This is a genomic window from Vibrio sp. Y176 (genome assembly GCF_033438945.1).
The window spans coordinates 1-115,343 of sequence record NZ_JAWOQS010000010.1; the positions used below are offsets into that span (position 1 = coordinate 1).

General features: G+C 45.0%; 107 protein-coding genes and 2 pseudogenes. 55 read left to right on the forward strand and 54 right to left on the reverse strand.

The genetic code is table 11. From position 1 onward, the window contains the following. Positions 1-158: 158 nt before the first annotated feature. The 4 genes from R7O13_RS19770 to R7O13_RS19785 form a co-directional block, all read right to left on the reverse strand. Positions 159-494: a hypothetical protein gene (locus tag R7O13_RS19770; RefSeq protein ID WP_318129136.1), complete on the reverse strand. Its 336-nt coding sequence runs from the start codon at positions 492-494 to the stop codon at positions 159-161. Positions 495-564: 70 nt separating this feature from the next. Further along, entirely contained in the window at positions 565-1,212 is a 648-nt protein-coding gene (locus R7O13_RS19775) for a hypothetical protein (RefSeq protein WP_318129135.1), read from the reverse strand. A 563-nt stretch (positions 1,213-1,775) separates the two neighbouring features. Beyond that, positions 1,776-2,291, reverse strand: a complete 516-nt coding sequence (locus R7O13_RS19780) for a metal-dependent hydrolase (protein WP_318304537.1) — start codon at positions 2,289-2,291, stop codon at positions 1,776-1,778. Beyond that, entirely contained in the window at positions 2,288-2,683 is a 396-nt protein-coding gene (locus R7O13_RS19785) for a hypothetical protein (RefSeq protein ID WP_213868149.1), read from the reverse strand. Before R7O13_RS19785 ends, R7O13_RS19780 begins: the two co-directional genes overlap by 4 nt. A 309-nt stretch (positions 2,684-2,992) precedes the next feature. Here R7O13_RS19785 and R7O13_RS19790 point away from each other — a divergent pair, with 309 nt between their 5' ends. Continuing rightward, on the forward strand, positions 2,993-4,387 hold the full coding sequence (locus R7O13_RS19790) for a hypothetical protein (RefSeq protein WP_017634086.1): 1,395 nt from the start codon (positions 2,993-2,995) through the stop codon (positions 4,385-4,387). Further along, the gene (locus tag R7O13_RS19795; protein WP_318129132.1) at positions 4,380-5,876 is read left to right on the forward strand and encodes a terminase; all 1,497 of its coding nucleotides are present in this window, start codon (positions 4,380-4,382) and stop codon (positions 5,874-5,876) included. Before R7O13_RS19790 ends, R7O13_RS19795 begins: the two co-directional genes overlap by 8 nt. Positions 5,877-5,984: 108 nt before the next feature. Here R7O13_RS19795 and R7O13_RS19800 read toward each other — a convergent pair whose 3' ends face one another. Then, positions 5,985-6,872, reverse strand: coding sequence for a hypothetical protein (locus R7O13_RS19800; RefSeq protein ID WP_158174336.1), 888 nt, complete (start codon positions 6,870-6,872; stop codon positions 5,985-5,987). Between the two features lie 1,044 nt (positions 6,873-7,916). On the opposite strand from R7O13_RS19800, the gene R7O13_RS19805 reads away from it, so the two are divergent. The 3 genes from R7O13_RS19805 (at position 7,917) to R7O13_RS19815 (ending at position 9,834) form a co-directional block, all read left to right on the forward strand. Then, a complete protein-coding gene (locus tag R7O13_RS19805) occupies positions 7,917-8,375 on the forward strand; it encodes a hypothetical protein (protein ID WP_064369724.1) in 459 nt (152 codons plus the stop codon). Further along, complete coding sequence (locus tag R7O13_RS19810; protein ID WP_054866453.1) at positions 8,375-9,004, forward strand: tyrosine-type recombinase/integrase; 630 nt, start codon at positions 8,375-8,377, stop codon at positions 9,002-9,004. The genes R7O13_RS19805 and R7O13_RS19810 overlap by 1 nt, the downstream gene beginning before the upstream one ends. 308 nt (positions 9,005-9,312) lie before the next feature. Beyond that, the gene (locus tag R7O13_RS19815) at positions 9,313-9,834 is read left to right on the forward strand and encodes a Fe3+-citrate ABC transporter substrate-binding protein (RefSeq protein ID WP_212668980.1); all 522 of its coding nucleotides are present in this window, start codon (positions 9,313-9,315) and stop codon (positions 9,832-9,834) included. A gap of 878 nt (positions 9,835-10,712) precedes the next feature. Here the strand turns inward: R7O13_RS19815 and R7O13_RS19820 are convergent. The 8 genes from R7O13_RS19820 to R7O13_RS19855 form a co-directional block, all read right to left on the reverse strand. Then, positions 10,713-11,549: a hypothetical protein gene (locus R7O13_RS19820; protein ID WP_213963496.1), complete on the reverse strand. Its 837-nt coding sequence runs from the start codon at positions 11,547-11,549 to the stop codon at positions 10,713-10,715. A 681-nt stretch (positions 11,550-12,230) separates the two neighbouring features. Then, entirely contained in the window at positions 12,231-13,169 is a 939-nt protein-coding gene (locus tag R7O13_RS19825) for a diguanylate cyclase (RefSeq protein WP_250156009.1), read from the reverse strand. Next, a complete protein-coding gene (locus R7O13_RS19830) occupies positions 13,150-17,949 on the reverse strand; it encodes a CHASE domain-containing protein (protein ID WP_250156008.1) in 4,800 nt (1,599 codons plus the stop codon). Before R7O13_RS19830 ends, R7O13_RS19825 begins: the two co-directional genes overlap by 20 nt. An 8-nt stretch (positions 17,950-17,957) precedes the next feature. After that, complete coding sequence (locus R7O13_RS19835; protein WP_213916099.1) at positions 17,958-20,039, reverse strand: EAL domain-containing protein; 2,082 nt, start codon at positions 20,037-20,039, stop codon at positions 17,958-17,960. A gap of 433 nt (positions 20,040-20,472) precedes the next feature. Continuing rightward, positions 20,473-20,643, reverse strand: coding sequence for a DUF2513 domain-containing protein (locus R7O13_RS19840; RefSeq protein WP_213916098.1), 171 nt, complete (start codon positions 20,641-20,643; stop codon positions 20,473-20,475). A gap of 152 nt (positions 20,644-20,795) precedes the next feature. Continuing rightward, positions 20,796-21,293, reverse strand: coding sequence for a hypothetical protein (locus R7O13_RS19845; RefSeq protein ID WP_213916096.1), 498 nt, complete (start codon positions 21,291-21,293; stop codon positions 20,796-20,798). Between the two features lie 708 nt (positions 21,294-22,001). Next, positions 22,002-22,316, reverse strand: coding sequence for a hypothetical protein (locus R7O13_RS19850; protein WP_237284032.1), 315 nt, complete (start codon positions 22,314-22,316; stop codon positions 22,002-22,004). A 485-nt stretch (positions 22,317-22,801) separates the two neighbouring features. Further along, entirely contained in the window at positions 22,802-23,599 is a 798-nt protein-coding gene (locus R7O13_RS19855; protein WP_064369710.1) for a hypothetical protein, read from the reverse strand. 236 nt (positions 23,600-23,835) lie between these two features. On the opposite strand from R7O13_RS19855, the gene R7O13_RS19860 reads away from it, so the two are divergent. Next, positions 23,836-24,069, forward strand: a complete 234-nt coding sequence (locus R7O13_RS19860) for a TA system antitoxin ParD family protein (RefSeq protein ID WP_213963499.1) — start codon at positions 23,836-23,838, stop codon at positions 24,067-24,069. 201 nt (positions 24,070-24,270) lie between these two features. Here the strand turns inward: R7O13_RS19860 and R7O13_RS19865 are convergent, their stop codons facing one another. From R7O13_RS19865 to R7O13_RS19925, 13 genes are all read right to left on the reverse strand, one after another. Continuing rightward, complete coding sequence (locus R7O13_RS19865) at positions 24,271-24,693, reverse strand: hypothetical protein (protein WP_213963500.1); 423 nt, start codon at positions 24,691-24,693, stop codon at positions 24,271-24,273. A 177-nt stretch (positions 24,694-24,870) separates the two neighbouring features. Beyond that, complete coding sequence (locus R7O13_RS19870; RefSeq protein WP_213963501.1) at positions 24,871-25,293, reverse strand: hypothetical protein; 423 nt, start codon at positions 25,291-25,293, stop codon at positions 24,871-24,873. Positions 25,294-25,361: 68 nt separating this feature from the next. After that, entirely contained in the window at positions 25,362-25,604 is a 243-nt protein-coding gene (locus R7O13_RS19875) for a hypothetical protein (RefSeq protein WP_213963502.1), read from the reverse strand. A 9-nt stretch (positions 25,605-25,613) separates the two neighbouring features. Then, on the reverse strand, positions 25,614-25,973 hold the full coding sequence (locus R7O13_RS19880; RefSeq protein WP_045608339.1) for an ASCH domain-containing protein: 360 nt from the start codon (positions 25,971-25,973) through the stop codon (positions 25,614-25,616). Between the two features lie 22 nt (positions 25,974-25,995). Continuing rightward, positions 25,996-26,682: a glycosyltransferase family 25 protein gene (locus tag R7O13_RS19885; protein ID WP_213963503.1), complete on the reverse strand. Its 687-nt coding sequence runs from the start codon at positions 26,680-26,682 to the stop codon at positions 25,996-25,998. Between the two features lie 12 nt (positions 26,683-26,694). After that, positions 26,695-27,441 (reverse strand): hypothetical protein, encoded by a 747-nt coding sequence (locus R7O13_RS19890; RefSeq protein ID WP_213963504.1) that lies wholly within the window; start codon positions 27,439-27,441, stop codon positions 26,695-26,697. 185 nt (positions 27,442-27,626) lie between these two features. After that, positions 27,627-27,875, reverse strand: a complete 249-nt coding sequence (locus R7O13_RS19895) for a hypothetical protein (protein WP_213963505.1) — start codon at positions 27,873-27,875, stop codon at positions 27,627-27,629. 219 nt (positions 27,876-28,094) lie between these two features. Beyond that, positions 28,095-28,343, reverse strand: coding sequence for a hypothetical protein (locus R7O13_RS19900; protein WP_081048945.1), 249 nt, complete (start codon positions 28,341-28,343; stop codon positions 28,095-28,097). Between the two features lie 13 nt (positions 28,344-28,356). Next, positions 28,357-28,605, reverse strand: a complete 249-nt coding sequence (locus R7O13_RS19905; RefSeq protein WP_237284034.1) for a hypothetical protein — start codon at positions 28,603-28,605, stop codon at positions 28,357-28,359. A 119-nt stretch (positions 28,606-28,724) separates the two neighbouring features. Next, complete coding sequence (locus tag R7O13_RS19910; RefSeq protein ID WP_024703888.1) at positions 28,725-29,264, reverse strand: helix-turn-helix transcriptional regulator; 540 nt, start codon at positions 29,262-29,264, stop codon at positions 28,725-28,727. An 87-nt stretch (positions 29,265-29,351) separates the two neighbouring features. Next, complete coding sequence (locus R7O13_RS19915) at positions 29,352-30,278, reverse strand: hypothetical protein (protein WP_237284035.1); 927 nt, start codon at positions 30,276-30,278, stop codon at positions 29,352-29,354. Between the two features lie 137 nt (positions 30,279-30,415). Beyond that, complete coding sequence (locus tag R7O13_RS19920) at positions 30,416-30,670, reverse strand: hypothetical protein (RefSeq protein WP_140203153.1); 255 nt, start codon at positions 30,668-30,670, stop codon at positions 30,416-30,418. Between the two features lie 2 nt (positions 30,671-30,672). Further along, on the reverse strand, positions 30,673-31,041 hold the full coding sequence (locus tag R7O13_RS19925; RefSeq protein ID WP_180790734.1) for a hypothetical protein: 369 nt from the start codon (positions 31,039-31,041) through the stop codon (positions 30,673-30,675). A 262-nt stretch (positions 31,042-31,303) separates the two neighbouring features. Here R7O13_RS19925 and R7O13_RS19930 point away from each other — a divergent pair, with 262 nt between their 5' ends. From R7O13_RS19930 to R7O13_RS19955, 6 genes are all read left to right on the forward strand, one after another. Beyond that, on the forward strand, positions 31,304-31,939 hold the full coding sequence (locus tag R7O13_RS19930) for a hypothetical protein (protein ID WP_237284036.1): 636 nt from the start codon (positions 31,304-31,306) through the stop codon (positions 31,937-31,939). 16 nt (positions 31,940-31,955) lie between these two features. Continuing rightward, a complete protein-coding gene (locus tag R7O13_RS19935) occupies positions 31,956-32,489 on the forward strand; it encodes a PadR family transcriptional regulator (RefSeq protein WP_237284037.1) in 534 nt (177 codons plus the stop codon). A 724-nt stretch (positions 32,490-33,213) separates the two neighbouring features. Next, positions 33,214-33,846: a hypothetical protein gene (locus R7O13_RS19940; RefSeq protein WP_140203156.1), complete on the forward strand. Its 633-nt coding sequence runs from the start codon at positions 33,214-33,216 to the stop codon at positions 33,844-33,846. Beyond that, positions 33,839-34,162 carry a hypothetical protein gene (locus tag R7O13_RS19945; protein ID WP_024703879.1) on the forward strand — a complete coding sequence of 108 codons (324 nt, stop codon included), beginning with the start codon at positions 33,839-33,841 and terminating at the stop codon, positions 34,160-34,162. The genes R7O13_RS19940 and R7O13_RS19945 overlap by 8 nt, the downstream gene beginning before the upstream one ends. 3 nt (positions 34,163-34,165) lie before the next feature. Further along, complete coding sequence (locus R7O13_RS19950) at positions 34,166-35,317, forward strand: phage tail protein (protein WP_237284038.1); 1,152 nt, start codon at positions 34,166-34,168, stop codon at positions 35,315-35,317. Continuing rightward, positions 35,314-35,823, forward strand: coding sequence for a hypothetical protein (locus R7O13_RS19955; RefSeq protein ID WP_237284039.1), 510 nt, complete (start codon positions 35,314-35,316; stop codon positions 35,821-35,823). The genes R7O13_RS19950 and R7O13_RS19955 overlap by 4 nt, the downstream gene beginning before the upstream one ends. A 232-nt stretch (positions 35,824-36,055) precedes the next feature. On the opposite strand, the gene R7O13_RS19960 is transcribed toward R7O13_RS19955, so the two are convergent. The 7 genes and pseudogenes from R7O13_RS19960 to R7O13_RS19990 all read right to left on the reverse strand — a co-directional run bounded on the left by R7O13_RS19960 (position 36,056) and on the right by R7O13_RS19990 (position 42,014). Then, a complete protein-coding gene (locus R7O13_RS19960) occupies positions 36,056-36,535 on the reverse strand; it encodes an Hsp20 family protein (protein WP_237284040.1) in 480 nt (159 codons plus the stop codon). A gap of 370 nt (positions 36,536-36,905) precedes the next feature. Then, positions 36,906-37,211: pseudogene (locus R7O13_RS19965) on the reverse strand (IS3 family transposase); the annotation flags it as partial. 160 nt (positions 37,212-37,371) lie between these two features. Beyond that, on the reverse strand, positions 37,372-38,235 hold the full coding sequence (locus tag R7O13_RS19970) for a hypothetical protein (RefSeq protein WP_237284041.1): 864 nt from the start codon (positions 38,233-38,235) through the stop codon (positions 37,372-37,374). 155 nt (positions 38,236-38,390) lie between these two features. Then, complete coding sequence (locus R7O13_RS19975) at positions 38,391-38,900, reverse strand: DUF4145 domain-containing protein (protein WP_203513269.1); 510 nt, start codon at positions 38,898-38,900, stop codon at positions 38,391-38,393. A gap of 269 nt (positions 38,901-39,169) precedes the next feature. After that, positions 39,170-40,351: a DUF6161 domain-containing protein gene (locus R7O13_RS19980; RefSeq protein ID WP_237284043.1), complete on the reverse strand. Its 1,182-nt coding sequence runs from the start codon at positions 40,349-40,351 to the stop codon at positions 39,170-39,172. Positions 40,352-40,493: 142 nt separating this feature from the next. Beyond that, positions 40,494-41,201, reverse strand: coding sequence for a hypothetical protein (locus tag R7O13_RS19985; RefSeq protein WP_237284044.1), 708 nt, complete (start codon positions 41,199-41,201; stop codon positions 40,494-40,496). A gap of 399 nt (positions 41,202-41,600) precedes the next feature. Next, on the reverse strand, positions 41,601-42,014 hold the full coding sequence (locus R7O13_RS19990; RefSeq protein WP_025589760.1) for a LysE/ArgO family amino acid transporter: 414 nt from the start codon (positions 42,012-42,014) through the stop codon (positions 41,601-41,603). Here R7O13_RS19990 and R7O13_RS19995 point away from each other — a divergent pair. Continuing rightward, on the forward strand, positions 41,991-42,464 hold the full coding sequence (locus R7O13_RS19995) for a DUF4832 domain-containing protein (RefSeq protein ID WP_025594143.1): 474 nt from the start codon (positions 41,991-41,993) through the stop codon (positions 42,462-42,464). The genes R7O13_RS19990 and R7O13_RS19995 overlap by 24 nt on opposite strands. A gap of 146 nt (positions 42,465-42,610) precedes the next feature. Here R7O13_RS19995 and glpC read toward each other — a convergent pair whose 3' ends face one another. The 4 genes from glpC to R7O13_RS20015 all read right to left on the reverse strand — a co-directional run bounded on the left by glpC (position 42,611) and on the right by R7O13_RS20015 (position 48,354). After that, on the reverse strand, positions 42,611-43,837 hold the full coding sequence (gene glpC, locus R7O13_RS20000) for an anaerobic glycerol-3-phosphate dehydrogenase subunit GlpC (RefSeq protein WP_004726856.1): 1,227 nt from the start codon (positions 43,835-43,837) through the stop codon (positions 42,611-42,613). Then, entirely contained in the window at positions 43,834-45,159 is a 1,326-nt protein-coding gene (glpB, locus tag R7O13_RS20005) for a glycerol-3-phosphate dehydrogenase subunit GlpB (protein WP_014257458.1), read from the reverse strand. The genes glpC and glpB overlap by 4 nt, the downstream gene beginning before the upstream one ends. Further along, complete coding sequence (gene glpA, locus R7O13_RS20010; protein ID WP_025594253.1) at positions 45,156-46,826, reverse strand: anaerobic glycerol-3-phosphate dehydrogenase subunit A; 1,671 nt, start codon at positions 46,824-46,826, stop codon at positions 45,156-45,158. Before glpA ends, glpB begins: the two co-directional genes overlap by 4 nt. Before the next feature lie 607 nt (positions 46,827-47,433). Then, the gene (locus tag R7O13_RS20015; protein ID WP_025594252.1) at positions 47,434-48,354 is read right to left on the reverse strand and encodes an IS5 family transposase; all 921 of its coding nucleotides are present in this window, start codon (positions 48,352-48,354) and stop codon (positions 47,434-47,436) included. Between the two features lie 112 nt (positions 48,355-48,466). Between R7O13_RS20015 and R7O13_RS20020 the strand changes: the two genes are divergently transcribed. Beyond that, on the forward strand, positions 48,467-49,501 hold the full coding sequence (locus R7O13_RS20020; protein WP_064377512.1) for an IS110 family transposase: 1,035 nt from the start codon (positions 48,467-48,469) through the stop codon (positions 49,499-49,501). A 558-nt stretch (positions 49,502-50,059) separates the two neighbouring features. On the opposite strand, the gene R7O13_RS20025 is transcribed toward R7O13_RS20020, so the two are convergent. The 3 genes from R7O13_RS20025 to fes form a co-directional block, all read right to left on the reverse strand. Continuing rightward, entirely contained in the window at positions 50,060-51,094 is a 1,035-nt protein-coding gene (locus tag R7O13_RS20025; RefSeq protein ID WP_140136440.1) for an IS110 family transposase, read from the reverse strand. A gap of 135 nt (positions 51,095-51,229) precedes the next feature. Further along, a complete protein-coding gene (locus R7O13_RS20030) occupies positions 51,230-51,424 on the reverse strand; it encodes an MbtH family protein (protein WP_017634326.1) in 195 nt (64 codons plus the stop codon). A gap of 23 nt (positions 51,425-51,447) precedes the next feature. Then, positions 51,448-52,767: an enterochelin esterase gene (gene fes / locus R7O13_RS20035; RefSeq protein WP_053306971.1), complete on the reverse strand. Its 1,320-nt coding sequence runs from the start codon at positions 52,765-52,767 to the stop codon at positions 51,448-51,450. A gap of 186 nt (positions 52,768-52,953) precedes the next feature. On the opposite strand from fes, the gene R7O13_RS20040 reads away from it, so the two are divergent. After that, complete coding sequence (locus R7O13_RS20040) at positions 52,954-55,047, forward strand: TonB-dependent receptor (RefSeq protein ID WP_017634328.1); 2,094 nt, start codon at positions 52,954-52,956, stop codon at positions 55,045-55,047. 259 nt (positions 55,048-55,306) lie between these two features. Next, positions 55,307-56,011: a nickel/cobalt transporter gene (locus R7O13_RS20045; RefSeq protein ID WP_262645287.1), complete on the forward strand. Its 705-nt coding sequence runs from the start codon at positions 55,307-55,309 to the stop codon at positions 56,009-56,011. An 80-nt stretch (positions 56,012-56,091) separates the two neighbouring features. Here the strand turns inward: R7O13_RS20045 and R7O13_RS20050 are convergent, their stop codons facing one another. From R7O13_RS20050 to R7O13_RS20070, 5 genes are all read right to left on the reverse strand, one after another. Next, positions 56,092-56,355, reverse strand: coding sequence for a cupin domain-containing protein (locus R7O13_RS20050; RefSeq protein ID WP_250155004.1), 264 nt, complete (start codon positions 56,353-56,355; stop codon positions 56,092-56,094). 427 nt (positions 56,356-56,782) lie between these two features. Further along, the gene (locus R7O13_RS20055) at positions 56,783-57,193 is read right to left on the reverse strand and encodes a hypothetical protein (protein ID WP_042522752.1); all 411 of its coding nucleotides are present in this window, start codon (positions 57,191-57,193) and stop codon (positions 56,783-56,785) included. A gap of 64 nt (positions 57,194-57,257) precedes the next feature. After that, a complete protein-coding gene (locus tag R7O13_RS20060; protein ID WP_237284047.1) occupies positions 57,258-57,602 on the reverse strand; it encodes a hypothetical protein in 345 nt (114 codons plus the stop codon). 504 nt (positions 57,603-58,106) lie between these two features. Continuing rightward, positions 58,107-58,256 carry a hypothetical protein gene (locus tag R7O13_RS20065; protein WP_155396206.1) on the reverse strand — a complete coding sequence of 50 codons (150 nt, stop codon included), beginning with the start codon at positions 58,254-58,256 and terminating at the stop codon, positions 58,107-58,109. Between the two features lie 586 nt (positions 58,257-58,842). Then, positions 58,843-59,439 carry a hypothetical protein gene (locus R7O13_RS20070; protein WP_246543565.1) on the reverse strand — a complete coding sequence of 199 codons (597 nt, stop codon included), beginning with the start codon at positions 59,437-59,439 and terminating at the stop codon, positions 58,843-58,845. Positions 59,440-59,658: 219 nt separating this feature from the next. Here R7O13_RS20070 and R7O13_RS20075 point away from each other — a divergent pair, with 219 nt between their 5' ends. The 15 genes from R7O13_RS20075 (at position 59,659) to R7O13_RS20145 (ending at position 71,080) form a co-directional block, all read left to right on the forward strand. Next, a complete protein-coding gene (locus R7O13_RS20075) occupies positions 59,659-60,198 on the forward strand; it encodes a hypothetical protein (protein ID WP_042522749.1) in 540 nt (179 codons plus the stop codon). A 2-nt stretch (positions 60,199-60,200) separates the two neighbouring features. Further along, positions 60,201-60,962, forward strand: a complete 762-nt coding sequence (locus R7O13_RS20080) for a hypothetical protein (protein ID WP_140203492.1) — start codon at positions 60,201-60,203, stop codon at positions 60,960-60,962. Further along, positions 60,955-61,932 carry a hypothetical protein gene (locus R7O13_RS20085; protein WP_140203491.1) on the forward strand — a complete coding sequence of 326 codons (978 nt, stop codon included), beginning with the start codon at positions 60,955-60,957 and terminating at the stop codon, positions 61,930-61,932. Before R7O13_RS20080 ends, R7O13_RS20085 begins: the two co-directional genes overlap by 8 nt. After that, positions 61,929-62,699 (forward strand): hypothetical protein, encoded by a 771-nt coding sequence (locus tag R7O13_RS20090; RefSeq protein WP_140203490.1) that lies wholly within the window; start codon positions 61,929-61,931, stop codon positions 62,697-62,699. Before R7O13_RS20085 ends, R7O13_RS20090 begins: the two co-directional genes overlap by 4 nt. 6 nt (positions 62,700-62,705) lie before the next feature. Next, entirely contained in the window at positions 62,706-62,990 is a 285-nt protein-coding gene (locus tag R7O13_RS20095; RefSeq protein WP_042522745.1) for a PAAR domain-containing protein, read from the forward strand. 9 nt (positions 62,991-62,999) lie between these two features. Next, a complete protein-coding gene (locus R7O13_RS20100; RefSeq protein WP_140203489.1) occupies positions 63,000-63,755 on the forward strand; it encodes a hypothetical protein in 756 nt (251 codons plus the stop codon). A 230-nt stretch (positions 63,756-63,985) separates the two neighbouring features. Further along, the gene (locus R7O13_RS20105) at positions 63,986-64,147 is read left to right on the forward strand and encodes a hypothetical protein (protein ID WP_155396901.1); all 162 of its coding nucleotides are present in this window, start codon (positions 63,986-63,988) and stop codon (positions 64,145-64,147) included. 233 nt (positions 64,148-64,380) lie between these two features. Next, positions 64,381-64,932 (forward strand): N-acetylmuramoyl-L-alanine amidase, encoded by a 552-nt coding sequence (locus R7O13_RS20110; RefSeq protein WP_140203488.1) that lies wholly within the window; start codon positions 64,381-64,383, stop codon positions 64,930-64,932. Then, a complete protein-coding gene (locus R7O13_RS20115; RefSeq protein ID WP_140203487.1) occupies positions 64,932-65,282 on the forward strand; it encodes a hypothetical protein in 351 nt (116 codons plus the stop codon). Before R7O13_RS20110 ends, R7O13_RS20115 begins: the two co-directional genes overlap by 1 nt. 282 nt (positions 65,283-65,564) lie before the next feature. Next, positions 65,565-67,214, forward strand: coding sequence for a hypothetical protein (locus R7O13_RS20120; RefSeq protein ID WP_140203486.1), 1,650 nt, complete (start codon positions 65,565-65,567; stop codon positions 67,212-67,214). Between the two features lie 47 nt (positions 67,215-67,261). Continuing rightward, on the forward strand, positions 67,262-67,693 hold the full coding sequence (locus tag R7O13_RS20125) for a DNA-directed RNA polymerase subunit alpha C-terminal domain-containing protein (RefSeq protein WP_054577210.1): 432 nt from the start codon (positions 67,262-67,264) through the stop codon (positions 67,691-67,693). Further along, a complete protein-coding gene (locus R7O13_RS20130) occupies positions 67,686-69,260 on the forward strand; it encodes a hypothetical protein (RefSeq protein ID WP_140203485.1) in 1,575 nt (524 codons plus the stop codon). Before R7O13_RS20125 ends, R7O13_RS20130 begins: the two co-directional genes overlap by 8 nt. Before the next feature lie 22 nt (positions 69,261-69,282). Continuing rightward, a complete protein-coding gene (locus R7O13_RS20135) occupies positions 69,283-69,951 on the forward strand; it encodes a hypothetical protein (RefSeq protein WP_140203484.1) in 669 nt (222 codons plus the stop codon). 9 nt (positions 69,952-69,960) lie between these two features. Further along, positions 69,961-70,569: a hypothetical protein gene (locus R7O13_RS20140; RefSeq protein WP_140203483.1), complete on the forward strand. Its 609-nt coding sequence runs from the start codon at positions 69,961-69,963 to the stop codon at positions 70,567-70,569. Positions 70,570-70,582: 13 nt separating this feature from the next. Beyond that, on the forward strand, positions 70,583-71,080 hold the full coding sequence (locus tag R7O13_RS20145; RefSeq protein ID WP_318304563.1) for a hypothetical protein: 498 nt from the start codon (positions 70,583-70,585) through the stop codon (positions 71,078-71,080). Between the two features lie 65 nt (positions 71,081-71,145). On the opposite strand, the gene R7O13_RS20150 is transcribed toward R7O13_RS20145, so the two are convergent. Beyond that, on the reverse strand, positions 71,146-72,477 hold the full coding sequence (locus R7O13_RS20150; protein WP_176311846.1) for a Fic family protein: 1,332 nt from the start codon (positions 72,475-72,477) through the stop codon (positions 71,146-71,148). A gap of 574 nt (positions 72,478-73,051) precedes the next feature. Here R7O13_RS20150 and R7O13_RS20155 point away from each other — a divergent pair. Beyond that, positions 73,052-73,339, forward strand: a pseudogene (locus R7O13_RS20155) (IS5/IS1182 family transposase); the annotation flags it as partial. A gap of 170 nt (positions 73,340-73,509) precedes the next feature. On the opposite strand, the gene R7O13_RS20160 reads toward R7O13_RS20155, so the two are convergent. Beyond that, the gene (locus R7O13_RS20160; RefSeq protein WP_017635632.1) at positions 73,510-73,659 is read right to left on the reverse strand and encodes a hypothetical protein; all 150 of its coding nucleotides are present in this window, start codon (positions 73,657-73,659) and stop codon (positions 73,510-73,512) included. A gap of 309 nt (positions 73,660-73,968) precedes the next feature. Here R7O13_RS20160 and R7O13_RS20165 point away from each other — a divergent pair, with 309 nt between their 5' ends. Then, positions 73,969-74,541 carry a hypothetical protein gene (locus R7O13_RS20165; protein WP_318130497.1) on the forward strand — a complete coding sequence of 191 codons (573 nt, stop codon included), beginning with the start codon at positions 73,969-73,971 and terminating at the stop codon, positions 74,539-74,541. Between the two features lie 533 nt (positions 74,542-75,074). Here R7O13_RS20165 and R7O13_RS20170 read toward each other — a convergent pair. Continuing rightward, a complete protein-coding gene (locus tag R7O13_RS20170) occupies positions 75,075-75,323 on the reverse strand; it encodes a hypothetical protein (RefSeq protein WP_017635630.1) in 249 nt (82 codons plus the stop codon). A gap of 775 nt (positions 75,324-76,098) precedes the next feature. Between R7O13_RS20170 and R7O13_RS20175 the strand changes: the two genes are divergently transcribed. The 18 genes from R7O13_RS20175 to R7O13_RS20260 all read left to right on the forward strand — a co-directional run bounded on the left by R7O13_RS20175 (position 76,099) and on the right by R7O13_RS20260 (position 98,672). Next, entirely contained in the window at positions 76,099-76,659 is a 561-nt protein-coding gene (locus tag R7O13_RS20175; RefSeq protein ID WP_206170720.1) for a hypothetical protein, read from the forward strand. Positions 76,660-76,670: 11 nt separating this feature from the next. Next, positions 76,671-77,186 carry a hypothetical protein gene (locus R7O13_RS20180; RefSeq protein ID WP_054866402.1) on the forward strand — a complete coding sequence of 172 codons (516 nt, stop codon included), beginning with the start codon at positions 76,671-76,673 and terminating at the stop codon, positions 77,184-77,186. Further along, positions 77,186-77,998: a hypothetical protein gene (locus R7O13_RS20185; protein WP_318130501.1), complete on the forward strand. Its 813-nt coding sequence runs from the start codon at positions 77,186-77,188 to the stop codon at positions 77,996-77,998. The genes R7O13_RS20180 and R7O13_RS20185 overlap by 1 nt, the downstream gene beginning before the upstream one ends. Positions 77,999-78,126: 128 nt before the next feature. Then, positions 78,127-80,841 (forward strand): hypothetical protein, encoded by a 2,715-nt coding sequence (locus tag R7O13_RS20190; RefSeq protein ID WP_318304568.1) that lies wholly within the window; start codon positions 78,127-78,129, stop codon positions 80,839-80,841. A gap of 3 nt (positions 80,842-80,844) precedes the next feature. Then, positions 80,845-81,192, forward strand: coding sequence for a hypothetical protein (locus R7O13_RS20195; protein WP_033905435.1), 348 nt, complete (start codon positions 80,845-80,847; stop codon positions 81,190-81,192). Further along, on the forward strand, positions 81,189-82,586 hold the full coding sequence (locus tag R7O13_RS20200) for a hypothetical protein (protein WP_318304571.1): 1,398 nt from the start codon (positions 81,189-81,191) through the stop codon (positions 82,584-82,586). Before R7O13_RS20195 ends, R7O13_RS20200 begins: the two co-directional genes overlap by 4 nt. A 115-nt stretch (positions 82,587-82,701) precedes the next feature. Continuing rightward, complete coding sequence (locus R7O13_RS20205; RefSeq protein WP_054579128.1) at positions 82,702-83,541, forward strand: hypothetical protein; 840 nt, start codon at positions 82,702-82,704, stop codon at positions 83,539-83,541. Between the two features lie 56 nt (positions 83,542-83,597). Then, positions 83,598-84,059 carry a hypothetical protein gene (locus tag R7O13_RS20210; protein ID WP_033905433.1) on the forward strand — a complete coding sequence of 154 codons (462 nt, stop codon included), beginning with the start codon at positions 83,598-83,600 and terminating at the stop codon, positions 84,057-84,059. Further along, a complete protein-coding gene (locus tag R7O13_RS20215; RefSeq protein ID WP_318304573.1) occupies positions 84,059-85,318 on the forward strand; it encodes a hypothetical protein in 1,260 nt (419 codons plus the stop codon). The genes R7O13_RS20210 and R7O13_RS20215 overlap by 1 nt, the downstream gene beginning before the upstream one ends. A 71-nt stretch (positions 85,319-85,389) precedes the next feature. Beyond that, complete coding sequence (locus R7O13_RS20220) at positions 85,390-86,508, forward strand: hypothetical protein (protein ID WP_318130506.1); 1,119 nt, start codon at positions 85,390-85,392, stop codon at positions 86,506-86,508. Between the two features lie 94 nt (positions 86,509-86,602). Next, on the forward strand, positions 86,603-89,230 hold the full coding sequence (locus R7O13_RS20225) for a hypothetical protein (RefSeq protein ID WP_318304574.1): 2,628 nt from the start codon (positions 86,603-86,605) through the stop codon (positions 89,228-89,230). Between the two features lie 400 nt (positions 89,231-89,630). After that, the gene (locus tag R7O13_RS20230; RefSeq protein WP_017634052.1) at positions 89,631-89,954 is read left to right on the forward strand and encodes a hypothetical protein; all 324 of its coding nucleotides are present in this window, start codon (positions 89,631-89,633) and stop codon (positions 89,952-89,954) included. After that, a complete protein-coding gene (locus R7O13_RS20235; RefSeq protein WP_136976912.1) occupies positions 89,951-90,364 on the forward strand; it encodes a hypothetical protein in 414 nt (137 codons plus the stop codon). The genes R7O13_RS20230 and R7O13_RS20235 overlap by 4 nt, the downstream gene beginning before the upstream one ends. After that, a complete protein-coding gene (locus R7O13_RS20240) occupies positions 90,357-90,983 on the forward strand; it encodes a hypothetical protein (RefSeq protein WP_033905426.1) in 627 nt (208 codons plus the stop codon). The genes R7O13_RS20235 and R7O13_RS20240 overlap by 8 nt, the downstream gene beginning before the upstream one ends. Beyond that, positions 90,980-95,773, forward strand: a complete 4,794-nt coding sequence (locus tag R7O13_RS20245) for a hypothetical protein (protein WP_213963480.1) — start codon at positions 90,980-90,982, stop codon at positions 95,771-95,773. The genes R7O13_RS20240 and R7O13_RS20245 overlap by 4 nt, the downstream gene beginning before the upstream one ends. A gap of 68 nt (positions 95,774-95,841) precedes the next feature. Beyond that, the gene (locus R7O13_RS20250) at positions 95,842-96,525 is read left to right on the forward strand and encodes a hypothetical protein (RefSeq protein WP_213963481.1); all 684 of its coding nucleotides are present in this window, start codon (positions 95,842-95,844) and stop codon (positions 96,523-96,525) included. Positions 96,526-96,801: 276 nt separating this feature from the next. Continuing rightward, a complete protein-coding gene (locus R7O13_RS20255; RefSeq protein ID WP_213963482.1) occupies positions 96,802-98,247 on the forward strand; it encodes a hypothetical protein in 1,446 nt (481 codons plus the stop codon). Positions 98,248-98,339: 92 nt separating this feature from the next. Then, positions 98,340-98,672: a hypothetical protein gene (locus R7O13_RS20260; RefSeq protein ID WP_079878982.1), complete on the forward strand. Its 333-nt coding sequence runs from the start codon at positions 98,340-98,342 to the stop codon at positions 98,670-98,672. A 21-nt stretch (positions 98,673-98,693) separates the two neighbouring features. Here R7O13_RS20260 and R7O13_RS20265 read toward each other — a convergent pair whose 3' ends face one another. From R7O13_RS20265 to R7O13_RS20285, 5 genes are all read right to left on the reverse strand, one after another. Continuing rightward, complete coding sequence (locus R7O13_RS20265) at positions 98,694-99,611, reverse strand: ParB/RepB/Spo0J family partition protein (RefSeq protein ID WP_158159315.1); 918 nt, start codon at positions 99,609-99,611, stop codon at positions 98,694-98,696. Then, positions 99,608-100,381, reverse strand: a complete 774-nt coding sequence (locus R7O13_RS20270) for a ParA family protein (protein ID WP_213868161.1) — start codon at positions 100,379-100,381, stop codon at positions 99,608-99,610. The genes R7O13_RS20265 and R7O13_RS20270 overlap by 4 nt, the downstream gene beginning before the upstream one ends. Before the next feature lie 3 nt (positions 100,382-100,384). Further along, a complete protein-coding gene (locus tag R7O13_RS20275; protein WP_017634062.1) occupies positions 100,385-100,624 on the reverse strand; it encodes a hypothetical protein in 240 nt (79 codons plus the stop codon). Between the two features lie 574 nt (positions 100,625-101,198). Beyond that, positions 101,199-101,624 (reverse strand): hypothetical protein, encoded by a 426-nt coding sequence (locus R7O13_RS20280; RefSeq protein ID WP_054579116.1) that lies wholly within the window; start codon positions 101,622-101,624, stop codon positions 101,199-101,201. Between the two features lie 55 nt (positions 101,625-101,679). Then, the gene (locus R7O13_RS20285; protein WP_262645288.1) at positions 101,680-108,399 is read right to left on the reverse strand and encodes an SNF2-related protein; all 6,720 of its coding nucleotides are present in this window, start codon (positions 108,397-108,399) and stop codon (positions 101,680-101,682) included. 381 nt (positions 108,400-108,780) lie between these two features. Here R7O13_RS20285 and R7O13_RS20290 point away from each other — a divergent pair, with 381 nt between their 5' ends. Together R7O13_RS20290 and R7O13_RS20295 are read left to right on the forward strand one after the other, a co-directional pair. After that, positions 108,781-110,454 carry a portal protein gene (locus tag R7O13_RS20290; RefSeq protein ID WP_050550056.1) on the forward strand — a complete coding sequence of 558 codons (1,674 nt, stop codon included), beginning with the start codon at positions 108,781-108,783 and terminating at the stop codon, positions 110,452-110,454. Positions 110,455-110,467: 13 nt separating this feature from the next. Next, complete coding sequence (locus R7O13_RS20295; protein WP_050550055.1) at positions 110,468-111,421, forward strand: hypothetical protein; 954 nt, start codon at positions 110,468-110,470, stop codon at positions 111,419-111,421. A gap of 91 nt (positions 111,422-111,512) precedes the next feature. On the opposite strand, the gene R7O13_RS20300 is transcribed toward R7O13_RS20295, so the two are convergent. Then, entirely contained in the window at positions 111,513-111,869 is a 357-nt protein-coding gene (locus R7O13_RS20300; RefSeq protein ID WP_237284024.1) for a hypothetical protein, read from the reverse strand. A gap of 545 nt (positions 111,870-112,414) precedes the next feature. On the opposite strand from R7O13_RS20300, the gene R7O13_RS20305 reads away from it, so the two are divergent. Both R7O13_RS20305 and R7O13_RS20310 read left to right on the forward strand, forming a co-directional pair. Beyond that, on the forward strand, positions 112,415-113,332 hold the full coding sequence (locus tag R7O13_RS20305) for a hypothetical protein (protein ID WP_213868159.1): 918 nt from the start codon (positions 112,415-112,417) through the stop codon (positions 113,330-113,332). 89 nt (positions 113,333-113,421) lie between these two features. Then, entirely contained in the window at positions 113,422-114,498 is a 1,077-nt protein-coding gene (locus R7O13_RS20310) for a replication initiation protein (RefSeq protein ID WP_054577229.1), read from the forward strand. Positions 114,499-115,343 lie beyond the last annotated feature (845 nt).

Genomic DNA, 115,343 nt, shown 5'->3' on the forward strand with positions numbered 1-115,343 from the left:
GTCATTATGTCACCTGTTAACTTATGAGGTGATGATATCACCTCTAACTAAGTGACCAAATTCAGTGTGCCACTACAAGGGTAAAACCTACAGGCTCCCAAAGAGGGCAAAGGGTTGATCTTCGAAAGAGGGTCAGCCCTTTGTTCTTAGTTGTGGGCTTAATCTTCGTCGTCGAGCTCTTCACATTTCTCGTCAAAGCCCTTATCAAACGCGCTACGCAATTCGTCAGTAAAACCGCCCTCATTCTCAAAAATCTCATCAAGAATGTGGTCATCTATTTCTTCGATATCGATATTGTATTGCCAAGAAAGTTCCCCTAACACATTAGCGGCAACTATAGCGCTCCCGCCTTGCATGCTCATGACATTCATTGCGTAACCAGCCATATAGCCAATGGTGTAGCTATGGGGTCTTTGGCTCATCAGAAAACCAGACATAGCTTTCTCGTCGCTAAAGCCGTTATTTACGCCTAGTTCATATTGATCATTATCCATGCCAACTCCTTAATCTTTCGAATGAAATGAAAGATGATACTATCAGTTATGGAGCATGGCGCCAATCGAGTTAAAGGGACGTTCTAATATCCTTAACTATCTTAAGGTAGCGCTGAACGTGCTGACGATAGTCCTTGTAGACCTTAAGATATTCGGCCATATCAGCAGTCAGTTGTTGCCCCTTTTCTTCGACGTTATGCTCACTTTCATCAATGTCTTTAGCGAGGATCGTTAATCGTTGGTAGTTTGATAGGCCAGTGAGAAAGCTATTGCTCATAGCTGCGCATACAGAGGAATATTCCAGTTCTTTAAAGGCTCTGGCTCCCTCACTGGACAAGCCATTAAGAATGTCTTCGTGTAGGCGTTGATAGCGCTCACGATATGGATGCAAGATTTTTAATGGGAGTTGCAAAGCTGCCGTGTTGCTTAGTGTCTTTAAGCTATCTTTAGAGAGGGAGTTCTCAGTAAAATCTTCAAGCATAGTCTTCAACATGCTCTCAAACTCAGAAAGCTGACTGTAGGTGTTCTTATAGTGAAACTCATCACGCCATTCCCCAACAGACTGACGCGCCAGATAGGCGGCGTATGCAGCTCCAAACCCACCAAGCAATGTGCCTATGGATGTAATGACATTTATAAATGAAGTTGAGACTTGGATGTGAAAGCCAAATATCAGTCCTACAAACACTAAGGCTGCTATCCCTATAAAAATAGGCATAAGGATTCCCTGTTTATTATGATTAGCGGTAAAGGATACCTCAGTTAATATGCCATTGATAACATACGTGCTTCAGAGTGGGTGATTGGTAATACTTGTTTTGTTTGTGATGGTAAAAAATACTTGAACTAAGAATTCCGAACGGATAAATTTATTTGTACTCGAGTTACATAGTTGCCATTGTGACGACCGTGTTTTCCTTTAAAAATCTTAGACAACTGTGCTCAAGCGCCTTTGGTTATTCCATTGGCGCTTTTTTCTTGATTTTTCGAGGTAAGTATCAATATAATTGCCTTGTTTTCGTGTGAAGCGTACAGCTTCGGCGAGTGATTCAAAGAAGGTTTGCAAAAGAGAGTTAAAGAGCTGGTAGAAATGCTGGCTCTTTTTTATGTGTCGCGTTTCAATCTATTGAAAAGGCGTTTTGAGTGTCCTATATTTACCTCGCTCGCAAGAAAATGGACGTGGATACTCCAAAATATAGATGGCCAATTGATTGGTTATTGAATTACCTGTTATTGACAACTCCTCAAAATCAAAAGGCCGCGGTAAAACGTGGCCTTTTTTTATGTAAAAAACGCCATTTTTAACAAATCTATTCGGAATGACAAAGGCCGTAAAAAGCCAACTAAAATACATGCTACCGAGAAAATGAATACGCATGTGATTCGCTGGTGGCTCCCCGAAGCGAATAGATTCAAACAGTACCTATCAAATGGGGTAAAAATCGGCACTGGCTGACGGTTTAACACATCCCCAAGCCAATGCGACACACAACCGCATCCAAATCCACACAGAATCGCACCTAGAATCGTGCTGGTGGCTTTTAACGCCTCAATGGGTATGAATGTATCCCCTATCGCTAAATGATAGCCATAAGCCGTTGCAGCGAGCCATATCGAAAGGATGTGGGTGTAAGTTCGGTGCGGGATTCTGTCAAATTCAAGCCAGTCCGGTGCGCTCGAACCGCTTAAGCAACCAAGAAATGCCAGGATTGAATGCAGTGGTGTTGTGTCTGCCATTAAGGCGAGAGGAACGGGCGCAAAGCACAGTGCGCCCCAAGCGTGTCCAGTTCGGTTCATTCAGCTTCGCATCGAGCGCAATACGCATAGACGATAGCACTCATCGCTATGGTTCGATTGCGGTAGTTGGTGGCCAATTTCTCAAACGTCTTTGCAACTTCGGGGTCAATCCAAGGACTGATTTGGCGTGTCCCTACTAGGTCGCCCTCGATTACTTCGGGGTGCTTTTCTGGTAGTTGGTTTGGATCGGTGTTGTTGATGGCCAACTGATACAGCTCGGTCAGGGTAATCCCGTTCTGTTCGCATTGTTCGCATGCTTTTGCGTGAGCAAGGCGTGAAATTCGCACTTGAAGTAGCGCTAATCCCTTTTCCCGTTGGCGGGTTCTAAACATGGCTTGTCGTGCTTTGGTTTTGGCTTTGTGTCTGAATTTGATGCGCTCGGGTGCTTTCAAGGGGGTATTCCTTTCGTCACGTAGCGCGTTGTCTTGGGTATGGGGGAAAGGTTGCTAGTGAGATAACGCAGCCAATTACTATATCGTGCCGCAGAATCAATTGTACATGAGTAGCGTTACTCACTAGCTGGCCATGATTATATGCAGAAAATCGTTACTGTAAATACTATTTAATGTCGCGTTATCAAATTTTGTCTTTAAAACCTTATTGATAATCAAATGATTGTTTTAACTGGCCTGGTTCGCATTGTTGTTACCTGTTTAAACTCTGTATTATTCCGAACGTAACAAAATGAATGGGGTTTAACCGTGTCCGGCAAGATTGACTATCAGGCTCACCAACAGCAGTTTTGGGAGCAGTTAGAGAAGCAGCCGACTTTGACGCTGGCCGAGTATTGCGAAGCCAACGGATTGAAGTACGGCACCGCTAAGCGATATATAAAACGGCCAGCCAAAACGGGCGGCAAGTTCCAACCGTCCGTTATGCCAAAAATCAAAGCGAAAAAGACCAGTCAGGGCAATGACTGGCATTCCCTTTTGAAAGAATTTCTCGTGCGTGGAGCTCAAAACCCAACGCTCACGATGGCCGCTTTTGCGAAAGATAAAGGGGTGAACGGTGCGACATTGCGCCGCCAGTTTAATTCCATGCGATCGCTGCCCGAGTTTGATCGATTATTTGATCTTTACGATGAGCAATTAGCGAAATTTCAAGAAGCGAAAAACGACAAGAAGAAAAAAAGGGCTGATAAATCAAAGTCCAAAGAAGCGGGGGCAACTGCGCAAGCGCAAAGTGCGCAAGGCGATCGCGCGAAAACAGGGGGTATTGGATCACTGCGCAAGCCGCGATCAGTTGAGGGACTTTCGCAGTATTCCAGTGCTCAAGTGGGTCGCCCTGTTGTGCATGGTGGTTATGCCCGTAGTGCGGGTATTACTGGCGAAATCATGGATATTCTCATGGATACCGATCCGCTTTCGGTTTGCAACGAACTGATTATTGCCCGTTCGCAGTATTACCGAATGAATGAGACGTTAGCTAAACGCCTTAAAGAGATCGATGAAATGGAAGAAAGCGGAGACATTCCGCTCGATGACGAAAACCAGCCAGTAGACATAAACGCCATGCGTGACCGTCTCATCTTTGGCTATGGCACCAGATTGCGTGAACTGGAATTAAGTATTTCCACGATGGCCAAACAAGAGGCCAAGCGCTATATCGATTTGCGTAAACAGGAATACGCTGAATTGATGATGCCACACTTACTGCCAGCGGAAGAAACCAGCCTAGTAATAGAAATGCTTTCTCTGCGCACTAAGAACAACTGGACAGCCTTAGAGACGTGTCAGCAAATCGAGAAGTTAGGCGCACGTCCACCAGCAACGCTATTGCATGAAGCTAAGGTAGAACTAGCGAACCTAGAGCCAGAAGTAGACGACACTGGTATCAGTGAGCAAGAGCTGGATGAACTGTTTGATGACTACACGTTAGAGCAGATTGAGCAGCAAGATAACTGGCTACCTGCGCGCAAAGAAGAAGTAAACCGACGAATCAAAGAAGCCGAAGACCTAGAGAACGGCGTAGAACCTACCCTATCCCCATCCCAAATACAAAACGAAGCCGCTAAAGAGCAAGCCTATGATGACCTCGATAACGAGGGAGTGTCGGGGTTTGACGATGTAGACAGCTTCGAGGTACTTGGTGGCTAGACGAATAAAGAGCGTAACACAAGATCCCCGTTACCCTGCCCTAGTTAAGCGGTATCGCTATGACTGGAAACGCCTCGCTGTTGAGCTAGTCGGTAAGAAGCCGAGCTGGCAGCAGCGCAAAATCATTGATAGTGCTCAGCGTATTGGTGCGCGAACGACTGTCAGCTCTGGCCACGGTACAGGCAAGTCAGACATGACCAGTATCATGATCATTGCTTTCATGCTCTGCTTCCCCAATGCGCGTGTTGTGCTGGTGGCGAACAACGCGAGACAGGTACAAATCGGTGTATGGAAGTACCTAAAATCCAACTGGAACACGCTCTTACAAAAGCATGGTTGGTTGCAGCAATACTTCACCATTACCGAGACAGCCTTTTTTGAAAACTCAGCAAAAGGTATCTGGCAAACCAGTGCTAAATCGTGCCGTATTGGTAACGAGGAAGCGCTAGCGGGTGAACACGCTAAACACTTGTTTGTTATTGTCGATGAGGCGTCAGGCGTCTCTGACAAGGCTTTTGGTGTGTTAGCGGGTGCATTGACCGAGAAAGATAACCGAATGCTGTTATTGAGCCAGCCAACGCGCCCTAGCGGTTATTTCTACGATACGCATCACCGATTAGCCGAGCCTAGTGGTCGATGGCGAGCCATCCGGCTTAACTCCGAGGAATCTCCGTTCGTAACCGTGGAATTTATCCTCGATAAGCGATTGGAGTATGGCGGTCGAGAGGCACCGGAATACCTGATTAAAGTACGTGGGGAGTTCCCAAGTTCCATTGCTGGCATGCTGCTTAGTCGGGATGCACTGGACAAAAGCGCAAGGCTCAACCTCGATATGCCCGATGGTTGGGGTTGGGCTGCGCTGGTGGACGTGGGTAATGGTCGTGACCGCTCGATACTCAATATCTGCAAGGTTTGGGGTCAACGCATGGAGCGCATCGTTAAGAGCGTGAAATTGCTTGAACAACCAAGCACGGTCGATCCGGTTCGGTTCGCTGACATTATCCATGCAGAGTGTAGTGAGGACTTGTACCCAAACATCACGATAGCAGTGGATAGTGACGGTGTAGGTTATGACACGGCGACTTGCTTAGAACGCTACGGACGGCGCGTACAGCGCATTCGTTGGGGTAAGAAGATGCACTCCACCAGCGATAAGCAGCGTTTCTTTAACCAGCGTGCGTATGCCAATGTTATGGCTCGGGATGCGATAAACCAAGGCCGCATGCAGATAGATAAGAACGTCAAGACGGCAGAACAAGGCAGTAAAATACCTTGTGCAATCAACGAGTCAGGCCAATGGGTAATGATGCCAAAACCGATGATGAAAGAGAAAATGAACATCCCATCACCTGACCGTTGGGATACATACTGCTTTTCTCAATTGGTAGATTATGTGCCGCACGAAATGGAAGTAACAGAGAGCATGCTAGAGTGTCGCAGTTCCGTAGAACAATGGGTACTAGAAGCGCTTGAATCGGACGATTCTTAATTCCGTTGGTGCCAACATATAAAAGTAATATGAAAAGGTGGCGATACCGCTAAATATCGCCACCAAATCACCAATCAAAGCGGAACAACAATAATTTAGCTTAAAACCTTAGTTCACTAATCCATCGAACTGCGAACGTGCTTTGCTTTCGTTCTTGCTTCTAAGCTCTTTTCTGGCTTCACGAATAGCGTCAACTTCGCTTTCTATATACATATTAGCGTTAGGGTACAGTACCGACTTAAAAGCATTCGCTTCATCGAATATCGAACGTCCCTCAGTGGTGTTGTTTGTGATTAGCACATCGTGATCTTTACAAGAGCGATGCCTAATTAGAACAAGGCCACCAGCGTTAACGTGAACCTTTTTAGCTACGCGAGAAATGCCGCCATTGTTGCCATCATAGGTATGGATAATAGCGACAATGTCATTGTGTTCTTGACCGCGCTTTCTAAACTCAACGTCTGCATTGTCTTTGAAGTATTTCAATTCATTCAATGCAGTGTTTTTATTGTTAGTGAGCTGTTCTTTCTCATCTTCTGGAAGGTCGTAGGAGAGTTTACGGTCGAGGTCGCGTAGGTATGCTTCAAGTCTTTTGGCTAGACGTGCACCAGTGACTTTCTGGCTGCTAGCTGCTTTATTAATTGTGATGTTAACGCGACGGACGTTCTCAATTACGGTCGTCTCTTTAAATGAGTTAGATGAGCTGTTGAAGTATTGAGGTGCGCGCTCTAAAAGCTCTTTATTGGCTGCTTTTGCGGCTTCAATATACTCAAGTAAACGAGTGGTCGGATTACCACGTTTTACTACAGCTACGATGCGATCATTGAATAGTCCACTATCTTCCTTGCCATCTATTTGTTCGGAAAAAGTCGCGCGGTGCTTCAAGGCACGTTTTAGGCGCGCATCTGCCGTTTGTTTATTTGCAAGTAATTGATTAAGTGTTTCTATATCAATAGCTTTTAAATCTTTAATTTCAGTATTTTTTTTATTAATCATGGTGAACGGTTGCTCCAAATTACATTGGAGGATAAAGGTTACACTCCATCCCTGAGCGTATGCGAGTAACGAAAAACCCTACCTTTATCCTTGTTGCGTAGCATACCGTTTTTGTGTTCGGAATTAAATAAAAAACGAACAGAAGAACGTTATAAGTGTTGCTTTTTAAGCGGAGAAGTGATCTCGAACGAAGTTTAATACGTCATCACGATTAATGTATGAATTGCATAGTGCGTTCGGATGCGATTGGATAAGATGCATCATGCAAATGTCGGTTGCGTCATCGAGGAACGAGCTGCTAAATACATCTAGGGACAGGTCACATTTATCTAGTATTTCGATTGGAATTAATTGATTCAACGTGCAGTGCATATCTATATCTCTTAAGCCAATTGACTGGATAGTCAATACGTATATAGCTCTGATTTGGAAAGAGTTTAGGGGATTCTCGCCAGCCGAGCTGATGTTCGCGGAGTATTATGAGACTGTGATCTTTGATTGTCTAGATATGCAAAATAATGCAAACATATCGTTACTAGCAGTTAGGTTTTGAGAACGTGACCTATACCGCATAATAATTGAGGATATGCATGTTTGTTCGTGTCGCGTGACGACGTAACTCAGCTATTCTTTTGCCAAAGACGGGTAATTGTCGTGGCGAGTTTCAAAAAAACCTCTTTTAGTTTCAGTTCTACACAGAACTGAAACTAACTTATACAATGTTTTGTCGCTGCCCATCGACACAAAAAGACATGAAATCCAATAAAAACAATAACTTATCAAATGTCTAAGATTGCTTTCTAATCCTGGCATTTTGTATGAATGAACCTAAATATTCCATAGGAATATTGATAAAAAATGGCTTTTTGCTGGTGGTGTTTTGAGCACTGTTGCGTTATTTGTCAAAAGTTGATGAATCGCCCGCTTTTGGAACTCTTTGTACTTACAATAGAATTATTCCGAACATGGTTGCAAAATATATTCCGGTGGAATATATTATGTTCTGAGCAAACACTGGCATTTTGCCAAAAAAGATCAGCAAAAATGTTTAAAAAAAATGAATTGGTGTCGCTTTCGGATGAATGGGCGAGCAAACGCAGTGCCATCCAAGAGCGTCATCATGACCTTATTCTTATCTCTCTGGATGAGCTAATTAATGAGTGTGGAGGCCAAGAGCAAGCCGCCGCTGTCATTCGCAACTTCTACGGCTTGCCTTGTGTGCAAGGCACGATCAGCAAGGCGCGAAAAGGTGCCAATGCCCTAAAGATTCGCTCTCAGCTTCGCTTTGCTATCAATACCATTAAAGAGCCTCAAAGTGTTCAAGCACAAACCAAGATGATTAACCACTTTGGCCGCCTACCTGTTCACCACGATTTTGTGTGTGTCGATGGGGAGCTCGGCTTGTTCTTGGGCTTTGGCTTGCTATCTCGAACCCTGCAAATTCAGGTGTTCGTTGGTGGTGAGTTTAAGACGGTTAATGCTAATGAAGTGGAGTTGATCTAATGGCTGCTTTCCCTGCGCGTGACTTAGACGAATTGGAAAAAATCATCCGTTTAATGGATGACATAAACCCGCTTATCTCGATGATGATTGAAATGGAGGTGCGTACAGGTTTACGTTATTGCGACATTTCGAAGCTAAAATTCAGCGATGTGATGATAAATGGCGTGATTAGGTCGTCATTTACCATTGTGCAGTCAAAAGGCTTTAAAGGTCGTATGACCCGAGGTAAGAGTGAAAAGGCCGCTAAAGAAGCCGCCCGAATCACCATCCACGTTAACGCCGAACTGGAAGAACTTATTAAGCGTATCTACCTACACAATGGCCATAATGAGTTGATGTTTCAATCGAACCACCACTTGGCCAAAAAGGGCAATGCGATCAGCATCCAGTACATCAACCGAGCGTATAAGCGCATAGCAATGGAGTTGAGGTTGCCATACCAGCTATCAACACACTCGATGCGAAAAATGTACGCCATGCTACTGCTTGAAAAGAAAGCCTCTTTGAAAGTGATTAAGGACGCGCTTGGTCATTCTAGTGTTGCCGTGACTGACCACTACTTAAGAACGTTCCACGATGAAGCGAAAGAGTACACAACAGGCATTTCATTAAAACCAAAGGCAGAATAAAGGGAGGGGAAATTATGTGTAAAGCTCTGATGAACGCGAACTTGCGAGTGAACGAATTTAAGCTTCGACAACAGGAACTTTCCCGAACCCCGATTCCGAATGAACTCAAGCCAAGGTAAGAGAATTAATGAAGCAAGGATTCAGTAAAAAGGCAATCAAGCTAGTGCTTGGTTTCAGCTATGATGACCTAAAGACTATCAATCTGTCGCATTAATTAGGAATATAAAAAACATAGTTACGCTGTAACGTTATTCATTTGGCCAAGAAAGGGCAGCAATGGCCAGTTAAATCCAACCGAAAGGAATCGCATGTTTTGTTTTTTTGAGGGTTATAGAGTGTCAGAGTGTCGTAACGCTTATGCTTATTTCGTATCTAACACAGGCTATCGATTTATCACCAAGAAAAAGACTTGCTACGCCGTTAGTGTACCTAAGCCGGAGGGTGGTTATATTCGTCGTTCTGTCGGGTTTGTTCGCATTGGTGAAAAGAAAGGACTACGCAAGGCAACCAAAATACGCAACCAAATCGGCAAGGAACTATGGGGGCGTTGTTGGGATCGCGTTCGCAAGCAATTCAACTTACTGGCGCGATTGCCGAAAAGTCTCGATCCACGGTTAACTACCATTGATGGTAAGCAATACTATGTGGCGCGGTACACCAAGTACGATGAGAACGACCAGAAGCGCGAGCATTTCATTAAGGTAAGTGTGAGCGCTCATGGGAAATTGGCGGCATGGACTCTTGCTAAGAGAAAGTTACTCAAAGCTCACAGTGATGTGATGGACGTATTGTTACACATTGAAAAGGTCAGCAGCGTACAACTTAAATAGTTTTTCTTTCGCCCATATACATTCCGAACACGACTTGTAACTATTTAATCTATGGTTATAATCTACTCCTAATTTAAAACGTGACGTTTTAAACATACAAAAACGACGAGTTTGCATCATGGCACAGATTACACCGATTAAATTATGTGAGTTCAAACGGCTGGTGGAACATGGCCACCAGCTCAATATCGTTGCTCAACAGCAAGCGAGCGGCGGTTTTTTGGAGGGGGCGCCCGTTTCAGCGAAAAGCCCAACAACTAGATAGTGCTTTTGACTCAAGAAACTACCAATCCGCATCACTTAAAAGTTAATTCAAAAAGGGGAAGAGCTTTGCTTGTATTGACCATAATAGGGAAGAATTTTACTTTAGAGAGGGCGACTTGTTGAAAAGTAAGTAGTTGCTGAACATCAAAGAAGGAAAAGTCGTTCATTTTCAGGAAAAAGCTCTATTCTAATATGGTGCGTAGAGTTTATACGTTGAGGCTGATGCATGACCCACAATTAGAGCCATCCTACCGGCTTCGAAAGCCGCAATAAAAAGCCTCGCACTTGGCGAGGCAAGTTGTCTTTACAGAACACATACTCGACATCAACCGATGCAACTACTTAAGAGTAGCGCTATGTATATACCATTTTGCGTTATGAATAACGGCTTTCCCTGCAGTGGGAGTTTCGTTCTTATCGGTTCATAACTAGCAATCAAAAATACCAGACTTGCACCAAGCAGTTGTGCGATAGTGATAATGTCGAAATTTGTTAGCGCTATTGCCATCACCAGTATGTAGGCATTCAAATAGAACCCATCAAGGTGCTTTTGCTTTCTTGTTAAGAAGAAGTTAACGAACAAAATGATAGTGATAAGAGTCGCACTCGTTAAGTTAAAATCTCCCACTACCTCCTCCTATACCGTGTTTGCTTTCTTCAGTATTGTCACAGTACGAAACGTGGCATGAAGCGCATATGCCTGTTAATGAGCGATTTACAGCCCATGTAGCCGCAGCTGCAACAATGAATCCCACGCCTCCTGGTAATGCTAAAGCCAAGCCAGCAGCTGCCGTCAATCCCCCAACAATGCCACCTCTTACAATGTCACCGCCACATGCTTTATCGCTATCCCATGCGTTGCCAGACCCTGTTGCTGCTCCAGTTCCTATGATTACTCCTGGTCCCACTGCCATTGGGGATGAGCTCGCTAACTGCAAACCTTTTTGTGAAAATTTCTCATTGAACGATCCAATAAAAATTGGAGCTTCGTAGCCGATGGTTTTTACTCGAAATGGCTGCACTGCCTCACCAGAATCAAATGAAATGTTCTGCATCAAGGATTTATACCTTTCTTTTGCTGAGTTTGCAGAACTATCGTCAGCGATCACCAACTTTGTGAATATTCTGTAGAACCGAACGTTCTCTTGTGAAAGGAAATGTACACGGCGAGAGAAGGCTAGTTTAAATTTGCTCTCGCCCTGTACCTTTTTCACCTTCCCCTTTTGTGTGGAAACGTAAATAGGGGATTGAGTTAGGTTAATAACTTGGTCAAATACAGTCCCGGTTACACAATACTCATACCCAGCCGCACTCAAGTTCTTATCGTTCTTCCAGCCGGCATGAGATAAATTACAAAGCTCATTATTAAAAGCGTCTGCTCCGGCGTAACTGTTAAAGCTACACATTGATAAAACGAATAAAATTCCAACGTATTTTTTGTAAGACCCCACCCTAAAGCTCCATATGCTGACAAGATGTCATCATATAAAACCAATTACATAAACAATTCAATTTATATAAAATCAAACTAAAGTTTTAAAAATGAGTGATAATCATTTTCATTTAAATTATTGACTTGAAGATAAAGAACGGTAATGGGAGCCGTCAAGAAAATAAGGGATTCTTGGGGCACTAACTATTTCAAAAATGGTTATGACACACTTATCTCAATGTTGCTTGCACAGCCTTCGTGGCAGATATTAATGTGAATTAAAGTGTCATGAAGATGCTTTTTCCCGCACATCAATTTGTTCTAAGAGCATATCAAAATCTTCTCTGGTAACTATTTTCTCGCTGTTCTCATTCAACACGGTCACCATTTGACCGACGGGCGAATTTAATGCGTCTAGCTTTTCCGAACAAATGGACTAGGCGTACATCGGCGGTAAAGTGACTTGCTTGTATGGCATCGTCACTCCTCCTTTTCTTTCTTAGCCCTCTGAAATACGAACATACGACAAAATCGCTTGGTGAACACACTTGTGAAATTGGCCTCAAAACTCAGTTTTGGACAAAAATGCGTTAGGGTTACCCCTCCGAAGGGGAGACGGTACATTACTTCTAGTATGGCAAATGACTCTTGACATGTGTTTTGCGGTCAGGGTCCAAACCACATCATTTCGAACTCTTGATTAGACGTTAATTTTCCCGTAAGTAACTCGATTACGACCTTCATCCTTTGATTGATAAAGTGCTTGATCTGCTATCTCGACAATATCTGTGGCTGAAAATGAATCCATATTGCAAGACAACGGTTCTAGTGTGGTGAAACCAATCGACACAGTAACAATGGGATAAATAGCCTGTGGTGCGTGTTGGATGGATAAATCAGTGATGGCTGTCATTAGATGGTTGATAAGCGTATGTGCTCCATTTTGCTCTGTGTTTGGTAACAACAATGCAAACTCCTCACCACCATAGCGGGCTACGACATCGGCCGGACGCTTCGTTATTGTATTTAACTCTCGACCAATGAGTCTTATACAATCATCACCTGCCACATGCCCAAAGTGGTCGTTATATTTTTTAAACTCATCAATATCAATCATGACAATCGTTAGAGGTTCGCGTTGCCTGCGGGCACGCCTAAACTCGATGTCCAACTGTTCATCGAATGCCAACCTATTCGCTAATCCCGATAAACTGTCGGTATGGGCAAGCTTACTTAACTTAATCAACGCTTTATGGTAAGCCAGGTGCGTCTGAACCCTCGCCGCAACGACCCGCGGCTTTAATGGTTTAACAATATAATCAGAGGCGCCTGCATCGAAAACTTTTTCTTCAAACCCGGTTTCAATATTGCTGGTGATAAAGAGGACTGGGATATCGGATGTCAGCGTGTTTTCTTTTAACATCAGGCACAATTCAATACCATTGGTATCGGGAAGTTCGACATCCAATAGGATTAAATCTGGTCGATTCTCTTTAATCATATCGAGTGCTTGTGCCCCCGTTGCTGCAAATCGAATCCGACCAAAATCTTGCAACACTTGATGTAAAGTAATCACAACTGAACTATCGTCATCAACGATAAGTATCTCAGGATTGCTTTCATTCATTCGATGACTCATTATTTCCCCTTGCACGAACAACAAAAGGCATTAAAACCTCACTTGCTTGCTTGAAATTCAAACGTTTGGTCGCCTCTAGCAACAAGCTCAACGTATCTTTACCCAGCAGATTGAGTAAGTATTCTTTTTGCTCTTCGACTAAAGTTAACGCGTTTAAGTCTTGCTCATCGAACATTTTCAATAACTGATTGGCTAAGTCTAAAGAAACCACCTCATTAGACGCCGCAGGGTCGATAGGCATCTCCGTACTCGTTTTCCATACTACCATTGCATCTTTAACGTTAACCTTCAACTTCTTAAGCTCCGACGACAACTCATGAACAGCCACTTCCGCTTGTGAATCTGGCTCTCGCAAAATATTTTCCGCAGAGGATGCCAGAGTATGAAGGTGCTGAGCACCAACCATGCCAGCGGAGCTGCGCAATTTGTGGACTTGAGAAGCGAGACGAAGTCTCGTTTCTGGATTATCCAGAATAGACGTATCGAAAGAATCATCCAGCATGAGATTCTCATTATCTTCTAAAAGATGCTCAAGAGTATTAAAGAACAGTTCCTTATTGTTCATTAAAAGCGCTTTTGCCTGCGAGATATCTAGCCCATCGATAGATGGCCAATCATCTTGCGGTTTTGAGGGGAGGTTAATTTCCTCAACGTCAATATTTTTCCCCAAATATTGAGATACTTGAGTTCGTAATACACTGATGAGCTGCGTTGGGTTGATAGGTTTTGTGAGAAAATCATTCATCCCCGCATCTAGAGCACGTTTACGCTCTTCAACGAGTGCCCCTGCGGTTAATGCAATAATTGGAATGGACGTCAATTGTAGGTTTTTTCGAATGTAACGCGTCGCCTCTAAACCATCCATTACGGGCATTTGAACATCCATTAAAATGGCGTCATAGTAAGATGGATTCTCTTCTAATTTGCTAATGGCAATATGACCACTGCTTGCGCACTCAACGTCCGCCCCTGCTCGAGTAAGAAGATATGTAGCCACTTCTAAATTCGTATCACTATCGTCAACCACCAATATTCTCACATCCGTTAACCACTTAGCGTGTATTTTCTCGGTCGTCGTGGCGTTTAACACCCGCTCGATGTTCCCCGTTAGACGACAGACCGTATCATTGACGGCGTTAAACAACGTGGAAGCACAAACAGGTTTCTGCAATATTGTGTCAACCAGATGCTTAGAATCTAAAAGTTTAATTTGTGCTTTTTCATAAGCCGTTGCCATTAATACGGCTGGCAATTTTTCTTTACTAAACTGTTGTGATAACGACTCTATCGCCGCTAAACCATCTAAAATCGGCATTTTCCAATCGACGATTAATGCATCAGGTAAACGCAGTCCTTGCTCTTGTCTTGCTATAAAAAGTGCAACCAGCGCTTGGCCATCAGTGACTAATTCTGCTCGCCATCCAAGAGCGCGTGTCAAAGACATGATGTGCTTGGCGTCCTCCTCGTCATCTTCGGCAACGATGAGATAGAGCATTTGTTGATTCTGCGATTGCGCAATTTCTATGCTTTCTGCTGAAAGGACAGGAAAAGGAATATCGACCCAAAAGACAGAGCCTTCTCCCTCGACACTGTTAACGGCAATTTCTCCGCCCATTAACGCGACAAGCTGATTAACTATTGATAACCCCAAGCCAGTTCCACCAAAGCGTCTTGTTGTACTCACATCTGCCTGAGAAAAAGGTTTAAAAAGTTGCGATAAACGTTGCTCTGAAATGCCGACACCCGTGTCACTGACAGAAAAACGAATTGTGGTTTTAGGCGCCTCCTCTGGGGCTGACGCAGAAATGGGTTCGACATGTAAACCAATCTGACCCATGTCAGTAAATTTGAGCGCATTCCCCAGTAAATTGACGAGGATTTGCTTCAATCGCATGGCATCGCCTTCAACCCAGCTCGGCAAATCAGGAGACAAAGTTAACGAAAAATCGAGCTTTTTCTGCTCTGCTTGAATGATAAATACGCTGCTGACTTCATCCACAAAGTTTGGAAGTTCAATTGGTAATAACTCCAACGACATCTCATTCGCTTCAATTTTTGATAAATCCAGCACATCGTTCACTATTCCAAGCAAAGATTTTCCTGAAAGGCTGATTTTATCTATCAATACACGTTGTGAATTTGTCAGTGTCTCATTGGACATTAAATGCGTTAGTCCAATAATAGCGTTAAGTGGTGTTCGAATTTCGTGACTGGTGTTGGCTAAGAATGCGCTTTTCGCTCGGGTTGCATTTTCAGCGTCACGCAACGCTTTCGTGAGTTTCTGTTCAGCTTTCAGCCTTTCGGTGATATCTCGCAAAGAAACGGAGACCAACAACTCATCTTCCATAGAAACGGCACTCAAACTAATTTCTACAGGAAACTCTTCGCCATTACCTTTCAATGCAACAAGATTTTGCGAAGGTGCCATTCGACGATGTTTAGGGTTACGCATATAGCTCAATAAATATGTACGATGCGCTTCTCTTAATTCTGGCGGAATGAGTTTATCCACGGAGTGATGTTCGAGTTGGTTTCTTGGTACATCGAACACTTTCTCAGCTTCCGCATTGACCATTTTGATAATGCCCAACTGATCAACTATCAGTGTCGCTTCAGGTGAAGACTCTATTAGGGCTTTAAATCTTGACAGTTCTTTGGTTTGTTGCTGCCGTAACTGATGATTCCATCTTTCTTTTTGTTCAGTCAAAGCGCTTAACCAAAGCCAGTATTGAATACTGATAGCTACGGTCGCTAAAAACAATATCGTAAGCAACAACGTGAGTAACTGCCAGGAGAAACCAATGATAAAGGGAAGATGACTTCTTGTGTTATAAATGGTTAAGTATCTTGACTCTGAAGCGTCACCCAATTGAAACTGAGATTTCACCGCCCAAATGACACCACTAGTGCTTTCATATTCATGGACTCCAGATATCGCTAGGAGTGACGATGTGTCTGAACTAAATTCAGAATGCCATTGAGCCGAGCCACCATATTCAAACGAAAATGGCTTACTGTCATCCGGATGGGCTATGTACTCATTATCTCTATTGGTTATGTAAGTATCGATACCCGCTATGTTGTCTTGCGTGAGATTGTTTAATACTTCTGCCGCATTGACGTTAATAATAATTAAACCAAACGGTGTGCCATCCTCAAAATACAAAGGTGTTGAAAATCGCCAAACTGGTTTGTGGGGGTTTTCAATAAAGCCGAACTCTCTGTTGAGATTAATATCGGACAAATACACTTGATTTGTCTCAACACTCATCGTTTGCAAGATATATGGCTCGGAGCTTTTCTCCTGCAAAGATAATCCATCAAAGGGGAGCAGAGTCGCCCCTTCGCGTTGTAGCTTAACCTGCTCCTTCCAACGGCCTTTTTCAGTAAGGAGTCGTACTTGATATACCTCGTCTGACGTCAACATATACGCTTTAAAAATATCTTCCAGACGCTCTAACCATTGTTCATCTAAAGCACCTTCCACATTATCAGCCTTCGCATTTTGCATTTGTAGCATGGCTTTAATGGGGGGAGTATTGGCTAAAAACAGCGTGTCACGCTCGTATCGCTCTGCCACAGAACTTATATACATAAGAGCGTCTTGGTTTGTGCGAGTGAGCTGATTGGCAATCTCTGTTTTTTGCCCTTTTAGCAGCAACCAGCTCATTAATAGAAATAGAACGAACAGCGTCGCAATCGCAGGCGGCCATGTTTTTTTTACAATAGGGCTTTGAGCAAACAATAAAAACCGTTGAGCCCGCTGGTAGCCTTCATCGTTTTCTCCAAATTCGTGCTCTGAGTGGGTAATGAGTAGATTGACACCCAACACCAGAAGAAACGTCATTCCGATACCGATGGTCAAAACCCAAGCTATATCCCAGCGATGGGATAAGTATGCTTTGTCATTGGGGGTAAGCTCTAACATCCACTTCTGCCCCATCACATCAATGACACGCTCCAATTTATCTTCTGTATGAAGCTGAACAGCATCATGAGCGCTGGTATAAAAAGGCGTTGGCTCTCTTTGGTTACGCAGTTGAATTTGCGCCTGTTCGAAAACTTTAGGTAAGCCCTCGAGCACATCATCAACAATTAAAGGGGCATAAGACCAACCAATAACATTATCCTCTCTTTCCTGTGGTGAAGATAAGTGGAGATCACTTGGAAAAATAGGCAGCATAATCAGAACGCCACGGCGGGCCTTTTTATCGGCTTGAACTAACGTAATCGGCTCTGTGAGGTACGGTCTATTCTCTCTTGCTGAAGCCAGCGCAGCCCTTCGGCGATTCGTTTCAGAGCCGATATCCAATCCAACTGCCTGCTTGTTAGGTTCAATCGGATAGATGTATTCGATAACAAACCGGTCCTCATTATGCGACGTCAAAAAACGGATAGAAAAGTGCGGCATGCCATCACGTCGAGCTTTTTGTATAAAACGTGCCTCCTGTTCAACCGAAACCTTTCGTATAAAGCCAAAACCGAGCGATCCAGGAAACTCATGCGGTATATCACGAGTACCAATGTAATTTTCAAATTGCTTTCGAGTAATAAATTCTGGGCCAGTGGTAACAATGGCCCCACGAGCGGCCCTCAGTCCATATTCGTAAAAACCAAAACGCTCTTGAATCAACGACTCGGCTTGTGTCGCCAGAAGCTTTATATGAGCTTTATCTTCTTCCTGATCCTGAACATGCAGTAAGACAGAGACCAACGCCGTCAGCAATGAACCAGCCAACAAGGGAAGCCAAGCTAAAACCGAAGTGACAGCTTTTGGCAACGATACCTTCATAAGGAGTATTCCAGTTTAATGTCTGTATAACGTACAGGACGAGAAAAATGGTAACCTTGAAGTGATGCCACACCAAAAGCACGTAACCGCGCAACTTGAAAGGAATTTTCAACGCCTTCAGCGACACATTTTAGTCCCGTGTCTTTGGCTAATTGAGCAATCGTTCTGACTAAAGACTCATCAGGATTGTCTTCGGTCAGTTGATTTACAAAAGAGCGGTCAATTTTAAGTACATCCACTGGTAGCGATTTCAGGTAACTTAAGCACGAATATCCCGTACCAAAATCATCTATGGATATGGTGATGCCCAGTTGTCTGAGCTGTTCCATATCACGAGAGACATGTTGCAAATTATCAAGCATCAGGCTTTCTGTCACTTCAAGCTCTATCTGAGAGGGATGAACGCCGTGCTCTTCAATGGCATGCAATAAGAACGGAAGAAAGTGGGGGTCTAAAAATTGAACCGGTGATATATTTAATGCCATATGTAGACGAACCTGACTTTGTTGCCATTGTTTGAGCTGAGCTAAAGCCAAATGGATCATTTGCTCTCCCAAAGGAATAATGAGCCTCGTTTCTTCCGCTAAAGAGATAAATTCAACAGGTGGAATTAAACGCCCATTCTCATCGGAAATTCTCATCAAAGCCTCGACCGCCGTGACTTTCCCGGTATTCGCATCAATCATCGGTTGATAAAGTGCGACCACTCGTTTGAGGTTAATTGCCTGTTTAATCTGAGAATAATGTTCACGTCGAGCAATATTGTGAGATTCCATCTCTTCAGAATAGAAACAAACTCCATCATGAATCGCGTCGACTTTTGCTCGATGTAAGGCCGCGTCTGAATGTAATATTAACGACTGTGCATCAGTGGCATCTTCAGGAAATACGCTCAAACCCATACTGATTGAGAAATTATTTAATTCCGGATGTCGTTTTGCAAACTGTTGGACAGTTTCCTTAATGGACAAAGCAAAATTTGATAACTCCGTGGGATTACAGAGTTCGGGAACCAGAATCATAAACTCGTCAGCATTGTGCCGACTGACCATCCCGTCATTGTGTACTTGACTTTTTAAACACTGGGCAATTTTCTTTAATAATATATCGCCATATTCGAACCCAAACTCTTCATTAATGAGTTTGAACCCATTGATGTCGAGCACTATTAACCCTAGCTCTCGCTCCAAGCGCTGAGCCTTTTCAATTTCGTTCGCAAGGTGCTCCATCAATAAAAAACGATTTGGGAGGTTTGTAAGTTGATCATGTTGAAGGGTATGAGACATTTTTAATGCCATCGCCTTCGATTCACTAATATTATCAAAAACGATCACGCCACCGATTACTTCCCCATATTCAGAAAGTAAAGGGGCGGCACTATCTTCTACTGGTATCCAGCGGCCATTTTGACATCGCATTTGACAATTAAGAGCCATGCCCACCACTCTATTTTCAGAAATGGCCAGTCTAAGTGGATTTATATGAGAGGGGCCGTCGTTTCCGATCCTTAAAGGCATGACATCCTCAATCGCTAATCCTTCTGCATCAGACATCGACATCCCTATGAGCAGCTCAGCGGCGGGGTTTAAATACGTAACTTGGCATTCTTTGTCCGTTGTTATCACGGCGTCACCAATAGAGTCTAACGTTATTCTAGCGTGGCGAAATACTTCAACTAAACGCTGCTCACGATTTCTAAGCATCAGTTGTGTACGAACCCTAGCCGCTACAACAGGCGGTTGTAGCGGTTTAGCGATAAAATCCACAGCTCCGTCGCGTAAACAATGAAGTTGCTCTTCAACTGAATCATTGGCAGTAATGAAAATTACAGGAATTAAAGCTGTCTCGCTGTGATTTTTTAACAGAGCCAATACTTCATAACCATTCATTCCCGGCATTTGAATATCAAGAAGTATAATGTCGGGTTTAACAGCAATGGCCTGCTTTAGAGCATCAACGCTTCTTTGTTCGAAAAAGACTTGCCCAATTGTTTTAAGTACTTGATGCAGTAAAGTAATCTGATCTGCGTCGTCATCAACTAAAAGTATCCGTGGTGAGGATTTACTCACAGAGAACATACTTTCTCCTTCCGCTAGATAAAGGTTCCGTACAACCAACATGACAAATACTAAAAGTGTAGGTTAGTACTACTGCATAAGCCGACGTTGTAGACCAATTTATTTAAATTTAGTGAGATAAGTGCCAAGATTAATAATGATTCATAATATAATTGAGGTCAAATCGACATTACAAAGCGGATTTATAATCAATAGGTTAATGAGAGGGAATGGATATTAGATTGCAAAATGACACATAATTTTAAAAAGCTCACGACGACGCTCGCTCGGATAACTAAAGGTAGGGGAAACTTTCATCCAAAAGAAGTTAATTAACTTCAGTGATAACAAACAATGGGGCAAAATCGTCTCAGAGAAGAAGGCAAACTACGACAAATGGCACCGAAAAGTTTCGTACTTTATTGTCATAGTTCTAATCTTTATTGTTCGAGTTTCAAACTTTGTTGTCCACCGACACTTCCAATAATCCGGCATCAATTAACAAAGCAACATGATAATTTATGTCCTCTGGCTTATAGTTTTCAAAATTAAAGCCAGAAATTCGGTCAGGATGCTTCTCAATAGAAAGAAGTAATCTTCTGATTAAAGCCATATCTCTTTTCAATCTGCTAATCCTCCAATGAACCATGTAGCCTTGTTAAGGTGTGAGGCGCGCAATACCGAAGATCCCGCATGCCACCTTGACCACTAAAAACAACCCATAGTAAAAATGCCACGCGTGCCGAATCACTCTTGAACAATTTGTTATGCAAATTTTTAGAGCACCCTAGCCATAAGCATTTTTTGCAATTTATCTGGAAAGCTATCAGCTGGAATAAGATCATCAAACAACCATTCAAAATACTCATCGAGAATATCGACCAACTCTCCAATAGTGTAATATGCGTTCGCTACTGAAATTCCAGGCTGAGGTCCAAACACGTAAGTAAAATGATCCCTAATTTCTGGTTTGTGGACCTCTGTAACAACCTTTTTTTCATCGCTAGGTTTGTCCAATCGAAAATGTTTCGAACCATTTGCTAGATCGCGCGTAGCATTAACTAGTTCCTTCATTTGTGGCGGCGCTTGATTAACTTTTTTATAAAACAAGTTAGGCCGATTTTGTTTATCGTTTTTAATCCAGTCGTGGTGCAAGTGCCATGCAGTGACCACAAAGTTGAAGAAATCATAAGGGTGATAACTTTGAGTAACTCGTTGCCGCTCAAATTTTAATTTTTCACGTAACTCGTGAACTGTCTCTATACCTACTTTCAAACGAAGTCCTCAAATTGCATAACGCTTTCTATGCGGATTTTAGCCGCCTTTCATATTCCTATCATGTAACCTTTTTAATACCACATCAACGTGTAATCAATAGGTTAATGAAAGTTAACAGAGATTAGATTGTATGATGCCTGATGATTTCAGAAAAATGCTGGTGCCCAAACTCCTTCGGATAACTTTTGATAGGGGAAATTACTAGGTTCGAACTGAGCAAGATCTTTTGCTCTGAATTGTTTTGGGGCATAAAAGAGTTAGAGCCTAGCCTGGCTAGACCTTGAGTCGAACAGTGACAGATTGTCATCCAGATTAAACCAAACCTCTATTTCATGCGGTGACTTTGTTTTTGCTCGCTGATTTTGTCGGTAATTTTTAGCTTGAGCATCATACGTCTTAGGCACAGGTTGGACGCCTTACAATATGTATCCAAAAATACTAATCAAAGATTTCAGTAGAGCAATAGAGACTATCAAAACCAAGCATAATCGGAGCAATTTATACTGAGTATCTATTTCAATTAATGTCGTAATATGCATTGATAACCCATTATGCCAACAATATATAATTTCAATAGACCAACAAATTATCGCTAGATATAAGAAAATATCAGAAAATTCATTTCTAATGAGAAAAAGAATGAAAAATATAAATGTAAAAAAAAGTAGTATCTTTCGTACGTTCATATATGTTAGCTATAATTGCCTAACCTAGGCAGTCTAGTTTCTGACTTACAGCACTTGGAGAGTAATCATCAGCATGCTTACCTGCGAATGCTTTCAATGTCTCAAGAGTATCTTGGCCAAAGGTTTTACCGAAGGCTCTCGCAAGCATTATATCAGACATTTTCCCACCAATGAGTGAAGCGGAGTCATCTTGCCATACATCTCCATTTGCCATGTCTTTTGCTAGGTCAGCAACTGTCAAAGCATTTACTAATGGAGCGTAAGATACAGCTTCTGAAATCACTTCTACTCGCTCTTCAGCAATATCAACTTGAGTCTCGGCAATCTCTTCCATATTTTTTCCCATAACCATTGCCCAATTATTAAACCTAAGTCATTAACACTGGCTCGGGTAACGTATCCCAACGAATTTATGTGTAACTAAAAAGAGTCGCCTTAGTGCGACTCTTTTGTTTTATGGCTTTGCTAGCTTTTCATTCGTACTGTCTGACGAGATTTAAGGTCAAGGAGCAAATCACTTCGTGAAGGTAGGCAAATAATTGTTTATCAAAAAAATCAAATAGAAGCCATTTAATACAGAAAACGAAACATCAAACCTTGCGCTTAACTTCCTCTTAAGCCAAGGCAGTTCAAACAAGGAAACTAAAGCGCAACATACCAAAGCTTGTAATGTTGTATCTAAGCGAGTTAATGAAAACATTATTAGGACTATCGCCAAATATAAGAACAACCACGCTCTTTTCTTAAAGTAGTCATTATGACGTAGGCAAATAAACTGTATTACTACAATCAAACAGGCAAGCAAAAATTGTACGTGCATTAGTGCCTACCACTGTCGGTTTCGCAGGTACTTTTGTGACACTGGGAGCAAACTGCTGTCAGCGATTTGTTGACGGCTGCCATTGCAATTGGCGTTACAATGGCTCCCGCGCCAGTTGCGAATATAGTTGCGCCTAATCCAGCGGTCACACCACCAATAAACATCCCTCTCACGATGTCACCACCACATGCTTTGTCTGCATCCCACGCGCCTAATCCACCAGCTCCAGCACCACCTATAATTGCTGGCAAAACGGTTCCCCAAGCTCTTTGATTGTATTTAGAGCCAAAGTCATCAAGAATCCCTCCCATATAAATAGAAGACTCAAATGTTATTTCTTTAACCCTAAATGGCGGCACTTCCTTCCCCTTTACTTGAGGCAAGTTTGAGAGGTTAGATTGATAATTACGTTTGGTTTCTTTCCCATTCCTCTCGCTACCCACTACCAATGCATTGCTCGTGCGATAGAACGCTCCATCAGTCTCAGTTAACAGAAATACCGTCGATGAAATTCCAAATGATTCAAAGATACTCTGCCCTTCTATCTTAAAGACCTTTCCTTTATTTGGGCCTAAAACAGATACGTAAATTGGCGTTTGCATAAGGTTTACCACTTTCTGATACGCGGTTCCTACAACACAATATTCATAACCTCTTGCGACATGGTTTTTACGATCTTTCCAGCCTAATGGAGCTACATTACATAATGGCCCATTAGGTTCAAAAAACTGTTTTCCTGCTTGGGTAGTACCTGCGAACAATATTAAAAACAAAACAACACAAATTTGCTTTAACACTTACTTTTCCTTTTATAGATATGTATTAAATCATTGATTGCAATTGCAAATGAGTATTGTTATCAATTAATGATGGATATGCAACAGCACAAACTTAATTAATTGAAATTCATGTTAATGGTCACACAATAATTCACTTGACAGATATGTCGCGGGAAATCAGTGTTTAACCAATTGATACACCAGTTAAACCGCAAGATAATTGGCGCACCTTTGACGAATGGAGGCGAGTTTAAGTGACGACGACTGTAAATCTAGATAGCCAATTGGTCGCTTCGGCTCAGGCTAATGCAGCTAACCGCAGTGTGGCAGAACAAATCGAGCATTGGGCGAATATAGGGAAGGTGATGGAAGAAAACCAAGATTTGCCTTATGAGTTTGTACGCGAGTCGCTGGTGGCGCGAGACGAAGTGAAGAACGGTGATGTGACCGTCTATCATCGTAAAACCAACAAACCATATAAATACTAAAAAGAGTCGCCTTGGTGCGACTCTTTTGTTTTGTGGGGTTGTTAATGTTTCTTTCGCGCTGTCAGACGCGATTTTAGCGCTTTTGAGGTCATAGTGCGCCCATTGTTCACGTCACTATGAGATATCACCACCAGCGCAAGCAGAGCTCGGTTTTCTTGGAGTTTTTGGTCTGTTTTCATCGTCATTATTGAATCATCGTCATTATTGAATCTGTAACGGTACATTAAGGAACGTAGCCAGCTCTTGCGCCATTTGCTCATCAACAAGGTCATGCCAATAGGTAAATCCATTGAACGTCATCGAGAAACGAAACAGCTCAGTAAAGTGGTCTGTTACCTCAAATTCTACGTTCACATCCTGCGGCGCGGTAACTGTGCCAGCTCCGTATAGATTCAGCAGCCATGTTCCTGTTAATGGGTTAGGCTTCACCAGTAGTGCCTTATGGCCACCAGCAAAGAACAGAGTAATGCGCTCGATGCCTGATTCCTTGGCCTCTCTATCTTCTTGGGCTGCCCGTTGTCTTTCTTGGGCTAGGTTGAACTTGTCCATGACTTTTTCTAGGCGGTCAGGTGTCATGCTGGTTAGCTTGTCGAGTACCTTGTCCAAATCAATCTTGTCGTTCACGTTGTTTTCCTTGCTGGTGGCGTTGTTTGAGCTACACATTAACAGCAATTGGCGGGTAAAAGTAGTTGTTGAATCAGGGTTATAGGTGTAATAATAGCAAATATCGGAGAGTCACTACCGTTAAGTGTGAAGTTAAAAAATAACACCGCCTCGATGGGCGGTGTTTTGCTATTTGGCTTATAGTGCGTTTGAGGTCATTTCTAATAATTCTTTATACCTCTCATTGAATTTGGTGGCCGTAAATTGACTACCTAGAATCTCAAATGGTTTTTCTGATTTAAATATGTTTAGTAGGTATTCTTTGCCCGCTTTTGTTTTGGGTGCGTAAACCGCTACCCGCGCACTAGGGCATGACTTAATCATGTTTACCAGTCTGCCGTTAATCTCCAATTTCATGTCCACATCGTCGAAATCAAAACAATCCTCGGCGCGACCAAAAGCCAAGTCATGCTCGCCTACATTAGCTGTTATGTTTAAGTCTGCCGATGCAGCTATGATCATTGCATTCTTGCGCTCCCAAGTAAGTGGGTTTATATCTGCTGCATTGGCTAACGTAGGAAATAACATAGCCAACGATAAGAGTAATTTGGTTTTCTTCATTGTTTACCTTGTCACTGATTAGTTATTGATATGACCACCAGCATAGTGCCACTGGTGGCGCTTGGATTTTAAAGTAGAGCGACCGACACTTCGCTATTTCTTGCTCTCTTGACCGCCTTGGCCATTTCTTCCTTAGTTGTCGCGTAGCTGTCATAGAACTGGTCAAATTCCACGGTGTTAGGGTCGAAAGGGTTTTCCATACCGCAGCCAGATTGCGCCACCATGCGCCCTAGTTCCTCGGCTGTGTCGTACTCAAACACATAGCCTTTGTACTCGATCATGTATTTGCATTTCTTCCACCAGCGAGCCATTTTCAACTCCTAGATATTTACCCAAATTACAGCGCCTACCTTGTGCTCATAAGGAATTGGTTCAATGCGCTGTACGTTCTCCAAAACCCAAGGGCAACGCCATTTAGCCAGCTCAGGCATAGCGTCATAATCGACCTTATGTTTATCAAAGTTGGCCATCAATTCTGCATGCGATAGAGGCTCTAAAGAGTCGGTTAAGTTCGCTAGGCCAACGATTAAACCAGTGCCCTGTTCAATTAGGGCAATGGTGCCTCGGATTTTGGTTTTGGTAGAGCGCATTTCCCAAACCTTTAAGCCAGCGAGGATAAGATGAATCCACGGCTTTCTTATGATCAATGCGCGTGTAACTTCAATGCCGTTGATTAACATGATTGGTCTTTGAAGCTTTCCGTTAGTATTGGTACTTGATTTTGTTGATTGCTCTGAATAGCAGATTAAGCGGATTGTAAGACGCTTTGCCTCGCCTCACGTTCGCTATGCTTGTTGCGTTGCTACGTCTTATGGCTACGCCAATATTGCTGACAAACCCAAACAGGCCGGATAACTTAGGCGTACCCATCCAGCGGTCTACAGGTAAAACCATGCCCGTTTTGTTGAGCATCGATAGCAATACGTTGGCTCGACGCGGAGTTATGCCATAGCAGCGAATTGGAAACGCCTTTCGCAATGGAATATCGCTAAACAGTGTTGGTCTATCTGGATGCAGCTTGAACTCGTAGTCGGTAAAGGAAACGAGGCCGCAATTGTTGATTTGGTTGCGCACTTCGTCGCTTAGTAATATCGATGCGTCACGAACGAAATCAGCGCTATCCTCGATGATGATCCCCGCTTCACCAGATTTGGCAATGCGTTCCCAAGCCATAGCGTGTGTTTTGAATGCGCCGAACTCGCCAAGCATTAACGCTTTCTTTCTATAGCGCAGCGATTTACGGGCGTATTTCGCTTCTAGTTCCTTTAAGGCTTCCGTGCCTAGTGATTCCACAAATTCAAAGTTAACGTCCTTAAGTAACTGTTTCATGAACTTAACTCTTTCCTTGTTCATGGTCGTTAGTACGTAAATTTTTATTTGCTTATTCACGGTGATGCTCTCTTACAGGTAGTTCTCTCTCAGTGCTAAGGTTGTTTTTTCGGTATTGGTGTACGTGTTGCTCTCTGCATCAAAGGCGATTGCGCCAGCGTCCACCAGCTCATTAAGCTCTTTCTCTGTAGCGGGTTCGTCTAGGTCGAGTAATGTTGGGTGCCAGCCATCGTCACGTTTAGCCATCTTTGAACCGTTATCGATAAACACCAACCATTCCGCTTGTCGGCTGGTGGTGTTGAAATGCTTCGCTAGCGACTCGATACGGGTTTTGTAATAGAAGTCGGCCTTAAGGGTTGATGTGTTGCGAATAAGCGCGCCAACCGTTGCAGGATCGCTTTGAGTTGGCGTTGAGTAGCGCATGTATATGTTTTCTCGGGTTTGATTCAAGATTTGCTCATTAAGCTCTACACCGCCCTCCGCTGCGATTCTTCGGATTAGCCCGTCTAAGTCGCCATCTGGTGCGTCAATTTGAATAGCAATCCAGCTAATTTCCTCGGCTTGTGTTGCGTTGTGCTTATCAGGTTCGCACTGAATTGCCAGGCTACCGTTGATCTTAGCTTTAGGGTCAAACTCGATAATGTCATATGGTTTGTTGCTGTCGATTAACTTCGGCTCTGGATGGTAAAGGCTGTTGCCTTTAGGTAGGTACTCGACCGTGCAAAAGCCTAGTGTGTAGTTGCCCTCTTGGCCGACTTGTTTGGAGTATCGGCGTAGGTCAGCAGAAAATGTGTAACGTCCAACTTTATAGACAATCATTAGGTAACTCCCGTTTCTAAACATCCCCTTTAACTACAAAGGGATTAGGAACGAAATTAATATACCACTTCAATTTTAAATTCCGAACACATTTAGTATAAAGAAACATAAAATATGCTCATTTTATAAATCTCTGTCTATTTTTGAGCCAAAAAAAGGCGCACCATTAAGGCGCGCCGTGTGGGTTAGGTTGGGAAGTTGACCACGATTGGGATTATTAACTCGGCGTAGTCACTTAGAACCATTAGGAACAGGCCAAGATCAACGTATAACACTAGCTTTCGCAGTTGTTTGGTTAACTTGGTCAGGTCACTAACCAGTTCTTTGGAGGTTTTGAATGCTTCGATAGAAAGTTTAATTCTTTCAATGCGTTCAGGTGTGGCCAACTTATAAACCGCAATGGCCATCGCGATAAGACTTGATATAGTTATCATGCTTTTCTTTCTTTAATCTAAAGTTAGAAAATCGAAATACGCGCGTCAATGGCCAAGCAAAAATAGTTGAAAAAAAGTGTCCAGCACTGGTCAAAAGTGCCTTAAAAATCAAAAATTGGTGGGTTAGTTTCAGTTCTATAGAGAAATGAAACTAAATTGGGTGAATTCCGAACAGGATAATCAATGAGCAGTTCGGTTTGGCCGAACAAGTGGAATATATTATTCCCCGTTAATGCCAAGCTTAATTGATACGCCTAACACGTTCGCCAGCGAGATAAGCGAGGATAAAGATGGGTCATTAGGTGGCTGTAAGGTGTTATCCATGCCTTTGGCCTTGGCGATAGCGGCTAAGGCATCTGCAATTATCTCGGGTTCGCCAGTGCTTGCTGCTTCATCGAGATAGGCTTGGATAGTCTGTTGGTCGGTTAGGTAGTCGGATGCGTCAAACTCTTTTAATTGAGTCGTCATAAGATCAACCTCGTTATTGGCTATTGGCCACACTGAGCGCGGTAAGACCGCTAACCTGATTAGCTTGCTGCATTGCGCTTTGAACGGCTTCACTGTATGAGTCAGCTTCTCGGTCGAACTCGATACGAATTTCGCTGCCAGATGCCGATACAGTGCAATCATTAGCACCAACCTCAAACAGCGCATTAGATAGCTCGCAAAGCGTGTCTGCGTTCATGTCGCCTTGGAACTTGGCCACCAGTGCAAAATCAAACTCTTTCAATCATCAATCCTCTTTTTAAGCAATTAGTGGCATTTTAGCTTCAACCATAAAAAAAAGCCACCAGCGATACGCTGGTGGCAACTGAGACTTTATTACTTTATGGGTATTATTAGGTTAGTTTAGATATTGATGAGTAGGTTTGCGTACTTATCGCTATTCTTCATCAATCTGGTTTCTAGGTGATGGTTAATTACATCCATCATACGAGCGCGTTCTACTAGCTCGCTAGTAACTTTGCCCTTTTGGTATAGCCAATCTGCTATGTCGCTAAGCCTCCAAAGAGGATCTTTCTTTGAAGCTTTGCGTACTGGCACAGGGAAGCCGCCGCCGCCAAATGTGCCCTTTTTGTATTTTGCTAGTGTGCTTTTCTTAACTCCGGTGAACTCCGCAGCTTCGCCCAAACTCACAAGGTCGCCCTCAATAGAGATAACCTGCAAGTTGTAGCCATCTACCGACTCCACATCCTTGATTGCTTGTGTTACAGCTTGAGCAAAGGAATCTGCCTCTCGCTCAAATTCGATATATAGCATTTCATCAACAGACATAACCGCAGCGTCAGAGCAAGCGCCCTCATACAGTTTGCGCGATACATCAAGTAGGTCGTTATCGTTTGTGATATTGATATTGCCGATATTCAAGGTGAACTCATAAATGCTCATCGAACTCTCTGCTCTCTATCCATGTATACAATTGTGCCTATACTACCAATTAGACACAAAAAAGCCACCGTGCTGGTGGCTTAATGGTTAACTGTTTTCCACCTCATCTAACGCTTCCATCAGAATTTTTGCTGTCTTAGCGTCATTGTTATCAAGAGCTTCTTTAATCTGAGCCTTTAGTGCAGTAATCGCAGCATTGTCGTTTTCGATTGTGGTACGAACGGTCTGTCGAATCGCTTCTTCTTTGGCAATTCTTCTAACCTTGCTTTTCTCAAGCTTATCAGCCACTTCTTTGCGCTTTTCACTTAGCTTATTCGCACTTGGCTTTAATACGTACTTCCAAGTCACATAGCTTCCACCAAGAACCGCTATGACAACCATAATCAGTATTAGAGCATTTCTTTGGTTCTGAGCATCATACCTAACATTGAACTCGGCTTTCGCGCCATCATGAATAGCGTTGTAGGCATCACGGTATCCAACCAAACGAACGGACTTAACAATTGAATATGTTGGGTCGCTCTCAATCAGACCTTTTGGAACCTTAACTTGTTTAAGGCCATCCAGTTTAATTAGCTTGTCATCGGATATTTGACCATACCCACTCACCTTAACAACAGGATCGGACTCTTGAGATAGCGAGCGAACAAACGTCTCCTTTTCTCTACGACTATACGTATTCCAATAATTGTTAGACTTGGCACTCGTTTCTCCATAGCTAATCGTAACGGTATAGCTATGGCCAAAGCGCGTTCTTGAGTCATCTGCCATAGTGCTACGAACATAGGCGCTGTTGTCGCAGTTGCTTTCCTCGTAAGATGCGAAAATACGGAGCTTATCCCATTCAGGGGCGCAGTATCGAGATATAGTCAATGTCGTATCCTCATCTATCTTCCAGCTGTAAGACGATGAGCGGTTCTGTTCTGCGGGTATATCGATAACGTCAGTCTTAGCCATTGCCAAAGCTGGCACTAACAGTAAAAGCGAAGCAAGTTTAGTTTTGTAGGGCGTCATTTCTGTATATCTTTTGGGTAGTTAGGGTGTGCATAATACACCAGAGTTTATAACTGCATCTATCCGTTGGCGTTCATCTAAAGTGGCCGTAAATCAGGATAGGGATGGCCACCAGCTAACTGGCAGCCAATGGAAAGTTAATAGCCGTTTGCTTTTCGTGGTAGCTTGGCAATCACCGCCAACACTTCATCACATAGCGCTTGGGTCATCTTCATAGGGTCAATGTCGTTAACGTTCACTAGGTGGCGAACGTCACGAATATCCCGAGCCAATTTGCAGCATTCTTGCCACTCTTTGAGCTGGTCAGTAACAACGCCATGTATCCTGGCAAACTCCGAATTGCTTCGGAAATTTGCCTTAATAAATTCGTCCAATGGGTAGATCGTCAGCATCGTTAAAACTGTTCTGCGTACAGCTTTGTCATCTTCAGAAGGTGGCTAATATTGCGTAGCTGTTGATCGTGGGTTTCTTGCGTTTGGTCATCGTCCAAAATCAATGACTGGATGGAGACATCCCAATCAATGCCCTTTTTTTCAATCAAGTAAACCGCATCAGCTAGATAGGTTAAAAATTGATATTGAGAATCAATCTCCGTGTAGCTTTCTTTTGCTTTGTAAGTAATCTCATCAAAATAAGCAGAGAGTGAATCCCAAAACTTAACACTGCTACTTGCTGTCGTTTTCATCTCATAAAGATGACCGACACGTAGTTTGCTGTCAGTGAAAAGTCGTTTTAGCTGGTGGGCGTATGTACCTCTCTGCATTAGCACCATATCAGGGTTAATTAGTGGATTAGTGCTGCAAAATCCGTGAATTAGATTCATTTCTTAAACGGATCCGACTGTTTGCTTGTGGCGTAATCTAATCCCATTTTTGGATTGTGGCAACAACCTTTAATTCCGAACATGAAAATCAATATCAATATGTATTTTTTTGATATTAAGAGGTAAATTAGCTATTGCATATCTTAATTTTGATGTGATAGTCTCACGCAACATTCCGAACACGCTTAATCATTTGTAGAAAATGACCATAAAAACGTTCAATACCAGCAAAGGCACTATTGCCCTGTCTAACCACGGAGCAACAGTATCGATGGCCATTAGCCGCAACGCTAGCGCGGTAGCGAACGTGTGTGTGAGTTGGGTGTTAGGGAGTGCAGATGAGGCGAAAGCCTTTATTGAGGGCGCAGACGAAAAAGCGATACGAAATGAAATGCCTCGCTTTTCCATGTGTGCAGATGTGGTTAAACAACTAGACAAGGCACTGGCCAATGGCAATTCCAAAAAACCAGTGAGCCTACTCATAGAGCTTATGGAAGCTCTACCGCTAGATGGAACGGTCTACGAAATGCCACTACAAGTAGAGTTTATCCCGCACGATGAAATCTACATCGGCTATTTCGATACGACCGTCATTGACCGCATGCAAGGGCTAGGAATTATCACGTTACTTGGGGTGCATGATGATGAGCGACAAGCTATCAAACTCAATGAGCGTGACGATTTTCTAGCAAGCTGGTCGGCGGGAGTGAGTGAGGCTCGCAACGGCTCAGATCTGCATTATGCAGACTACAACAACCAATATGCGTTTACTGCCAGATATGAGTATCTATGTCATGGATTTATTGACGATGACTCGGGCAAAATTTGGCATCAATAACAAAAGGTAACTAACTGTGAATTTGGGTAATCTACTTCTAGCAATTCTTGAGCAGAGAACACAAACAGGCTATGACCTAACAAACCGAACAATGCCAGAATCTGGAGCATGGCAAGCAAGCCACCAGCAAGTGTACCGCGAACTCGGTCGCATGACGGAAAAGGGCTTAGTGTCACACGAAATTGAAGAGCAAGACGGTAAACCAGACCGTAAAAATTACAGCTTAACTCAAGACGGAAAACGTGTTCTTAACCTTTTACGCAACGAATCCATATGCAATGATCTGTCTATTATTCGTAGCCCGGCATCGGTAATGCTAGAAATCGGCAGCGAGAGCTACTTCAAGTCATACATTGAAAAACTCAATCAAGAAATCACTCAACTTAAAGAGAAGCTGAACGCGCACCAGAAAGAGAAAGGCGTGTTCTGTGACAACTTCACACTGCATGTAGAGCGCGATATTGATATGCGCAAAGCAGAGCTTAAGTTTGCCGAACGTTCGTTATCTATGATCACTTCCTCAAGCGTTGCTATGGAGAGCGCTGCGTGAAACCTCGATCGTTTAGTTGGCTCGCCATCCCTTAAGCGAGCTAAAAAGTGTTTAACTCGAAATCGGCCTTGGGACTACGAGAGCAAGCTCATGAAGATCGTCAGTTTGGTGCAAAAGATGCGTAATGATGACGGAAAATCATGCCAATGGGTTTTGATTGAGAGTTACTTTTGATAGTTACAAAAAAACCGCGACTAAACGCGGTTTTTTTGCAGCTGGCCTTAGCAAACAGTTCGAATCAGCAAATTCGAGTTACCAGCCTTTTCATGTCCCACCAGCAAATGTGAAACAAGAGCAAGCAAATAGTATGTGTTTTTAATGGCTTTGACAATAGCAGAGGAACTTCAAAGACTACGAGAGAAGCAAAAACAATCAATGGAGCGCTCGAACGCTAAGCAAATCACCAAAAAGCGAAGCCTGAAGTGAAGAAACCGACCTAAAAGATCGCCAGTAAGAAATTGAAAAGTCGAACGCCCACTGCTGAGTAAAAGCACATCATGGATGTCAATAGTAGCTCACCATGTATTATGAGTTGGAGAACAGGCGCATGCTTAAGGTCTATAAGCTAGCGTAATTGCCACTTGAACCACTCGAAAAAAGATCCACTATAAACGTTCCGAATATTTACCAACATAAAAACCATTAACAGGGCTAAAAAGCCTAGTTAATGGTGTTAAACTGACCAAGACTCCCCATCTTAAAAAGCGCGCTTAGAGGTCACAACATGGCACGAACGCGCATAGCTGTACTTACTCTATCATCTGGCCAGCCACGACTTATGCTTGCTGGTGTAGATGATGGTCAACTCCATATCATCGAATGCCAACAATTAGAGCGCTCATTGATGAGTCTTAAGCTGACTTTGCCCGAGAAGTTAGAAAAGCTCAAAAAAGGCGGTTTTATTGTGCTGGTGGACGAGGTTACGCCCTACTTTTCAAAGTATGGGCGCGCCGTTCGCCTGTCCGAACTGGACGCAAAAGGCAGACCGATCATTGTGTCGGCAATGGAAGCCTATAACTATCTCACATCCCTAAACGCTATCACCTACCCACCTAACGCTGGTGGCCGCTTCGAAGTGTCGCCATCCATCGTGGAAGAAGTACGGGGAACCGATGGTAAGCCAACGTACAACATCGACTGGTCAGAACTGCGCCCTGACACCTACGCGCTCATGTTTGTGGTCTATGCAGCCACACAAGACAGTATTGGCGACACGGTAACGCTTCAGAGTTTGTTTGACCTGTTACGCAAACCTAAGAAAGAGCCAGAAATGGCCTCGCGCGCAATGGGACTGTTCAAAGCTAAAACAGGGCTAATCGCAGACGGTAAGTATCGTATGGGAGGCGACTATGAGTAAGTTATCCCGCCTCTCAGCAGAGAACATCGAGGACGATATTCTACGGGCGCATTTCTTTGCCATCGTCATGGAATACGTCAACCGTTCGGGCAATACCGATCTCTTTGAGTACACCATTCGACTTGATGAGGTTTATCGTGCGGATCTCGTCTCTTACAGAGCTTACGCCACGGTTGAGCTTGATTGGTTGGTTAGTCTGGTCTGTGACGTAGACGACCCAATGAATCCGCTACCTGTTGGTGAAACCATCAAGCTTCCACCAGCATCTTGGGTGCGTCGTTCCATGCGTCAATTCATGGACGAAATGGGACTGTAACTTATGCCGAAGAAGTTTGAAGCGGAGAAACGGGATAACGGCTCATTTGCCAGCCTTGGCCTCAATGAAAAGCAGTTCAACCAGCTATTCAACAAGATTGAACAGGCGCAAAAGAGAAACCGCCGTAATGCTAAGCGAACGCTGACCGCCTCAACGCTGGCCAAGCCAACTAATAAGGCATTAAAAGCGCTAGGCGAAAAGGCTAAAGGGCAACGGTTTACCAAAGAAGACCTGATCAAGTTCGACAAGGCTCGCCAGCGACACAAAGAGGTCTATGACAGTAAGACAGCGGGTATCACCTACGCCTTTTTGGTGAAGAACTCGCGTCAAATCGACGTAGACCGTGCAAACAACCGTGTCGATGACGGTACAGGCACTCACAAGGCCACGTTGATCGGTATTAAGAACAATATCGCGCTTATTCGTGTCCGAGCATCAAGCGTATCGAAGCACGAAGAGCATCGAGTAAAGGTGCGTTTTGAGCAGTGGGATGAACTACTACACGAACCGCCTAATGGGGATTACAACCAAGCGGTGCAATTGGCGTGTGCTGGCCGTATTTCCTTTGATTGCGACTGTGGCCGTCACCAGTATTGGTATCGATACTTGGCCACTATGGGTAACTACTGCGTAGCGCCGCCTAAAGAGTTTGCTTTCCCGAAAATCCGAAACCCTGAATTGTCCGGCGTGGCATGTAAACATGTTCTCAAGGCAACAACCATGCTGCAATCGCTGGCATGGCAACGCATCTTGGCCAACCAAATGAAACAGCAAGCGCGCCGTGTTGGTTTTGGCTCAGATAACAAAACGTACTTGCTCAACGAGAACGAGAAGAAAGCTGCCGCACGTAACCGTAAAACGGTGGTGGATAAGGCCGCCGCTACGCGCGAACACGCGAAATATCTACGCGCTCAGAAAGCAATGGAAAAACAGATCGCCAAACAGAAACGGGAAAGCGAAACCATCAAGCGCCAAGCGCGCAAACTGCGTAAGGAGTCCAACGAGAAGAAAGGTTATATCGATATGATTAAGGTCGGCTTCCAGAACTTCCATGACGGCTACAAGCTGCAAGGAAAGACTAAGGGTGAAGCGCTGGCCGACTTCGCAAAATTGATGAACGTAACACCAAGCAAATTAGAGAGAATCATCAAGTGAGTGACGTAGTTAAACCTGTAGTAAGAAAGGTTCGATACCAAGGCCATGAGCCCTTTAATCGCGTTTTAAGGGAAGATTGGATTAAGGCTATCAAACTATCACCAGATCACTTTGAAGCGTCCCTGTATCGCCCTGTTGAGCCAGAATCGGCACCAACGGATGATAACTACCAAAACGAATCAGTGTTAGAGCTAGAAACCAACCAAGATACGCTCACTTATAGCGAACCAGAGCTGGTGGCTTTGTTGGATTGTCCAGATGAGCAAGAGAACTTTTTCATGATGGACGATGGCGACGAAAACCTTGGCGAGTCCTTAGAGCCGCTGATGCTGCGTATTGCTTCGCACCATGTACCTATCGGCAGTGTGCTGGAATGGGACGAAGAAACCGCCGAGGGATTACGAACCGTGTGGTGGTATGTACACAAGGCCGTTGGCTATGGTACGGCGAACGTGGGCGTGATTTATATCTGCATACCAATGCGTGATTTTAATCAGAAACTTTAAGCAAAGTCTACTCACACGATGCCATTTGACACATTAAGTTATAATTTTAACTCAATGTGTAAAGCGTTGCTAACCTTTCTTTAATGGCATGTGCAAATTATTTACACACCAAACTAAGCACATTACTGTTTTAGTTAACATGTTTATTTTTCAACGTTCACATCTCAAACGAATAAACAAGATTTATAAATAAAAATATAGCATAGAGGGTGTTATGAACACCCTCAGTAATTTACTTGTTGTCGACTTTACTTTGATCAATCCCTTCTGATTTATGCTCTAAAATATTACCACCATGATTTATGGTAATAGATTTAGGCTTCATTTCCTCTGGAATTTCTTTAACCAAAGTAATAGTTAACAAGCCATTAGAGAGATTAGCGTCAATAACTTCAACATAGTCCGCTAAGTTAAACTTACGTTCAAACTTACGGTTGGCTATACCCTGATATAGATATGTTCGTTCTTGATCAGAGCTCTTATCACCGCGCACAGTGAGTACACTTTTCTCAACTTGAATATCTAGTTCTTCTTGAACAAATCCCGCAACAGCTAAAGTAATAGCGTAATGGTTTTCACTAAGAACTTCTATATTGTATGGAGGGTAGCCGCTAATAGATGCTTCACTAGTAAGTGCATGATCTAACAGTGATGCGAAGCGGTCAAACCCTACACTATTTCGATATAATGGGGTTAGATCTATTGAATTCATAATATATCCTCCATAAGAAGCAATACAAAATAAAAACAATATATGTAAAGCGATTCTGCACAGACAACCTTTACATTGGTTTTTTTAGTTTTTTACCTGATTAATTTCAAGCATATAATTATAAAATTTATTTATAAGCATTATATTATTATTCGTAGTAGCTATATAAAAATAAGCTTTATATTTTTGAACTTCATAAAATCAAAGCGAATCTCCTTCCCCTAGGCTACCTTTTATATAACACTCTCCATTGTTATCTTTTAGTTATGCTTTAGAGTAGTTACTTTCCTTACAACGCCGAATATTAGTGCGATGTACTGTAACTTTGTCCCATCGAGAGTGCTCTTCACCAGCCAGACTGGACGCTTCATTAAGCGACATTTTGTTGTTCAAAGTTAACTGGGCTTAGATACCCAAGAGCACCGTGCCTTCTCGTCCGATTATAATCAACCTCTATGTACTCGAAGAACGTTTGGCGCATCTCATCTCTGGTCCTTATTGGTTCGTATTGAATCGTTTCCACTTTCATCGAATGGAAGAAGCTCTCAACACAAGCATTGTCCCAGCAGTTTCCTTCCTTGCTCATACTTTGTTTTAGATTATAAGCAGTTATGATATCTCGATAATCTTTCGAGCAATACTGGCTACCACGATCACTAGGAACAATCACTTTCTCTGCTAGCTTCAGAGTTTCGGCTTCAAATTCAGGAGAATGGATAATACGTTTCTTCTTGTTTGTCATTGTTCACCTCGTTAGTGATTGTACTCACTTAACTCGGTGTCCAAAACTAACGGGGCGAATCATTGTGCGTTGGGAATCTGCCTTAAACGCTTTGTTATGCCTTCGACCACAAAATTGCTGACACACCATATTTAGGGAATAGAGCGGTATATTTTTCTTCTGTAATATCCAAGATTGCTTCAAGCTCGGGCTCACCGTTGTAACCTTGTTTCTCAAAAACCTCGCGCAGGCTCTCTAGCTGACTATCTAGTTGTTGTTCTAAGTGTCGGAGAAATAGTTTTTGGCGATGTTTTCTCGTTACAGCCTGTATATTAAAACCAGAACTTGCCATTCCACCACCTATCGGTGCATAGACAGTTCCATCCTGAACAGTTACGAAGCTATTGGCATTTCTTTTGCGGAGAGTTAAACGTTCTTGCTCGGTTAAAGGAGTCGACGATACTATGTCTTTAATTTGGTACCGCTCGACTACGTTCGACCAATTACGGTGGATAATTTCAACAATATCTTGGTCTGCCCATGAGCCATGGTTAAAGATACCAATCGCATAAAACTTATCCTCGGCGAGTAGCGCAAATAGAAGTGGTCCAGTACGTTCAATAAAGTTACCTTTCATATTTTCACCTAAATGAAAATGGTGAACTCCCCAATCATTGAGCATGGAATCTTTGTTGTTCAAATTGTTCACCAATTTACTCAGATTAGGGGTTAAGTCGTGACCTGATTCAATCAAGCCTTTTAAACGCTCCCATCCGGACTCTAAATTTTGAGGGCAAGAAAAAGTATCAGCCAAAAGCAATTGCCGAACTTTGGCTTCAGGACGGCGCTGCTCAGCATTGAAGTATACAAAAGGGATCTCATTATCCGGTACAGAAGAAACATCATAGCCCCAGTGATTCATCAAAATATCTTTCTGGATATTGACCCAATCACCAAAAAAATCTGATTTTATTCTCATTCTTACTCCAAAGGTTAAAATATTGGGGAGGCATAACGCCCTGCTAAGGGGTGAGCAACGCAATACTGATGACTCCGCATACCACCTTAAACACTAAAACCAACGCATAGTAAAAATGCCACGCGTTGCGAATCCCTCTTGAACAGTTTGTTATGTTACTTTTTCTTAGGAACATGTTTTAAGCTATGTTGATTTTTTTCTACCACATAGATTGACTCAACAATATTCTCGACTATGTCCATAGCAGCTATCACTTCTTTTTGTTTTGGGTTGTATGACCGATGTATTGCAGCATGGCCAGCTTCCAACACTTGATCTAGTGCAGTACGTTGAACTTTAGAGATATACCCCTGACTTTGGAATTCATCCATGTTTTTGACAAACCGCCCCTTATCACCAACTTTTTGGATCATTACATGCTCAATTAATGCTCGGATTCCCATAACCGTAAGTCGGTTACATCCATTTTGCAATGACACATATATTTCACTAATCAGTTCCATTAGTTCACGATTCACGGGACCGGTGTCGGCATTGAAAGGAAATACTAACTTTGAAACCCAACTAGGCTTTTGACGTAAAGTGTAAGGAGGATAAATAGAAATATCAGGAATTATCCCATTATCATCGTATTCGCAGTATTCTGAATATTCAGCGCGTTCCATTTTTACATCTTGACATCCGCAACATTCAAATAGGCTGTATCGGCGCTCACAATAGAAATGTTCCTCACTTAAATCCTGCTTATAACAATGTATCAACTTATGAAAAGTATAGTTCTGACAAACGTTACATTTTAATTTTCGCTTTTCTATTACCACAATTTTCTCCTAGTAACATAACGCCGCATTAAGGTGTGAGCGGCGCTTGGCTATACTTGAGCGAAGCGAAACTGCCAAGCGTTGCGAATCACTCTTAAATGCTTTGTTATAAGTCATTTTCGCGCTTTGTTTATTAGCTCGATTATGTTGTTTGGCGCAGCATCATCCGTGATTATGCCTGTAGATACGGGTCTAAAGATCGCTTGTAATACTAGATTACGTTCCTCACTTGAAGATGCCCCGCCCTCACTTATTAATGCCAAGTAGGCTTGAGTCATAACAACCCTTTCTTGAGAGTTCATTTGCATATGATTATGGCTTAAATACATTCGCACCAATACACGGATTAACCAAATTGCCAGTGATGTTGTAAAGGCAACCACGCCTACCTTACCCCATACAACTTTCTCTGAAGCTAATATTTCCCATGCTACATACCCTATTGGAAGAAAAATAAGTAATGACAACAATACGCTTGCTATACCAAACTTCTTTGCCGATTCCTTATGATGATCGCAATTATCTGTCCAATACTGGACAGGAGCTTTTAGTTTCATTTGAGTTTCATATGCTTCAACAAAACTTTCAAAGCGGTTTTTCGTCGCTTCCTGTTCTTCAATGAACCTTTCATTGAGATTATCTACAGATTCATCATAACTCTCATTTGCATGCTTAAGCTTATTTTCGAGCTCAATCTTTAAGTTGCTTTCGAGCTTTTTCTTGATTTCTTCAATATCAAGAACAGCTTGCTTCTGCTTTTTGCTCTCTTTATCCAATATTTTACATTCAGATTGGAGTTCAATAACAGCATGCTGCCCTTTTCGCAATTCGTTAGCCAGTTGCTCATTTAAGATTGAAAATTCATCAGTGATCTTAGTACTGTCAGTACGGAAATTATTGAGTAACTCTTCATATTTTGCTTTTTCAGCTTTTAAGCCTTTTTTATAGAAAAGGGCTTGAATCGCTCCTTCGGTTTGCTTATCTATACCCTCAGAGAACGCAATTAGCGTATATAGTGCAACTTCTTCATCATGTAAGGAGCGAATAAATGCTCCCTTCTGAGACGCATAAGATACGAATTCCTTCCTGTTTGTAACATCCCATGCAAGTTCTATATAGTCAGAGTCTAATGATGAACTAAACTCCTGCTCCTCATTTTCCACTCCGATTTCATCATAAAACCTAAAAAAAGCGCTATATGCCTTCAGATATCCCAACTCTTTATCATGGGACAATAACCAATTCCAGACTTTGTATTCTTGACTAATTATTTCAAATTTTTCTTTAGTATCCACTGAACCTCCCATGACTTATAACGCCCTGTTAAGGGGTGAGCAACGCAATACCAAAGCCGCCGCATACCACCTTAAACACTAAAACCAACGCATAGTAAAAATGTCACGCGTTGAGAATCACTCTTAAATGCTTTGTTAGTTTTTATTCACACGCACGCTTTCCTTCTTCGCATGCTTCTACGCACATATCTTCATCACGGTATGAAGAGAACTGGTCATCACACTCATCCTCACAAGCTCTAAATGCAGCAGAGCAGTCACCACCTTCAGATTTAGCTATCTGCATCATTAACATTCTATTTAACAAGTTTACTTGTTGAATTAGTTCGCTATTTGTCATCGACACACAAGCATTACCAGCTTGTTTGAACCCTGAATCACATTGCCATGTCGAACCAAAAGTGAAATGTGCATTTTTTGGCAACGTTACTTTGTCGCATTGGTTATTGTTCTTTCTATATCCAGTATTACAAGACCAATTACCGCCATATGTAAATTTTGCATTTTCAGGCAGTTGAACTTTGTCACATCCATTTTCCACCTTTCGATAACCAGTGTTACAAGACCAACTGCCACCATAGGTTAACTTGGCATTTTCGGGGACTTCAATCTTTGTACATTTGTTATCGGTCTTCTTGTACCCCATGTTACATTGCCAACCACCTAACATTGAGATCGTTGCATTTTCTGGGACTTCGATTTTTGAACACCGATTATTTTTCACCTCAAACCCAGTATTGCAATAACACTTTTCCCCTAGGTAATCAGAAGAAGAATTAGGAGGGCACTGAAGTTCAGCGTTCGCTAACAGTGGAAATATGAATGCAAATAGCAAAATTAAATTTTTCATAAATGTCTCTAAAAACTAACGTTTTTTATAAGGGTTTTAGCCGCCTTTCATACTTCTATCATGCAACCTTTCCAATCACAGTTTAAGTTTATAACCAATAGATTAATGAGAGGTATTGGGGATTAGAATGTAAAATGACGCATAATTTTTAAAAAGCTTACTTCGACACTCCGTCGGATATCTACAGGTAAGGCAAAAGTAAAATCACAGGTTGTAAGAAAACTTTGGCGCTGAGAAGGAGTGGGCCAGAAACGTGCTTTGCTAGCACAGCTTTGGACAGAAATGGTTTAGAGTATTTACTTAAATTAGCAAAGGACGAATAACTTCTGGTATGGAAACTCAGTGTCCAATCTAACAGGAGCAATTTAGTTAATAGAAATGCAGCTTCATCGCGACGCTCTATATGTATTGGCTTAACAAAGGTGCTGCCAGCTTCAATGCAATACCACACATGATGCATGAAATCGCAGAATCTAAAATTCGCCATGTTCTTGGCTTACTAAAAAGTGGGATCAACTTGTTAGCCAAATACACTAATCCATAAAACCAGCCCCCTGATGCGATCAGTGCCCCTATAACAAACAATAGTTTTTCATCAGGTTCCATTTGAGCAGTCACGCCCCCGAGTATCACCACCGTATCCAGATATACATGTGGATTTAAAAAAGTGATAGCCATCGCCATTAAAACGACTTTTAACCAACTCTGGGCAATGTCCGAATTTTCCAACTCTAGGTGACTTGAACCTTTCCAAGCTGATTTTGCAGATTGGTAGCCATACCAGAAAGCTTGGATTGGGCGATTGCGCAGCACGCTTCGACATTGAACCTGAAATCGCACGTGGTGCCGACTCAGTATCGTGATTTGTTGGACGATGCGTTGGCTCAAATTGGCTATCGTCTGCGTGTAGACACACTGGTGCACCCTGCTGAATTGACGCCGGGCGCGACCATGACGGTTCAGGCCTTGCTTGTGAACGAAGGGAACGCGCCACCGTATCAGCACCATTATCTGGCGTATCGATTGGTGAATGAGGACGAAGAAACCGCGTTTTTCAACGTCTCAACCGCAGATGTCATGCGTTGGCTGCCGGGTGAACACGCGACCTCCAGCAGTTTCACTTTGCCTGAAACGATCCCCACCGGCCATTACTACCTTGAGTTGGCTTTGGTCGATCGCCATGCTGAGGCAGAAGTGAATCTGGCCAATGAAGGGTTGCAGGCGTCGGGCTGGTATCGCTTATCTGACGTGACCATTCGTTAGGTCGACAGCCTTCGCCATGCTGTGGTGCGATAGACAGCAGCAAACGAAAAGCGAAAGTGACAGAAGAAAAGCGGGCAATGCCCGCTTTTTTGTACGTTGAGCGTTGAAACGACTTTCTTTGAAGACGCCTTTTTGGGGTTGGAAGACTAAGCCAGTGCTTGCGCCAGCAAGCTGACCGGGTGAATGGTTTCCAGCGCGGTGTTCTCTTCGATTTGCCATTTACAGGTTTCGCAGTCGGTGATCGCAAAATCTGCATCGGAGGCTTTGATCGAGTCAAACAGGTGCGAGCCGATTTTCATCGACACGTCATAGTTCTCTTCTTTAAAGCCATAGGTGCCCGCCAAACCGCAGCATTCGCTATCGAGGACAATCAGTTCTAGGCCCGGAATCATGCGCAGTAACTCAATGGTAAACATCACGTTGCCACTGCGTTCCAAGTGACAAGGCGTGTGATAAACCACTTTGAGGTTGACCGGTTTCATTTTCGGCGCATTGCCATTCATAAACTCTTTCAGCAGGAAGCGCGTGACGTATTCAATGTCGTTGGACACTTGGCTGTTGTCGACGCCGAGCACATGCGGGTATTCCTGTTGCAGCGTGAACGAGCAAGTTGAGGAGGTTGAAATCACTTTGGTGTGATATTCATTGACCGCAGTTTCCATGTTCTTCACGTTCAGCAATGCGTTTTTACGCGCTTTGTCATGAAAACCGTTGGCAATCAAAGGCACGCCGCAGCATTTCTCGTTGTTCAGCAAGCGCACGCCAATATTCATCGCATTCAACACCTTCACCAGATCTTTGCCCAATTGTGGGTGGTTGTAGTTGACGTAGCAGCCATGAAAGTAGGTGACTTGGCGCTGATACAGCGGCTGGCTGGTGCAATTTTGTTTAAACCAGCGACGGAACGTGCCGTGCGAGTATTTCGGCAACGCTTTGTGGTCATGCACGCCGATGGTTTTGTGCATGATTTTTTTCACCAATGGCATCGATGTGGCGAAGTTCACCACTGGTGCAAATGGCGTGGCCAGTGAGCCGAACAGGTCGGTGTGGCTCAGCACGTAGTCACGCATCAGTTTCGGATTGAGCGGTTTCTTGCCATGTTTACCCCGCGCGACGGCGATGATGTCGCCGATTTTCACCCCAGAAGGACACGCGGTTTCGCAGCGTTTGCAGTTGGTGCAGTATTTAAGCGCTTCGTCGTAATATTCCGGGTTTTTAATGCGCAGGCGCTCGCCATCCGGCCCGCACTGTTTCGGGCCTGGGTAATCTGGGTTGGCTTTTGCCACGGGGCAGTACACCGTGCAGACGGTGCATTTAATACATTGGTCAAAGCTGGTATTCAGAGGAGCAGCTTTTGAAAATGGCGCGTTCATGCGAGCACCTCCTGATCGAATGGGTTAGGGTGAGACGCTGACAATTGAGGTTCTAGGCATTGCATGATGGCGTGGTAGGCGGTGCCAATCGCGACGCCGCCACCGCACCCTTCAAACACGGGATCGTATCCCGACAACATGGAGCCGCAGCAGTACAAGTTTTTAATGGTGACGCCGCTGCGCTGTGGGTTCAATTGCGCGTTGGTTTCGACACCGAATGCCATAAAAGGGTGTGAACGGTCGGCAAAGAAGGCCGGATTGCGCCAATCAACGCGTGCTGGTTTATGCGTCACTTGCAAGCCAAAGATCGGTTCTTGGATGGCGTGTTGCTCGGCATGCAACCCTTGGCTGAAATAGCTGCCGGTTGCCATGATGTAGTTGTCAGCGCTGATGGCCATGTCGCGCAGGTTTTGCGTTTGCAGGCTAACCAGACGCTCGCCGTCAAACGTGCCGTTGACCACTTTGTCGCCTTTGAGGTGAATGCCACCCAGCAGCAGGAAGGTGCGACTGAGCGCCTCTTCAATGCGAATACCCAGCAGCGATGGTGGCATGGTCGGCACTTCGTGAAATTGCAGTTGCGTGGTGTCGCGTAGCTTCGTTAGCAGCGTTAGGCCATCGCCGTTGCCCATGATCGCGGGCATGATCACCAAGTCGTTGCGATTGGCTGCACGCATCAAACCATCGCATAGCGCGGTCCACGCGGCATCGTGTTTTAGCAAACGTGCAATGTCGATTGAGCGCAGCTCATTTGGGTTGCGGCGGTATCCGTCAAACCCCGGAATCGACAGGGTGACCGTGTGAATCGGCACACCTTGAAAATCGGGATGCTGGTGAAGGTTATCTTTCAGCATTTGTGGCTGAAAATCGCGATAGCCATCGATCGAAACCACCACAATACGCTCAAACGAAACTTCTTGGCGGTGTTGGTAAACAAATGGCTGCGATAGCCAAGTCGCTTTGAGTGTGCCAAGCGGCGTGATGCGCCCGTGATTGGCCAAATCATCTTGATGCGATAGCGGCACGTTCGCGGTGGCGAGCGTTTGACGAAACCATTCCAGCCCTTTTTGCAGCGTGCTACGACCCACCGTGTTGTACGGATGGGACGGCGCTTGTTGCTGTAATGCGTCGAGGGCATCAAACGGGTGGGTGACCGCGCTGCCATCTGGTAATTTCGCCAGCACATCAATGGAGCCGGAAGAGAAATGTAACGCGCTTTGACCCTGATTGATGAGCACGGTTTTTTTGCCAGCTTGCAGGCTGCGAATTGCAGCGGTATAACCCGCAATGCCCCCGCCGATCACGGCCACATCATAATGCATCATAATTCCGCCTCCTGTTTTTGTTGTTCTGCTTGAGGGTGTTCTGATTGAGCGGGCTGGGGCAGGTCGCTGGCACCGAGTAATCCTTCGTAAATCCAATAGCTGAATTCCGCTTCGCGCAGCGCATCACCCCAGAAAATGGGTTTGATGCCTTTCCAGCGCTCTTCTAGAAAATCGACCAACAATTCACTCGATTGACAGCCATCGACCTGACCATATTCGGAAAACAGGCTGGCCGCACGGTAGATGCACAGTTCGCCCTGACAAGGGCCCATGCCTAAGCGAGTGCGGCGGCGCAGATCGACCAAGTTGTTGACGTCGAGCTGTTTAATCGCGTATTCAATTTCGCCCGCAGTGACCATTTCACATTCACAAATAATCGCTTGGCTCTTGGCATCGTCAGACAAGAATTGCGTGGCGCGTTCACCATGGCGATAAATGGCGGATTCATACACCGGTTTGGCGATGCTGGCGGTTTTCTTGATGGCTTTTGGCGTTTCGTTTGACCCCGGCAGTGGGCGCGTGTGGGTTTCGCACGCCTGAGTGTTGCCCAGTTTCTTCGCCACTAAGTCGGTCGCCCATTCCGCCATTAAGCGGTAGGTCATCAGTTTGCCGCCGGTAATGGTGGTGAGGCCTTTGAGGCCGTCGCGCTCTTGGTGATCGAGCAAAACGATGCCGCGGCTGATATTCCGGCCACTGCCATCGTCATCTACCGAAACCAAAGGACGTACCCCCGCGTAGGCACGCAGTACGCGCGTATTGGCCATGATCGGCGCAAGTTTCGCGCCTTCTGCCAACAGCACATCCACGTCACGTTCGGTGACGTGCAAGTTGTCGATCTGGTCGTAATCAATGTGTTCGGACGTGGTGCCGATAAGTGAAATGGTGTCGCCGGGCACCAGAATGTCGGCATCGGAAGGTTTACGGCAACGGTTGATCACCAAGTTATTGATGCGGTAATCGAGGATCAACAGCGAGCCTTTGGCAGGGAACATCTTGATGTTGAGGTCGGCATATTCGCAGATATGTTGTCCCCAAATGCCCGCGGCGTTGATCACTTCTTTGGCAAAGATTTCAAACTGTTGGTTGGTGCCCAATTGCAAACAGCGTACACCGAGTATGGTATCGCCTTGGCGAATCAAACTGGTGACGATGGTGCGGTTGAACATGCGCGCGCCGTGCTCTTTGGCATCAAGGACGTTCGAGGCACATAAACGGAACGGATCCAGCGTGCCGTCGGGCACTTTCACCGCACCGATCAGCGCCGGGTTCACGTTCGGTTCGAGCGCGAGTGCTTCTTTTGGCGTTAAACGGGTCGCTTCGATACCGGCATTGCCGCAAGCCTGAATAAAGGTGTCTTGAAAGCTGAGTTCGTCTTCAGGCAGGGTAATGAATAGGCCGTCAGTCGCTTCCACACAATGGCGAGCGATGCGTTTGAGCGTTTGGTTTTCTTGAATGCATTCTTTGGCCGATTCTGCATCAGTGACGGCATAGCGCGCACCAGAGTGCAGCAAGCCGTGGTTACGACCCGTGGTGCCGGAGGCGATGTCATCTTTCTCTAACAGAATGCACGCGATGCCTCGCAATGCGCAGTCTCGCATGATGCCTGTGCCGGTCGCGCCGCCGCCAATGATGACAACGTCGGTTTCCATTCGTTGATAAGCCGTCATGACCTTTACCTTATGCAACTTTAATAAACTTACAACTAGTATGTTTTTTTTTATCATTTACGTTCGATATATTGCTCACAAAAGCGCGAACGAGCGTTAAATTGATAGTTTTGGTGATTGTTTCGTGTGGGTGTGGAGAAATTAACCAACAATGTTGCTGGTATTTAACAGGGTTAGGCACATATTTGTTACATGTAAATCGATGAAAACAGGAATAAATTCGCTAACGAGCTGGTCTGATGTGCAAGCGGAGTCAAGAACGTTGTTGGTAAATGAAAACGTATGATGCCTTGTTTAATAAGCAATTGCTCAGTTTATTAGGGTTTTCTTGATTAGAAAATGGCGCGATAAAAACTAACCCTACTGATGAAATGATCAAAATGATGCGCCAATTAACAAAAAACGAGTTTGACATTAACAAACTTGTGCTCGAACGCTCATAAATTTCCTTGTTCGATTTTCGAGAGTGCTCTTCTGTGTCAGATTTGCCCACACAAAGTTTGTGTACATAACTATAAACAGGACTCTTACTTATGACTCGAACAAAACAACAGGCTTTGTTGCTTAATTCGATGAGAAGACATGGTAGCCCCATGTTGTTCAGTTCTTAAACAACATACTGAGTTTCAGGCATACCCAGCCCTGTAAGCTTGTTCAGCGCTTTGATCATAGCGTAAGTCTCACCAACTTGAGCGTTGTAGTCCCTCAGGCTTAATTTCCCACCTAACAACTGTTTTACCCGATACATTGCTGTCTCTGAGAGCGAGCGCTTATGATAACCATACCGCTTTTTCCATTTCTTGTTAGAGCCGTAGAGCTTCTGGCAACCCACTGCTAAGTTGCGAGGATGTCCTCGTTCCCAGAAGGCTGCCCCTTCTCGTGGCGGAATGAGCGGAACAGCTCGCTTGAGCCGTATGGCATCATGGCAATTCCTTGTGTCATAAGCACCATCGCCTGATATCTCAATGATTTTACGGCGTGTCTGCTTAAGCAAGTTGGGAAGTACTTCGGCATCGGTTACGTTAGATAAGCTCAGCTCTGCTGCGACTATTTCGTGGGTGCTAGTATCTACTGCGATATGCAGCTTACTCCAAACCCTACGCTTCCCGTCAGTACCATGCTTCTTGACCTTCCATTCGCCTTCGCCATAAACCTTGAGGCCAGTGGCATCAATGGCTAGGTGTTGTATCGCACCTCTGGTTTTAGTTTTAAATGAAACCTCAACTTCCTTAGCTCGACGGCTTATACAGGTGTAGTGGGGACAAACTAGCGGGATGTTAGCCAGCTTAAATACCGAGTCTAGAAATCCTTGCAGTGCTCTCAACGGCATAGAGAATATGCGTTTCACCATCAGTGCAGTAGTAATGGCTAAGTCGCTGAATTGGCGAGGTCTGCCGCGCTTGCCTTGTTTGTTTTGCTTCCACTCGGCTATCGCTTCCTCATCAATCCAAAAGGTCAGAGAGCCACGGTTTATTAAGGCTTTGTTGTACTGCGTCCAGTTAGTTGTTTTGTAACGAGGTTTAGGCATGAGGCTACGACGATTAATGGGTGTAGCCAATGGTATGGACACCCCTCACCCTTATCACACTGGATTAGCTACATTATATAAACATGGTTTATTCGTAGGATGGGAGGCTCAGATGGGAACGATTATTCGTGTGGGTGTCGATTTGGCAAAAAATGTGTTCCATATTCATGCTGTTGATGAAAATGAAAAAACGACCTGGCAGGGAAAATATGCAAGAAACACATGGTTAAAAGCGATCATGAAACGAGTGCCTTTTACAGCAATCATTGGAATGGAAGCATGTGGTTCCTCTCATTACTGGGCAAGAGAACTTATCAAAGCGGGGTATACAGTGAAGCTTGTTGCAGGTCAATTTGTAAAGCCTTATGTCAAAACGAATAAAAATGACAAAGTCGATGCTGAAGCCATTTGCGAAGCGATAAACAGGCCGAATATGCGCTTTGTGTCTGTAAAGACGAGCGAGCAACAAGATATTCAATCAATGCACCGTGTCCGAGAAGAACTAATTGCTCAGAGGACTGCCAGGGCTAATCAGATTAGAGGCTTAACCGCTGAATATGGAATCGTTGCACCTGTTGGTATCAGTAATTTGAGAAAACATATTCCCTACTGGTTAGAAGACGTAGAAAACTCGTTATCATTCCAATTTAGGGAGTTGCTACAAGTATTGTACGAAGATTTAATCACGCTAGATGAACGCATTGATAAGGTAACTAATAAGATAAAATTGAGTCTTAGTGACAACCCTGTTGCTCAAAGATTAATGAAAATCATCGGCATTGGCCCACTCGTTTGCAGTGCACTACTTATTGACCTTGGTGATGGCATGAGTTTTAAAAGAGGTCGAGATTTTTCGGCATCATTAGGGTTGGTTCCTCGACAATACAGTACTGGGGGACGAGAGAGGTTATTAGGTATAAGCAAAAGAGGCAATGGATACCTGAGAAAGTTATTGGTTCATGGCGCCAGAGCTGCATTTCGCTATGTTAAGGATAAAACAGACGCCTTAAGTTTATGGATCAAAAAGCTAAGTATCACTAAGCATCCGAACGTAGCGATCATCGCGCTTGCGAACAAGTTGGCAAGGATCTCGTGGGCTATTGTTGCCAAAGACGTTGAGTATGACGCATCTCGCGCTGCGGCTTAAATGTTATTGATTTTTGAAAACAGTTATATGAAGAATTGCATAGTAAAGAAATGATGGAAAATAGGTCAAACCAACATTATCAAAACCCAACCTGATCAAAGAGCTAATAGCTCGTGTAGCCGTTTGGGAGTTAATGTGCGGATAACGCCATTATGGTTCGATGCGCAATTAAGGCATCACTAATAAAACCGAATACACGTGGGCAGTTATACCTTCATTTTCATTAAAATTTACTTGCAATAGAGGGAGTGTCCATACACGATCAGATCGTAGCTTCTTGATTTAGTTCCATCGATTTAAGCAACATATATGGACGCACCTCAGGATGCAATGGCCTAATTGAATGATACGGTCGCTAACATATATCCGACGTCTTTCTAGGTCGATAATAAACCTGCGCCATGATGTAATCCGCCCCTCACTGTCTTTTCAAAGCCTCGGTTTCAATAACCATGTTGCGTTATCAGAGTGTAGTAAGGATGGTTCACCGTTTATTCATCAGCTATTGCAAACTCAGTTGCTTCTCTAGGATAACTCCTTAGAACTTGCTATTTTTTATCAAACAGGCTTAAAGGCCTGATTAATATCGTATTCACTATTTTTCATCAAGATGTGCCATGCTACCCGACCGAGCTTGTTTGCAAGAGCGACAATCGCTTTTGCTTTGCCTCGGCGTGCAATGAGTCCTCTCAACCATGCTCCCATAGAATCCACTTTGTTAGCTCCACACCGAACCACTGCGCGAGCGCCGTGAATAAGTAATGCTCTTAATTCGCGATTACCATTCTTCGATAGAGAGCCGAGACAACTTTTTCCACCTGTACTATTTTGTTTTGGAACCAGGCCACACCATGCTGAGAACTGGCGACCATTTTGGAATTGGTGTCCAGTACCTACCTCACTAATCAGTGCCGCTGTCAAAATCGGACCAAAACCAGGAATATTCCGAATAGCCTCATACCTTGGATTTTGCTGACTCAACATGGTGACACTTTGGGTCATTTCATCTATCTCTTCGCTAAGGCTGACAAAGTCACAGTATAAAGTTTGCAGTAAGTTCCTCATTACTGGGGAAAGATCATTCTCTGCATCTTCAAGAGCTATCGGTAAATGACTTCGCAAAGCTTTAATAGACAAAGGGAAAACCACTCCGTATTCAGCGGCGAGTCCTCTGATCTGGTTCGACAAGGCAGTTCTGTTCTCCACCAAGCGTTTACGGACACTGCGTATTGCTTTGAGGTCTTGTTGCTCAACAGACTTAACAGGAACAAAATGAATATCAGGCCTAGAAAATGCTTCGCAAATTGCTCTCGCATCATTAGCATCATTCTTTTGTCGCCCAACAAATGGCTTTACGTGCTGAGCTGGGATAAGAGCTACGCTATGTCCAAGCTCTTGAAATATTCTGCCCCAATGATGCGAAGTTGCGCATGATTCCATCGCAATAGCCGTTTTCTCTGGTAATTGACGGACTGTATCAAGAAGCTTGTCACGCTTTACCTTTCGGTTTGACAAGATTTGTCCATCAGAACTCAACACGCATACTTGAAAGAGGTTTTTGGCTATATCGATACCGACAACTTTAATAGACATGATGATTACTCCTGCTCTTACTGGTTGCACCATTAGTTTGGTACAACGGTGCTAGAAGGGAAGTGCGTCCATCACATCAAAGCCGTTTATTCCTTAGAAATTTAATTATTATCGTCGTGGCTATTTGTTTGTTTTTTACACACGAATGTCGTGCCAATTCGCTTCGATATAATCAATGCAGTCTTGCTTTAGTGACGGACCAAATGTGCTTTTCCAGCCAGGAGGGATCCCTTTGAACTCAGGCCATAAACTATATTGATTGTTGTGATTAATCAGCACAAAGAACTGGTTTTCAGGTTCGTCAAAAGGATTAATGTATTTCTCAGACATAGTTAACTCCAATCATAGAAAAATCAGGATTCAAAATTAAAAACATATGACAACCCATCAATGATGCCTCCGCGCCAACACAGGCGTTCATGTCCACCATCAAAGGTGCGAAACGATAACCGATGGTTTTGTTGCTTAAGTTGCTGGTACAGGTCTTGGCTCAAGTCCACCATGATGTCTTCCCCTAACCCAACTTCCATAAAAACACTTAGCTTTACGTTAGAACCAAGGCCAGAATGAACCAATTGACTCATTTGAGTTAAAGGTTCGCTTGTTTGAAGAGGAGAATATTCACTAGGTGGCTTCACTAACGAAAAATCAGGCCACCAGAATGAACCCGACTGACAAACAACCGCACCAAAACGGTCCGGATGGTTCAATCCGGCATACATCGCACTCAAACCACCAAGGCTTTGCCCAACAACAGCCGTACGATTAGCCTCATTAGTAATTGGGAAATAATGACCAACCAACGGCAGCAGTTCTTGAGTGATAGCCTGCCAAAACAAAGGGTTGCAACTGAATTCTTCACTACGCAGCGCTCCATTGATTTCATCAATGAAGACATACAAGGCAGGTGGAAGCTGACCGCTGCTCGTCGCATCGGTCAGCGCACTGAACAGAGGCATGGATTGAGACCAAAATTGACCATCTAAGACTAAAACCAATGGCAGTTCAGCCATTTGGTCAGCGCTGGCTGTCGAATACAACCAAACATAGCGCTCATTACCTAAACACTGGCTAGTCCAAGCCAGCTGCATGCCCGCTCCTGCCTGAACATTGCCATTTTTTGTATCGAACCTTGACCAAGCACTTTGCGATACTGCCTTTGGCATAGATAGCGGCGTTTTCGAACGTCCCCATTCGCAGGCTGACAAATTGTTTTTACTTAAATCATCGCGAACACTAAGAGGAAAAATGGTTCTCAACCACTCCCGATGCTTGGTGCGTTTCTCTTGGTATGTTCCGTGGTACGCTGGTTGGACGCGTTCATGTGTCACTGGAATAAACGTGTAGCTCCCACGCCACGTACTGTTTACCCTTGCCTTATAAAACCAAACATCCGTTCCTTTGACATGAGTAAGCCTTGCCATATCAAAGCTGTGATGATCAGTAATACCATTGATATCAATGTATATTTCCTTAACACTGTCATCCGTGTTTCGCCAAAGAAATAGCAGCTCAACGCTTGTATTATCTTGGGAAAGGATAAAAGGTGTTCCTTTTGTCTGCACCTCGTTCCACCAACATGGGGCTCCTACTTCTTCATTATCTTCAAGTAAACCACTTAAAACACTATTGATATTCTTATTTTCTATTATTCGAAAAGCCTTTATATCCATCACAAATCCAACTTGTACGTCGATACTTCATGCATATCTTCTAGTAATGAGATGGCACAAACTTATATCATCATTGTTGTGAATAATAATAATTATCATTAGTATTATTGCCGCAACACTTTTTTACATAAATGTTGTTACAACATCAAATGTTTTCTTCTTTTTTTATTAAGGAATACTCAGGTCATGAAGCCCATGGATTTAAACAGTGGCATAACCATCACTAATACTGGCAAGACTAAACTTGCCATGCTCATTGGTGTAATTTGCCTTGGAGCCAGCACCACTCTTTCAGCAGAGCAAGTGGACAACAGCAATACTAAGAAAGGCCAAGAAACCCTAACAACCCTAGAAACCATTGTGGTACTTGGTGAAAAACTCGGTGGTACACTTGCTGAGAACACAAGCTCAGTCACCGTTTTTACTGATGAAGCAGACAATGGCGAAGATCAAACATACTACGATCTACTCGATCGCGTCCCGAATGTACTGAATGCCCCTTCTGGTATTCCACATATTCGAGGTGTCGATGGTCGTGGGCCTGGTGAAGGCTTCCTTTCCTTCATGACAGGAGCGACACCAAGGGTGAATACAACCGTTGATGGCGTGTCAGAGTCATGGACTGGTGAAGCCTTTGGTAAAGCCGGATTGTGGGATACAGAACAAGTAGAGATTTATAAAGGCCCTCAATCAACCAACCAAGGCCGAAATAGTATTGGCGGCGCGGTGGTCATCAAAACCAAAGATCCAACGTTCCACTTTGAAAGTAAAGTTCGTGGTGGCTACGAAAACGAAGATGACAAATATCACTTAGCTGGTGTTGTTTCTGCCCCAATCGTGTCTGAAAAGCTCGCATTTCGATTAGCCGCCGAGGGCACAAAGGGTAATACACCAATTGATTACTCGCTGCCCGATAATGACCAATATCCATGGGACCCTTCTGAAGTTGAATCCTATAATGTGAGAGGTAAGCTGTTATTCAAACCGATGTCTAACGATAAGCTTACGCTAAAACTAACATTGGCTAGCCGTAATGAAGAAGGTCAATATACAAATCTGGTTTCTGAAAAAGGTAAGTTTGAATACATTGATGAAAACGGTACTCGACGTCAAACAACCGAAAGCTGGAATGCAAATTTTGACATAAATTACTTAATCAATGATGAATTAACCCTTGATGTATTGCTTGCGCGCCGAGACTATAATACGAAATTCAAAGCTTATCCTCGTACGGACTGGTGGGGTGATGTTGATGAAAAAAACTACACAGCAGAAGCGAAGCTATCTTATAACTCGTTAGATGACAAATACAATGCCATTGTCGGGGTAAGCAGTTTTTACAAAGATCAGGATACGCAAACAGACTCGATGAAGCGTAAAGATAAAGTTCTGACCAACTCAATTTACTTCGATTCAAAAGTCCAGCTCAATAACCGTTGGGGCTTGCTACTTGGCGCTCGTTACGAAAAAGATGAGCTGAAGCGTGATTTTGACCACGCAAGGTTCCCACTCGATTTCAATGCTGATGAAAGTAACGGTATTTTGCTACCAAAAGTCGGTGTAACTTTAAATGTATCAGACAATTCAATGCTTGGACTTACTGCTCGTAAAGGATACAACGCTGGCGGACTTGGATACAACGAGTACCAACAACAGGTCTTTGTGTTTGAGCAGGAAGAAGTCTGGACTTATGAGCTAAGTTCCCGTTCAACTTTCCTTGAAAATAGACTTGGTTTGACTGCAAATGTCTTCTACAACGACTATGAAAACTATCAAACGGTCGTGTATGGTGACAGTGGAAATCGTTTCGACAATTACATAGCAAACATCCCTAAAGGAAAAACATACGGTACTGAAGTTGAAACCAATTACTGGTTTGACTCAGGTCTGGACGTATTCGCATTTGTAGGCTTGTTAAAAACAGAAATCACCGAAGGACCAAGCGGTACTGTTGAAAACTTAAATGGGAATGAGTTCAGTTATGCACCTGAAGTGTCGGCTGGTCTTGGCTTCACCCAACAGCTAGATTCGGGCATTTTCTTTGGTGCTCGTGTTAATCACGTAACGGATTACTTTACAGATCTCGCCAACACCCGAAGTACGTCAGCAGGCGACTACACCATATTGAATCTCAATGCAGGTTATGCCATGAATGATCTCACCATTCGGGCCTACATTAAGAATGCAACAGATGAAGATTACGTTCTTCGCCATAAGAATGATCTTATCGAAATGGGCGGACCTCGTACATTCGGTCTTGTGGCTGATTACCAATTCTAACAACACAAAGTGCTACGATGTTATTGTTATATAGTAACTTAAGGATGTATTGTCTATTAAGGCAGATAAATCTGCTTTTTTCGTAACGTTTATTAAGTACATCGTGACTTGTGTGTACGGCATGTATAGAGAATAGTATTACTCCCTACCAAAGACAAAATAAAGAATCGCAATTAGTCAACTCAATGGATTCCAAAGGAATCCATTTTTTTCTTCACAAAGCTAAAATGATTAACTACGGTATATCAGTGAATACCTGATGCTCATCAGCCAAGGGCAACTGTTGTACTTGTTGGGCTTCAGCTTTCTGTATGGTTTACTGCATTCGGTTGCCCCTGGACACGGTAAAACGGCAGTGACGTCAATGAGCTTGATTCATGGCTACCGTCGCCGACAAGCACTTGTGTTAATGGCGATTATTGCCGCCCTACAAGCCGCGAGCGCGTGCATTCTTTTCGTGATTACTGCCAAGATTGCAGAGCAGTTTGTTTTCAGCCTTTCCGATAATGTTCGTCTGCTGACGCAAGGTTGTGCGGTGTTTATTGTTTTATTGGCGCTGAAAGAGTTTGCGTCGGTGGCCAAGCGCCGCATCAAGCAAACACGATCTCAAGAAGATGATGATTCCGCAGGTTCTAATGACAATATTTCATGGAAAGCACTGCTACTCATCGGCTTCCGCCCTTGTACTGGGGCGGTGTTAGTTCTGTTTCTCTCTAACATGCTAGGCAGCTTAATGTGGGGCATGGTCGCGACATTCGTGATGGCTTTAGGAACGGCAATGACCAACTCGATATTGGTGTTCAACGCTTTAACGATTCAACGCCAAATGAAAAATCACAGCGCCAAACCCAATGCCAACTTGAGCAATACGCTTAACCTCGTGTTAGCAGTCACCATGGTGGCATCGGGCTTTATTCTCTATAACTTTGCCAGCGTGGCAGGATTGCAGAACTTCGTCAGATAAGTACCGCCAGCAATAAACGCAAAAGCCCCAACACTTGGTTGGGGCTGAATTTACATTGATTTGTATTTCAATACTGCGTGTTACTTAGGCTCGCGCAACAGGTACAGCATCAGCTTCAATGGCGTTTTCGCGATAATGCTGTGAGGCAAATGCGCGTCCATCAACAACCAAGCGCCAGCTTTTAGTTCCTTCGCCTCTTCTTCTAACGTGAACGTACATTCTCCTTCGAGTATTTGTGCAATCGCTGACACTGCTGCAGTATGTTCGCTCATTTCTTCACCTTCGGCGAAACCGAAGATAACGTACCAACCATCAATTGGACGCCAGAAAAAACGGTGAAGCAAGTTGGCAAACTCCCGATTCAAGTCAATTTATACCTGCGAACCTTAAACGGACGATGGGTGGCAAAGCTCCTCGAGCAAGGTTTAAGGATACCGTTGGGGGGAAGACGTTCTTTCTAAATGCACCATGTTGAATAAATACAACATGGTGGTTCTGTGTACGATGTTGACAACTTAAGAGCCCCCGTAATACAACACGAGGATTAACAACGAATAGCATTAGAAGAATGGATTACTTTTAGTAAGGCAAAACCCAATTAACAGGATATGAATGAGTATTTACTCTGTCTTATAATGGGGCATAAATGAGCTAGAGTAACCTGTTATATCTGACCCCAGACATCCCTGCTTTCATGTAATATTATTATCTAAATTTAAGCTAAGGCAGTCAGGTTGGCTATGATATTACGGCAACCAACCTGTGGTGCGGTTAGTCTCTAAACTTGAGTTGTTTTCCAACAACTTGGATGTTGAACATATCCACTTGTTCTGAGATTTGATTTACTTTGTGCTTATCGATACCTTCTAGCTCACCTTCATCTGGCCAGTTAAAAGCACCCAACACGGTAAGTGTCTCATTCAGTTTTGCATGTTTTCCTTTATCGACCAAACGTTCTAGCTCTAACGACTCTTGCTCAGAGCACGCTTGTAGCTTCAAGTTGTTAATATAGAGAACAACCTTTACCTTGTCCTCTTTAGATAACGAGTCAAACCATTCGTTACGAGGAAACAACTCTTTGCTTTGCTTTTCTTTAGCGATGCATTTCTCTCTCTGAATAATCCAGTTGAGAGTCGCCTCTTTAGTCTGTTTATCCATATGGAATTTTGTTACCCAATCCATATTTATGGGTTCCGCTACAGCATTGGAGCTACTAAAGAGAACAAGGGATAACAATCCAATAGATTTATAATGACGCATTAGATACACACTTCCAAAACTTTTGTTCTTCACCGCTGGTTTGCCAGGTCATTGGCTCAGCAACCTGATAAATTCGTCTACGAGTAACGGCGCTTGTGGCCAACATTGCATCACCAAACGTTTCCCAGTCATACTCTCGAATGGTGACAAGTTTTTCTAATGGACTGGAGGTGACACTGGGTGTTCCAAAAACAGCATAAAAAGGAGTAACCGCTAGTACGCCTGACAAAAGATTGCCACTTTCCATGATGCTTTTTATATCTCCTATAGCTCCCTTACTTTTACGACTAAGAGCCATATTTTTTACATCACAATACCCCAAAGATGCCATTTACTTTTCCTACCACTTAAAAAAACCAATTGTATCATACTGTTTTTAATGGCTTTTATTAATGTATTGGTGACAAAAAAGTTAATATCACTATAAAAAAGTGCACTTCGGGTTGTTTTATTGGTAATACAACGTCCGCGATATCGATAGACAGAGAGCAGCATTCTCTGAGTGACAAGTCATGGCTTTAGCTCGAATTGTACAGCACTCGCATTGCAAAGCGATACGCTACCTTTTTAAGTTCTCTTTTTTGGGGGCCGATACCAGTTAGGGTAAAGCCAAAACCAATTCCTCACTACGCAACTAGGGACCTTAAAGCTGAATGTTTTATCTATTACATGCCGAGAGTGATGCGTCATTTTCTGAGAGTAGAACAACTTACCCCACCTGCCCCACTTAATATCGATTCAAGTGGAGTAAGTTTAAGTACTTAGCAAAATGACGTTTGAGGACGAACGATAGCGGTTTAAGCCGTTTGGCATTTTCTTTTCTAACTTAGCGTATTTAATAAGTTGGTTGAGCGCTTTGCCAATCACATTCCCCTAGATGGTCGTTTAACAAGTTATACCAGTTGCCTTTATCTACATATTGGATGACTCTTGCGGCAGTTAGCGCCTTGATTGAGGTGTTGGTTATCTTCTTCTTAATGGGCATGCACAAATCCTTTGTGTAGCGTATATGTAGCAAAATAATTGTACATACACACATACCCATGAACAACAAAGCACAAAAACATACATATAAGCTCATTTTTTTAGGCGGGCACTCGCTCATTCTTGTTCATTGCTGTTTACTAGAGGTTTTTGCCCATTACCACCGTTAAGGTGTAAGCAACGCATTACCGAAGTCGCCGTAATACCACCCTAAACACCAAACACAACGCAATTGGCTTGTTTATAGCGTTTCTAAAAGAAAGAGTCGCCTCTCCGGCGACTCTTTTCAATCATATAATGATTACTTATTCGTCATTATTGTGTTGTAACACTCAACACTAGAGGGTAGAGCCAATATATGACTGTGGTTGTGATAAGAAAATACTTAGGTTCTGCTTTAACCCACTTAGAAAGAACATAGATAATAAACGCAGACAAAACATCAAAAAAATGAGGCTCTCGGAAGTCAAATATGATGTTCACTACAATCAAACTGATTATTATGCAGCCATATAATAATCGTTCTTTCTTCCCATTTAACAGAGTAAAGCAAAGCACCAAGTATGATGCGACTGCCAACGTCCAGATTAAATATGACAACTGCTACACGCTCCACCAGCAGAGACACCTAAAGCACCACCTGCAACTACTCCAAACTGACCAGCTCCCATCAATGGACCCAATGCTCCACCAAGCGCTCCTGAGAATGCTCCAATAACAATAGGTCTAAGGCCAGCGCTAGGGTTCGAAGCTACAACTCCCATTCCGCCCAAGATTGCTCCACCAATAGCACTAGGAATCCAAACGGCTAAAGGTGCAATCCTTTGATTCACGTTTGCTTTTTTACCACCATAATCACGAGCTACAACGATGCCTCGTTCTTCTTTACTAACTACAGCGCCTTTAGAGTTTGCGACTACAAGCCTACCTGTAGTAATTACATACTCATTTGGATAAACAATATGAGTAGAGTCTTTTAAGCTAACCACCTCAACGGGGTTTGACGATAGATTAACAAACGTGACCTGAGCATCTTCTGTTTCAATGCAGTATGGACGTTCATCAGGGATTTTATGGTGCTCTTTTACCTTTACAACATTACAAAGAGGCGGATATGAAGCCATTGCGAGAGTTGGTGTAATAGTGGAAAACAGGAAGAAAAATATCAAAGTATATATACGCATAATACAGCCCTTACAACTTAACTGACTTTAATGTAAATGATAATGATTTTTAATCGCGCGCAATTTACTTAAGAGCTCATGAGATGTATGTGACAAGTGTCACATTTATATGCATCTCTTTGGTTATTTAGGCTTAATAGCGTCGAGGTGTATAATTTGCGCTCAAATCAGCCCTAGTCCACCCCATCCTTAAAACGCCACTCCAAATTTGGAGTGTGCATGACATTACAGACTAGCCGAAAGCAAGTGCCAGCCAGTGCAGAGCGCCTTAGCAGACTTGCGCCTAACTGGTCATACGCGAACAACATTCTTAGCTTTGGTTGCGGTAAATTTCCCGACCTAACAGAAGAATACCTTACTAACTACCACAAGCAGAGCATGACGGTCACTCACTATGACCCGAACTCGAAAGCGAAAGGCGTAGTAAACAATATTGCCGAAATTGACAGCTCAAAACGCCGTTTTTGCGTCATGTTGTGCGCGGACGTACTTAACGTGTGCAAAGATCTCGATGCAGCGATCGCAGACATGGCCAAGATTGATTTTGATTGCGCGGTCATTCAAATCTATGAGGGCAACCGATCCGGTAAAGGCCGTAAAACGCGAGACGGCTACCAACGCAATGAGCCTGTATCGGCTTACCTACCTATCCTAACGAGCAACTTCCACAAGTTCGATGTGACCTTACACCGAAGCGATAAGTGCATCACTATCGTTAAAGGCCGTAAGTATTACGAGCTGGACGATTTGGAGGACTAATCATGCAACTGGATGAGACGTTCTTTGAAATTCCATGCGATGTAGTGACATTCGATAGCAAGGTAGAACACACAGAGCTAACCGACATTGACCGTGCGGTAGCTGCCTTTTTCCAGAACGTGCTTGATTCCTTAGTTGTGACTGACACTAAACGGCGAGAGAACAGTGAGTTTTCTCGCTTTGTTGGCCGTGATAAGTCGAGAAAGATTTACTACGGCAACTTTAACGATCCAGTGTCATTCCTATCTAAGTTAACGGCAAAGTTGGGCGACAAGGTGAAAGCAAACCGTAATGAGCTTTTACCTGTTTGCTACATCACGCGCGATCCGGTGATTGGGTTTGTTGATGGCGCGGAGTACGTCGATATTGCTGACTATGGCGAACTGGCCAATGAACAAGGCCAGCCTTATTCCGTGATTAATAAGTCCTTTGTCGCGCTTACCTACCGCATTAATGCCCTAGCTTGGAACCAGTCTACCCTTAGCCGCCTAGCGCTAGGTTTAATGGTTTGGCTACGTCATACCAAGGGCAAGCGTAAGCATGTATTCAGAGCGAAAACCATGCTCGCGGGTACTGAAATGGAAATCAGCATCGAGATACGTGGCCGTAAAGATGCGATGACCGAACCCGCCGAAGTAGACCATGAAAATACTCGCCTGTTTGCTTCCTCAATCTCTTTTGAAGTGATTGCAGAAGTTTATGAGGCCGAGTCGATCACTGTCCGTCAGGGCGCGATTGGTATGGGAGGCCGAGTCATTGAGTAATAAAGAATACTTTCTCGCCCAAAAAGTTGTCACCAACGAAAATGACATCCCTATCGAGCACATTCATTCGTTTACCTACATTGAGTGTGCTTCGATGGACGGCAACAAGCTGGTTATGGAAATCATGGATCAGGCTGCCGTTTATCGGGATGAATACGGGATTAAGCGCGGTTCAGAGATCGAGGTCACGATGGCCGATGTGAACGAGCGAGGCGATCAGGTTTGGATTGAAAAATTCATTGTGGCCAAGTCCACCAGCGCTGACGGTATGCTTACCGTTCAAGCATTCCAAAAGGATGCGCACCTACTTAAAGAGCCAGTCACAACGCCTCGATTCTTTGTTGAAATGCAGCCTAAAGACATTCTGGCCGAGCTGTTACCCGAGCTAAAAATCGAATGTGACAGCTTTGAGCGTGGCGCTACGTACCATTTAAATGCTGGTGGTACTAAGTCTCGCTTAATTCGAACAATGGCCAGAGACTACGGCTCAGTGGCGTTTATCTGCCGTGGTGTTATGCACTTTAAGTCGCTCAAGAACATGGATATGAGCGAGCAATTCAAGCTGGAACAGTCGAATCCAGAGGAAGCAGAGCACAGCATTGCAAACTACTCCATTATCGGAGAGGAAGCCCTGTTTGAGCGCGTTCTTAACCGTAACTATGCCTCTTGGGATACCGTCGAGGGCTTCCAAGGCGGTAAACGTTCGGGCGCTATGGTTATGGTTAGCGTTCCACAAGCCAAGGCGCTGAATAATCAACACATGGCCATCATCCCTATTTTGGATGTGGAACTTACCGGAAATACTGCCTTTACGCCTCTTTCGGTGTGCTCAGTGCTATTCCATAAACGGCTACCCGCTACCGAGCTGGATGAGTCCATGCCAGAGAAACAAATCATGAACCGTGTCGCCCATTGCCAACGTGGGAACCGGTATCAGTGTCGTATCGAGTTGGGAGTACGCAACCTATGAGCGATTCGTCAGAGAACAGAACACGCACCAACGTCACTAACCGCTTGTTTGGTAGCTATCAGGCCGAAGTGGTAAATACCGTCCATCCGAAAGGCTTGTACATGGTTTCCGTTCGCTTGCTTGGTTATTGGGATGCAATCCCCGATAAGGATTTACCTTTTGCCGAGTTTCTACTGCCATTAGGTGCAAAACCGAGTGGTGGCCATGCAGTGCCAGTGGAAAAAGGGGATCTGGTTTGGGTGGATTTTCCTCGTAATGGCGATACCCGTTATCCCCGTATTACCGGATCGCTTTACTACGCGCCTAACTATGAGTCGTACCTACCAAGCGAGGTGAACGGCGAAGCCTATCAGCCTAAACGAGCCGATGGAGAACCCGAGCCACCAGCCTATGACCGCAAAGATGCGCTCTTTGTGCGATTTGGTTTGCGCGAGCTCATCACGCATCAAGGCGGCTACTCAGTAACGCATACCCAAAGCGGCACGGCCATTGAAATCACACCAGATGGCCAATGTGTTATCCACGTCGAGGGCAATGCGTTTCGCAGCTCAACAGGGAACACATTGGAGCAAATCGGAGGCGCACTAACTATCAAAGTGAAAGGCGATGCGAACATCGAAGCGGGTGGTAATGCAACCGTAAAAGCCTCCGGTAAAGCCAACCTAGAGGGCAATGAAGTGACCATTAAAGCGAGTGGTAACGTCAATATCGATGCTGGTGGCCAGTTCGCTGTTAAGGCTGCCGCAGCTCCATTTACATTAGGGTAATGCACTATGCCAGCCGTAGGAATTGTAGGGAGTGTGGATAGTGGTCATGGTGGCTTTAGTCCAGGTGTTTTTGTTTCTGGCCAGCCACTACTGACCGTGAATGGAATCAATGTATTAGGTACGGGTGATATATCCGTCATGCACGTGAAACCAGATAACCCGCCGCACGTAGGCGTTATTACTGGTAGTTCAAAACTTACTGTTAATGGCGTTCCGGTCGCCGTGGTAGGCGATGCCCTTGGGTGTGGCGCTACGCTGGTAAACGGTAACGACTTGATGACGATTGATTGAGGCAATTTGATGTTAGACACACAAGAGCAAATCGAACAGTTTCGCCAGTTTTTAGACGTAGGCGGCCTTAAGGAAGCGGAGAACCTTACCCGAGGCAAGTCCCTTAAGGTGAAGTGTGAAAGCTTGTCAGGGAAGCTATCAGGCTGCGTGAGCGAGGATATTGAAGACTACCAAGGCGCATCGCAGTTAGTGGTAACGCTTAAGGGTTTGAATGACTCAGTGAGCGCAACGGTGGCCACGTTAACTCAATGGAATGAGCACCTAGTGTTGATCACCGACCCAACCGACCTCGAACAAGTGTCTATTGGTGTGAACGTCAAACACAAGGTAGATGGTACAGAGGACAACGTACCCGCTCCGAGTATCTTCCCAATTACCAGAAAGGAAGAACTGAAAGCGCTTGAGGCAGTGATCAACGGTCTTTCCGGCCATGTGGATGCAGCCGTATCTCTTATGGCGCAAATCAATACTGCATTAACGCCACCAACAAGCGGCGGTGAGTCAGATAACGGTGCAACCTTACCGCCACCAGACTTGCCGTCGGAACTAGAAAGCCAAGCGAATGCGCTAAACGAGATCATGCTTCCCCTTGCTGGTGGCGTGACCAGCTCAAGCACGGTGATTGACGCAATGATCATTGCGTCGAAAGAGGAACGCACCTTAGCGTTAGGCTACTTCACTAAGGCGATTTCATTTACCATTTGTAGCAACCAGACGAAAAAAACGAGCATCAAAGACGCGACAGCAGAGGTATTTAGACTGTAGAATGCTTTTGTTGCTAACCCCTTTCCTATTCGCACTACAAAAAAGACAAAATGAATTATTCAGTTTATTTAAACGCATATGAACTATGCGGATTAATGTCGCTTATCATCGTACTAGCAATTAACCTATTTAGAGCTCGAAACGAGCTTAAATCCACCAAGGCGCGACTATCCTTTGTGATACGCAAAAGCCTCAGTGTTGAGGGAGAATACATGTACGATGGGTGCAGAATGAACGTGATATTTGATGCGGTGCGATACAGCGGAAATCAGTTTTACTTGATGCGTAAAGATCAGGTGATGGCCAGCTTCCACGTAGAACCCTATCGAGTTAATCCTGTTCTTGATTACTTCAAATCAAACAAGATAGAGCCCGTTCAAAACCGACCATAATCCAAGCAAAGCCAGCGTTCGCGCTGGTTTTTTTCTAAATTGCAGGCAAAAAAAAGCCGCGAGGTAAGTGTTCGCGGCACAAGAAGCTATTACAAAGGTTAAAAATGAAGTTTCAACGTTAGTTGACACCAGTCGATTGGGATGCCGAACTGGTAAAGAAAATATATTTCCTATTCCGAACATAGTCAACACCTAAGCACATATTAGTTAAGCTAAGTTTGGGAATTTATAAAATGAAAAAAGTCTGTATTGTTGTTGGCCATAGTTTTAAAGATGGCGGCGCTTACAACGAAACATTCGGAATAAATGAGTATGGCTATAATCATCCCCTAGCCAGCTTATTGGCCGCCGAGCTACATAAGCGAGACATTCTTCCAGTGATCATGTATCGAGACACCTACTCACGGATGATCGGTGATGTGAACGAATCGGGCGCTGACTATGCCATCGAGTTACATTGTAACAGCGTGACCAATAAGTCAGTTCAAGGTTCAGAGACATTGCATTGGCATAAGTCGGACAAGAGTCAAGCACTTGCTCAGCGCCTACAAAAAGCGGTGGCTGGACTTATCGGACAGCGTGATCGTGGCCTTAAGCCTATCTCGAACACTGGTACTGATACTCGCGGTTGGCGTTTCTTGATGAAAACCAAAATGCCAGCCGTGATTTTGGAGCCGTTCTTTTTGTCTAACGACGAGTCGTTACAAAAGGGATTGGAACTGCGCGAAAAGCTAGCCGTAGCACTGGCAGAAGCGTTCGCAGAACACATTAAAGAGAGCAACTAATGATGGGACTAGCAAAAGTGTTTACAAGTAGTCTATTTAAGAGCGCCACCAGCGAGAAAGTAGGTGGCACTATCCACGAACTGACCGAGTTTGGTGATCGTGTGTTTACCAGTGACGAAGAACGCAAAGAGTTTGCCTACAAACTGGCAGAGCTTGAAGCGGCCAGCTCTAACACATTGGTACGTACTGGACGCGCCGCTATGATGTGGAGCATCGCGCTGGTGGTCATTTATCAACTCATTGTTCGTGACTTTTTGGCCGTTTTCTATGGGGTTGAGCTTCCAAGCTTAGAGACTGACACACAAGAGCTACTAAGCAACGTGTTCGGCTTTTTGGCAGGAACCCTATAACAACTGAAAATTTTTTAAATTTTTTTTAGATGCCCTTTCCTATCCCCTTTTCTCTCAACAAAAACACACGATCAACGACATAGAAATCCCCTGTCGTTACCATTCCCACAAAAGCGCACAAAAAGACACAAATTCATTATACAACAATAAGTTAAACGAAAATTTACCCCTATTTTTTTCGCAATAAATCTTAATTACTATCCGAAATTGAGCGAATTTTTACCGCTTTTCTGCGGCTTAACGATTCCGAACATACCCAATTAATAACTAAGGTTTATTTACATGGCAGATAAACGTTCTAACTTCAACAAACGCATTGAGGCGATTCATTTAGGCGCTCAAGCAATGCGTAATCTGTGTATCGAATCCCAATTCGATTCACAAACAGGCATGTTTCTAACTGACGACAATTCTCGTGGCGCGGCTATTTTGTCAGCCATTGCGAATGAGCCTATGTTCGAGTCAGTGTCTCAAGAAACAGCGGTTGGCATCGTATCAGGCATGCAGTCTGCGGTACGTGAATACGAAAAGACTTACGGCCACCTACCTAGCGATGAGCTAATGGCATCAGCTCACGCAACTATGCGTAACATGATGACGCTAGAGGGCGCTAAGCGCGATGGCTCAACAGGCGCAATGATGCTTGAGTCTATCAACCAGTCTCTATCAACATCAGAGGGTGTTGAAATCCGCGCGAAAATGGTTGGCCTAGTGCTGCCTGTTCTTCTAGAAACAGCAACACTTGACGCTGTAACCATGATCCCAGCGGGTGCGAACGAAGTTGAGATCTTCAAAGTGTACCGCCGCACTGGCTCAAACTTTGGTGACTTCGCTGCGGGTACTGAAATCGACCAAGCAACGGTTGGCCAATACTCGTCTATGCGTCAGCGCTACAAGTTTGTCGCTGAACAGCAACCAGACGGCACTAAGACAACTCACGTCTTTGACTCTAAGACTGACCTACAACACACCAAGTTTGAAATCCCATTCACGAAGACATCTGTTTCCCTATTTATTAACCATAAACGTGTGGCTCGCGACCTAGACAGCAACGGTAGTCAAATAATGACAGGTACTCACAATGGTATGGTTATTAACTGTCAGATAGACCATGCAAAAGGCAAAGTTACCGTCACTCCAACATCAGCCCTACCAGCAGGGACGATTCTGCACATCGAGTTCGAAGTAGACATTGAAAGACGTCCTGACCTGATCCCAACGATCGATCACGACATGGACTCTCGCACACTGCGCCCACGTCAAAACGCAATCGCAGCAGACGCGACTATTCAAGCGATGTTCACAATGCAACGCGAGTTTGGCCAAGATCTGAAATCTCTACAGATGAGCCACATGCGCAACACATTGGCATCGGAAAAAGCGACTCGCCACCTAGTAGATATGGACTTTGCTTGTACGCGCGAAGAAACATTCAATATCTACGTATCGGCTGGTGAAGATTGGCGTCTACATCGTGAACGTCTAAACGAAGTTCTTCTAAACGTTTCTACGAAGATCCTACAAGCGACTCGCACAACTGGCATGACAGGTATCTTTGCTGGTACTGGCGCGTCAACAATCCTTAAGTCACTAGGTGCTCCATATTTCGTAGCTCCGGCTAACTACCAACAGAAAAACGCTATCCACTACGCAGGTAAGTTGTTCGGCATGTGGAAAGTGTTCGAGTGTCCGGTAGTGATCGGTACGAACGACATGCTTTGTTACGGTCGCGGTTCTTCTCACTCAGAAGCGGGCTACGTAGCAGGTGATGCAATCGCAGCAACCATGTACACGCATCCAATCGGTAAAGGTCTAGTAGCGTCTAACACGCTATACGAACTGGCCTACGGCGAAATCCATCCATTCGACGGAGAAGACTACTTCTACCGCGTGAAACTTATCGATGAAGCTCCTGTAGCAGCAGCGGCATAAGGCAAGTAAGCGGCAGTCTTACGGGCTGCCGCTCTTGGGGGGATTCGATGAAAGAAACGATCGTTTTAATCACCAACCACACACCAAAGGAAATCACGGTTCAGGGTCGCGTTATGCCGCCACTGGCCAAAGATTTCCCTCTCTCAGTTTTCAACGTGAACCGCTTCAAACACGAAGTGGAAGCGGCCTATCCAAACGGCCTCGTTTCGGTTCGCCTTGAGCCAACGGTTTTACCAGAAGTTCAAACGAAACCAGACACAGCCACCAGCGACAAAGGCACAGCGCTATCAGCACTTGAGCTAAGCGCGAGCGTTGAAAAAGCCCTGATTAACCACGGTGTGACAACGGTTGAGCAACTAACCGAAATGACGAAAGACAACGTGATTGCGGTGAAAGGTATTGCTCAAGCGGGTTTGCAAGAAATTGTAGACCAGCTTGCAGCACAGGATCTAACGCTGAAAGAGACAGAAGATGAGTAAGATTGAATTTTCAATGGATAACGTCTCACAAGTTGCGGTTTCGCCAATTAACGCTGACTCGACACCTAAGCAAGGCACTGGCTCTAACCAGCTAGTGTTTGGCGGTGTGATTGTGTCTCAAAAAGGTAAGCCGTTCGAAGTGATTCCGGTAACGGCGGCTAACTTCCTAGACAAGCTAGGTAAGCCTTACCACTCAAGCCTTGGCAAATTGGCTGACGGCATGCGCGTTCTTGATGAAGCCTTGCGCGGCGGTAATGGCCTTGTGGTTCGTGTCGTACCAAAAACGGCTACCTATCCAGCTATCAAGTTAACCAAACCAGCAGACGAAGTAACGATCACAAATGAAGCAATCAACTACTCGGCTGACCTGTCACTTGAAGATGGCGAATTTTTAGCGATCGCTATCAAAGACGGTGCTCAATCCGACAACCGCTCTATCACGCTTGCGAAAGCAGACGAAGCGACTTACGGCGCAGGCATGTTCACTCTTACCCTAGCGGAAGAACAGGCGGCTGGTGGCTCTGTAGTGCTAGAAGAATGGGTTGTATCCCTAGAGCCTACAGCAGTAGACCAAATGGGTAGCGCTGCGTTTATTGAGACTGTTCTTGAAGAACGTTCGCAGTACCTAACTTGTCGTATCGATGCAGAAGTAGCGAAACGCGAAGTTACTGCAATTGCTCAAACCAAATTCACTGGCGCAACCAACGGCAATATTAGCGACATTACGGCTGAAGATTACCAGAAAGCAGTGAAAGCACTACGCACTACCGTTTACAGCTACAACTACGTTTGTGGTTTGGGCTGCTACGAAACAGCGGTAATCACTGACCTAGCGCAAATCTGTAAAGACAAACGCATTTCTGGCTACTTCGATATTGATCCTCGCCTAACGCACGAAGCGGCATTGGAGTTCAAAAAAGGTCTGAACTTCAACAACCATCGCGCTTCATTCGTGCATATCCCTTACCAAGCTAAGTGTCGTTTCTACGGCAACATGGCGGTATGGGGCGGCTCGGGTATCGGCTTTGCAGCTAAAGCGCTTGGCGTTGCTAAGACCTCTCCGGTCAGCGGTTGGCACTACACACCAGCAGGTGTTGAACGTGCTGTTATCCAACGTACTGGCCTAAAACCAACCCAAGGTGCTGGCGAGCCTAACTACCAAGAAATGTACAAGGCACGTCTAAACAAACTAGGCACAGACGAAAACGGCAACCTGTTCATTGATGACTCTCTAACGTCATCTGCGGCTGAAAACTACCTACGTTTTGAGCAAGTCGTGTCTATTGCTGACGCTATCTCACGCGACTTCTACGCACTAGGTAATCGCCTAAAACACCAACCTGACGGTGCAACGCTTGAGGGTCTAACTGACGGTATGGCCAGCATCCTTGAAGGCTATGAAGCCGTTGGTGCGCTAGTGACACCTCGTAATCCAGCACAAGACGGCGAGAACGCTTGGACGTTGGAAGTTAAGCAAGTGGAAATCGACTACTGGAAAGTCACTTGGTCGTTCTGTCCAACTGGCTCTGCGCGTCGAATCCTTGGTGAACCTGTACTAATCCGTTAATCAACATAAGAGCAAGAATAGAATGAAATCAATGTTTTCTGAGGGTTCTGTTCTTGCTCGCCCATTTGTGATGCCACAAGTGGCCGAGCAGGAACAAACTGAAACTGCATTTTTTGAGTCTGTAACAGAAGATCAACTTCTTGAGTCCATCAATCGTGCATCAACCATCATGGCTCGCCAAGACGCAGCAGCGGCTTGTGTTCAGTGGGTTAACGGTGGTGACAGCTCAATCGACAACCTAGACGCAATGCTATTTGGCATGGCTGGTGGCGATGACGATACCGAGCTAACCGATGGCCAAGTAGCACTATACGAATCGCTACAGGAAGCGGCTAGCGAGTTCATTGCTCAAGTTGGCCAGCCAAAAGAGGGCGACATGCTAGAAGCACTGGAAGATCCAGAAGCAGCAGATCGCATCTTTGAATCCCTAGAGCGTGGCCTAGACAACGTGGACTCAGACGAAGCGATTGCAGAGTTCGCCGTTCGTGAATCCATGATGCTTGAAGCGCTTAAGAAAGTGATCCGTGATGGCAAGGTAACTTACATCAAAACGAATCGCCGTAAGCGCCGTATGAGTGCAGCACAAAAAGCAGCACTTAAGAAAGCGCGCGCGAAAGCTCACAGCTCATCGGCTAAAGCAGCTCGCAAAAAGTCTAACCGCATGCGCGATTCTCGCGGTATGGACAAGTAAGGGTAAGCAATGGCTGTAATTGTCGGCGTACCTAATGATGATGGCGTGTCTATCCACAATAAATGCGCCATTACACAAGTCATAGGCGGTCAAGAGGTTACGGTCATTGGTTACATGACTGATGAGTGTCAGCTTGCCTTTAGAGCGATATGGGAAGCGCCGTTTGAGGGCGATTCCGTGGGTAACATCAATGCCCTAGATAAAACGTCTTCAGTCGCACAAACCGTGTGGGATAAGACGAGTAAAACACTATGGAACAGTCAGCAAGTTTGGCAAGGAAACGAACCACCAGAAATCACAGCAACGCTGAAATTTGTCGCGTTCACCAATGCCAAATCAGAGGTCAATGATCCCATTAAATACCTGGCTCAGATGATAAGTCCCGAGCTCCAAAATACTGTTCCAGTCAGTTCCGATGGCCTTGGTGGCCGTGTTCCAAGTGATGCGCGATTCAAGATTGGCAAAGCGCTCAATCTACCCATGCGTATTAGCGAGGTGAGTTATGACATTAACGCACCTAAGACGCGAGACGGGAATTTCGCTTACAACACGGTAACTATTACCGCCGCTCCTAAGCAAATGATTAATCAGTCACAGATTCCAAACCACTTCCAATAGAATAGGTGTAATTATGGCCGGAGCATTTAACGCAAAAGGCGAGATGAATTTCTTAAAACAGAGATTCACTAAGAACGTCCAAGCTGGCGAAAAGATGATGGGTACAGAGTTCGAGATGAAAATCGAAGAATACCCTAATCTTAGCGTTTTGGTGCGTTCGACTCAGTTTCCAGCAATGGGTCGTGCAGATGTAGAAGATTTTGGCCAAATGGGCTTGGGCTACATCCAAAATGGTGCCCTTGAGAACAAAGGCGAAATCGCGGTGACGTGCGTAGAAACGATCACAGGTACCGTGCTAGAAATGCTACGTGAGATCGTTCGTGAAAAGAAAATGGTCACTGTCGTTATCGAGTCTACGCCTGAATCAACTAAGGGTAAGGGTGCAACCTCGCATCGATTCCGTTTGGAGCACGTAAAAGTACGTTCAGACGTGATCGACCTATCGACAGAAGATTCAGCAGCACTTGTTAAGCCAGCTATCACACTGCAATACAACTGGGTAGATTTCTAATCGCCAAACCAGCCTATTCTATTCCCCACAAAAAGGCCGCCAGTTAGGCGGCTTTTTTGATGCTCTTAAGCTTTGGTTAGCCTATCTTTCAAGTCGGCTGGTGCAATGTAGGTATTCTCGTTGCCATCCCTTGATTTGAACAGCAATTTCAGCTCCACCAGCTTCTCAAGATACTTGCGCGCAGAGGTATGAGACACGTCAAAATCAGACTGAATTTCCTTAACTGAAAAGACACGTCCGGCGGTTTCTAATCCCTTGGCCAGAATCACAATGTGCGGCAGTTTCAACACGCCCTTAAGCTTGGAGTCGTCTAGCAGTTCGCGCACCTCTCTCGTATCTTCAATCTTAGACTTGATGTACTCGTTAAAGCGCTCAATCGCATTGATGATGACCGTTAGCTGGTAGTCCACAAAGTGCGTTAAGTCATTGTCGTCCGTTTCGGTGTAAACGTAGCTTCTAACGTACTTGGTTGGCGCGCTCTTAAGTGGCGCAGAGATCGAGACGTACTTAAAGTTCTCATAACCATGCTTAAGGATGAACCAGTAGAACAGCGCCCTAGCCGTTCTCCCGTTGCCGTCCATGAATGGGTGAATGTAGCCAATCATGAAGTGCAGAATACAAGCCTTAACGATTGGGTTAATAAAATTGGTGCTGGTGGTATGGTCGGTGTTGGCGAAGTCACATAGTTGCTCGATGAGCTTCAAAACGTGCTCATGTTCTGGCGCTTCATGAATAATATCGCCAGTGGCCACGTCTCTAACCATGACGGCATCCGTTCTGTATTGGCCAGCAACGTGCTCATTCTCTAACACTCCATCGGTGGCGATGCCATTAAACCCGCTAATCAATTCTGGTGTGAGCTCTACATCCTTAAGTTCATCGGCCATCATGATCAAACGCCAGTTATTGATAATCATCCGTTCGGAGTCATCTTTAGGCTCACGTTCTGTTTCAAGCATTTCCTTGGCCACCTTGCGCGTTGTGGCCGCTCCCTCCAATTGAGCGCTGCTAATGGCTTCTTCCATAATCACGCTTTTCACTAGGTGTGCCTTTTTGTCTTGAGCAGATAGCGGCAAATCTTCTAGTTTAAGCTGTTTATCGATGCGGAATAGCTTAGCGTCGAGACTGGCGGCACTAAGCTGGAACGGATTGCCATTTTCATCAACAAGCGAAATGTCGTTAAGGCCACGTCTAATTTTTAGGGCATGCCAAGCGTAACCCTTTTGGTCGCCTTTAAACTCTTTTGAACGGTACTGGAAGTCATTCCAGTGCAAGTAATTACCGCTACTATCAAAACCGTATTTAATTGGGTCTAGCTTGTCGATTAGCTCTACTACTTTAATAAAATCAGTAGGTTTTGCTGGTGGGAGGCTAACCCCCGCAATCTTTTTGCTCATACCGTGAAACTTTTCAAAAATGTTTAATGCATCCAGTATTGCACACAGGCAGTGGGAGTCAATCGCTTATCTATCTGGTAGTTACAAGAGGTGTAATGCTTTGCTGAATAATTTCAATAGCACGGTGACTTTGCCAAACATCAACAGCGTGTTGGGTGTTCAACCAAAAATCGGGCGCAGTACCGAACGCAATGGTAAGCTTAGCCAAAATGGTCTGATGGTAATGTCTCCACTTATTGGGCCATCTATAGAGCTTCTATCGATACCAAGCGCACCAAAAAGTTTACTATTCATTAATAGATAACGGGTCGAGAAATTCTAGTTTTAAGATGGGGCCAACCCTTACAGGCTCGTATTTCTCATTTCAGTAGCTCCCTTAACGACTACCTAAAAAACTAACAAGATTTTATACCAGTGACCAATGCCTGTCGGTAGAAATTAAAGTTCAAAACCTTTCGAATAGTTAACTTTTCAGTAGGCCGATCTGAAACTCAATTCGAAGCATTCATTTGCTCATAAGTGCGCCAAAACAATTAAGAACAAAGGAACTTTCTTACTCCGAGTCTTGTAATTTCCACTCATTCCTCCAAGAGAAGGGGCAGCCTTTTGGGAGAATGGTCACCCTAGGAATTTAGCGGTAGGTTGCCAGAAGCTATACGGCTCCAACAATAAGTGGAAAAAGCGGTACGGCTATCATCAACGCTCACTATCAGAGACAGCAATGTATCGAGTGAAGCAGTTGTTAGATGGGTGGTTAAGCCTGAGAAACTACAATGCTCAGGTTGGTGAGACTTACGCCATTATTAAAGCGCTAAACAAACTTATAGGGCTTGGTATGCCTACAACTCAGTATGTTGTATAAGAATTACTCAATTTCAGGCTGTTGGGTTCTCTGACCGAATTACGCAACAAAGCCGACTAAACACATAAAAACTATTCAAGAACTTTAAAGGGACGTTATGCGATAGGATCAAAAAGGGGCACGAATAATGCCCCAAAGGACTTGTTCAATACATTAAGTGAGAATATCGGCTAGTTTTTACAACCATTTTTATCACACGTAATACGTTCATGTGAATTTTGCCAATGATCTGAATGTTTCTTGGTATCAGTACCACACCCAGTATTTCCGCCTTTAACGCCTTTATGTACGACTCCTGTTGGTGTGTGTTTCACAGCCATGTATTTTTCTCCTAATTGATTTAAGTTGCTTCCTAGTCATAAATGACTGAATTAACAGATAGTAAGCAAGGTTGCACATGTCAATGTAAGTAATAACTAAAGTTAATTATCGTGATCCAATCGCATGACAAAGCGTTCAAGATTGAGTCGCAACACGTGGCATTTTTACTATGCGTGCTTTGTGTGTTTAAGGTAGCATACGTCGTCTTCAGTATTACGCTGTTCACCCCTTAGCAGAGCGTTATACAAATATTTAAGCACAGAAAACATACAACACGGAAAGCTTACCTCAAATATAGGAGTAATACTTTGAATAAACATCTAATGCTTGCCTCGTTATTATTTTGTAGCAACGTATTTGCCTCTGGTCCATACGTTGAATATGGAGTTCAACAACTAGAATTCGACCAAATATCAACATCAGCTCAAGGCGTAACGATTGGATATGCATGGAAGGAAGACAAAACTATATACCTAGAATTAGATATGATGAATAGCTCTGATGATCTAAGCTATTTTGATCTTTCTGGGGCTTATAACTTTAAATTAATCGATGGTGAAAAATTAGACTTACTATTCAACATGGGTGTTGGCATATCATACATCGATTATGAACGGTTCCAGAACACTAATACACTTCTTTCATTTCCCGTAGGTTTCACAGGGAGCTACTCAATCTCTGAGCACTGGAACGCAGAATTATCAGTAGGCTATCGCTATCACATTGATCTGACCTCACCAACTGAGTGTAATGACGGTACTGAATCCGATAGCGTCGGTTCTGGTACCTGCTCATATCATGGCGGTATTAAAAGGTATCAAGATCAAATTGGCGATGGTGGTGGGATCAATGCTAGTCTCGGTTTTAGATACAGTTACTAAATTTGTATAACAATACGTTTAAGACTGATTCCCAACGTTTGGTATGTCCCATACCAAACGTTGGGATTTGTGTTTACGGTGCTATGGTTATTTTTGTGATAGCGTTGCTCAATGGCTTAGCAGCAAAATTCTAAAAAAGAAGAGTTAGTTATTCCTCTTTATGTAATACACACGATTTTTCAAATCTATGAAGCTAAGGGCTATGGGTTGCAGCCGCGTAAGATTGGTCCGTGTAACTACATGAGAAATGCCTAGCAAAGCGTTTAAAGCTAGGTTCGCAACGCTCGGTATTTCACTTAAGTTGAGTGTTTATGTCACAATGATTTAGGTAATTCCAATACGCGCCTCAGGAGACAATGTAGATTCTCCGCTCTATGCTCTCATACATGCTTTGCTGTGCGGCAACTGAGACACTAAAAGCCTATGTAGATAGTCAATCGACCTCAGATTAAACAGCTATCGCACTTCCCGCTCCTCTAATCAGATACGAGTTTACAGAGAAATTGCCGAAAAGCCGGAATAGCTTAAAGCTATCATGTACGATTGATCCCCAACTTAACAGATACCCCCAACAAGTTTGCCAATGCAATAAACGATGACAACGATGGATTATCAGGTGGGTGTAAAGTGTTCTCGATACCTTTTTGCTTTGCTACAGCCGCCAAAGCGTCTGCAATGATTGCAGGCTCACCAGTGTTTGCCGCTTCATCGATGTAGGCTTGTATAGACTGTTTTTTATCTAAACAAGCCGACGGCTCAAACTCTTCAAGTTGAGTTGCCATATATACCCTCTAATTACAAAAAATTATTTCTAATGCTCAAAACGTCACCAAGTAACAAATGGCAACGAACAGATACACCATGTGTGCTAAGTTTTATATTTTTCTGATTTTAGCTTCGCCGTTGATTGTAAGAAGCCCACTATGCTAGTGGCTTAACAAATGAGTCCGCTACTGCTTACCACAATTATTTATTTTGCAAGGGTGTTTTACAATTGTAAACAAGAAGTATCTTCTACCCAGGGTGCCAACAACTCAGGCAGCATCACTACTCATACGCTTGTACTATGTTTGATTCCACTTAAGAAGTGTTTTCTTAATCCTTCAACGACTCATACACACTTTCTAAGTTAAGCACTAACGCTAAGCTTCCTGTTGCTAAACTAATAATGTATTGGCTCCTTACCACACTCACATCATTTCCTCTATAAGTCTTGATAACAATCAAACCCCTTCATATTTATTGGATTAATCGGAGGTGGAGTAAGAAGAGCAGTCATTAATGTAGGCATTGATCTGAGGTTGGTTGATGTAAGGACGTTACAAACAATTTATGTCAGTAGCCTACAGAAGCAAGTTATTGGATTTGAGGTAGAAACTGGGGTCTATCGTTTCTTCGACAACCAAAATGTGTATTACCCGACCCAAATACGACCAGTAGTAACTGAAGTGCCGAGCTATTATAGAAAGATAATCTATCGCCTCCCCCATTAGTTTAGTTTAAGATTCACCAAGCCTATCCCCTATCTCAAAATGCGCCGCCACTACCGGAGTGGCCATGACACCAACTGAACTACTCGAAGACGTGAAAACGAGATTCCCTGTCTTGCTGCACGACGACGAAAAGGCGCTGTTAAGCCTACTGCGTAAAGCGCTGGCCAAGTACCAAGAGACTGCCGGATTTACCACGAAAATCCGCATCCACCAAAGCGACTTAGCCGATAGCAATCAGTTTGAATTACCGTCCGACTTTGCTGCAAGGCTGGTGGTCAAAGATGACCGTGGCCGTTATGTGCGTAGCGAGGTTTGGGGCAACGTTCTTGAACTGAAATTAACGGGCGCAGAAACATTCCCACTGACATTGATGTACATGCAAAACGTACTCAATGAGCCGTTTGATTCGTTCCAGCTTCCAACGCCGTGCATTAGCTTGCTTGGCGATTATCTGGAATTGCTGATCACTATCCCGAACGCAGAGCGTCAACGCCGTATTGCCATCGCTGGCAAGTTGGATGTGACCGATATTGCTGCCGAACCTGACTTAGCCGCACGTAAAGCCGAGATTGAAAACTCAATGCGCGCGAACCGTGCCATTGTTCCACCAGTATCGTTGCTCTAAGCGAGGTGGCCATGAATCCATACATGCAGCTCGCCAAACGCGCGACCAATAACTTTATGAATAAGCCGTGGCTGCAAGGCTGGCAATGGGCGGTAGAAATCGACTCGCCGGACGCGCCAACGGACTTTGATATTTACGTAAAGGATATTGATTTTGGTGCTGGCTCTATCGATGCGGATTCATTCCAAGTCGGTTCGGGCTCTATTGCGCTGCCTACATACAGCAGTGTTGGCGAAATCACGCTAACGGTTCGTGATGACCAAAACCTGACTGTTTCTAAATGGTTTGAAAGCCGAATCAAGAAAGTCAGAAACCAAGACGGCACACTCAACATCCCCAAAGAGTACGTGTTCAAAATCAACATATTCACGCTCAATGAGGACGGCAAAAAGTCACTCTATAAGAGCTATCAAGTCTTTCCTACCAAGATTGGCAACGTGATGTTTTCACGCGAAAACGGCAACCAGATCCAGTCATTCCCGCTCATTCTTCAAAAATTTATGTCTGTAGGTAACAAGGTACTGTAATGCACATTCCATCATTTCCACTACCAAGTAACATTTCAGAAGTGATTGAGTTTCGAGTCCCAACCGTGGAAGACGCTCTATTGTTCTGCGACCTCAACGAGTACCATGAGGAAGCCAACACAACTCGCTATCTGAACCACATGCAAGACACCAGTAAGCGCCCTATGAGTGATAGCGGCCTATGGACTGGTGAAGATCGCCGTGCAGCATTGTGGTGGATTTTTATGTCCACCAGCGAGCTAGGCACTATTCCCTTTAGCTATGAGTGCGAGCACTGCAAAAAAACTCACTATCTCGATCTCAATATGGGCGAGCTAATGGAATCGGCCAAAGCGCTCAATGGATTGCCAAAACAAGAGATCACCTTAAGCGTGAAAGGCAAGTCATACCTAGCGAACGTGAAACCACTAACCGGTTACGAAGCGGAGCAACTTGAGAACATTCGCAATGAGCGCGACCAGTACGAACCGGACAGCGCTGAATGGAAGCAGCAAGCGAATCACATGGCGCTCACTGAGCTGGCCTACTGCCTAACGTTCGAAGATCAACCCAAAGACCAAGACGATGCCCTAGTGTGGAAAATCGACCTATTGAAATCGATGTACCTCAACACGGAATTTCGTGTGGCCTTTGCCAAGGTTGAAAAGTGCCTACGCAATGCGCGTCACGGATTGCTCACCAAGTACGACGAGGGGCGTTACTACCTAGTCGCCACCATTCCGCAGTGCCAGAAAGTTATCGAGCAAGGAGGTGAAGCAACTCGAACGTTGCTCTTACCCTTTCGGCATAACGACTTCATTACAACGTTTTGATTACGTTGGTTGGAACGTACTGATTGAGAACTTAACGATCTACGGTGGCCAGCCTATCGATGCGGTATTCAAAACACCTCAAACGATGGCCATAAGCCTAGATAAAGCGCTCCAAGACAAGGTGAAAAATGGACAGAAACCAACAAGAGGTTGATCTTTCACTGGTTGTTGATGCAGTGAAGCGAGCCAGTGACAAAGAGCTGACCGTGCTATCTGAGATTAGTCGCAAACTCGATGGCAAGACTCTACCAACGAGCCAACAAAAGGCCGTCCTTGCAGTGGATGCAAAGGGCATCGAAAAGGCGGTAACTGAGGGCGTTTCCAATGCCTCTCTTAACGTCTCTACTATTCCGAGCGTTAATCCACAAAAAGGATTAAAACAACAATCAAGCGGCACACCTAAACCAAGTGCAACCAAGACCAAGCGTACAGGTGAAATTGAGTTGTCATTTGCGCCTAGTCAGTCAGCAGAAACACAAGCCAAGCCGGACGCCAAAGCGATCGAGCAAAGCAGCTCTGTAAGTGGCGTAAAGTCGATTGCTGACACGCTGAAAAGCGAGGACGCGCGCGAGCCAGAAAAACAAGCGCCCTTTGTCGTGAATGTAGAAGCGTCAGAATTCAATTCTGAACGTTTGGATACCTCAATCCTTGATGATGTGCCAGAGAAGTTAGAAAAGGCTGTCTCTGACGCACTGGCAGAGTTTGAGGGCTATTGGGAAGACGCTAACGGCAAGCTTCGACGCTCCGATGGTCGCTATGCGAGTAAGCAAGAGCAATCGGCTTACAAGAACGCACAGCAAACCGCATTAGAGCGCCAAATTGAAAAGCAAACCGACACGGAAAAGGAAAGCCAGAACGTTTTTGCCAAGGTGGCCACCAGCCTTAAGCAACTGGCCATCAATAACGTGAAAGAGTTCCTACAGGAAGAAAACGACGCGACCGATGCGGCTGGCGCTGCGGCTGGTGGTTCGTTCTTCTACTCCGCTAAAGAGCTTTATCACTTGGGGCAAGACGCTAAAGAAGCATTGGATGATGTAACTGAAAAAGCCACCTCAACCAAGGGCAAGCTAAAAGAATCGAAACTAGGCCGACTCTTTACCCGAGGCAAACAAGCGCCAGAGGCAGACAGTCAGGCCGTCACAGCCATAGAGACAGTTAGCCATGAACAACTATCAGCGACAAAAGATTCGTTCGAGACGAACCACTCAACTCAAGTTACGCCTAGTGATCGACCTAGCCGTGATGATGCTAGGGGTAGCGTGCCTGTCAATCTTGTTGGGAGTGATTCTAGCCGGATAAGCACAGCTAGTGAGATCAAAAACACCAAAGAACAGAGCTACCGAGCAAACATGCTTGAAGTGCTCCATGAATCGAGTGCTGATCGTGAACGCCAATTCGATGATGTACTAGATAAGCTCGATGATCTGATTTCGGCAACCAAAGCAGTGGCGAACGATGGCCAAGGTGGCCTATTAGACCTAGCTGGCGATATGTTTGAACGCCGCCGTGCTGGTGGACGTGCTGGCCGTAAAGCGGGTGGCAAACGTGGCCGAATCAAATCGGTAATGTCAGGCATTGGCAGCAAAGCCTCGAACGTGGCCAACAAGGGCGTATCAATGGCGGGTGCCGCCTTTAAAGGTATGTCTAAAATCGGCTCTGTTGCTGGCAAGGCGATCCCTTTCCTTGCTCCGGCCTTAATGGCCTACGATGCGTTTAGCGGATTCACTGACAAAGACAAACAGAAAGAGACGTTCAACCTCAAAGATGGCCAAGAGGCGACAACTGGCCAGAAAAGCTCAATGGCATTGGCAAACGCGCTCGATTTGGGTGGCCTAGTCAGTGGCGGTGCTGGTTTGCTTGGTTCGGCGCTTGGGGCGTTCGGTTTTGATGGTGCTAAGGAAGCATTGACCTTTGATTCTGGTGATATGGCCAAGGGCATTTACAAGCTGTTTGGCGGCGAAATCGAGGGAGAAACAACGGCTAAGAGTTCTAAATTCGAAAGCGAGACCAATCACTCTAAGAGTGAAAGAGCTCAATCAGAGAAAGAAGAACACCTTAAAAGCGCCGAAGCCTACCACACTGCTAAAGCGTCCAATGACAGCCAAACCATGCGCGAACTTGATGCGAAAAACTCAATTCAAGTGACCTATCAAGAGGTATCGCAAAAGGCCAGCGAGCAAGGGATTAGCTACAAAGAAGCTTACTTAGCTGTAGAAAGAGAAAAACGTATTAGCCAGGACAAACGTGTGCAAGTGGCTAATGAAACAGGCATGGATATGTCCGGCATGGTCGAGCATCCCGAGCTTGGCCAAGTTTACTCGCCAGATAAGAAAGCTGAACAAGTGGCCGCCGTCGATGCGGAGATCAAACGCCGTAAAGAGGCTGAGGCCGTAGCCGCACTAACCAAGGCTGCAAACAACACGCAAACCAACAGCGTGACCACAGCCAGCCATGAATCATCCATCAATACCGAGCTAAGTAACCAGAAAACGGACACTCAATCCGTGGTGAAAGTGGACACCGAAAACACCTCGAATAAGACGGTTGCGACTCAATCATCCATTCAACGCAATGAGCGAGTTAGCGAGCTGCAAGCACAGGCAGCAATGAAAGACCTCAAAGAGAGCGGCAAGCCTCAAACCGTGGAACTTAGCAAACATTCACTGGATGCCATTGGGCGCGCGGTTAGCGGCAGTGATAACAACAAACCGACCACTATCTTTGCAGCGCCTAGCGGCAGCTCAAGCAAAGACAAGCCAGCGTCAGCCACTAAGGCTAGCGGCTCTATTCCTCTCAACTTTGATGACCGTTCGTTACAGCGTCAAAGCGCTGATATGGAGTAATAGATGAGCCAAGAAATTGATTACTTACTACGGGTCGATATTGACGGTGTAAAAGTAGCCGATGAGAAACACGCGATCGTTGCGCGCGTCTCTGAATGGCTCGATACACCTCAAGGCCAAGTTTGGGGCGCTCCAAAATGGGGCAACAGATTAGGGGCATACAAGCATGAACCAATAAACGAAACCACAGCAGCAGCTATCGAAAACTCAATCCTATTAACCCTCCCAATTGACGTGAAAGACGCGGTGGTTCAAGGCATTGCCGTAGAGCCAAGCGTGAACGGTATCGATGCCTACAAATTGACGATCGTTGTGAACGGTCAAACGTTGGAGAGAGGTATTACGTTTTGAGCAAGTTAGAAGAAGTCAAAAAGACCTTTAACGAGGCGATTGCTGGTTCAAGCTGGTGGTCGCGTCATATTGGTTCGCAGTTCGTTGACTACCTTTGCTTATTTGTGGCCAAGATTGTTGAACGCATGGCAGCAATCAGTAGCCGTGCATTGCAAGAATCCTACTTAACGCTAGCCACTAAACGCACCTCCATTTTGGCGGGTGCTGAAACTGAGGGCTATGTAGGGCGAAAAGCAGCGCCATCGAAAGGCCGTGCGCTAGTGACCAATACCGGAACAAAGCGCGTTACCTTGCCGAAATACAGCCAATGCGTGGCTGACAATCAATTGCGCTATACGCTAATGGAAGCCATTGATCTTATGCCGCAAGAAAGCGCCGCAGTAGAGGTGCAACAGTTCGAAGTGTCCAAGATGACCTACACGGTCGATGAGGGAAAAAACTGGTTGGCCGTGGCGTTCCCTCAAGAGCTGACTAAGCGTATTCATAACATCATCGTGCGTGTGAACGGAGAAGAATGGACGCACGTCTTTAAGTTTCGTAATACGGACGGCAAATCCAAAGCCTACATGGAGTATTACAAGCCAACCGACCAGCTAGGCGTTCGTTTTGGCAACAACAATAACGGTCGCGCGCCAGCTACGGGCGATGTAATTGAGTTTGAGCTATGGCTGACTAATGGTGTGACTACCCTACTCGATGCGCAGTATTTAGAGCTTATCGATATGTGGATTCAAAGCGCCTATAAAGACCAGCTCTCAATCAAAACGTCCACCAGCATTATCGGCGGTGCAGAGCCGGAAGACATTGAATCAATCCGAAACAACGCCCTTTACTCGCCAATCTATGACGAGCAGATAGCGTGGGACTCGGATTACATGACCTTTGTTAAGCGCAATATTTCGGGTGTTACTTGGTTGTCGATTTGGGGCGAAGCGGAGCAGGAAAAACTCACAGGAACGCCGGACATTCGCAACATCAATACGATCTTTATTTGTGCTTACTCTGCCGATAAAACCGACGAGATTTTGAATCAGGAAATCCAACTTCTATTCGCTGGCCGAGAGGGCTATAACGAGCGCTATAAGCTGGTGGAGCGTAAGGACGTACCATTTACCGTGACGGTCAAAGGTAAGCTTTACCCAAGTTCAAATCCAGAATGGGCGACAAAGGTACTGGCCGATGCGTTAGATGAGAAATTTGGCAAACAGACAAGTCGCAATGAGCGCATTACCAAAAACCAAATTTGGGATGTCATCCAAGAGCTCAACGTGACTTTGGGCATTAAAGAGTTTGAGGTCGAAGTTATTGGGATTCTTGACCGCATCCCGATTGATACTTACCACTATTTAGATGTGAATGCGTCAACCATTCAACTGAACTTCGATTACTCATAGAAGTTTTCGCACGGAGCAAGAAAGACACGGATGTTTTCGCATGCGAGAACTTTAAAACACAACATACTATATAGTTTTCGCATGCGAAAACTTTTACACCAATAAGGCGAAAAACATGGCATTTGGAGACTTCAGAAAATGGCTATCTGGCCAGCTAACCAAGGCGCGTCAAAAGGAAACCGCTTGGGTAGATTTAGCAAGCGCGATCGCAGAGTCAATTGAAACTCACGTAGAGTCATACATTGAAAAGCTTAAAGCGCGTTCTTCACTGTACGAAATGGACAAAGAATCGCTGCTAGAAGACATTAAAGAGCTGCGAAAAATCTTCCCACTAGGCGAAGTGGCCGATGAGGACTTGCCACACGTTGTGATGCAGCGTAAGGACGAAATTCACTTTAAAAAGACCATTTATCCACTTATCTCAACGCTCGCGCGTGAATTTAAAGGGTTACGTGTTAAGTGGGAACGAATCTACGCGCCAGTAGACCAAGAGCGATTTCCATACGGCACGTTCTTAGTTCCCGAGTCAGAGTTGGAGCTGCAAAACGGACTAAACCCGAGCGACTTTTTCCTGACCAGTCGCGGTGCTATTCGCATCCCTTTGAACGACATTGCAGGTGAGGACGGCATTACCGAGGAAGCCATTCGAGCATTCGAAGCGAAGATTAAGCGAGTGGTGCATCCTCTTATCCCATTACGAATTGTTTTAGATGGCCAATTGTATTCTATTGAATTTGAAGTCATGGATATGGTCGAAATACCTAACTATTCTGACCATGTTACGGTTGGAAAACAGACCACGACCGATATAGAATCAACACCGAGCTATAAACAGGATTTCGTTCAGACTGGAACGACGACACAGGAAGAACGCCCTGTTAGCCCTATGTATGGTACACCTAGAATGGATGCGATCCCCTTAGATGCGATCTCCATTGATAGACGGTACTATTAACCCTATTCCTATTCCCCGTCCCATTAAAGCGCCACGACTTATACGAGGTCGTAAAGGTGCTTACACAAAAAGTAGTCCTATCGCAGTGTGAACTGCTTAACCGTTATTACGACGAACGCGCCTTGTCGTCGTTGCCTACCAATGGTACTGAGCCTTATTTCCAATTTGGCGATCTTGAATGGGGTTTTGACCTTATCCAAGAAATTGAGGGCAAGCCTAGCTGCATGCCTATCCCACTGGATAAGACAACCGTTGAAAACGTGTTTTACCGTTCTAAGGCGAACTACGCCTATGTGAACGGCAATATCGTAATCACGGCAAACTTGCCAGCGGGTACGCTAGCAGAAGATGAACAATACCAGTTCTCTTGCGTCGGCGTGAAAGATGCGAGCGGCGGTCTAATTCTAGTGGCTGTCACTCAACCAGTTTGGATCTACTCTGACCGTGGTCTGTCGATAGAAATCGTGATTAACACGGCTCGCACGGATAGCGCTCAATTGGCGCAGGTAGGTGCCTAATGAGTCGCCCAAACTTCGAAGAAACGATCATCATCCCGCCACTGCTAACGGACTGGCAAGCGCTACCGCTTATCACCGATACGCAGTACCTAGAACCACTGGCCAGTAACAGCCTAAACCGTAAGTTTTACGGCATCGTTCGCGCTGGTATTTTCCGTGGTTTTGAATGTGCTCCGGCTGGTGGAATGAAACTGCGTGTGAGCAGTGGTGAACAATTTGGCGTGGCGTTAGTTGAGCGCGACGACTATGTGTTAACCGTTCGACAACAACACGATGTTGATGTGGAGATTCCGGCTGGTGCCACTTCTTATGTGGTGCTCGAAGCGTTCTATAAGTTTGGCGTAAAGACAAAACAAGTCGATTTAGCGTCAGACATTAAAGCGTCCGAAATTAAGGTGCTTCCGCAGGAAGCGGTTGAAGATCATCATTTGATATTGTGTCGCGCTACCGTGCCAGATGGCGTTACCCAACTCAAAAGTGAACACCTTAACTTTGATGATCGTGAACAAGGCGGTTATGACCTACAAGGCCACGTTTCACATCCCGATCCACATAAGCAATATGCGATGCGCGCCGAAGCCAATGCGCACTACGCAGACCGTGAAAACCCGCACCATGTAACCAAAGCGCAAGTTGGCCTTAGCTTGGTAAACAACTGGGACGCAACCAGTCAGATAAACGTAGATAACGATCAGCTTTATGCCACTGCGAGAGCCATCAAGTTAGTTCACGACAAAGCTGCTGCTGCATACAACAAGTCGGTTGAACATTGGCCGTACATTGCGTCTGGTGGCGAAACAAAAATCGCATTGCCTTACGAAGTGCCGGAAGTAGATTCATTGTCTATCCAAGGTATCGTGCAGACCAAAGACAGTGCTTGGCGATTCTTGAAAGACACTAATGAGGTTGAAGTAGCCGAACCACTTGAAACGGGTGATGAAGTGGTGATTACTCTAGGTGTCCCATCACTAAGCTCAAGCTCTATCATTGCCGAGCTTCAAGAGCATATCGATAACCTTGAAGCCATCATAAACAGCGGTATCGCTGGCGCGCCTATGGAAGTATTCCATAGCCACTTCGCTAGTACGTCGAATACTTTCACTGTTCCACCAGTCTTTGAAGAACGCGCGATTAAGCTGGTGTTCCTACAGGGTGTGCAGCAATCAAGAGATATTGCTTACACCATCTCACCGGACGGTGATGTTATCCAGTTTGTTGACGAAATTTCAGCAGGAACGGAGATCACCTTGGTCGGCTAATCAGTTTTCAAATTCCCCTAGCCCTATTCCCCATAAATGCCCTTTGTACTAACAACGAAATTGGATTTTTTATGGCTACACAAAACAAATTAACTCGCATCAACCGTCTTGTTTCTGATCTTTCAGCGCAAGACGTTGGTGCATTACCAGCGGGCGCTCGCGCAACAGACTCATCAAAACTAGAGGGGAAAACCAAGGCACAAGTTGTCAGTGAAGCGCGCTCCAATCTTGTCCCAACTTCTCGCACTATCAATAACAAACCACTAACGGGCGATGTGACTCTGACTCACTCAGATGTGGGCGCAGCGCCAGCAAGCCACACGCACGACTACATCCCTAACAACAAGAAAGGCGTTGCAGAGGGTGTGGCTACACTAGATAGCACTGGTAAGATCCCACAAGGCCAATTGCCAGCTATCGCTATCAAAGAAACGTTCCCTGTTAAGTCAGAAGCGGAAATGCTTGCTCTTACAGCGCAAGAGGGTGATATGGCAATCCGTTCGGATCTGCGTAAATCATTCGTTCTTATGCGCCAACCAGCGAGCACACTAGCGAACTGGCAAGAACTATTAACACCGACTGACGCCGTTTCGTCGGTTAATGGTCAGCGCGGTAACGTAGTGCTTGAAGCGACTGACGTTGGCGCGGAACCAGCGTTTGAGAAAAAAACAGCATTCAACAAAAACTTCGGCACTAGCGCTAACACAGTGATGCAGGGTAACGACTCTCGCGTTGTGAATGCAGTGCCAAAGACTCGCACCATCAACGGTCACGCGCTAAGCGCAAACGTCGAGCTAACCGCAGAAGACGTGGGCGCACTAGACGCTGGCGCAACTGCCGTTAACGCAGCGAAGCTTGAGAACACCACTAAATCGCAAATCATTTCACAAGCGCGTAGCGGTCTAGCAGCTAGCGGCGCGTCATACACCAAAGCGGAATCTGACGGTAAGTATGCCACCAAGGATAGTCTAGGCGCCTCAATCAAAGACGCGATCCGAACGGTGGATATTACTGTCGAATCTGCATCAACTACGTTGGCTCTGCCAGCGGGTACAGTCTCAGCAATCCTTGTTCTAAGCGTTTGCGGCGTAATGCAGAACGCAGGTGTATGGAGTCTATCTGGTAACACAATCACGTTCGGTGAACAGCTACAAGCTGGCGACATCGTGACGGTTATCGGCTTCAAGTAAACATGACCTTTCCTTTCCTACTTCCCCATTAACGATGTGCTCCGGCGCTTTGTCGGAGTTGCTGGTCATTGAATTGAGAAAGGCATATTTCTGAATGGCATTAAAAAAATTGACTCAAGTTGGTGGTAGTCCAGCTCGAAAATTGCGTGAAGAAATCACAACAAAAGTGGATGAGCACGCTAGCAATAAAACGAACCCGCACGGAGTCACAAAGGCACAAGTAGGCTTAGGTAACGTACCAAACTATCCGGCCACCAGCTCGGTAACAGATGCGTCCAACAGCAAACTTGCGACCGCTGGTGCTGTTAAACAGGCATACGACAAAGGCATCGAGGGTTTAAATCGCGGTAACGCAGCTTATGACCGCGCAGAACAAGCAGAGACGAACGCAAATACCCACACTGACAACCGCATTAGTGCTTTGATTGGTGGTGCGCCAGCAGAAGCGCTCGATACAATCAAAGAGCTTGGTGACGCGCTCATGGATCAAGAAGATGCGGTAGCGGCCATTACAACCAACATTGCTCAACACAAATCAGACAACTCGAACCCACACAAGGTTACGAAAGCTCAAGTTGGTCTATCAAACGTGCCGAACTACGCATTCACAGCAGCGGTTAATGATGCTAGCGATGTGAAATTTGCGGCGGCAGGTGCCGTTAAGAAAGCGTATGACCTTGCAGCCTCAAAGATGACGCAAGCGCAAGCCGATGGCCGCTACCTAAAACTGTCAGGCGGTACATTGACTGGTGGCCTACTCATTGATGAGGGCAGTTCCAATGTTTCTCAATTGCACATAGGTCATGCAGGTAAGCGCTTTCATATTGAAACGAAAACCGATGGCACCTTTGAGGTTGTAGAAAGTGACGTTTCAAGTCGATTAAAGATCCGCAAAGGTGGTGAATCAACACTATACGGCTCCCTAAACGCTACAGAGTCGGTATCTTCGAATCGTAGTGTTGAAGTGAAAGGCACTCGCGCTGGTAATAACGTTCCATCGAGCGAGCAAGTTAAGCTGGACGGGTACGGGTTGATTGGTAATCGTCGGGCGGTTTACTTAACGAACGGTTCTAATTCGTCGGATGCTTACGTTCAAATCGCGGTGGGTGGTGCTCATAATGGAGGGGACGCCAAGTTAGACCTGACGCGATCAAAGCTTAGTTCCAGTGTCCCTATCGAAGTACAAGGGAATAAAGTCGTTACAGAGGCGTTTAACCGTACAGAGGTTGTGCGCACCTCTTTAGGTAGTGACAACTCTTGGTGTTTGGTTGCCAATGTAACGATGCCTCAATCAAGCTCTACTGCGGTTATTGAGTTCTTTGGTGGTGCTGGCTTTAACACTGACTTGCACTATCAGTCGTCACGACATCAAATGATTCTGAGAGCCAGTAACGGAAACCCTAAAGGTCTAAATGGTCAGGTTATTACAGACCATCCTAGCGGCTTACCATTTAGTGAGTTTGGTTGGGTAAATACTAGCGGTGACAATTACGCCATCTATGTAAAAACGCGCAGCGCCTATAGTGTGAACATTCTTATTCGATACATGTGTAGTCACACCATAACGCCATACGTTAGCAATAAGGGGGCAAGCCAGCCAGCGGGTATTGTCAAAGGGCGAATGGTCACTAGCTATACGTCTTACAATAAAGACTTAGGGGCAATCAACTCTGTTGATGGAAAGGGTTTAGAGCTTGATTACTCTACAAAGAAAACTTGGATTGGTTCTCGTAATTCATCTTGGTGCCACATGGAGACAGAGGCCACCAGCGGCTTTTACTCTTACTCCTCGTTCACCTTTGCTAAAGGGATTGATGTAATGCTCAATCAGAGCATTTCATTAGGTGGGCGAGCTGCATTTCGTAATACAGACGGCAACTGGCTTCGCATCAATGATTTAGGAAAGTTTACTTCTGGTATCTTTTTCGGTAGCTCACTGGTTCGTACTGATGGTGAGTTTACGGCGGGTTCTTGGACTGGTTCGAATGATGCCGTTCGTATGGATAATAGTTTTATGGATTCATCATGGGCGACGAATGGCCGTGCGGGATTCAGTATCAACTGTAAAGATAGTTCAAGTGCGCATTGGGCGTTAGCCTCTTACTATGATGGCACCAATATCCGTTCTGGTATTCAGATCCTATCTAACTCAGAGGGTCGGATGCGCTTCTACACTAACCGCCGCAGTAAGTATGTAGACATTAAGGACGGCAATGTATATGCAGGTTCGCCTCAGAGCTCGGCTGGTAACTCTCTTGCACGTAAAGACTACGTTGATAGTAAACTAGCGGGTGTTTCATCACGCGCTGGAGAGGTTGCCTTGGGCTGTAATGCGGGGCTAAGAGAGGGCAACCTTACGATAGATGGCATTACATGGGAGTTCAAGAATTGGATAGGATGCTTCCTCGATCCGTTTGATTTGATTAACTACAACGCTCCGGTTGCTGGTTTTGATGTTCGTGTTGAGGGATATTACGAAATTGAATGGACTGCGATACGACGCCGCAATGCTTCAAACTCATCGGCTGTGTACTCTGCAATCGCCAAAAGCAATAAAATTATAGCGGAGGCTCAAAGTGATTCCAACGACTTCGATGCCGTGCCAACGACTTGTCGATGGGTAGGAAAATTATACTACGGTGAGCTTATTCAATTCTTAGACAGAGGTGCATCCACGCCTATTCGGGGTTCGCATTTCTCGATCCGCTACATCAAACCATAACCATCAACCAAAGGGACACGATGCTGTCCCTTTTTTGCAAAAGTTTTCGCATGCGAGAACTTTAAAACATGACATCCCCTAAAATTTTCGCATGCGAAAACATGGGCGCATATTGATGCGAAAACCAATATTTATATAATCTTCCTCGTCAAATATCGATTCGACTCGACTATCCTCGTTGGAAGTTTTGTATGCGTTGCCGCGCAACAAAACGCTTGAATTAGCCTCTCACCAGCCTTTTGGGTGAGAGGCTTCTTTTTTATATAGGCTCTTGAAATCTAACTTTTTTCCGCAAAACAGCCCTATTTAATACCCATTCAAAAGTAAGTAACGCCCGTCTATTGAGCAAAAGCCACCATTCCGAATAAACTCGCTAGGTAATATATAAAAGGGGGATTTAATGCCAGTGTCAGTTGTTGGTGAGAGCTTTGCGATTAGCGTACTGGCTCTATCTGTCCTCAGTGGTGTTGGGTCATATCTCCAAGGCATACGCGAGCAACGTCTAGCTGGTGGATTCCTTGATTTTTTAACCGAGCTAACGCTGGCGTTGGTGGTCGGTTTGATAGTCGCTTACTTGTGTGAAAGCGAGGGTGTGGAGGCTGGTTATACCAGCGCGCTTGTCCTCATTGCGTCGAACAACGGAGCAGACTCGATCAACTTTATCCGCAAGCTGGCTAGCCAAATGTTAGCGAGATTTTTTAATACCGGAGGGCAAGGCAAATGATGGAATTTGCAGTAATTGGCCTAGCCATTGCTGACCGATTTTTGCTTAAACGAAACGCAGTAAAAATACTGCATGCAAACCAGATGGACGATCCCGATGTGATTCGATTCGTTCTTGGTTATCAATCTCAGCGAGCCATAACGAGTGGGACTTTAACCTATTCGTTGCGCAGTAAAAAACGACCAAAAGCCGTCATTACTCGCACACGTAAGCTCGACTTTTCACACGCCGGACATAACAGCGAATACCTGACGTTCGATCGCAAGTTACTCGAACTCGAAGCGGGGGAAAAGCTGCATGGCGAGTGGATTCTGGACGTTAAGATTGAGCGCTCCTGTTCCCTAATCAATCCGCTGTACAAAATCTTTCCTACCTGTACGACATATTCAGAGGAATTTGAAATTGCGTAACAACAGTAAGTTTGCACTAGACCAGTCACATAACTATGTGGTGGTCGATTTTGACAACGTGACCGAACGCGGCCTTAAGAGTCTGATCACTGCGTTAAAACAAGCTGGTGCGACTGTTACAGACGTAGAAGCCTCGAACAAGAGAACGAGACGAGACGGCGAGACAGTTAAACGCGCCAAGTTATTCTTTGATAATGGCCAGTCAATGACGCTGTTTATTGGTGATGAGGGTGATATTTTCCAAATGACACTCAACAGCACTAAACAGCCTATCCCTAGCGTGAAGAACGAGCGCGAGCTTGCGCGTGAAATGGTTCGCCTAATGAAGCGCAACCAAAGCAAGTTTGACAAGCAAGTTGCACGTAAAGCGGCTAAAGCCGTTAAAGACACCTCAGACATTCAACCAGCTACACGTTCTATTGCTAAGCGACTTGAAGAAGCCAAAGCGGCTGAACAAGTCGCTCAGTCCAATTACACCAATGCCCTAGCCGCTCGGGATAGCGTTCGCACTAAGTTGGAAGAAGAACAACGCCGCATAGCAGATCTCGAAACTGCATTAGAGCAAGAGAAGCAAGAAACCAAAGAACTTGAAGCACAATTAGAGGCGGCAAAGTCATGATGTTTACCAGTCAAAATCAAATCAAGATTGTGGATCGCATCGACCATCTGGCCAAGAAACTCACGCCGGAGCAGATTGAAGCGGTGCTGCAAGGTAAAAACGCCGATCAAATCCTAGAGGCATTGTCACTTGAGGATTTGGAGAACACCTACTTGTATCAGTGCAAACCTGTGCCACAAATGATGTTAGAGGCGTTCAAATCGAAAGCCTCAAGGCTTCAATTTCGTGCTCAGCAATTCGGTAAGCACTTGGAGCGTAAAACCCCTACTTTATCGGTAGAAGCCGTTGAAGTAGGCAAACCGCGCAAGTCTGGTGCGGTTGCTGTCCAAATGGTGAAAATCCCGTTTTCAGATGGCCAGAGCATTTCTATTGCGTTCCATGCGCCGGATAACGATCCGCTAAAAATCAAACCAGATGACACGTTAATCGCGTTCCGCTTTCTAATGAACTCGCGCGATATTACTCACGTAGTCGCGCCAAAGGGCAACATGGATTTATCCCTTAAGGAAGTGACCAACAAGCTAGCGCAGTTGCTTGAAAACAACAGTGAGAAATTTGTCGCAACTAAGGCCAAGAAAGACGCTGACAAGAAAGCATTGGAAGAAGCGCAACAAAAGGCACAAGAACTTGATGAACAAGCTGCGCAACTAGGCGAAGAAGCTACCGACTTGGAACAAAAGCTCGATGAGCTGGCCAAGAAAGAGAAGCGCTTGGAAACTCAGATTGCTACGCAGAACGAAATCCAAGAAGAACTACGCAAACAGCTTGCTGCTATCAAGCCAGCAGCAAATACAGCAACGACAAATGTAAACGCTGGTGGTAGTTCGTCTCAAGTGATCGAGCAATGGGACGCTTCATGGACTAAGCAAGAGAAACGCGACTTCATCATTAACCGTGCTTTCAATGGCGATCTTGATGCCTTTGTTAAGCAGCTAAGCCAAGAGTTTAAAGACTCATTAGAGTTTGCAGGTGCAGCAAATCAAAACGTTCCTAGCACTTATTCAGAGTCGTATATCAATGATGTGATTTATGACCTCGATAAAGGTGCTATGACGGTATCAGAGCTTGCCGAGGCTAAAGAATACATCCGTGATTCAATTGAAAACGATTTTCCTCAGTTGTCAGACGAAGAACGGGAACGAAAAGCGAATATCGAGCGCAAAGAATGGCTATTGGCTCTTATTGGTCGCAAGACCATTGCTAAGGGCTGGAAGATGGATAAAGGCGAAGATAGCGAGCCGTTTGTCTACTTCGAATCGCCTGACGCGAACGACGATGATAGCTTTGGCCAGTACATGATCCACGCGCGCGATAACCAAACCTTGGCTGTCACTTACGGCGAGGGTTCACCGCTTGCTGGTGGCGACGATCTACAAGGTTGGGAAGCTGCTAAATCACTTATTCTGGCTGACTACGATCGCGAATCTAAGTTGCTTCAAGATACCGATGACAGCAACGAAGAACCACAACCAATTGAGAACGACGAGCCAAACGCGAACGACCAAGACAAAGACGAAACCACGGATAACCTATTCTGGTATGGCCTACGTCTACGCCCTTATGGCTTGGGTACGACGCCGCCACAACATCAAGTGGTTAAGTACCTCGATCCAGAATCGGCTAAAGAGCAATTCGCTGACGCTGGTAATGGCATTCGCCACGGTGCGATCGCTTATGACCAAAAACTGCCACCAGAATTAGTAAGTAACTTTGACCTAGAGCCGCTATTTGGCATGGTTGAGGGCGACCTAGAAGAAGCGGAGCGCATCGCAACCGAAGCGCTAGACCAATGGGTTGAGGACAAAGGCGTTGATGAAATTCCTCAGTCTACGCTCGATACCCTAAAACAAGTGGGCTTCAAAGCAGCGTTCGCTAAGCAGCTACGCCAGCAACCAGAAATGAAGAACCGCAAGGAAAATCCAAACGCGTACAAGCTATGGAGCGCATCGATTGACCTTGTGACGCCGGACATGATTCAAGAGATTGCCGAAGACCTAATGCTGGTTCAAAGCGATGCTGAATTACAGCGCCAAGCAGAACACACGCAAGGCCGCATGCGCTTCCAAGAAGCAGCTCTATCCCAACTTAAGGATATGCAGTCAGTAAACCCAAGCGATCGCAAACGTCTTGTTATGCTAGCTGACCTAACGCTAGGTACTGGTAAAACACTAAAACGTGGCGAGAAAGTGGATGACCAAGCTAAGCGTATTTCAGAACAAGCGCACCTAGTGGAATCACTACAAGGTGAAACCCTAGCGTCACTGGAAGCGCAATTTAAGAACCGCAAAGAGATCACTGATTTCCTAACGGCTCATCGCATTCCATTTAACCGCCGTGCGAAACGCGCTGACCTACTGCAAGCCATCTTGAACTACCGTGACGGATTCTTTAGTGCAACGGCGAAAATGTTCGACCTACGCGCGCTACGTGGCGACCTATACGAGAAGTTTGAGAACGGCGAAGCGTTAGCACTGGATGACGTAGAAAAAGCGTTTAGCGCGACTACGGTTTACCATGAGGGAGACGTAGCTTACACCAAGGCAAAAGGTGAAACCGTCATTCCAGCAATGGCAGACCAAGGCGAGGACTACCAAAAAGTTGAGCGCTTCATTAAGGCGATTGATGACGGTATCTACCCTGACCTATCCGAACTAAGTTCAGATGAGCTCTTTGCTCAGCACTATGCAATGGCAAGTGTTACCAACCAAGACATCCTGGCAATTCATGGTTTTAGATACTTGGATAACGATGAGCAGATCGACAATGAACAGATGGCGCGCGCTATCCATAACTCGGTCATGCCATTGTGGTACACAAAAGCTATCGAAGCGGAATACGAAAGCCGTGGCTTCCCTAGCCTTGCTGCGTTGCCTGACTTGAACCATAAAGGTCAATTCAAGGCGACACGCGAGAAACGCTACGCACCAGTTGGCACTATTGGCCAATCTGATTTTAGCGTTATCGATACGTACACAGGCAAGGTGCTAGAAACTGGCCTAGAGGGCGCAGCAGCGCAGCAAAAAGCGACTCAACTAAACGACCAAGCAGTGAAAGAAAGCACTATTGCAATCTTTAACATGCTTAAGGACGGCAAAACGCTTGAGCAAATTGCAGAGACGGAATACAGCGCACCACTAGAGCCTGTCAGTCCGGCCATGTTCACCACAATCAACGGCTTTGAATCATTGTATTCAACGTTAGCCATTAACGGCTCGGGTTCGCTTCACTCGCGCCCAACACTACGCGAGAACGCCGACAAGCTACTGGCTAAGGTGGACGCTGACGGCAAGATTAACGATATTGCGCTAACCGAAGAACAAGAGAACCAAATGGAAAATACATTTGGCTACAGTTTCTTCTCTGCGAAGTCGAACAAGGGTAAAGAGCTACGCTTTATCGCTAACACCAATTCTCGCAGCTACCTAACGGTTGACGGTGCTAACAAACTGCTTGAGCTATTGGGTGCTAAGAACGCCGTAGAATCTGACACAGCAGATGAAGTGAGCAAGGGTGCATCCGAGGAAGAAAAACAACTTCTCGCACTAGACCCAACTCAATATTCATTTGGCTCAATCTATGAGAGCGAGGGCATTCGAGATACGGGTGAAATCGCTAAGCTAATCCGCGCCTTTATCGCTCAGCTTAAGAAAGCTGGCAAGATCAGTAATGACGTTAAAATCTCAGTACGCAAGCCTCGCTACGGCACACTAGACCTAACGCTGACTGACTTGCCAAGAAACGTCATGCTCTACAATCCAGCTTACCTACAGTTCGAGATTGATAACCCTAACTCGCCAGCGCCACACGGTATGAGCCGTTATACCGAAGCAGTAGATCAGCTGATCGAGTTCGTTAACGCTTATGTAGGCCAATACGACTACAACAACAGCGACACGATGACCGATTACCACGATCGCAATTTCTTTGGTGGCCGCCTAACCGTGGACTTTGATTTTGGTAAAGAGCGCAAAGTGGTAGAGCTCGCGTCTCTAACTGAAATGCACCAGCAAGGCGAACAGGCAGAGGATGACGTGTTAGACGTTACCTCATTCCGTGAAAGCTTAGATGAAGAAGAAGCGAAAGCACTTGATCAGCTAGAAGCCTTTACCAACCTAGAGCTAAAACTTGGTAAGCAGGAAGTGACTTTCCCAACAGGCCGAGTGAAGTCGATTAATGCGAAAGATGAGGACGGACTCACTTACAGCCTAGACGTTCTATTCGACATTCTAGCGACCGACTTAAGCGAAAAAGCGAAAGCTCAACTTGAGACGATTAAGGACTGGCAATCTGCGGATACCTACTACAACGAAAAAGGCGCATTGGTACAACCAAGTGTTGCGGCAGGTATCCACTCAGTAAATGGCTCAGTGCCAGCGAACGTGTACGCTCCGCTAATCGCCCGATCATGGTTAAATGAAAGCCACGCTGACATTTATCCGATCGCTAAAGATGGCGAGTACAAGTTCGCGCTATACCAAGGCAACGACTTGATCGGTGAATTTGACGATACAGCGGAAATGGAAGCGCTATTAGTGAAAGCGTTCAATCTAAGTAGTGAGGCGCCTCAATCTGAAACAGAGGGCAATAACGAAGAAATGGAACATGTAGAGAAACTAAAGGAAATCCGAGATTTCACTGGTGAACCTACGCCGGAATTGGTTGATGAGTTCCAAACCGCACTAGAACAGGCTTACGCCCACTTCGAAGCTAACGACCAAATAGCAGAGAACGAAGCGTTGATGGATGCCGCGCTAAGCAACATCACCAGCATGATCCAAGCGCAAATCTAATCACAACCAAGGCCGCCACATCGGCGGCCTAAACCGGAGAGAATCAAGTGTTAAGCTTAAGAGAAAAAATGACGCTCAACCGCGATGCTGCGGGTTTGTTGAAAGAGCTTAAGAGTGGCCAGCTATCGATTGGTGAACGCATCAAAAAGAACCGTGAGCTGGTGGAAATTCTTAATAAACTGACAGGCGCTAACCAAAAGGTTGAGCAGGAACCGGTATCAAGTTCGGATGAGCCAATATCGGTAGAAGAATTTTCCAAGTTAGGCCGCTCCGATAAGATTGAAAAGCTCAATGAAGTGCTACTTCTGCCTAACTGGTACGAATACGAAATGGCGTTTTTCCCTAACTACCAAATGGTTGAAAAGGGGGATAACTACGTTGTTTACAAGGATGGCGAAAACTTCCAGTTTGGCTTCAAAGGGCATATTGCGCGAGGTTTGGACTACTGGAAAAACGATGCGGGCTCAGCCAAGAAAAATGGTGGTTTTGGTAGCTGGTCGCGCGCTGACCGTAGCAAGGCTATCAAGACCATCACTAAGCACATTGAGCAGAATGGGCGCGACAATGACGAACGTCCAGTTGAACAAAGCGAACTGGTTGCGAGATTCCTTGCAGGGGAGTTTAATACAGCCAAGCCATCGTTGTTTGTTGATGTAATGCGAGATGTTCACTCAGAGGGCTTGGAGCTAGATAGCATCAAGCAAAAAGCGATTGAATGGTTCGAGTACAATCCTGACAAACTGGCCGCTTAAGTTTTCGCATGCGAGAACTTTAAAACATGACATTCTATATACTTTTCGCATGCGAGAACTTTAAAGAATCTCGTTCGATATAGTTTTCGCATGCGAAAGCTTTTCAGAGAACTTGAGAAAAAACGATGAATGTTTTCACTAAAATCCGAGCAGACTATTACTACAAGCAATCTTTAAACCTTGCACTAGCAGCCAGCGAACGTCATAACTACGCCAAGGCGCTTTTCGCATTGCTTAAGAGCCTTTAATCCTTTTCCCTGTCCCAAAAGTTTTCGCATGCGAAAACTCGCCACTCCAACCGGAGCGGTCAAATTGAACCAACTCACATCAATTAGCGCCGAAATCAAAGAGGCGAAAAACATCAATGACCTAGCCGAGATTGTTCAACTGTACGCAACAGACAATCCAAAACCCAAGCTAGGTCGCACCAGCTACGTTGTGACAGCAAAAGGCGACGAAGTGGAAACAGGCTTTAAAGTCGTGGAAGCCAGCGACCTTATTCCATCGAACGACTTAGACGGTCGAATCAATCCGAACTTCCCGCAAGAACTGCAACCGCGCGACCGTACTCGCGTATCCTCAAAATTGCAGATCTCAAAGATGGCCAACGATTTGCGTCCACAACAATTAACCGATTCTGGACTATCTAGCCACGGCGCACCGATTGTTGGCTCGGATAATGTGGTGGAGTCGGGGAACGGTCGAACCATCGCTATCATCAAAGCGTATAGAGAGGGCAAGGCTGATAAGTACCGCCAGTTCCTAATCGACAATGCGGAGCGCTTCGACCTATCACCGGAGAAAGTTGAGAGCATGCGCGAGCCAGTGTTGGTTCGAGAACGTGTCACCAAAGTTAACCGTGCTAAGTTTGCCCGAGACTCCAACCTCTCTGACTTGCAACAGATGAGCGCCGCCGAGACGGCTTGGATTGACGCAGAGCGCATCGATGACCGCATGATTGCCCTTTTCCAACCGAGCGAAACAGGCAACCTTTTGGCCAAGTCTAACCAAGGATTTATAAACAGTTTCTTAACTGAAATTGGGGATAACTCAACCGCCGGACTACTTACCGAAGATGGCCGACCAACCAAGCAACTGATTGAGCGCATGCAAAATGCCGTGTTTGCCAAGGCGTACAAAAACGAGAAGTTGGTGAAGCTGGTAGCCGAGGAAGCCGATCCCGAAATTCGCAACATTTTGAGCGCGCTAAACGGCGCAGCAAGCGCGTTTGTTGAGATGCAATACCTTAGCGGAGAGGTGCATAAAAACACGTCTGGAACGCTGGCAGAAGCCGTGGAAATTAACGCCTCACAACCTGACCTCGCTAAGTCAGCACTTGACTCACTGGTGCAAGCAACCGAGCTAGTAAGACAGGCCAAAGATTCCGGTCAGCACATCGATGAGCTATTAGCTCAGTCCGGTTTGTTTGGCGACAACGATCCCGAGGCCGAAGCGCTGGCGAGATTCATTGCTGCGAACAACCGAAGCGCAAAACGCATGACACTGGCATTTAAGGCAATGGCCGAGGCAATCAATAGTGAGCTGCTTCACCAAGGCCAAGCGCTCGGGGATATGTTTGGCGGCGGCGGTGCATCGCTTATTGATATTCTTGGGCGTGTGAATCAAGAGCTAGAAAACGAGGGGGTACAAACAGGCTTTATGTTCGAGTCTAGTGTGCAACTGGACGAACTTGCAAACGCTTCGAGGCATGCTATAAAATAGTTCTTGGCATATATTGCCTATACAACCTTTATAGACACAAAAACGCCAGATTTAATTGTCAAATCTGGCGTTTTTGCATTTGGGAGTAGGGGATGTTTACTATCAGGCATCGTTATCACTACGGGCTAATCGACATAAACGAAGACGGCGTTGCCGATGGCCATTCAGTCGCAGGGAATGAGATCCCCGCTTTAAGGAAAGATGGCGAGTATATCTACAGGCCATTTAAAGGGGCGCTAGATAATATCTATCTACTGCATGTCCAAAAGGTAAAGCTGGTGAATATCGTCGCTTATTGCGATGACGAACTAGGGCTATTTGGCTGGCAAGACGTGCCGCTCGATCACTATGTGGTTGGTGTCTACCGTGACGGCGGGTATTACGTCCTAACGAAAAACGGGCAGCTAATTAGCCACCCGCTTTAAAAGTTTTCGCATGCGAGAACTTTACACACGATACCCAACTAATTGAGCTTCACCAACTGGCACTTGCTCAAGTTCGCCATCATCAAACAGTACCGTTAGCTTGTCGCTATGCTTACCAGATGCGAACACCAAACCATGACGGTCATTAACCATCACACAAATGCTGGTAGGCTTTTGGTTTGCCGTAGGCTTTTTGCTTACTGGTGTCTTATCGGTCTTTTCTGCTTTCTCTGGTTTGCTAGGTTGAGGTGCAACTTCCACCTTGCTATCTAGCTCGCCAGTGCGCAGTTTTACACAATCTTGGCGTGTTAGCTTCTCGCCGCTTTCCAGCGCTTCACGAACGCGCTCAGAGTTATCGACGGTTGCTTTGCGTAGTTCGTTGATGGACTCTACATCACCAATAATCCCTTTTTGGAATGCTTCCAAAACAAAGTCAGGGGCTTTAAGTACATTTAGGTATTTCGAAATGTAGCCGTCTGATTTGCCAAGGCGCTTAGCCAAGCCACGGTTATCCAGATTGTGCTTTTTCTTTGCTTGGTCAAACGCCTTACCTAATTCGATTGGCGTTAAATCTTCTCGCTGAATGTTTTCGATGAGCTGACCAAAAATATCGCCCTTTTCACGGACAATACATTCAACGTGAGTTAGCTTGTCGCTCAACATAGTGGCGCGCCAACGGCGTTCACCCTCTTGGATTTTGTATCCCTTGCCATCGAACGGGTAAACAACGACAGGTTGAATTTGGCCGTTTTCTTCTAGGCTTTCGCATAACTCAAGTAGTGATTCATCGTTAAATTCTTCACGAACTTGCTCAACTGAATACAAAGAGTCTTTAGGGATAGCCAGCACTTTCGCTGCATCGCGGATTTCTACCGCTGATTCATCCAAGAGATTATCTAGGTCGCTAAGCTTGATTCGATCTCTTAAGCTTTTGGTCATGCTGTCACCTCTACCATGCGCTTGCAAAGTTCCTCACAAACCGCTGTAAAGCCGAATTTATCAGCCGCTTTAGGGTTGGTTTCAATCAGTGCTTTGCCTTGGTTTAGAGCTTCACTTACGCGCGTTGTTTTAATCAGTTTGTTTTCAAAAACTAGGTTGCCGTACTCTTTACGAAGTTCCGCTTCCTGTTCGCGCTGGTCGTTTGTAATGTTGGCTTCGATAAGGTTTAGGACAATGCCTAATACTTCCAAGTCAGGGTTCATTCGACGGATTTGGCGCGAGGTCTTAACCAGCTCATTAACGCCTTTGATCGACATTTTTTGTGCTTGGCTAATGATAAGTAGCTTACTGGCCACAAGTAGCGCTGCATGCTGTAGCGCGTTCGCCGCTGGTGGACAGTCGATAAAGATATAGTCGTAGTCGTCTTTGATAAGGTCGATAGACTCAGCCACGTTTAAGATTTGTGATTGAGTAATGTTACCCATGCGCTTATCGCCGCCAATAACGTGTACGTTTTCGCTGACTTCGAAAGGTTTAGCCTTTACTGGATTTTCAAAAAGGTTGTAAGCGTTGTGTAGGCAGCTCGCAGATGTGTACTCTGGATTCTCGACCATTTCCGGTGCGATTGAGCCGCCTAAGTTGTTTTGTGGGTCAAAGTCCAGGAATAGACATTTGTTGCCTTGGCTAGCGATGCTAATGCCAAAGTTGTAAGTACAAGTTGTTTTACCAACGCCGCCTTTTTGGTTGGCAATCGCCATGATAATGCTCATTAATTAATTTCCTTTGCTGGTGGAATTTGTTTGCTGTTTTGGTTTGCTCAGTGCTACCTCAAGATCCTCGATATAGCACTGAACTACGTAATCAGTTGTACCGCCGCCGTGCATTGCTTTGTAAATAGCAGTGTGGCAAGGGCTTACACCCTTAACGCCATCAATGAGCTGCTTGGCTTTTCTGGTACTTCCTGCCTTTTGGACTAATTGATTTAATCTTTCGCATCGTTCCTTGGATGCCATATCAATGCCTCTCGATTGTTGTCACTGGCAACAGGCACACACTATACGTTGCCAGTAGCAACAGCACAAGAAAAAAAAGTAACAAACAGAACCGATTGCACAAGTTTTCGCATGCGAGAACATTAGATAAATTGTGAGATTGATTCCATGTGTTTTCGCATGCGAAAACTTTTTGACAATTCTATTACTTAACTAGGTTACAAAGAGCAGCGTCAACAGGCATAAGAAGGGAAAAGCACCTAGTTGCATAATTTATTGTTTTTAATAAAAAAATATTGAAAAACCCGTTGAATATGAAAATTATTTCATATAAATTAAATTACAGATAGGCGGCAACAAAACTATTAGGGGTAGGATTGATTGCATCAAAGCTTATCTGTTCAACGTGCAATCCCCGCCATTTGTTCAGTGGCGGGGTTTATTTTTTCTATCTCAAAAGTTTTCGCATGCGAGAACTTTAAAACATCCCATTCCGTATAGTTTTCGCATGCGAGAACTTCTTACCAAATTCCATGCAAAAAAATACCCGCCAAAAATGACGGGCATATGAGAAAAAGTTTTCGCATGCGAAAACTTAACGCATCGATTTGCTGTTAACACTCCACGCTTCGAGATTTACGTCCTCGATAGAATATTCAAATTCTTCATCATCGACGTAGTAGGTATGTAGGTTTGCTTGCCAGTAGCCTTTATCAACTTGCTCTTGCTGGTACGCCCACGCAGCACACAACAAAATCGCAGGGTCTTCGAAATTGAAGTGTTGCTCTGTGATCACTTCTGAATCGCTGCCAAGGTCATAACCATGCTTGGCCATGAGCGATTTAACCGCCCACCAATAAGCGCCATAGTGACGGTACATGAGCGGATTGGCTTTAAGTGTTTTGTAAATGCCATCTACTTGAGCTTGGATAAATGCTTCTTTGCTTTGCGCTGTTTCTAGCGCCTCATCGAGTAAGGGCTGTAGATCTTCAACGGTAGGCAATTTCACTTGGGTAATCATTGTTGTCTCCAAAAAGTTTTCGCATGCGAGAACTTTTCGCATGCGAAAATTTGAGTTAGGCAGCTTCGGCCATTGTGTTATGAATGGTTAATAGCGATTTCGCTAGCAATTCCAAATCCGCTTTCGCAGAGATAAACCACCAGCCGCCATTAAATTCACTGCTTGCGTTTGATGCGAAGTCAGCGCCGTACTCGGCCTTAGCTTCCTTGTCACCAGCGAACATCACTTTAAGCGAACCTTTAAGGCCATTGTTGTCCATCAAACCAATGCGTTCGTATGGCTCTACAACAATCTCTTTTCGGTTGCGACCGCGCTTAGGCTTCCAGCTAATTGGTGAAGTCACCATTTTAACGTCGATGCCAATGCCTGACATTAGTTCGCTAAACTTCTCGATGCTCTCTACGTTAATGGCAGAGATATTATCGATTTTCACTTTCTGCGTTTCGGTCACTTTAACCTCGGCCTTTTCCGGCTTATCCGCATTTAGGTACTTCTCGATAAATTCCTCACGCTGTGCGCTGCGATAAGTGAATAGCGAACCATACGCACCTTTCATGCGATTCAATGACCAGTCATCCGAGAAGATTAGGCCATCACCGGATAGGAACTCACGTTCGCCAATAGCGTGTAGGTCAGCACATACCTTAAGCATGGTTTCTTGTGAGTTTTCGCCGTAAATCGCATCGACCTTTTTCAGTAGGTGAGTATCGGTCGTTGGTTTGTATTGCGTCATCCAGTACGCGATCTGTGATAGACGTTTCGCACGGTCAGGGTCGTTAGCCACCAGCTTAGTGAAGTCAGCGAATAGCTTATCTTCCAGCTCTGTGCGGTATTCGCTAGAGCGTTCGGTCAGAATATCGGTGTAACGAGTGAACTCACGAGCCGATAGGCGGCGAGCTTCGTGTGCGTTGGTGTAACCTGTCCATTTCAAATTGCTTAGATGGTTATCTAGCTCTTTAAGGAAAGTGATAGACGTTTTGTAAGTCGTCTCTGCTTTCAGTAACGCTTCTTGATAAAGCTCAGGGTATTTTTCCTCGAATGCTTTGATCTCAAGTGTCACCAGTTCAACAACTTCCTGTTCGCTCACTTGGTTGCCGTTTTCCATCGCCTGTTTGTCCCAATCGCTACCGATAAAGAAACTTAGAATGTCGTGTTCCAACATCACGCGACCTTTATCTTCCAATTGCTTGGTTACTTGGTCGAGTAGGGCTTTCACGATCGCTTTATCGCTCGCATCTGGATAAATCAGCGTTTGGTCTGGTTCAACATCCAATCCCCACGGCGTAGAGAATGAGCCGTCAGCATTGCGCACCAAACAACGGCGGCTGTTACCGTAGGCTTTCATTTTCTTTTCTGCGACCAGTTCAAAGAACGTCTCACGGTCAAACGTATGAGCGACTTCACTTAGTGGTACACCTTGGAGCGCTTTTGCTTCTAGCGCAGCTCTATCCTGATTCACTGGCGCAATTTCAATGATGCGCTCAACAGGTAGATCGACATAGTTGCGTGACGCTGGTTCGCCGTCCATTTCAGTAATAAAGCCGTCCACCGTGCCAGATTTACGGTCGAAGTTGGTGATCATGATTGTTGCTTTTGAATCGTACTCGGCGCTCCAAGAACGGCTCTTAACTTCGGCTTTGTAGGTGTAGCCATTACGCACAATCACACCGTTGCGAACAATGTATAACTCTGGATGAGTTAGGAAGTCAGGGTAATCCTTTAACACACCGTCATTGATGGCCAGCTCCATTGCTGGTTTCAATTTCTTGATGGTATCGCTCGCTTTGTCGCGGTTTTTGATCGCTGCCTCATAGGTTTTGATTTGGCTTTCTAGCGCAAACAGTCTGCCTTTGGTGCGTTGGTAGTTTTTGTGCTGCCAACTGCCGCGCTTCTCGCCCTCTGCACGTAGGCGATCTTCTTCCACCTCTTTGCGTAGTGGCTCTAACTTCTCGCGTAGTTCGGCCAGCTCGCCCTCAACTGCACTCACATCCAAAGCAAGCATTTGGGTGGCTTTGATGTACTTGCTGACGTTAATACTTGCTAGTCGGCGTTCCTCTAATTTGCGCTTGCGCTCAGCTTGACGCTTAGCCGCTTCGATACGGGCTTTCGCTTCTTCTGGATTTGCTGCCAGCATGATTGCAGTTTCGTCGGCTGCGTCTGCATCGGCGTTCGCAATGTACTTTTCATCACCTTTGAACATTGTCTCAATCCAAGTGGCTTTGCGTTGGATTGTGGCCAAGCGGAAATCATCGAATGAGCCTTTCGACGTGTAGTAGTGAACGTTCACGCTGTTTTGTTTAGAGCCAACACGCGCGCCACGGCCATTACGCTGTGTGATACTCATTGGAGTCCAAGGTAGCGTTAAGTGGTGAATATCGGTTGTGCCATGATGCAGGTTGATGCCGACTTCGCCTTTTTTATTGAGGATCATGAATTTGTATTTCGAGGTGTTGTAAGCATTGGCCATTGCTTCCAAACCCGCTTCCTCATCGTCCTCAGTCGCTTTAGAGCCTTTCTTACCCGCAACGGTATCGCTGTTCAAAATACCGATTTCAGACAGCTTGCAACCAACAAAATCCGCAATGATTCGCGCGACTTTCTTGTGCTGTGTTTTTTCTTCGGTAAAGACAAGCTGCTTACCGCCAGCCAGATAAATCTCGCGCGCGTTCTCAAGGAACTTGGCGTACTTAGGGGAGACAGGGTGCGTAAATTTCAACTTGGCCTTGTCACAAATGTTTGTGAATCGGTCATCAAGTTGCTGGTGGAGCTGAACCACGCAGTGATCGCCCTCGACCTTAACGCTCTTATCAACCTTAACTTGGATTTTGCTTAGCTTAACCGTGCCGTCTGGTGCCACATCCTCAAAAGCGACCGTGACGGTATTTGGTAGCTTAGCGACTGCCGCCTCAACCTCTTTTTTGTTGTCCTTGGCGAATCGGTAGGTAACACGCTCATAGTACAAATCAAGGTCTGTACTTACCTTGTCCATTTTACGGATTAGGCCGAAAACCGTGTCGTTAGGGTATTGCTCTACAATCTCTTGGTTTTCGTCTTTGTCTGGATTACTGATTGCGTCAGCGCGCTGGCGTAGTTCCTCATATAGCGCTTCCTGTTCGCCATTCATTTGGACAACGCTTTGCTGGCTAATCAGGTCAGGAATGTGAACGTTGGCACCAACGGATTTAGCATCCTCGATCGTCATGTAGCGGTTAACGATGTTTCGAAGTGCGTCTAGGTTTTGGAATCCGAGTAGGGCTTCACGCTGTTCAACTTCGCCCGAAATCTTAGTAACCAGCGCTTCGCCAGTCTTACCAAACATGCGGATAAAGTCGTCGCTGTCAAAGATCCCCATCTTGGCAAACGTGTCTGCCGGAATGATGTGGGACAGCATATTGAACATATCAACAGGGCTGTTTACGGTTGGCGTAGCCGTTAGGAAGTAAACGCCTCGACCGTCATTGCGAGCCTTAATGACGTTGTTCTTAAGCTGCATATCGATAGCGCGATCGGCTTGCGCTTGGCTAGGCAAGAATGCCAGATTGTTTCGGTATGAGCCGCCCTTGTACGAGTTGCGGAAATCATGCGCCTCATCGACCATAACCGAATCGAATAGCAAGTCCTCAAAGTACGGTAGTTCTTCGTTTTTGGCCGTACCATCGTCAGCATATTTCGCTTCAAAGCGCGCGTTCTTCGCTTGCTCTGTGTGGCTTTCCGCTTCCTTAACTAGCTTGCTTGAACCAGCAATCAAACCAGCATCGCGCATTTCAAGCACGTTGGCCGAAATCGTGTCCGGCTTCAATGGAATGCGGTTGTACACGTCTTTTGTCATTACCACGATGCGAGCGGTTGACTGTGTAAGCTGGTGGAGCTGTTCTGCTACGCGCTTGCCGTTTGTGTCTACGGTCAGTTTGGCGCGCAAGATAGGATCGCCTTTCTTGTCTAACTTCGGTTCGCCCGTTTCATCTAATACCGGTTCCCGAATGATTTTTCCGTCATCGTCTTTGTGAACTTCAAGGCCGATAAATACCTTGTCAGATAGATTGCTTTCACCAAAGAACAGGTCGGACTCATAGAACCAGTTCTCTAACACGGATTTAGGAACAACGATGGCCACACGGTTAGCGCGTTTGGTTTCTAGGTTGTGCTGCACGAGGCCAAGGCCAGTGAGCGTTTTACCCAAGCCAGTACCAAAGGCAATAATGCCGTTACCGTCTGCACTGTGACGGCGAATCGTTGAGTTTTGGTAAGGTAGGAACTCAATCGCACCAGATACGCCATTTAGCGTTAGTGGTGAGTCATCAAACTCCGGCTTAATCCAACCGTTAAACGTATTGTTGTAAACCTGTTCCAAGTATTCTGAATGGTCAGATGATGCAATCCATGTGGAAAACTCATCATCGAGGCGGCGCATTTGTTCACGGATAAGTGATTTATCTTCGTTCTTACTACCGCCACGAACCGCACCATAGTTGATGTACGATTCAATTTGACGCTCAAATCGCTCATCGCTGTTCGCTGCTTTACCTTTCACGCCATTACGAGTTAGGCCATCAATCCATTCGCCATCACGCCAACGGTAGCCAGTAAGGTATTGGCCGGATTCGCTTTGTACGAAATCCTCAAAGCCGTCCTTATCCTCGGTAAAGTCGCCCAAGATAAATTCCGTGTAGCCACGGTCATGCAGGAACTCAAGCATGATGTTTTTAGGAATCCACTTATCGGTAAGCTTCATCTTCACATCGGCAATCGAGATCTTGTTTCGCTTAGATTCGATGGCTTGGATTTGGCGCATGATGTTAGCTTTCACGGTATCGCTGGTGGCCGATACTAATTGTGCGGTCAGCTGATCCATGCGCTTACCGACTAGGCCAGTCGTCGCTTTATGGAATGCCGTCACCGTACCGTCAGGGTTTACCGCTACCTCATCCATGTTCGCTAGGTAATCAAGCAACTGCTCATCGCTCATCGCATCGATACCGCTTGCGGTGTAATACGTGCGAACGTCATGCAGTGTCAGTGTGGTTATGCCTAGTTCACGGTCACATAGATGGAACACGTCACCAATGCGAGACGAACTGTATTGAACGGTCAGCTCACGCTTAAGGTCGCCTTTGAGTAGGTCAGACAGTTTGCCCTTATAATCGATCGATGAGTGGTAGTAATTCCATGCAGAGACGTACTTCTCGCTTAAGTTGCTTAGCGCTTTCTTCGATACCTTAGAGCCGCCCATTAGTGCGTTCAGCTCTAACACTTCGCCGCTTAACTTCACGCGATATTGTTCGGTCTGGAAGTCCTCCGCGCCCATTGCCATGTTGGCCAAGTTGCTATTGGATGTCGTTCGGCTACCAGCAACCAGCGTTGCAAGTGTTTGAACTTTCATGCCAAGTAGAATGCCTTTGTAAGCGTGTTCTTGGCTTGCTTTTGGCAGCTTGGCAATCTCGCGCATTAGGGCTTTAAAGTCGTCATGACACAAGTAACCGTAATCTTCGAAAAGCTTGAGCGCTTGGCTGGCCGATAGCTTAAGCATCGATTCAGTAGAGTAGGTGATAGAACCGATCTCATCGGTGTTATCTACGCCATAGGTCGCCTTACTGATAACGCCTGTTTTCGCATTGCTTTCAGATAGCTCCCATTCGCCATCGATCATTTCGTACTGCTGGCCATTGCGGAAAATCGTGTCTCCATCGGAGTATTTCGCGCTCACTGGCTCGCTAACCGCTTCATCGAGTAACATCCAATCAATGCGACTGTCAAAGCGGCGCATTAACGACTCTTTAATATCATCGTTAGAACGGTTGCCACGCTTCACGACTTTGCGCGCAAACTTACCTACGCCCTCAACAGTCTGTTCGCCGTTGATGAATTTCTTACCCTCGCGCTCGAACCACTTACCTTTGAGCCAAGTGTCCCAAAGTACGTTAGATTCAATCAGCGTGTCGCGGTCGGCGCTATCAATCAGTGCTTTCGCTTGGTCGCTGTGTTTGCGCCAGATAACAAGGTCAGTTACTACGCCCGTATCAGCGAACGTGCCCGTTGGTAGTCGGTGCGCGCCCAAAAACTCCGCTTTAAGCGCGAGTTGTGTACGCCACTTCTCAAGGTTTTTCGCATCACAAATACGAGTTGGCAGCACTAGGGCAATCAAGCCACCAGCTTTCGCTTTATCGATAGAACGAGAAACGAAATACTGATCAGCGTACTTAATGTCTTTGTACGCTTTGTCTTTCATCGCGCTAGCGTCTCGAACACCATAAGGCGGGTTGCCGATCACTAGGTCAAAGTCGCCAATGCCAGGATTAGTTGCTACCGCTTCGAATGCCGATTGGATTACATGGTCTTCGGGGTGAAGAATTTGGTTGATGGCCGCTGAGGTCTGATCCATTTCTACGGATGTAGTCAGGGTGCCTTTAGGTTTGGTTTCGCTAAATACGCCCACGCCCGAACTTGGTTCAAGTACGCTACCGCCAGTAAAGTCATAGGAACGAACTGCATCCCAAGTCGCGCTCGCCAGCCATTTGGGCGTGTAGTATTCGTTGGTGGAGCCACCGATACCGCCAAAACCTGTGTAGTCGCGCAGAGCTGCTTTATCTTCGGGTGAAACGTTGGAGTAGTCGCCGTTGTACTTGGCGAGAATATCTTTGGCTAGTTGGTTAGCCTTAAGGCGCTGGTGGCCTTTTGGAGTGTCGCTAATATCGACAGCGAGCAAGGCTTCAAACTGGCGTACCAGTTCATCGATTGTTGTCGCCTGTTCAATACTGCGGGTTAAATCAGTGTTCATTGAACGTGCCTTTTATTCTTTGGATAAAAGCCAAAAAAAAAGTCGAGCTTTCGCCCGACTTTTTCCTTTCCTATTCCCCATCCCAAAAAAACGCCACTATCAATATCAATTTAAGTTAATGAATAATCTAAAATATCTAAGTAAGTAGATTTTTAGGGACGAGAGAATTATTCCGAACACGGTTATTATCATCAAGAATAAAAATTAGTGTTTTTGGTGAGTAACCAAGATTCAAAGGCAAGCAATTGAACTTTGACTAAAAAAAATTAACGCATAGAAAATCAATGATTTATTAGCGTATTGGTCACATTGACGCGATGCGCTATCATCCAAGATCATCCCCATCCCTGTAAAAAGCGCCTCAAATTACCGAGGTCGCACATGTCGCAAAACAAGGCATCAATTGGGCTAGCGGCAGCTTTAAAACAAGCGTTCCCTTTCTTTAACGAGAATGACGATAAAGAGAGTGGGATAAGTTTTGAATCTGGCGCTGGATACACGGGATCGCCATTCCACGATCGCGAACACCAATTAGATGAAAGCAACGGCGCTCTGACCAATGACGGTCGAAAAAGCTCAGACCGCTTTTTTCTGCACAAGCTGCCGAAAGATCGCTTCATGCTATATCCGATACTCAAGGAAATGGCCGAGGACAGCACGATTGATGCCGCGCTCAATCTGCACCTTGGTCACGCTCTTTCGGTATCAAACGACAATGGCATGGCTGTGTATCTTCATCCAACCGATGAGAAGTACGCCGAGTACGTAGGCCGTCTTAACCGAGAGCTGCTAACTCCAATCAACGAAAACCTAATGAACTGGACGTATTCAACGCTGGTTTATGGGGTTAACTATGTTCGCCCATACACGAAAGAGGGCGTGGGTATTACTCACTTTGAGGCCAACTACTACACGTTGCCAAACCAAATTCGTGAGTACGAACGTTCGGGCGAGCTAGCGGGATTTACTGCGGAATATCTACAAACCCGAGCGAACGGCGAACAGGTACGCCTTGCCGAGCCTTGGGCGCTTATCCCACTAAAAATGCCAATCTGGCGACCAGATATGGATATACCGCCAGTTAACTACACTGGCCAGCGCTACTCACTTTATGACGATGCGTATTCACGCATGCCAATCGAGACGCAGAACTACGGCACATCCATTCTTCTGACCTGTTTTGAGGCTTGGTCGATGCTTCGCCAGTCCATTGCAGCGCTCGGCGCAAGTCGTGTGAATGCTTCACTTATCGATCGCATGATAGCGGTAAACACTGACGGCTTAGATGCGGCCGGAGCTGCGGAATACATCAACATGGTCGCTGACCAGATGAAGCAAGACCGTCAAGAGGTGGTAGACCGTTCCCGCAAGCTAGGTTTCATTCCAACCGTTATCAACACGCTATTGCCATTTATGGGCGGCGCTAAAGGTGGCTTGCAGATCGATACCTTTACCACTGACCCGAATATCTCCCACATCGAAGACATTATGTTTCACCTTAAACGCTTAGCCGGAACGCTTGGCGTAGACCCATCCATGCTTGGGTTTGGTGATCTTCTTTCTGGTGGACTAGGCGAGGGCGGCTTCTTCCGCACATCGATTCAATCTGCACTACGCGCCAACCAAATCCGCGCAGCCGTGGTGGCGTTCGTTAAGCGCGCTATCGATATTCACACCATCTACCGAGACGGCAAGGTGTGGAACGATAACGATATGCCATTCGAGATCCGCTTTAACTCTCTCAATACCGCTATTGAGCAAGAGAAAGCCGATGCAATGGAATCTCAAGCGAACTACGCAACCATGCTGGCCACCGTGCTTGACCTTATCGAGCAATCCCCAATCGGCAAGTCTCCGAAACTCAAAAACCATCTTTACACGTCCGTTGTTGGCCTCGATTCCGAGCTGGCCAATGAAGTCATTTCCGAGCTCGCGGCTCAAGTGGCCAAGAACGACAAAATGATGGAATCCATTGGCATGACTGACCAAAGCGAAGCGGAACGATTCGTTAGAGACGTAGTTCTCGACCTACTAACCGAAATCCAAAGCCATTAATGGAGAAAAGAAAGTGACAGCAAAAGCACTTAAACAAGTATCCGACCGTTTCAGCCTATTCAATGACGGTCGCAAGCTTAGCGCCAACAAGCGCAATTACATCATCAAAGCCGTGCAAGCGATGATCAACAGCCCACGAACTCAAGAGCTACTACGACTAGGCGAAGCGTATGGTTACTATGGCCATCAATCCCGCCAACGCGCTAATAAGCTCTCAATCGGTGAAACTGAGGTGATCATGATTAATGGTCGTCCGGTTGTGGTAGAAAACGTGCCATCTAACCGCACAGTCTCTATCACCTGTTCAGATGACGGTATTGTTGAACACACTCAAGAGTTTTTAGATACCGATACAGGCCGTATCGCTTTAGGTTTGCACAATAGCCGTGCTGGTGGTTGGAGTTGGGCGACTGGTGGCCAAGATACACGCGAGGCATCGATCACGACTTCATATCACGGTATGGACTACGTGTTGCAGCCGAACTATATCAGCCTAGACCATCCGGCCATGATGATGGAAAGTGCGAACAGCAAGCAAATGATCCTCGAATCGCTACAGGAACAAGGTTTTGATGAGGAATCCGCGCGTAATATCTACGCGAACATGACTCAACAGACCAATGTTGAGCTTGTCGGTGATCTTACTAACCAGCTTATGTACCTAGAAAGCGTGAACGCAGAATTGCGTGAACAGGTAGAGCAAAACGCTAAGGCAACCTCGATGCTGCTTGATGTTGTGGACTCTTTACCTATCTATGTAACCGATGCGCAGCGCAAAGCGATCGCCAACATGGCCACCAAGGAAGATCATCAAGTGGTGCGAGCTATGTTTGAGTCGCTAGGTTCCCGAAAAATGGCAACTTTACCGACAAATAGCTACGTTCCAGTAGAGCAAAAAGTGAGTGTTGCGCCTCAAATTAAACAGCAATTCGTCAACTTCGGATCTTCATCACGAAAATTCCAATAAGTTGATCAATTAAAAAGCGCCACCAGCGATTAGTAATTAAGTACAAAAAACACTCAATCAAATCGAAAATACTGGTGGCCAATTCGGAATTTTATAAATCACTAGGCGCGACAGGACGCAAATAGAGTTTATCTTTCTTGAAGTGCGTTGGTCGCCAGTCCCAACCAGCGATAGATACGCTATCTCGCGCGCCAGCAATATACGACACTGAGCGCAACACATTGACACCCTTATCAAAGTTAATCGCCTTATCGGCCTTTAGAACGAGTCTACCGTCTTTTTGGCTATGCAAACCAAAGGTGCAACCTGAGATTGTTACTAACAAATCCAACGGTAGCGCTGGTGCGTTCTTTTTCGGGAACTGACGGCGATTAAATTGTTGTTTTAATTGGTTAACTTGAGTTTCCAATTGCTGTTCAGCACTTAGTGGGGGAGTAAATTTCATCACAGAGTTATCCACAAAATTCGGCGTGTTCGGAATATTAACACGTCCAAAAGGAGTTTAAATAGATAAAATTTTTGGTAAACTCTAGCGCCAGATGGTAACGCACCTTGTTCGGAATCGCTTTGATACAGGGACTTGTTTGATCAACCATTTACGATCAATAATAGGGGAGTTTTTCTGTAATTAGATCATGGCGATACCGTGATAGAGAGAAAGTGATTCGATTTCGGGCAACAGAAAATAAAAAAGCCCGCTTTGGCGAGCGGGCTTTCTTACTGCAATCGAGCTTTAAGCGGCTAACTTAAAGCGTCACGACAAACGAACTTAAGGAAAGTCATTATGCCGTAATGAATTAGACCGAAGCCTAATCAGGCGAGACATTTAGTTGGCGACTAATGCCTCAAATGGTTAGTAATTAGTTTAACAGTTTAGATTGAGCATCAATCTCAGCGAACGTTAACACAAATTACACCACACTAAAGCAGGTGTAAGTATAACGTTCAAAGAGATCGGTGGCAAATTTTTACGCCTTTTTTTGATCAAATTTTATGCAAAACACACCGCTTTTACTGCATCCTTGCTACTGGAAGTCAGGATTCAGAACCCAAGCCTCCAATATCAAAGCCAATAAACCGTCGGCACAACGTAAACTTGCTTGCCTACTAGAAACTATCTCAAGCCATATTCTTAAGCATGGCCATACCTGCTTTGCATCAACTACTCGATTGGTACAGGTCTACAACGAGAACTGCGATCGCTATGATTGTCGTCGAACCACTTTTGACACTCTCAAAAAACAACTGAAAACAGCAGAAGACTTGAACTTAATTGTCCGAGAACAGAAGCCAAACAATGCAACAGGTCAGAATTTACGTCACATCACTCTATGCGTAGACGCCATCCAAGAAATGTTCGCTGGCGCATACAAATACGCGCTACAAGCTGCACAAAAGCGTTTTAATAGACAAAAACGGCACTCAGGGGGGGCTTCTGTGGAAAAACCTCTTGAGGCCAGTGCTGACAAGGCTTGCGAACAATCAGACAAAAACAAAAATGGCACTATAAATACAAAAGATCTCTCTACAGAGAGTAAAAATAAAATTAATAACGGTGTCCCGTCTGATTCTTGGTTTTTGAAGATCTTCAAACGTGACGCTGACGAAGTAAAACAACTTCAACTAGCAGCTAAGCAAGGCCGCCTATCAGCTAGTGGAGCTCGTCGTGTTATCAAGCTGTACAACAAGCACCAACAGCCTTTAGCGCCTAAGTTCGTGTCATACCTTAAGTTTGTGATTGCTAGCTGGCACAACAAGGCTGCAAGCGCCGTGAAAGCTAGCGTGAACAAGGTTCGTGATACAGCCACCATGTTAGCAGAGTACATGAACACCATTTCCGAGAAAGAGTCTCAAGGCTTAGTTGAATACTATCGTGACGCAGTCGGGCGAGTACAAGTCAGGTATCTGTAATCACTGCTTGATGTGAGTATTTCTATACATGCGTGACCTAAAATGTGTCATAATTACCTAAATCTTGTTATTTATGGATGTGCATTTGCATGAGTGATGAAGAATATTTCTACCCTGCGGTAAGCGATAACCTCCCGAAACATATCAAAAAAGGCCATCAACTGGTCTTTAGTCGTCAAGATCTATCCGCTAGGGAAGCAGATATGTTTGCGTTGATGATTGCACATATGAAACCAAGTGATTGGGAACAGAAAACACCACACTATGAGTTTACTTCACATCAATTATCAGAGTGGTTAGGTGTTGAGTCTAAACATATCGGTAGCAACTTAAGTCCAGTAGCGAACCGCCTAGCTAGTCGAAAAATCGGGATAAAGGTGGAAACCCCGAAAGGTGATATTGAATTCGACTATAGACCTCTTTTTAAACATATCGCTTATAAACACGGCATACTTACGATGGTTCCTAACGATATGCTAAAACCTGAGTATATTGAATATAATCAAGGATTTGCTCTGATTAATACTCGCAATTTCTTTGAGGTAAAGAAGGAGTATTCTAAGCGCTTGTACGAACTGCTTAGTCGCTTCAAAGACAAGGGCTTTGAAATGCATGCGCAAAAGCTTAGTGAACTGAAAGGAATATTTGGGCTTTTGGACGAATCAGGGAAGCTGAAAAAAGATAAAAGTTCCTTCAAAAACAACAGCGTATTTATGAAACGTTGTATCAGGGAAAGCATTAAAGAACTTTCTGAACACCCTCAGATTAGCAAAGAGCTTCTATTTTTAGAAAGCAGCCAAGGTGATAAGGGTTTTGAGGTTGTAAAGAAAGGTAGAACCATTACTGGAATCAAGTTTCTCTTTCGGTGGGTTAAACTAGGTTCAATTGATGAACTAAATCAACACGATGCTCTTAAGACAATTCGACAACTTGAATTGAAAAGGCTTCAAAACCAAGTCAGACTCACCGAGTCTGAACTAGAATCACTTGCCATCGCGTACCGCTATGTGGGTAAAGAAGACCACGCTCTTAAAGTTGAAGCTAGCTTGTCAAAGCGACACTCAGAAAAAGAGCAACAAAAGCATGATGATGGAATGCATGAATTAGAGTCGTTAATGGAAAAGATAGATACCCTTTCAGAACTAACCGATACACACGATTACTGATAGCTAACAAGTTTTAGGTCATGGGCTCGATAGATGACATTTTCTAGGTTGAAATGAGCTATGTGACACATTTTAGGTATATGGGAGGGAATTCGACGTGATCATTGACTCGAAAGTAGAAAAAACCGGACAAGACTCCTATACAACCATCTCACACACCTAAAATATGTCATTTAAGAACAGAAACACCTAAAACCTGTTATCCAATCACCTGATATATGATCACTTTCACCTAGATTATGTAGCACTAAAGCCTGTAAGAAGATCACAAACACCTAATAAATGATCAATTAAACCTAGATCTTGTTACTTAAAGACCTAAAAAAAGATCTTTAAACGAGTTAAAACCAATTGAAATCAATACGTTACGGTTCCTATAGATCTTATAGTTCTATAGTTTCCATAGATTGATATAGTTAAATATAGATCTTTATAGCGTATGTGGATAACTGGAAAATCAAAGATTTACACAGTTTCCCACATACACAACAAGTTTTTGTTGTTTAGATGAGTGAATGATCCTGGCTATAGACAACTGCGTGCTACAACTAATTGTGGTAGGTCAATTTTCAATCTAACTGATAGATGGGCGATGAAAGGTAAATTTGGCAGGCAGAGTCGAATAGCGATCGCATTTGTGTGAGTTCTTGATAAAAACACGAATTGACAGGAAATATTAATTATTGGATAGTTGTAAGTGTGCTCTAGGGGCAACAACATGTACCCCTAGCGCGGTTAATTAACCTATTAGTGCTTGAATAATAGCTGCTACTAGGTTGATAACAGCTATGACAAGCTCAATGAGCTTACTCATATAACCTCCGACGGTTTTGATTGTTGTAGCT

Bases quoted from the DNA above. Each gene is read 5' to 3' on its own strand.
- R7O13_RS20270 (WP_213868161.1), bottom strand. From the start codon at position 100,381: ATGAGCATTATCATGGCGATTGCCAACCAAAAAGGCGGCGTTGGTAAA.
- R7O13_RS20055 (WP_042522752.1), bottom strand. From the start codon at position 57,193: ATGGATTGGGTAACAAAATTCCATATGGATAAACAGACTAAAGAGGCG.
- R7O13_RS20175 (WP_206170720.1), top strand. From the start codon at position 76,099: ATGACACCAACTGAACTACTCGAAGACGTGAAAACGAGATTCCCTGTC.
- R7O13_RS20275 (WP_017634062.1), bottom strand. From the start codon at position 100,624: ATGGCATCCAAGGAACGATGCGAAAGATTAAATCAATTAGTCCAAAAG.
- R7O13_RS19850 (WP_237284032.1), bottom strand. From the start codon at position 22,316: ATGGAAGAGATTGCCGAGACTCAAGTTGATATTGCTGAAGAGCGAGTA.
- R7O13_RS19970 (WP_237284041.1), bottom strand. From the start codon at position 38,235: ATGAGAATAAAATCAGATTTTTTTGGTGATTGGGTCAATATCCAGAAA.
- R7O13_RS19815 (WP_212668980.1), top strand. From the start codon at position 9,313: ATGTTTTGTTTTTTTGAGGGTTATAGAGTGTCAGAGTGTCGTAACGCT.
- glpB (WP_014257458.1), bottom strand. From the start codon at position 45,159: ATGATGCATTATGATGTGGCCGTGATCGGCGGGGGCATTGCGGGTTAT.
- glpC (WP_004726856.1), bottom strand. From the start codon at position 43,837: ATGAACGCGCCATTTTCAAAAGCTGCTCCTCTGAATACCAGCTTTGAC.
- R7O13_RS19925 (WP_180790734.1), bottom strand. From the start codon at position 31,041: ATGCAGAGAGGTACATACGCCCACCAGCTAAAACGACTTTTCACTGAC.
- R7O13_RS20110 (WP_140203488.1), top strand. From the start codon at position 64,381: ATGAAAAAAGTCTGTATTGTTGTTGGCCATAGTTTTAAAGATGGCGGC.
- R7O13_RS20120 (WP_140203486.1), top strand. From the start codon at position 65,565: ATGGCAGATAAACGTTCTAACTTCAACAAACGCATTGAGGCGATTCAT.
- R7O13_RS19835 (WP_213916099.1), bottom strand. From the start codon at position 20,039: ATGTTCTCTGTGAGTAAATCCTCACCACGGATACTTTTAGTTGATGAC.
- R7O13_RS20025 (WP_140136440.1), bottom strand. From the start codon at position 51,094: ATGTCTATTAAAGTTGTCGGTATCGATATAGCCAAAAACCTCTTTCAA.
- R7O13_RS19985 (WP_237284044.1), bottom strand. From the start codon at position 41,201: ATGAAAAATTTAATTTTGCTATTTGCATTCATATTTCCACTGTTAGCG.
- R7O13_RS19915 (WP_237284035.1), bottom strand. From the start codon at position 30,278: ATGACGCCCTACAAAACTAAACTTGCTTCGCTTTTACTGTTAGTGCCA.
- R7O13_RS19895 (WP_213963505.1), bottom strand. From the start codon at position 27,875: ATGATAACTATATCAAGTCTTATCGCGATGGCCATTGCGGTTTATAAG.
- R7O13_RS20015 (WP_025594252.1), bottom strand. From the start codon at position 48,354: ATGCCTAAACCTCGTTACAAAACAACTAACTGGACGCAGTACAACAAA.
- R7O13_RS20040 (WP_017634328.1), top strand. From the start codon at position 52,954: ATGAAGCCCATGGATTTAAACAGTGGCATAACCATCACTAATACTGGC.
- R7O13_RS19875 (WP_213963502.1), bottom strand. From the start codon at position 25,604: ATGGCTCGCTGGTGGAAGAAATGCAAATACATGATCGAGTACAAAGGC.
- R7O13_RS20105 (WP_155396901.1), top strand. From the start codon at position 63,986: ATGAACGTGATATTTGATGCGGTGCGATACAGCGGAAATCAGTTTTAC.
- R7O13_RS20255 (WP_213963482.1), top strand. From the start codon at position 96,802: ATGCGAAAACTCGCCACTCCAACCGGAGCGGTCAAATTGAACCAACTC.
- R7O13_RS19900 (WP_081048945.1), bottom strand. From the start codon at position 28,343: ATGACGACTCAATTAAAAGAGTTTGACGCATCCGACTACCTAACCGAC.
- fes (WP_053306971.1), bottom strand. From the start codon at position 52,767: ATGGATATAAAGGCTTTTCGAATAATAGAAAATAAGAATATCAATAGT.
- R7O13_RS19940 (WP_140203156.1), top strand. From the start codon at position 33,214: ATGGCACGAACGCGCATAGCTGTACTTACTCTATCATCTGGCCAGCCA.
- R7O13_RS20030 (WP_017634326.1), bottom strand. From the start codon at position 51,424: ATGTCTGAGAAATACATTAATCCTTTTGACGAACCTGAAAACCAGTTC.
- R7O13_RS19920 (WP_140203153.1), bottom strand. From the start codon at position 30,670: ATGCTGACGATCTACCCATTGGACGAATTTATTAAGGCAAATTTCCGA.
- R7O13_RS19960 (WP_237284040.1), bottom strand. From the start codon at position 36,535: ATGAATTCAATAGATCTAACCCCATTATATCGAAATAGTGTAGGGTTT.
- R7O13_RS20130 (WP_140203485.1), top strand. From the start codon at position 67,686: ATGAGTAAGATTGAATTTTCAATGGATAACGTCTCACAAGTTGCGGTT.
- R7O13_RS20265 (WP_158159315.1), bottom strand. From the start codon at position 99,611: ATGACCAAAAGCTTAAGAGATCGAATCAAGCTTAGCGACCTAGATAAT.
- R7O13_RS20225 (WP_318304574.1), top strand. From the start codon at position 86,603: ATGGCATTAAAAAAATTGACTCAAGTTGGTGGTAGTCCAGCTCGAAAA.
- R7O13_RS20310 (WP_054577229.1), top strand. From the start codon at position 113,422: ATGAGTGATGAAGAATATTTCTACCCTGCGGTAAGCGATAACCTCCCG.
- R7O13_RS20245 (WP_213963480.1), top strand. From the start codon at position 90,980: ATGATGTTTACCAGTCAAAATCAAATCAAGATTGTGGATCGCATCGAC.
- R7O13_RS20075 (WP_042522749.1), top strand. From the start codon at position 59,659: ATGACATTACAGACTAGCCGAAAGCAAGTGCCAGCCAGTGCAGAGCGC.
- R7O13_RS20205 (WP_054579128.1), top strand. From the start codon at position 82,702: ATGGCATTTGGAGACTTCAGAAAATGGCTATCTGGCCAGCTAACCAAG.
- R7O13_RS20090 (WP_140203490.1), top strand. From the start codon at position 61,929: ATGAGCGATTCGTCAGAGAACAGAACACGCACCAACGTCACTAACCGC.
- R7O13_RS20180 (WP_054866402.1), top strand. From the start codon at position 76,671: ATGAATCCATACATGCAGCTCGCCAAACGCGCGACCAATAACTTTATG.
- R7O13_RS20115 (WP_140203487.1), top strand. From the start codon at position 64,932: ATGATGGGACTAGCAAAAGTGTTTACAAGTAGTCTATTTAAGAGCGCC.
- R7O13_RS20065 (WP_155396206.1), bottom strand. From the start codon at position 58,256: ATGCCCATTAAGAAGAAGATAACCAACACCTCAATCAAGGCGCTAACT.
- R7O13_RS20280 (WP_054579116.1), bottom strand. From the start codon at position 101,624: ATGATTACCCAAGTGAAATTGCCTACCGTTGAAGATCTACAGCCCTTA.
- R7O13_RS20160 (WP_017635632.1), bottom strand. From the start codon at position 73,659: ATGGCTGTGAAACACACACCAACAGGAGTCGTACATAAAGGCGTTAAA.
- R7O13_RS20185 (WP_318130501.1), top strand. From the start codon at position 77,186: ATGCACATTCCATCATTTCCACTACCAAGTAACATTTCAGAAGTGATT.
- R7O13_RS20150 (WP_176311846.1), bottom strand. From the start codon at position 72,477: ATGAGCAAAAAGATTGCGGGGGTTAGCCTCCCACCAGCAAAACCTACT.
- R7O13_RS19770 (WP_318129136.1), bottom strand. From the start codon at position 494: ATGGATAATGATCAATATGAACTAGGCGTAAATAACGGCTTTAGCGAC.
- R7O13_RS19950 (WP_237284038.1), top strand. From the start codon at position 34,166: ATGCCGAAGAAGTTTGAAGCGGAGAAACGGGATAACGGCTCATTTGCC.
- R7O13_RS20250 (WP_213963481.1), top strand. From the start codon at position 95,842: ATGACGCTCAACCGCGATGCTGCGGGTTTGTTGAAAGAGCTTAAGAGT.
- R7O13_RS19910 (WP_024703888.1), bottom strand. From the start codon at position 29,264: ATGAGCATTTATGAGTTCACCTTGAATATCGGCAATATCAATATCACA.
- R7O13_RS20220 (WP_318130506.1), top strand. From the start codon at position 85,390: ATGGCTACACAAAACAAATTAACTCGCATCAACCGTCTTGTTTCTGAT.
- R7O13_RS20305 (WP_213868159.1), top strand. From the start codon at position 112,415: ATGCAAAACACACCGCTTTTACTGCATCCTTGCTACTGGAAGTCAGGA.
- R7O13_RS20070 (WP_246543565.1), bottom strand. From the start codon at position 59,439: ATGCGTATATATACTTTGATATTTTTCTTCCTGTTTTCCACTATTACA.
- R7O13_RS19780 (WP_318304537.1), bottom strand. From the start codon at position 2,291: ATGAACCGAACTGGACACGCTTGGGGCGCACTGTGCTTTGCGCCCGTT.
- R7O13_RS19930 (WP_237284036.1), top strand. From the start codon at position 31,304: ATGACCATAAAAACGTTCAATACCAGCAAAGGCACTATTGCCCTGTCT.
- R7O13_RS19880 (WP_045608339.1), bottom strand. From the start codon at position 25,973: ATGTTAATCAACGGCATTGAAGTTACACGCGCATTGATCATAAGAAAG.
- R7O13_RS20100 (WP_140203489.1), top strand. From the start codon at position 63,000: ATGTTAGACACACAAGAGCAAATCGAACAGTTTCGCCAGTTTTTAGAC.
- R7O13_RS20285 (WP_262645288.1), bottom strand. From the start codon at position 108,399: ATGAACACTGATTTAACCCGCAGTATTGAACAGGCGACAACAATCGAT.
- glpA (WP_025594253.1), bottom strand. From the start codon at position 46,826: ATGACGGCTTATCAACGAATGGAAACCGACGTTGTCATCATTGGCGGC.
- R7O13_RS20260 (WP_079878982.1), top strand. From the start codon at position 98,340: ATGTTTACTATCAGGCATCGTTATCACTACGGGCTAATCGACATAAAC.
- R7O13_RS19775 (WP_318129135.1), bottom strand. From the start codon at position 1,212: ATGCCTATTTTTATAGGGATAGCAGCCTTAGTGTTTGTAGGACTGATA.
- R7O13_RS20290 (WP_050550056.1), top strand. From the start codon at position 108,781: ATGTCGCAAAACAAGGCATCAATTGGGCTAGCGGCAGCTTTAAAACAA.
- R7O13_RS20190 (WP_318304568.1), top strand. From the start codon at position 78,127: ATGGACAGAAACCAACAAGAGGTTGATCTTTCACTGGTTGTTGATGCA.
- R7O13_RS20020 (WP_064377512.1), top strand. From the start codon at position 48,467: ATGGGAACGATTATTCGTGTGGGTGTCGATTTGGCAAAAAATGTGTTC.
- R7O13_RS19890 (WP_213963504.1), bottom strand. From the start codon at position 27,441: ATGATTGTCTATAAAGTTGGACGTTACACATTTTCTGCTGACCTACGC.
- R7O13_RS20125 (WP_054577210.1), top strand. From the start codon at position 67,262: ATGAAAGAAACGATCGTTTTAATCACCAACCACACACCAAAGGAAATC.
- R7O13_RS20060 (WP_237284047.1), bottom strand. From the start codon at position 57,602: ATGGCATCTTTGGGGTATTGTGATGTAAAAAATATGGCTCTTAGTCGT.
- R7O13_RS20195 (WP_033905435.1), top strand. From the start codon at position 80,845: ATGAGCCAAGAAATTGATTACTTACTACGGGTCGATATTGACGGTGTA.
- R7O13_RS20215 (WP_318304573.1), top strand. From the start codon at position 84,059: ATGAGTCGCCCAAACTTCGAAGAAACGATCATCATCCCGCCACTGCTA.
- R7O13_RS19975 (WP_203513269.1), bottom strand. From the start codon at position 38,900: ATGGAACGCGCTGAATATTCAGAATACTGCGAATACGATGATAATGGG.
- R7O13_RS19945 (WP_024703879.1), top strand. From the start codon at position 33,839: ATGAGTAAGTTATCCCGCCTCTCAGCAGAGAACATCGAGGACGATATT.
- R7O13_RS20140 (WP_140203483.1), top strand. From the start codon at position 69,961: ATGGCTGTAATTGTCGGCGTACCTAATGATGATGGCGTGTCTATCCAC.
- R7O13_RS20170 (WP_017635630.1), bottom strand. From the start codon at position 75,323: ATGGCAACTCAACTTGAAGAGTTTGAGCCGTCGGCTTGTTTAGATAAA.
- R7O13_RS20235 (WP_136976912.1), top strand. From the start codon at position 89,951: ATGATGGAATTTGCAGTAATTGGCCTAGCCATTGCTGACCGATTTTTG.
- R7O13_RS19810 (WP_054866453.1), top strand. From the start codon at position 8,375: ATGGCTGCTTTCCCTGCGCGTGACTTAGACGAATTGGAAAAAATCATC.
- R7O13_RS20145 (WP_318304563.1), top strand. From the start codon at position 70,583: ATGGCCGGAGCATTTAACGCAAAAGGCGAGATGAATTTCTTAAAACAG.
- R7O13_RS19870 (WP_213963501.1), bottom strand. From the start codon at position 25,293: ATGAAGAAAACCAAATTACTCTTATCGTTGGCTATGTTATTTCCTACG.
- R7O13_RS19800 (WP_158174336.1), bottom strand. From the start codon at position 6,872: ATGATTAATAAAAAAAATACTGAAATTAAAGATTTAAAAGCTATTGAT.
- R7O13_RS19805 (WP_064369724.1), top strand. From the start codon at position 7,917: ATGTTTAAAAAAAATGAATTGGTGTCGCTTTCGGATGAATGGGCGAGC.
- R7O13_RS20095 (WP_042522745.1), top strand. From the start codon at position 62,706: ATGCCAGCCGTAGGAATTGTAGGGAGTGTGGATAGTGGTCATGGTGGC.
- R7O13_RS20080 (WP_140203492.1), top strand. From the start codon at position 60,201: ATGCAACTGGATGAGACGTTCTTTGAAATTCCATGCGATGTAGTGACA.
- R7O13_RS20135 (WP_140203484.1), top strand. From the start codon at position 69,283: ATGAAATCAATGTTTTCTGAGGGTTCTGTTCTTGCTCGCCCATTTGTG.
- R7O13_RS20045 (WP_262645287.1), top strand. From the start codon at position 55,307: ATGCTCATCAGCCAAGGGCAACTGTTGTACTTGTTGGGCTTCAGCTTT.
- R7O13_RS20230 (WP_017634052.1), top strand. From the start codon at position 89,631: ATGCCAGTGTCAGTTGTTGGTGAGAGCTTTGCGATTAGCGTACTGGCT.
- R7O13_RS19825 (WP_250156009.1), bottom strand. From the start codon at position 13,169: ATGAGTCATCGAATGAATGAAAGCAATCCTGAGATACTTATCGTTGAT.